The organism is Salipiger sp. PrR003 (assembly GCF_010500785.1).
GTDB classification, from domain to species: Bacteria; Pseudomonadota; Alphaproteobacteria; order Rhodobacterales; family Rhodobacteraceae; genus Salipiger; species Salipiger pacificus_A.
Map to the genome: position 1 here is coordinate 56200 of NZ_JAAGOV010000098.1, position 111934 is coordinate 168133.

General features: G+C 66.4%; 107 protein-coding genes (2 of these 107 running past the window's edge). 62 read left to right on the forward strand and 45 right to left on the reverse strand.

Annotated features, from left to right (window positions below):
- A protein-coding gene (locus tag G0D83_RS28470; RefSeq protein ID WP_164197855.1) for an MFS transporter crosses the window boundary here: on the forward strand, positions 1-128 show its 3' portion. The gene continues 1111 nt to the left of window position 1, outside the view; only the last 128 of its 1239 coding nucleotides appear in the window; its start codon lies beyond the left edge, outside the window; it ends in the stop codon at positions 126-128.
- Positions 129-131: 3 nt separating this feature from the next.
- Here G0D83_RS28470 and G0D83_RS28475 read toward each other — a convergent pair whose 3' ends face one another.
- Complete coding sequence (locus G0D83_RS28475; RefSeq protein WP_108970292.1) at positions 132-1349, reverse strand: replication initiation protein; 1218 nt, start codon at positions 1347-1349, stop codon at positions 132-134.
- 613 nt (positions 1350-1962) lie between these two features.
- Here G0D83_RS28475 and G0D83_RS28480 point away from each other — a divergent pair.
- Positions 1963-3366, forward strand: a complete 1404-nt coding sequence (locus G0D83_RS28480; protein ID WP_108970291.1) for an AAA family ATPase — start codon at positions 1963-1965, stop codon at positions 3364-3366.
- Positions 3366-4442 (forward strand): ParB/RepB/Spo0J family partition protein, encoded by a 1077-nt coding sequence (locus G0D83_RS28485; RefSeq protein WP_164197856.1) that lies wholly within the window; start codon positions 3366-3368, stop codon positions 4440-4442. The genes G0D83_RS28480 and G0D83_RS28485 overlap by 1 nt, the downstream gene beginning before the upstream one ends.
- A 96-nt stretch (positions 4443-4538) precedes the next feature.
- Here the strand turns inward: G0D83_RS28485 and G0D83_RS28490 are convergent, their stop codons facing one another.
- A complete protein-coding gene (locus G0D83_RS28490; RefSeq protein WP_164197857.1) occupies positions 4539-7064 on the reverse strand; it encodes a cation:proton antiporter in 2526 nt (841 codons plus the stop codon).
- Positions 7065-7267: 203 nt separating this feature from the next.
- On the opposite strand from G0D83_RS28490, the gene G0D83_RS28495 reads away from it, so the two are divergent.
- From G0D83_RS28495 to G0D83_RS28510, 4 genes are all read left to right on the forward strand, one after another.
- The gene (locus tag G0D83_RS28495) at positions 7268-8365 is read left to right on the forward strand and encodes a transglutaminase-like domain-containing protein (protein WP_164197858.1); all 1098 of its coding nucleotides are present in this window, start codon (positions 7268-7270) and stop codon (positions 8363-8365) included.
- 147 nt (positions 8366-8512) lie between these two features.
- Positions 8513-9271: a metallophosphoesterase family protein gene (locus G0D83_RS28500; protein WP_108970287.1), complete on the forward strand. Its 759-nt coding sequence runs from the start codon at positions 8513-8515 to the stop codon at positions 9269-9271.
- Positions 9272-9864: 593 nt separating this feature from the next.
- Positions 9865-10560 (forward strand): sugar transferase, encoded by a 696-nt coding sequence (locus G0D83_RS28505; protein WP_164197859.1) that lies wholly within the window; start codon positions 9865-9867, stop codon positions 10558-10560.
- 488 nt (positions 10561-11048) lie between these two features.
- The gene (locus G0D83_RS28510; protein ID WP_164197860.1) at positions 11049-11213 is read left to right on the forward strand and encodes a hypothetical protein; all 165 of its coding nucleotides are present in this window, start codon (positions 11049-11051) and stop codon (positions 11211-11213) included.
- A gap of 55 nt (positions 11214-11268) precedes the next feature.
- Here the strand turns inward: G0D83_RS28510 and G0D83_RS28515 are convergent, their stop codons facing one another.
- The 8 genes from G0D83_RS28515 to ectA form a co-directional block, all read right to left on the reverse strand.
- The gene (locus G0D83_RS28515; protein ID WP_164197861.1) at positions 11269-12642 is read right to left on the reverse strand and encodes a phosphomannomutase; all 1374 of its coding nucleotides are present in this window, start codon (positions 12640-12642) and stop codon (positions 11269-11271) included.
- A gap of 73 nt (positions 12643-12715) precedes the next feature.
- Positions 12716-14155 carry a mannose-1-phosphate guanylyltransferase/mannose-6-phosphate isomerase gene (locus G0D83_RS28520; RefSeq protein WP_164197862.1) on the reverse strand — a complete coding sequence of 480 codons (1440 nt, stop codon included), beginning with the start codon at positions 14153-14155 and terminating at the stop codon, positions 12716-12718.
- Between the two features lie 367 nt (positions 14156-14522).
- Positions 14523-15758, reverse strand: a complete 1236-nt coding sequence (locus tag G0D83_RS28525; protein WP_164197863.1) for a saccharopine dehydrogenase family protein — start codon at positions 15756-15758, stop codon at positions 14523-14525.
- Positions 15759-15800: 42 nt separating this feature from the next.
- Positions 15801-16892, reverse strand: a complete 1092-nt coding sequence (locus tag G0D83_RS28530) for a carboxynorspermidine decarboxylase (RefSeq protein ID WP_164197864.1) — start codon at positions 16890-16892, stop codon at positions 15801-15803.
- Positions 16893-17143: 251 nt separating this feature from the next.
- Positions 17144-18571: an aspartate kinase gene (locus tag G0D83_RS28535; RefSeq protein ID WP_164197865.1), complete on the reverse strand. Its 1428-nt coding sequence runs from the start codon at positions 18569-18571 to the stop codon at positions 17144-17146.
- A gap of 3 nt (positions 18572-18574) precedes the next feature.
- A complete protein-coding gene (locus G0D83_RS28540) occupies positions 18575-18967 on the reverse strand; it encodes an ectoine synthase (protein WP_108970280.1) in 393 nt (130 codons plus the stop codon).
- Between the two features lie 4 nt (positions 18968-18971).
- On the reverse strand, positions 18972-20261 hold the full coding sequence (gene ectB / locus G0D83_RS28545) for a diaminobutyrate--2-oxoglutarate transaminase (protein ID WP_164197866.1): 1290 nt from the start codon (positions 20259-20261) through the stop codon (positions 18972-18974).
- Between the two features lie 58 nt (positions 20262-20319).
- Complete coding sequence (ectA, locus tag G0D83_RS28550) at positions 20320-20856, reverse strand: diaminobutyrate acetyltransferase (RefSeq protein WP_108970278.1); 537 nt, start codon at positions 20854-20856, stop codon at positions 20320-20322.
- A gap of 216 nt (positions 20857-21072) precedes the next feature.
- Between ectA and G0D83_RS28555 the strand changes: the two genes are divergently transcribed.
- Positions 21073-21573, forward strand: coding sequence for a MarR family winged helix-turn-helix transcriptional regulator (locus tag G0D83_RS28555; RefSeq protein ID WP_108970277.1), 501 nt, complete (start codon positions 21073-21075; stop codon positions 21571-21573).
- 184 nt (positions 21574-21757) lie between these two features.
- On the forward strand, positions 21758-22711 hold the full coding sequence (locus G0D83_RS28560) for an NAD(P)-dependent oxidoreductase (protein WP_164197867.1): 954 nt from the start codon (positions 21758-21760) through the stop codon (positions 22709-22711).
- Positions 22712-22732: 21 nt separating this feature from the next.
- Here G0D83_RS28560 and G0D83_RS28565 read toward each other — a convergent pair whose 3' ends face one another.
- A complete protein-coding gene (locus G0D83_RS28565; protein WP_164197868.1) occupies positions 22733-23656 on the reverse strand; it encodes a LysR substrate-binding domain-containing protein in 924 nt (307 codons plus the stop codon).
- A gap of 103 nt (positions 23657-23759) precedes the next feature.
- Between G0D83_RS28565 and pcaD the strand changes: the two genes are divergently transcribed.
- The 6 genes from pcaD to G0D83_RS28595 all read left to right on the forward strand — a co-directional run bounded on the left by pcaD (position 23760) and on the right by G0D83_RS28595 (position 28707).
- Positions 23760-24542 carry a 3-oxoadipate enol-lactonase gene (gene pcaD / locus G0D83_RS28570; RefSeq protein WP_164197869.1) on the forward strand — a complete coding sequence of 261 codons (783 nt, stop codon included), beginning with the start codon at positions 23760-23762 and terminating at the stop codon, positions 24540-24542.
- Positions 24543-24926, forward strand: coding sequence for a 4-carboxymuconolactone decarboxylase (gene pcaC / locus G0D83_RS28575; RefSeq protein ID WP_164197870.1), 384 nt, complete (start codon positions 24543-24545; stop codon positions 24924-24926). It abuts the gene before it with no gap.
- Positions 24923-25678 (forward strand): protocatechuate 3,4-dioxygenase subunit beta, encoded by a 756-nt coding sequence (gene pcaH, locus G0D83_RS28580; protein ID WP_203595140.1) that lies wholly within the window; start codon positions 24923-24925, stop codon positions 25676-25678. The genes pcaC and pcaH overlap by 4 nt, the downstream gene beginning before the upstream one ends.
- 2 nt (positions 25679-25680) lie before the next feature.
- Positions 25681-26280 carry a protocatechuate 3,4-dioxygenase subunit alpha gene (gene pcaG, locus G0D83_RS28585; protein ID WP_203595139.1) on the forward strand — a complete coding sequence of 200 codons (600 nt, stop codon included), beginning with the start codon at positions 25681-25683 and terminating at the stop codon, positions 26278-26280.
- A gap of 76 nt (positions 26281-26356) precedes the next feature.
- Positions 26357-27421: a 3-carboxy-cis,cis-muconate cycloisomerase gene (locus G0D83_RS28590; protein ID WP_164197871.1), complete on the forward strand. Its 1065-nt coding sequence runs from the start codon at positions 26357-26359 to the stop codon at positions 27419-27421.
- A gap of 74 nt (positions 27422-27495) precedes the next feature.
- The gene (locus G0D83_RS28595) at positions 27496-28707 is read left to right on the forward strand and encodes a M20/M25/M40 family metallo-hydrolase (protein ID WP_164197872.1); all 1212 of its coding nucleotides are present in this window, start codon (positions 27496-27498) and stop codon (positions 28705-28707) included.
- Between the two features lie 68 nt (positions 28708-28775).
- Here the strand turns inward: G0D83_RS28595 and G0D83_RS28600 are convergent, their stop codons facing one another.
- The 5 genes from G0D83_RS28600 to G0D83_RS28620 form a co-directional block, all read right to left on the reverse strand.
- Positions 28776-29828, reverse strand: a complete 1053-nt coding sequence (locus G0D83_RS28600) for an L-idonate 5-dehydrogenase (RefSeq protein WP_164197873.1) — start codon at positions 29826-29828, stop codon at positions 28776-28778.
- Positions 29829-29838: 10 nt separating this feature from the next.
- Positions 29839-31116: a TRAP transporter large permease gene (locus G0D83_RS28605; RefSeq protein ID WP_108970269.1), complete on the reverse strand. Its 1278-nt coding sequence runs from the start codon at positions 31114-31116 to the stop codon at positions 29839-29841.
- A 1-nt stretch (position 31117) separates the two neighbouring features.
- The gene (locus tag G0D83_RS28610) at positions 31118-31618 is read right to left on the reverse strand and encodes a TRAP transporter small permease (protein WP_108970268.1); all 501 of its coding nucleotides are present in this window, start codon (positions 31616-31618) and stop codon (positions 31118-31120) included.
- Between the two features lie 105 nt (positions 31619-31723).
- A complete protein-coding gene (locus G0D83_RS28615; protein ID WP_164197874.1) occupies positions 31724-32701 on the reverse strand; it encodes a TRAP transporter substrate-binding protein in 978 nt (325 codons plus the stop codon).
- A gap of 47 nt (positions 32702-32748) precedes the next feature.
- Complete coding sequence (locus G0D83_RS28620; RefSeq protein WP_164197875.1) at positions 32749-33447, reverse strand: GntR family transcriptional regulator; 699 nt, start codon at positions 33445-33447, stop codon at positions 32749-32751.
- Positions 33448-33578: 131 nt separating this feature from the next.
- Between G0D83_RS28620 and uxuA the strand changes: the two genes are divergently transcribed.
- The 12 genes from uxuA (at position 33579) to G0D83_RS28680 (ending at position 50424) form a co-directional block, all read left to right on the forward strand.
- Positions 33579-34796, forward strand: coding sequence for a mannonate dehydratase (uxuA, locus tag G0D83_RS28625; RefSeq protein ID WP_164197876.1), 1218 nt, complete (start codon positions 33579-33581; stop codon positions 34794-34796).
- Complete coding sequence (locus G0D83_RS28630) at positions 34793-36247, forward strand: mannitol dehydrogenase family protein (protein WP_164197877.1); 1455 nt, start codon at positions 34793-34795, stop codon at positions 36245-36247. Before uxuA ends, G0D83_RS28630 begins: the two co-directional genes overlap by 4 nt.
- 123 nt (positions 36248-36370) lie before the next feature.
- Entirely contained in the window at positions 36371-36988 is a 618-nt protein-coding gene (locus tag G0D83_RS28635) for a GNAT family N-acetyltransferase (protein ID WP_108970263.1), read from the forward strand.
- 565 nt (positions 36989-37553) lie between these two features.
- On the forward strand, positions 37554-38645 hold the full coding sequence (locus G0D83_RS28640; RefSeq protein WP_164197878.1) for an NAD-dependent epimerase/dehydratase family protein: 1092 nt from the start codon (positions 37554-37556) through the stop codon (positions 38643-38645).
- A gap of 93 nt (positions 38646-38738) precedes the next feature.
- Positions 38739-39671 carry a LysR family transcriptional regulator gene (locus G0D83_RS28645; RefSeq protein ID WP_235940346.1) on the forward strand — a complete coding sequence of 311 codons (933 nt, stop codon included), beginning with the start codon at positions 38739-38741 and terminating at the stop codon, positions 39669-39671.
- Positions 39672-39839: 168 nt separating this feature from the next.
- On the forward strand, positions 39840-41393 hold the full coding sequence (locus G0D83_RS28650; protein ID WP_164197879.1) for an ABC transporter substrate-binding protein: 1554 nt from the start codon (positions 39840-39842) through the stop codon (positions 41391-41393).
- Entirely contained in the window at positions 41393-42352 is a 960-nt protein-coding gene (locus G0D83_RS28655; RefSeq protein ID WP_164197880.1) for an ABC transporter permease, read from the forward strand. Before G0D83_RS28650 ends, G0D83_RS28655 begins: the two co-directional genes overlap by 1 nt.
- Position 42353: 1 nt before the next feature.
- Positions 42354-43178, forward strand: coding sequence for an ABC transporter permease (locus tag G0D83_RS28660; protein ID WP_164197881.1), 825 nt, complete (start codon positions 42354-42356; stop codon positions 43176-43178).
- Positions 43175-44776 carry an ABC transporter ATP-binding protein gene (locus G0D83_RS28665; protein ID WP_164197882.1) on the forward strand — a complete coding sequence of 534 codons (1602 nt, stop codon included), beginning with the start codon at positions 43175-43177 and terminating at the stop codon, positions 44774-44776. Before G0D83_RS28660 ends, G0D83_RS28665 begins: the two co-directional genes overlap by 4 nt.
- Before the next feature lie 42 nt (positions 44777-44818).
- Entirely contained in the window at positions 44819-46813 is a 1995-nt protein-coding gene (locus G0D83_RS28670; protein WP_164197883.1) for a CocE/NonD family hydrolase, read from the forward strand.
- A gap of 219 nt (positions 46814-47032) precedes the next feature.
- Positions 47033-47563, forward strand: a complete 531-nt coding sequence (locus G0D83_RS28675) for a calcium-binding protein (RefSeq protein WP_164197884.1) — start codon at positions 47033-47035, stop codon at positions 47561-47563.
- Positions 47464-50424 carry a calcium-binding protein gene (locus tag G0D83_RS28680; protein ID WP_370457340.1) on the forward strand — a complete coding sequence of 987 codons (2961 nt, stop codon included), beginning with the start codon at positions 47464-47466 and terminating at the stop codon, positions 50422-50424. The genes G0D83_RS28675 and G0D83_RS28680 overlap by 100 nt, the downstream gene beginning before the upstream one ends.
- Before the next feature lie 42 nt (positions 50425-50466).
- Here G0D83_RS28680 and G0D83_RS28685 read toward each other — a convergent pair whose 3' ends face one another.
- The 4 genes from G0D83_RS28685 to motA form a co-directional block, all read right to left on the reverse strand.
- On the reverse strand, positions 50467-51651 hold the full coding sequence (locus G0D83_RS28685; RefSeq protein WP_164197885.1) for a carbohydrate porin: 1185 nt from the start codon (positions 51649-51651) through the stop codon (positions 50467-50469).
- Between the two features lie 292 nt (positions 51652-51943).
- Positions 51944-52378 (reverse strand): flagellar FliJ family protein, encoded by a 435-nt coding sequence (locus G0D83_RS28690; RefSeq protein WP_164197886.1) that lies wholly within the window; start codon positions 52376-52378, stop codon positions 51944-51946.
- Positions 52368-52628 carry a hypothetical protein gene (locus G0D83_RS28695; protein WP_164197887.1) on the reverse strand — a complete coding sequence of 87 codons (261 nt, stop codon included), beginning with the start codon at positions 52626-52628 and terminating at the stop codon, positions 52368-52370. The genes G0D83_RS28690 and G0D83_RS28695 overlap by 11 nt, the downstream gene beginning before the upstream one ends.
- On the reverse strand, positions 52625-53491 hold the full coding sequence (gene motA / locus G0D83_RS28700; RefSeq protein ID WP_108970252.1) for a flagellar motor stator protein MotA: 867 nt from the start codon (positions 53489-53491) through the stop codon (positions 52625-52627). Before motA ends, G0D83_RS28695 begins: the two co-directional genes overlap by 4 nt.
- Before the next feature lie 131 nt (positions 53492-53622).
- Between motA and G0D83_RS28705 the strand changes: the two genes are divergently transcribed.
- Positions 53623-54681 (forward strand): hypothetical protein, encoded by a 1059-nt coding sequence (locus tag G0D83_RS28705; RefSeq protein WP_164197888.1) that lies wholly within the window; start codon positions 53623-53625, stop codon positions 54679-54681.
- Here G0D83_RS28705 and G0D83_RS28710 read toward each other — a convergent pair.
- Positions 54678-55343 (reverse strand): response regulator transcription factor, encoded by a 666-nt coding sequence (locus G0D83_RS28710; RefSeq protein WP_164197889.1) that lies wholly within the window; start codon positions 55341-55343, stop codon positions 54678-54680. The two genes, G0D83_RS28705 and G0D83_RS28710, sit on opposite strands and share 4 nt — an antisense overlap.
- A 224-nt stretch (positions 55344-55567) precedes the next feature.
- Between G0D83_RS28710 and G0D83_RS32380 the strand changes: the two genes are divergently transcribed.
- From G0D83_RS32380 to G0D83_RS28745, 7 genes are all read left to right on the forward strand, one after another.
- Positions 55568-55750, forward strand: a complete 183-nt coding sequence (locus G0D83_RS32380) for a MucR family transcriptional regulator (protein ID WP_255455680.1) — start codon at positions 55568-55570, stop codon at positions 55748-55750.
- 144 nt (positions 55751-55894) lie between these two features.
- On the forward strand, positions 55895-56338 hold the full coding sequence (locus G0D83_RS28720; RefSeq protein ID WP_108970417.1) for a MucR family transcriptional regulator: 444 nt from the start codon (positions 55895-55897) through the stop codon (positions 56336-56338).
- A gap of 9 nt (positions 56339-56347) precedes the next feature.
- Positions 56348-57355, forward strand: coding sequence for a flagellar motor protein MotB (locus tag G0D83_RS32675; RefSeq protein WP_164197890.1), 1008 nt, complete (start codon positions 56348-56350; stop codon positions 57353-57355).
- A gap of 328 nt (positions 57356-57683) precedes the next feature.
- Positions 57684-58463 (forward strand): hypothetical protein, encoded by a 780-nt coding sequence (locus G0D83_RS28730; RefSeq protein WP_164197891.1) that lies wholly within the window; start codon positions 57684-57686, stop codon positions 58461-58463.
- A 76-nt stretch (positions 58464-58539) separates the two neighbouring features.
- Positions 58540-59289: a sigma-70 family RNA polymerase sigma factor gene (locus tag G0D83_RS28735; RefSeq protein ID WP_164197892.1), complete on the forward strand. Its 750-nt coding sequence runs from the start codon at positions 58540-58542 to the stop codon at positions 59287-59289.
- The gene (locus tag G0D83_RS28740) at positions 59286-60560 is read left to right on the forward strand and encodes a flagellar hook-length control protein FliK (protein WP_164197893.1); all 1275 of its coding nucleotides are present in this window, start codon (positions 59286-59288) and stop codon (positions 60558-60560) included. Before G0D83_RS28735 ends, G0D83_RS28740 begins: the two co-directional genes overlap by 4 nt.
- A 15-nt stretch (positions 60561-60575) precedes the next feature.
- On the forward strand, positions 60576-61250 hold the full coding sequence (locus tag G0D83_RS28745; RefSeq protein ID WP_164197894.1) for a flagellar hook assembly protein FlgD: 675 nt from the start codon (positions 60576-60578) through the stop codon (positions 61248-61250).
- Between the two features lie 5 nt (positions 61251-61255).
- On the opposite strand, the gene G0D83_RS28750 is transcribed toward G0D83_RS28745, so the two are convergent.
- The 5 genes from G0D83_RS28750 to flgF form a co-directional block, all read right to left on the reverse strand.
- Positions 61256-61900 (reverse strand): hypothetical protein, encoded by a 645-nt coding sequence (locus G0D83_RS28750; protein WP_164197895.1) that lies wholly within the window; start codon positions 61898-61900, stop codon positions 61256-61258.
- Between the two features lie 84 nt (positions 61901-61984).
- Positions 61985-62749 carry a flagellar basal body L-ring protein FlgH gene (gene flgH, locus G0D83_RS28755; RefSeq protein WP_108970243.1) on the reverse strand — a complete coding sequence of 255 codons (765 nt, stop codon included), beginning with the start codon at positions 62747-62749 and terminating at the stop codon, positions 61985-61987.
- Positions 62746-63405 (reverse strand): flagellar basal body P-ring formation chaperone FlgA, encoded by a 660-nt coding sequence (gene flgA, locus G0D83_RS28760; RefSeq protein WP_164197896.1) that lies wholly within the window; start codon positions 63403-63405, stop codon positions 62746-62748. Before flgA ends, flgH begins: the two co-directional genes overlap by 4 nt.
- 4 nt (positions 63406-63409) lie before the next feature.
- Positions 63410-64195 carry a flagellar basal-body rod protein FlgG gene (flgG, locus tag G0D83_RS28765; RefSeq protein WP_108970242.1) on the reverse strand — a complete coding sequence of 262 codons (786 nt, stop codon included), beginning with the start codon at positions 64193-64195 and terminating at the stop codon, positions 63410-63412.
- Between the two features lie 13 nt (positions 64196-64208).
- Positions 64209-64955, reverse strand: coding sequence for a flagellar basal-body rod protein FlgF (gene flgF / locus G0D83_RS28770; RefSeq protein ID WP_164197897.1), 747 nt, complete (start codon positions 64953-64955; stop codon positions 64209-64211).
- 99 nt (positions 64956-65054) lie between these two features.
- On the opposite strand from flgF, the gene G0D83_RS28775 reads away from it, so the two are divergent.
- From G0D83_RS28775 to G0D83_RS28790, 4 genes are all read left to right on the forward strand, one after another.
- The gene (locus G0D83_RS28775) at positions 65055-66905 is read left to right on the forward strand and encodes a hypothetical protein (protein ID WP_164197898.1); all 1851 of its coding nucleotides are present in this window, start codon (positions 65055-65057) and stop codon (positions 66903-66905) included.
- A gap of 155 nt (positions 66906-67060) precedes the next feature.
- Positions 67061-68362: a flagellar hook protein FlgE gene (locus G0D83_RS28780; protein ID WP_164197899.1), complete on the forward strand. Its 1302-nt coding sequence runs from the start codon at positions 67061-67063 to the stop codon at positions 68360-68362.
- A 46-nt stretch (positions 68363-68408) separates the two neighbouring features.
- Positions 68409-69821, forward strand: a complete 1413-nt coding sequence (gene flgK, locus G0D83_RS28785) for a flagellar hook-associated protein FlgK (RefSeq protein ID WP_164197900.1) — start codon at positions 68409-68411, stop codon at positions 69819-69821.
- Positions 69822-69835: 14 nt separating this feature from the next.
- Positions 69836-70894, forward strand: a complete 1059-nt coding sequence (locus G0D83_RS28790) for a flagellin (RefSeq protein WP_164197901.1) — start codon at positions 69836-69838, stop codon at positions 70892-70894.
- Here the strand turns inward: G0D83_RS28790 and G0D83_RS28795 are convergent.
- The gene (locus G0D83_RS28795) at positions 70862-71644 is read right to left on the reverse strand and encodes a response regulator transcription factor (RefSeq protein ID WP_108970236.1); all 783 of its coding nucleotides are present in this window, start codon (positions 71642-71644) and stop codon (positions 70862-70864) included. The two genes, G0D83_RS28790 and G0D83_RS28795, sit on opposite strands and share 33 nt — an antisense overlap.
- Before the next feature lie 181 nt (positions 71645-71825).
- Between G0D83_RS28795 and G0D83_RS28800 the strand changes: the two genes are divergently transcribed.
- The 7 genes from G0D83_RS28800 (at position 71826) to G0D83_RS28830 (ending at position 76510) form a co-directional block, all read left to right on the forward strand.
- Positions 71826-72938: a flagellar basal body P-ring protein FlgI gene (locus G0D83_RS28800; protein ID WP_164197902.1), complete on the forward strand. Its 1113-nt coding sequence runs from the start codon at positions 71826-71828 to the stop codon at positions 72936-72938.
- A gap of 12 nt (positions 72939-72950) precedes the next feature.
- Entirely contained in the window at positions 72951-73268 is a 318-nt protein-coding gene (locus G0D83_RS28805) for a rod-binding protein (RefSeq protein WP_164197903.1), read from the forward strand.
- Positions 73265-73675 (forward strand): flagellar protein FlgN, encoded by a 411-nt coding sequence (locus G0D83_RS28810; protein ID WP_164197904.1) that lies wholly within the window; start codon positions 73265-73267, stop codon positions 73673-73675. The genes G0D83_RS28805 and G0D83_RS28810 overlap by 4 nt, the downstream gene beginning before the upstream one ends.
- A 112-nt stretch (positions 73676-73787) precedes the next feature.
- Positions 73788-74711: a flagellin gene (locus tag G0D83_RS28815; protein WP_164197905.1), complete on the forward strand. Its 924-nt coding sequence runs from the start codon at positions 73788-73790 to the stop codon at positions 74709-74711.
- Between the two features lie 140 nt (positions 74712-74851).
- A complete protein-coding gene (gene flaF / locus G0D83_RS28820; protein WP_108970232.1) occupies positions 74852-75289 on the forward strand; it encodes a flagellar biosynthesis regulator FlaF in 438 nt (145 codons plus the stop codon).
- Entirely contained in the window at positions 75258-75692 is a 435-nt protein-coding gene (locus G0D83_RS28825) for a flagellar biosynthesis repressor FlbT (protein WP_108970231.1), read from the forward strand. The genes flaF and G0D83_RS28825 overlap by 32 nt, the downstream gene beginning before the upstream one ends.
- Entirely contained in the window at positions 75689-76510 is an 822-nt protein-coding gene (locus tag G0D83_RS28830; RefSeq protein WP_164197908.1) for a DUF1217 domain-containing protein, read from the forward strand. Before G0D83_RS28825 ends, G0D83_RS28830 begins: the two co-directional genes overlap by 4 nt.
- Before the next feature lie 18 nt (positions 76511-76528).
- Here the strand turns inward: G0D83_RS28830 and G0D83_RS28835 are convergent, their stop codons facing one another.
- From G0D83_RS28835 to fliF, 5 genes are read right to left on the reverse strand one after another with little or no spacing between them, the layout of a single operon-like run.
- The gene (locus G0D83_RS28835) at positions 76529-77584 is read right to left on the reverse strand and encodes a flagellar motor switch protein FliG (protein WP_164197910.1); all 1056 of its coding nucleotides are present in this window, start codon (positions 77582-77584) and stop codon (positions 76529-76531) included.
- 22 nt (positions 77585-77606) lie between these two features.
- Positions 77607-78458, reverse strand: a complete 852-nt coding sequence (fliP, locus tag G0D83_RS28840) for a flagellar type III secretion system pore protein FliP (RefSeq protein ID WP_108970228.1) — start codon at positions 78456-78458, stop codon at positions 77607-77609.
- A complete protein-coding gene (locus tag G0D83_RS32900) occupies positions 78455-78778 on the reverse strand; it encodes a FliM/FliN family flagellar motor switch protein (RefSeq protein ID WP_370457342.1) in 324 nt (107 codons plus the stop codon). The genes fliP and G0D83_RS32900 overlap by 4 nt, the downstream gene beginning before the upstream one ends.
- A 3-nt stretch (positions 78779-78781) precedes the next feature.
- Positions 78782-79450 (reverse strand): FliH/SctL family protein, encoded by a 669-nt coding sequence (locus G0D83_RS28850; protein WP_164197912.1) that lies wholly within the window; start codon positions 79448-79450, stop codon positions 78782-78784.
- Positions 79447-81138: a flagellar basal-body MS-ring/collar protein FliF gene (fliF, locus tag G0D83_RS28855; RefSeq protein WP_164197914.1), complete on the reverse strand. Its 1692-nt coding sequence runs from the start codon at positions 81136-81138 to the stop codon at positions 79447-79449. The genes G0D83_RS28850 and fliF overlap by 4 nt, the downstream gene beginning before the upstream one ends.
- A gap of 147 nt (positions 81139-81285) precedes the next feature.
- Between fliF and fliL the strand changes: the two genes are divergently transcribed.
- The 4 genes from fliL to G0D83_RS28875 are packed head-to-tail and all read left to right on the forward strand — an operon-like array spanning position 81286 to position 83843.
- Positions 81286-81885 carry a flagellar basal body-associated protein FliL gene (gene fliL / locus G0D83_RS28860; protein ID WP_164197916.1) on the forward strand — a complete coding sequence of 200 codons (600 nt, stop codon included), beginning with the start codon at positions 81286-81288 and terminating at the stop codon, positions 81883-81885.
- Positions 81882-82823 carry a flagellar motor switch protein FliM gene (locus tag G0D83_RS28865; RefSeq protein ID WP_108970223.1) on the forward strand — a complete coding sequence of 314 codons (942 nt, stop codon included), beginning with the start codon at positions 81882-81884 and terminating at the stop codon, positions 82821-82823. The genes fliL and G0D83_RS28865 overlap by 4 nt, the downstream gene beginning before the upstream one ends.
- Entirely contained in the window at positions 82807-83187 is a 381-nt protein-coding gene (locus G0D83_RS28870; protein ID WP_108970222.1) for a flagellar motor switch protein, read from the forward strand. The genes G0D83_RS28865 and G0D83_RS28870 overlap by 17 nt, the downstream gene beginning before the upstream one ends.
- A gap of 5 nt (positions 83188-83192) precedes the next feature.
- Complete coding sequence (locus G0D83_RS28875; RefSeq protein WP_164197918.1) at positions 83193-83843, forward strand: MotE family protein; 651 nt, start codon at positions 83193-83195, stop codon at positions 83841-83843.
- A gap of 75 nt (positions 83844-83918) precedes the next feature.
- Here G0D83_RS28875 and G0D83_RS28880 read toward each other — a convergent pair whose 3' ends face one another.
- From G0D83_RS28880 to G0D83_RS28890, 3 genes are all read right to left on the reverse strand, one after another.
- Positions 83919-85619 carry an ABC transporter ATP-binding protein gene (locus G0D83_RS28880; RefSeq protein WP_164197920.1) on the reverse strand — a complete coding sequence of 567 codons (1701 nt, stop codon included), beginning with the start codon at positions 85617-85619 and terminating at the stop codon, positions 83919-83921.
- Between the two features lie 101 nt (positions 85620-85720).
- Positions 85721-87856 carry a TonB-dependent siderophore receptor gene (locus G0D83_RS28885; RefSeq protein WP_164197922.1) on the reverse strand — a complete coding sequence of 712 codons (2136 nt, stop codon included), beginning with the start codon at positions 87854-87856 and terminating at the stop codon, positions 85721-85723.
- Between the two features lie 46 nt (positions 87857-87902).
- Positions 87903-88814 (reverse strand): AraC family transcriptional regulator, encoded by a 912-nt coding sequence (locus tag G0D83_RS28890; protein ID WP_164197924.1) that lies wholly within the window; start codon positions 88812-88814, stop codon positions 87903-87905.
- A 411-nt stretch (positions 88815-89225) separates the two neighbouring features.
- Here G0D83_RS28890 and G0D83_RS28895 point away from each other — a divergent pair, with 411 nt between their 5' ends.
- From G0D83_RS28895 to G0D83_RS28940, 10 genes are all read left to right on the forward strand, one after another.
- Positions 89226-90026 carry a creatininase family protein gene (locus G0D83_RS28895; protein WP_164197926.1) on the forward strand — a complete coding sequence of 267 codons (801 nt, stop codon included), beginning with the start codon at positions 89226-89228 and terminating at the stop codon, positions 90024-90026.
- A gap of 11 nt (positions 90027-90037) precedes the next feature.
- The gene (locus G0D83_RS28900) at positions 90038-90868 is read left to right on the forward strand and encodes an ABC transporter ATP-binding protein (RefSeq protein WP_164197928.1); all 831 of its coding nucleotides are present in this window, start codon (positions 90038-90040) and stop codon (positions 90866-90868) included.
- Positions 90849-91715 carry an ABC transporter permease gene (locus G0D83_RS28905; RefSeq protein ID WP_235940345.1) on the forward strand — a complete coding sequence of 289 codons (867 nt, stop codon included), beginning with the start codon at positions 90849-90851 and terminating at the stop codon, positions 91713-91715. Before G0D83_RS28900 ends, G0D83_RS28905 begins: the two co-directional genes overlap by 20 nt.
- A 3-nt stretch (positions 91716-91718) precedes the next feature.
- On the forward strand, positions 91719-92888 hold the full coding sequence (locus G0D83_RS28910) for an amidohydrolase family protein (protein ID WP_164197930.1): 1170 nt from the start codon (positions 91719-91721) through the stop codon (positions 92886-92888).
- On the forward strand, positions 92885-94276 hold the full coding sequence (locus tag G0D83_RS28915; RefSeq protein ID WP_164197932.1) for an FAD-binding oxidoreductase: 1392 nt from the start codon (positions 92885-92887) through the stop codon (positions 94274-94276). Before G0D83_RS28910 ends, G0D83_RS28915 begins: the two co-directional genes overlap by 4 nt.
- Positions 94277-94305: 29 nt before the next feature.
- On the forward strand, positions 94306-95316 hold the full coding sequence (locus tag G0D83_RS28920) for an ABC transporter substrate-binding protein (RefSeq protein ID WP_108970213.1): 1011 nt from the start codon (positions 94306-94308) through the stop codon (positions 95314-95316).
- A 17-nt stretch (positions 95317-95333) separates the two neighbouring features.
- On the forward strand, positions 95334-95978 hold the full coding sequence (locus G0D83_RS28925; RefSeq protein WP_164197936.1) for an NAD(P)H-dependent oxidoreductase: 645 nt from the start codon (positions 95334-95336) through the stop codon (positions 95976-95978).
- On the forward strand, positions 95953-96579 hold the full coding sequence (locus G0D83_RS28930) for a TetR family transcriptional regulator C-terminal domain-containing protein (protein ID WP_108970211.1): 627 nt from the start codon (positions 95953-95955) through the stop codon (positions 96577-96579). Before G0D83_RS28925 ends, G0D83_RS28930 begins: the two co-directional genes overlap by 26 nt.
- On the forward strand, positions 96576-96959 hold the full coding sequence (locus G0D83_RS28935) for a RidA family protein (RefSeq protein ID WP_164197938.1): 384 nt from the start codon (positions 96576-96578) through the stop codon (positions 96957-96959). Before G0D83_RS28930 ends, G0D83_RS28935 begins: the two co-directional genes overlap by 4 nt.
- A gap of 298 nt (positions 96960-97257) precedes the next feature.
- On the forward strand, positions 97258-98232 hold the full coding sequence (locus G0D83_RS28940) for a class 1 fructose-bisphosphatase (protein ID WP_164197940.1): 975 nt from the start codon (positions 97258-97260) through the stop codon (positions 98230-98232).
- Positions 98233-98443: 211 nt separating this feature from the next.
- Here the strand turns inward: G0D83_RS28940 and G0D83_RS28945 are convergent, their stop codons facing one another.
- The 7 genes from G0D83_RS28945 to G0D83_RS28975 all read right to left on the reverse strand — a co-directional run bounded on the left by G0D83_RS28945 (position 98444) and on the right by G0D83_RS28975 (position 106321).
- Positions 98444-99721 carry a solute carrier family 23 protein gene (locus tag G0D83_RS28945; RefSeq protein WP_164197942.1) on the reverse strand — a complete coding sequence of 426 codons (1278 nt, stop codon included), beginning with the start codon at positions 99719-99721 and terminating at the stop codon, positions 98444-98446.
- Positions 99722-99934: 213 nt separating this feature from the next.
- Positions 99935-100954 (reverse strand): LLM class flavin-dependent oxidoreductase, encoded by a 1020-nt coding sequence (locus tag G0D83_RS28950; protein ID WP_164197943.1) that lies wholly within the window; start codon positions 100952-100954, stop codon positions 99935-99937.
- A 141-nt stretch (positions 100955-101095) separates the two neighbouring features.
- Positions 101096-102241 carry an ABC transporter permease gene (locus tag G0D83_RS28955; RefSeq protein ID WP_164197945.1) on the reverse strand — a complete coding sequence of 382 codons (1146 nt, stop codon included), beginning with the start codon at positions 102239-102241 and terminating at the stop codon, positions 101096-101098.
- Positions 102238-103164, reverse strand: a complete 927-nt coding sequence (locus G0D83_RS28960) for an ABC transporter ATP-binding protein (protein WP_164197947.1) — start codon at positions 103162-103164, stop codon at positions 102238-102240. The genes G0D83_RS28955 and G0D83_RS28960 overlap by 4 nt, the downstream gene beginning before the upstream one ends.
- Positions 103161-104120: an HlyD family secretion protein gene (locus tag G0D83_RS28965; RefSeq protein WP_235940344.1), complete on the reverse strand. Its 960-nt coding sequence runs from the start codon at positions 104118-104120 to the stop codon at positions 103161-103163. Before G0D83_RS28965 ends, G0D83_RS28960 begins: the two co-directional genes overlap by 4 nt.
- A gap of 104 nt (positions 104121-104224) precedes the next feature.
- Positions 104225-105025, reverse strand: coding sequence for a class I SAM-dependent methyltransferase (locus tag G0D83_RS28970; RefSeq protein WP_164197948.1), 801 nt, complete (start codon positions 105023-105025; stop codon positions 104225-104227).
- 144 nt (positions 105026-105169) lie between these two features.
- Positions 105170-106321 (reverse strand): acyl-CoA dehydrogenase family protein, encoded by a 1152-nt coding sequence (locus tag G0D83_RS28975; RefSeq protein ID WP_164197949.1) that lies wholly within the window; start codon positions 106319-106321, stop codon positions 105170-105172.
- Positions 106322-106418: 97 nt separating this feature from the next.
- Between G0D83_RS28975 and G0D83_RS28980 the strand changes: the two genes are divergently transcribed.
- On the forward strand, positions 106419-107111 hold the full coding sequence (locus G0D83_RS28980) for a helix-turn-helix domain-containing protein (protein WP_193989099.1): 693 nt from the start codon (positions 106419-106421) through the stop codon (positions 107109-107111).
- A gap of 58 nt (positions 107112-107169) precedes the next feature.
- On the opposite strand, the gene G0D83_RS28985 is transcribed toward G0D83_RS28980, so the two are convergent.
- Positions 107170-108564, reverse strand: coding sequence for a tannase/feruloyl esterase family alpha/beta hydrolase (locus G0D83_RS28985; protein ID WP_164197951.1), 1395 nt, complete (start codon positions 108562-108564; stop codon positions 107170-107172).
- Positions 108565-108663: 99 nt separating this feature from the next.
- Complete coding sequence (locus G0D83_RS28990; protein ID WP_164197953.1) at positions 108664-109305, reverse strand: TetR/AcrR family transcriptional regulator; 642 nt, start codon at positions 109303-109305, stop codon at positions 108664-108666.
- Positions 109306-109502: 197 nt separating this feature from the next.
- Between G0D83_RS28990 and G0D83_RS28995 the strand changes: the two genes are divergently transcribed.
- Positions 109503-111539: an NADH:flavin oxidoreductase gene (locus tag G0D83_RS28995; protein ID WP_164197955.1), complete on the forward strand. Its 2037-nt coding sequence runs from the start codon at positions 109503-109505 to the stop codon at positions 111537-111539.
- 251 nt (positions 111540-111790) lie between these two features.
- Here the strand turns inward: G0D83_RS28995 and G0D83_RS29000 are convergent, their stop codons facing one another.
- A protein-coding gene (locus tag G0D83_RS29000; RefSeq protein ID WP_164197956.1) for an SLC13 family permease crosses the window boundary here: on the reverse strand, positions 111791-111934 show its 3' end. 1152 nt of this gene lie beyond the right edge of the window; 144 of the gene's 1296 nt are visible here — the last part of the coding sequence; its start codon lies beyond the right edge, outside the window; its stop codon occupies positions 111791-111793.

Below are 111934 nucleotides of genomic sequence, written 5' to 3' on the forward strand. Positions count from 1 at the left end.
CCAGCGCGATCGGCGGCTGGCACTGGGCCTTCCTGATGCTGCTGCCCGGCCCGGTGATCGGCGCCCTTTCCATGCTCGCCCTGCGCCGCGACCCGGCGTCGGCGCGTCTCGCCCACGGCGCGCGCTAAACGCTACGCGCTCTCGGCGTCCTCGGCGAGCCCGTCGAAGGCGCCGGGCGACAACTCCTCCCAGAAGGCCGCGATGGCCTCGGCGTTCAGCGCCGACATCCAACCATGGCGCTCAAAATCATCCCGCGCCGCACCCGAGAGCCGGCCGATGAACAGAAGCTTGTCGGCGTCTCTCTGCGTCGGCTTGCGGCTTGCGGCGAGGTCCCGAATGCGTTCCAAACGCCGCGCACGCAGCGTTGACGGTTTGGCAGGGTTTCGCCGCGAAACCTCCGGCGCCTTCGCCGGCGCGCCCTTCGCGTAATCCTCGCGCAGCGCCTTGGTGAGGTAGCCGACGGTGTTCTTCACCCCCTCCTGTCCCTCGACATACTCCAGCTTCTCGGCGACATACTCTTCGCCATGCTCGGCCAGCCACTGACGCGCCAGCCGGTCCGAGACGCCCAGCTCGCGCAACCGACCGTAAAGCTCGGAGTTGCGCAGCCCCTCCCCATCGTCGAGATCGAGGATCGCCAATTGCGGATTCTCGGAAATCAGGAAGCGGATCTCCGTCACCGTGCGCCCCATCTTGCGGGTCTCCGGCGTAAGAAGGATGTTCGAGGTCTTGTTCACCTCGGCCACCGCGGGCTTGATGATCTTGGCGTTGAGCTGCTTGTAGACCTCATAGTAGGGGCTGTCCGCCACGCCCATCAGGCGCCGGAAGAGGTCGAGCGACCACCAGCCGGTCGAGCCGGTGCGCACGAAACGGTAGCAATTCTCGTAGAGCGCCAGCGCGTGGCCCGAGGTGAAGCGCCGCTGTATATTGAGGTTGATCAGGGCAAAGACCTTCGGGTCGTGCAGCTTCTCGGCGAGCGCCGGAGAGTAGGCATATTCGCAGACACCGCCCTTCAGCTTGGCGTAGCTGAGCAGCGAGCTGACGCCCCATTCCTGCTGGCCCTTCTCGTCGAGCATGTCCCATTCCGCAACAGTCTCCGCGAGGCCGCGCAGAGACTGTTTTAGTGTCTCCATGTCGTTCGAGTTGTAGCCGATCATCAGACTGAGCGTGCGCGCGTCGATCTGGTGCCGAGACTGCGAGGTGAGCGTGTCGTAGGCGTTGAGCAGCAGCACGTTCGACAGCTTGCGCTGCAGCAACGTGAGCTTGCCCGAAACGTGGATCGCCGCAACGTGCTTCTTCACCGCTCCGCGGCGCAGCGGGCCGCTCAGCCGGTCGCGCGGAATATCGTCCATTCTGCTCTCGCTTTCCCGGGGCCTCGCCCCACTTGCCGGTCCTCGTGGTTCCCTGCCTTGTCGTACGACTCGTCCAAGCGAGTCGCCGCGGCCGGGTTGTCCCCATGATCCGCCAAAAGGTATCCGCAAGCAAGATCCCCGCTGGCACCTCAACCCGCGCCAAGACGCCCCCCGTAAACGGGCACCCAAGGATCTTGGGTCCCAGAGATAGGTATCCATTTCCGGGATGTCGACTCGCCCGGCCTGCGCGGGAGGAGTCCGATTCCTGGCCCAAAGACCCTAATCCGTCGAAAACAGGCTCTAACGCGCAGTCTTTCCAAGGCCGCCCCGAGAATCGGACCCCTTGATCCCGGAAACGGGTGCCTTTACCCCCGTTTCCGGGCACCATTGCTCCCGCAAGCGGGCACCGCATCAGGGGTATCCCTAGGTATTTATTGAACTTTTATTAACCTAAAGCTCTTAAAAGGACTCAAAGAAACTCAAACATACCGACCGTCTGTGTGATATCTTCCATAATTAGAGTGAGATGAGCGCTCGAATGCTTCCACTTTGCCCCCAGCATGTGCCATAGTTCTCAGGATATCGCGGCAAACAGCGAACATGGTGAGGCGACATGGCACATAAACCCGGCACTCCGCCGAAGGCAGACCTTCCCCCCTACTTCAACATCGACCCGGCCGAGGCCGCGGCAAAGCTCGCCGATCCCATAGACACCGCGCGTTTCGCAAAGGCCGCGTCCTTTGCCATGCGCGGTCGCGACGATCTTGCCCGCCGCGGCTATGCGCCCGACGGCGCGAAGCGGCTGCGGCGCTTCTCGACCTGGGAAATCTGCCGCTACCTGATCCCGGTCAACCCGGCCCACCTGCGCCGCGTGCTGCGCCAGAACCCCGACCTGCCGCAGGGCGAGGGCGAAGGCGGGTCCAAGTGGTTCACGCTCGAGGAGGTTCTGCGGCTGCGCGACCATTTCGCCGAGGAAGGCGCCAAGGATCGCGAGTACCGGGCCTGGCGCCCCGAGGGGCTTCCGGCCAAGGTGGTCGCCGTGGCCAACTTCAAGGGCGGCGTCGGCAAGACCTCGACCTGCGCGCATCTTGCGATGTCCGCCGCGCTCGACGGCTACAAGGTGCTGGTCATCGACCTCGACAGCCAGGGCTCGATGACCTCGATCATGGGCGGCAAGGTCGAGGACGAATGGCAGACCGTCTTCCCGATGCTGGCCCGCGACTACGCGCTTCACCTCCAGCAGGAGAACAAGGTCCGCGAGGCCGCCGGGCAGACACCTTTCCAATTCGACGAGACACTGAGCGCTGCGCTGGAGGTTTCGCCGCGAAACCTCGTGCAGAAGACCCACTGGCCGAACATCGACCTCATTGGCGCGCAGCTCAATCTCTACTGGGCCGAATTCCAGGTGCCTGTCTGGCGGATGCAGATGCTGAGCTGGCCGCTCTGGGACGCGCTGACAAATGCGCTGGAGGAGGGGGGGATGCTGGATGACTATGACATCATCCTGCTCGACACCCCGCCGGCGCTTGGCTACCTGACGATCAACGCGCTTTCGGCCGCGGACATCCTGCTGGTGCCGCTGGGGGCGTCTTTCCTCGAGTTCGACTCGACCGGGCGGTTCTTTGACATGATCTATTCGACCTTTGCCTCGATCGAGGAGGGGGAGAACCGGGTTCGGCGCGCGGACGGATTGCCCGAGATGCGGTTCGAATGGGATGCGGTCCGGGCACTGGTGACGCGGTTTGACGCGGCGCAGCAGACCGACCTGGCGAATGTCATCCAGGCTTATTTCGGCGACTTCATGACCACCTACCGGCAGGAGCTGACCGCGATGGTCGGGCAGGCGGGGGAGCAGGTCTCGGGGATTTACGAGACCGATTACCGGGACTTCAACCGGGACACCTATGTGCGCGGGCGCGAGACCTTCGACCGGACATGGGCAGAGGTGAAGGAGGTGATCCTCGGGACGTGGTGGCGCGACGCGCAGATGGAGCAGGCTGAGAGGGAGGCCGTCTGATGGCAAAGAGACGCAAGCTCGAGGCGCCCTCGGCAGAGGACCTGACCCGCTACGAGGAGGAGTTCCACCGCGAAAGCTCGTCGCGCGGGCTGATGTCGGCGCCGATCGCGCAGGTGGCCGCCGAGGCGGCGACGCTGCATGACCCGCGGCCGGCGGGGCAGCGGGCCGAGGCGGCGAAGGACAAGGCTGACGCCGAGCGGCTGCGGGATGCCGAGGGGCGGGGGCTGGTGATGCTCGAGCTGGCCGTGGACGACATCAACGCCGATGCGCTGGTGCGTGACCGGGTGGTGCTCGACGCCGAGGAGATGGAGGAGCTGAAGGCCTCGATCGCCAAGGGCGGGCTGCGGCTGCCGATCGAGGTGTTTCCGACGCCGGCAGACGGGCAGGGGTTCGGCTACGGGCTGCTCTCGGGCTACCGGCGGCTGAAGGCCTTCCGCGATCTTTATGCGCTGACCAAGGACAGTCGTTACCAGAAGATTAAGGCTGTGATCCGCGACCCCGAGGCCATGGGCGGCACCTTTGCCGCGATGATCGAGGAGAACGAGATCCGCGCCTCGCTCAGCCATTACGAGCGCGGGAGGATCGCGGTGATCGCGGCGCAGCAGGGCGCCTTCGTCAATGCCGAGGAGGCGGTCAACGCGCTGTTTCCTCAGGCCTCCAAGGCGAAGCGCTCGAAGATACGCTCCTTTGCGCTGATCTTCGAGGAGCTGGGCGACATGCTGACCTTCCCCGACCTGCTCAAGGAGAAGGACGGGCTGCGCATCGCCGCGGCGCTGCGCGACGGCGCCGAGGTGCGGCTGCGTGAGGCGCTGGCCGAGCGGGTGCCGGAGACGGCCGCCGAGGAGGCGGAGCTGATCGCAGCGGCGCTGGACGGGGTCGAACTCACCTCGGACCCGAAGAAGGGCGGGCGGCCGAAAAAGGCCGCGTCGCCTGCCAAGGCGCTGTCCTCGGGACTGACGGTGCAGCTCGGCGAGGATGCGCAGGGCTGGGTGATCCGGGTGCGCGGCAAGCGCGTGGGGCGCGAACTGATGGAAGCGGCGATGCTGGAGCTGGAGAGGCTCCTGGACGCGCCGTAGACGAAATAATATAATATTATCAATATTTTGACGTGAAATTGGCGCGCCTTCGAGCCAGGGCGCGCCATTTGCGTGGGGATGCGGCCCCGGGGCCGGTCAGGCCTCTTTCGGGGCCTCCGGCTCTTCGCCTAGGATCTCCGAGACATCCAGCCCCCGGCGCTTGGCGCTTTGCCGGACCGCCTCGCGCAGCTTCTCTGAGCGTTTGAGCAGGCGCTTGAAGCGGCTCTCGTCGAGGCGCAGCAGCGTCGAGGGGGCGATGGCGCGGACCTCGGAACGGCGGCGCCGCCTGGGAATGAGCAGCGCGAGTTGGCCGCACATCTCGCCGCGGCCGAGGCGGAAGCTCTGTCCGCCGACCTGCTGCTCGAGCGCGCCCGATGCAATGAACCAGACCGCGCGCGCGGTGCTGTCGCGGCGAATGATGATGTCGCCCGGCGCTGCATAGCGGGTGCGCAGCGCGCGGGCGAGGGGGCGGATGTCCTTTTCCTCGAGATCGGCGAAGAGCGGGAACTGGCGGACCAGCTCGGTGCGCTGCACCGACAGGTCGAGCGGCGGGCGCTGCTCGGCCTTGGCGCGGCGGCGGGCAAGGTCCTGCTTGAGCGCGGTAAAGAGCTCGGCGCCGATCAGCCCGTCGTCATACATCGTGTCGTATTCGCCCTCTTCGAGCCGCAGGGCGGTGCGGCGGATGAAGCGGCGTTCGAGCTCGTCGGCGTAGCCCGGGTATTGCAGGCGCAGGCCTTCGAGGGCGGTTTCGACGGCGTCGAGCCGGCGCGAGAGCAGCTCGCGCAGCAGGTCGGCGATGCGGCGGCCATGGATGCGTCGGATGCGGCCGTCGATGAAGCCCTCGAGGTCGCGCAGGATCTGCCGCTGCGCCAGCAGCAGATCGAAGCGGTCAGCGGTCATGCGCGCCAGCGGCCCAGAGATGCCGAGACGGTTGTGGGCAAAGAGCGCGGTGCGGAAGGGCGCCCCGTAGCGCGCGCTGGCGCGGGCGGCGCGCTGGTAGCCGGTCCGGCCGTCGCTGCGCGCGCCTTCGATCAGCTGGTCGCAATCGGAGAGGGCCTTTTGCGCGAGCCGCAGCGACATGGTGCGCTCGCGGATCCGCGCGGTGGTCGCGTCGCGCTCGGCCCCGGCAAGGGCGATGAGCCCCAGGGTGATGCGGTCCCGGTCCAGGATCTCGTCGCCTTCCTCGGCGGATTTCACCGCCTTGTCGAGACGGGCGCCGAAGCGCTTGGCCTCGGAGCGCACGATCTCCCGGTCGAGCCCGTAGGTGTCGGTGGTGGTCGAGACCTGCTCGCGCACGGATTGCAGCGCCACGGCAACCACCTGGTTGGAGAGCGCCTGGTCGAGCGGGGCGAGCTTGTCGAGGCCGAGCTTTTTGATCACCCAGGTGAGGGTGGTGCCCTGCACGAGCAGCGTCCAGAGGGTAAAGCCGGTGGCGAGGATGCCGACCACGCGCTTGACTTCGAAGGGCACGCGGAAGCTCTCGGTCACCGCGAGGGCCAGCGCGAGGGTCAGCGCACCGCGCAGCCCGCCCCAGAGGATCGCGACCCGGTAGGGGCGTTCGATCTTCGGCGACAAGCGCAGCAGCCGCAGGATCGGCAGCAGGCCAGAGAGGATCGCGGCGCGGGCGGCGATGGCGGCGACGACGACCACGAGGATCAGCAGGAAATCGCGGAAGTTCGTGTCCTCGAGCAGCCGCGGGATCAGCAGCGCGGCGAGGATGAAGATCAGCGCGCCGGCCCAATGGGCGAGGATATCCCAGACGTCCTTGAGGTTGGCCCAGGCGGTGGGCGGGATCTTTCCGGGGCCGACGAGGTTGAGGGTGAGCCCCGAGACCACCACGGCGATGACGCCCGAGGCGCCAAAAACCTGCTCGGAGCCGATGTAGGCGAGATAGGGCAGGGCGATGGACACCGAGAGCTGCGCCTTTTCGTAGCGTTCGAGCAGGGCCATGGCGCCGATCGCGCCCTGGGCCACCATCCAGCCAGCCACCGCCCCGCCGCCGAGCAGCATGGGGAACTGGGCGAGCGCGCCGAGCGGCGTGGGGTTTGGCACGCCCTCCATCACGAAGCCCATGAACAGGCCGAAGAGCGCGATGGCGGCGGCGTCGTTGAGCAGGCTCTCGCCCTCGATGATGCGCACCAGCCGGCGCGGTGCGGCGATGGATCGGAAGATGCCGACCACCGCCGAGGGATCGGTGGTCGACACGATCGCCCCGACGAGGAAGCAGGCCATGAGCGGCAGCGCGCTCGTCCACGAGAGCGCCAGACCGACAAAGAGCGTGGCGGCGACCACCGCGACGATGGCCAGCACGAGGATCGGCACCCAGTCGTCGAGCATCCGCCTGAGGTTCATGCCCAGCGTTGCCTGGAACAGCAGGGTGGGCAGGAAGACGTATAGGAAGACGTTGGACCTTATGGGGAAGTTGATGATCGCCGCGGCCACGGGATTGAGCGCGTCGGTGATATCGGTGCGCAGGAAGAAGATCGCCGCCCCGCCGATGAAGGTGCCGAGAAGCGCGAGGATGGCGCTGTAGGGCAGGCCGAGGCGGGCCGCCAGCGGCTCGGCCGCGGCGATGACGAGAAAGAGCGACGCGATGACCGCGGTGACGAGAACAACATCCATGCCCCCAGATAAACCGCAAACGACGTCGGGAGAACGGCGGTGCGTCAAATTTTTCGTGCTTTGCGTTACATCGCCGGTGCGGCCTGCGCGGGCGCGGCCGAATTGCGCGGCGCGGCGAGCTACAGCCTTGAGATGTGGGGACGTCCGGGCTATCAGCGGCGGCAATTACGGGAGGGCGGTTCCCCATGCGAAGGAGACACTCGATGACCCTGGATCGGAGACACTTCATCACGGCGGGCGCGGCGCTTGCGCTGTCGCCGCTGCTGCCGCGCGGGGCGCGTGCCGCCTTCAGCCCGACCCCGGCGGACTGGCGCCGGTTCGAGGTCACCACGCGCGTCGAGATCCCGGCGGGCGGCAAGCCCGTGCAGGCCTGGGTCCCGGTGCCCTCGGTGAACGAGGCGGGGTGGATGCAGGCCGAGGCGCCGAGCTTCTCGGGCAATGCCGACATCGCCGAGCTGGTGACCGACGCCGAGAGCGGCGCGCAGTTCATCCATGCGGTCTGGAGCGGCGGGCAGGAGAGTGCCGAGCTGGAAGTGGCCGCGCAGGTCTCGACCCGCGACCGCGCTGTCGACCTTGGCGCGCCGGGGCAGGGGGCGACGCTCTCGGAGGCGGATCGCGCGCTCTACACCGCGCCGACGCGGCTGATCCCGACCGACGGTATCGTCAAGGCGACCGCCGACATGATCACCGAAGAGATGGAGACCGATCTCGAGAAGGCGCGGGCGATCTACGAGTGGGTCGTCGAGAGCACCGAGCGGAACCCCGAGACCCGCGGCTGCGGCATCGGCGACGTGGCCTCGATGCTGGAGATGGGCGATCTGACCGGCAAATGCGCCGATCTCAACGCGCTTTATGTCGGGCTGGCGCGGGCCGCCGGCCTGCCAGCGCGCGATGTCTACGGTCTGCGCGTGGCGCCTTCGGCCTTTGGCTACAAGAGCCTTGGCGCGGGGTCGTCGGATGTCAGCAAGGCGCAACACTGCCGCGCCGAGGTCTTCCTGTCGGACTACGGCTGGGTCGCGGTCGACCCGGCGGACGTGCGCAAGGTGATGCTCGAGGAGCCGCCGAAGAACCTCGCGCTCGACGATCCCAAGGTGCGCGCGGTGCGCGCCGCGCTCTTCGGGTCCTGGGAAGGCAACTGGATCGGCTTCAACTTCGCGCATGACGTGGCGCTGCCTGGCTCGGCGCGCGACGAGGTGGGCTTCCTGATGTACCCGCAGGCCGAGATCGACGGCGTCGAGCAGGACGAGCTCGATCCGGGCAGCTTCGCCTATTCGATCACGGCGACCGAACTGGAGGCCTGAGCGAAACCCGACGCGCGCGCCGGCATCGGCGCGCGCGGTCCCGGGCACGGTCTTAGGGCGTGCTTTCCGGGGAGCGGCTAGCTGACCTTGTGTCAAGCGCCGCATTGCCACTTGGCACCGAACCCCTTTGAATCTACCTCACGCCCCATGAAGTTCCTGTTCAAACGCCGCAAGCCGCCCGCGCCCGTCTTCGATGCCCCGTTCCGCCCCGCCGACAGATGTATCGTCATCGGTGACGTTCATGGCTGCGACGCCTTGCTCGCCAAGCTGTTGGGGCGCCTCGAAGGGCGCTCGTCGCCGGAGACCAAGCTGGTGCTGGTCGGGGATTATGTCGACCGGGGGGACGAGAGCGCCGCGGTGCTGCGCCGTCTGCAGCAGATGCAGGCTCGTCTGGGCAGCGAACAGGTGATCTGCCTGCGCGGCAACCACGACCAGATGATGCTGGACTTTCTCGACGATCCAAAGACGGCGGGGGCGCGCTGGTTCAAGTACGGCGGGCTGCAGACGCTGGCGAGCTATGGCCTGGCCGGGGTCGCGCATACGGCGCCGGAAGAGGACTGGGTGAAGCTGCGCGATCGTTTGCGCGCGGCGATGACCCCGGAGATCGAGACCTGGCTGCGCGGGCTGCCGTTGAGTTGGCAGACCGGCAACGTCTTCATCTGCCATGCCGGGGCCGACCCGCTCCGACCGCTCGAGGCGCAAAGTTCCCGGGACCTGATCTGGGGACCGCCCGGTTTCGAGACCACGGCGCGGACCGATGGCAATTGGGTGGTGCATGGGCACACGATCACCGATCACGCCCGCCCGACCGCGGGGCGCGTTCCGGTTGATACAGGCGCCTATGCCACTGGCAGGCTGACAGCAGCGCTGCTGAGCTCTGGCAAGGTGGAGTTCGTCTCGACCTGAGGTGAGACCCTTAAGGGGTGCTGGAACACCTTCATACTCGCCATGGTTGATTCGCGCCGAGTCGGGAATCTGGCGCGTTCGCGGACAAAGGGACCGCGTTCGGGACGCAAAAGCCTCGCTTTTGCCGCTATTTGTCCCATTCATGCCCCAGCCGCCACGGAATGGTGCGCCGGCGCGTCCGGCGACCGCCGTTTCTTTCAGCATCAGGGCCCAACTGTGTGCATTGTCGGCCACAAAACCGGGTTTGGGAAAATCGGTCCCTGCGTCAACTAGGCCCGGGAACAGGGAGGGTTTGGCTGCTGCCCGAAAAGTTCAAGCCACTGTTTCCAGAGCGGTAATTTTGATGAAAGGTTTGTTGCGGGCGTTCGGCGGCGCTCGAACTGCCAAAAATCCGTTACGAAAACGTCTTGTAGCCGCGGGTTGAAGCCCTAAAGCACCGCGTGTATCAGCAAAGTGTACTTAATGATTAACGGGAGCTGACCCTCAGCTCCGTACAATACTCGGCCCAAGATGTTTCAGAAATTAACTCTTTTGTCCGGCATGTCCGCCGTCGGATCGATGCATCTAGCCATTTCGCTTGGAGGATTTAGCCGATGAGATCCATTGAATTCGGGGCAAGCGAAGATGACGCCCACTCCCCACGCCCCACCGATGGCCGCTTTCTCCGTTGGAGCGACAGGGTCTACGCTCAAGTCCTGAAGCGGTGGTTCGACCTTGCCGTCGCAATGATGCTGGTGCCCGTCCTGCTGCCTGTGATTGCTGTGCTGTGGGTCGTCGTGCGCGCCGATGGTGGGCCGGTTTTCTTTGGCCACAAGCGTGTCGGCAAGGACGGTCGGACCTTCCGCTGCTGGAAGATCCGCACCATGGTGCCGAATGCCGAGGAAAAGCTGCAGGCGCTGCTGGCCAGCGACGAGGCCGCCGCGGCGGAATGGGCGCGCGATCACAAGCTGACCAAGGATCCGAGGATCACCCTGATCGGCAGGTTCCTGCGGCAGACCAGCCTCGACGAGTTGCCGCAGATTTGGAACGTGGTTCTCGGGGAGATGAGCTTTGTCGGGCCGCGCCCGATCGTCGATGCGGAACTCGAGAAATATGGCGTGCACCAAGCGGCTTACCTGTCAATGAAGCCGGGGGTGACCGGGCTTTGGCAGGTGTCGGGGCGCAACGATGTGACCTATGACGAGCGCGTGGCGATGGATATCGAATACCTGCGGGTGATGTCCTGCGCCACCGACGTCAAGCTGATGGTGAAAACCTTCACCGCCATGTGCAACCGCACCGGGTATTGAGACATCTTCGGAAGGCGCGTTCGCTCCTTGGGAGCGGCGCGCGTTTGCTATGTTCGGGGTGCCGCCAGGGTGTCGCAGGGAGCCCACCCTGCATGGAGGCTGCGCAGGGGTGTGCCGGGATTTTCGGCATGTCTCGCGCACAGCTTTTGCGGGCGCCCGCGATCGCTGCGTCCACGGTGACAGGAGAGTGCGGCGGGTGATACCCTGGTACCGAAGGTTCAATTAGGGCCGTGTCGGTGTTTTGTGGTCCGACCGATATCTTTGGAGCTGACTGGTTTCTCTTCCGCGGGTGTCCGACTTTACCGTATCCTTCGGGCACAATCGTTTAAGTCTTAAGACGCGAGTTAATCGCACAATTGAATTCAGATTCCTATTTTAGGGGGGCGATCATGTCCTTGCGGAGTCATCGCTATTTCAAGTGCAGGTATTGCAATCACAAGCTGCGCTTTGGGGCGCAGCAATGTGGAAGCTGTTATCAACCGACCCAGATGATCAACCGGGTGCCGACCTGGACCGTGCTTGGCCTTGCGCTTGTTGTGACCGGTGCGGCGGTGGCCGCCGGGACGCTGCCGTCGATGCTGAATGCCAGCAACGGTGGGGCAGGTCAGGAACCGGGGGCGACCGGCGAGGCGCGGATCAAGGCGAGCCTTTAGGGGATGCGTCGGCCCGATCGCGGGGATCGGGCCGGTGAGTTGCGTGACCGCTCTGTCAGCCGAGGATCGCCTCGCGCAGCTGCGTCAGCCCCTCGTGCATGAGCGCCTCGGCGCCGGCGCGGTCCTGTGCCTCGACGTAGAGCCGCAGCTCCGGGGCGTTGCCTGAGGGGCGGACGTGCAGGATGCGGCCGTCGGCGAGGGTGATGCGCACGCCGTCCGTCTGATCGCAGGCTGCCTCGGTGGCGCCGAGCGGGGCGAGGAAGGCCGCGCGGGCTGCGCTGTCCTCGCGCAGCTTGGCGACGAAGGGTTGCGAGGCCTCCTGCGGCACCTCCTGAAGGCGGTCGGCCATGGTGACGACGGGCGGCTCCTGCGCGACGCGGGCCGACAGAGGGCCGTCGCCAGTGGCGATCAGCGTCATGATGAGTGGAAGCATGCAGTCGCGGGTGGGCAGGGCGGCGAGCGTGCCGGTCGGCCCCTCGGCGGGGAAGCCGAGGAGGAAGCCGCCGTTGGCCTCGTAGCCGACGACCTTGCCGCCGAGCTCTTCCATGCCGGCGATCACGAAGGGCGAACCGATGCGGGTGGTGAGCACATTGCCGAAGCGCTTGCGAGTCACGCCGGAATTGGAGGAGATCGGCGTCACCACCGCCTCGGCACCGAGGGCTTCGGCGGTGATCTGGCCCATGATGTCGCCGGGCACGATGGTGCCGGTCTCGTCGGCCAGAAGCGGGCGGTCGCTGTCGCCATCGGTGGAGACCAGCGCGTTGAGCTTGTGCTCCGTCACCCAGGCGGCGATCTGTGCGCGGGTGTCCGGGTCCACCGCCTCGGTGTCGACGGGGATGAAGGTCTCGGACCGTCCCAGCTCGCGCACCTCGGCGCCGAGGCCTTCGAGCATGGCCCGCAGGTCGTCGCGGCCGACGGCGGAATGGGCGTAGAGGCCGATGCGCTTGCCCGAAAGGGCGTCGCTGCCAAGCGTGTCGACGTAGCGGGCGACGAAGCGGGTACCGGCCTCGGGATCGGTGTCGAGCGGGCCCTCGGCGGTGCCTGCCGGGCGCCCGAGCGCGGCGGTGATCGCCGCCTCGTCGGACTTGGTGATTTCGCCGCTGCGGGTGTAGAACTTGAGGCCATTGCGGTCGGCGGGGATGTGGCTGCCGGTGACCATGATCGCGCCGGCGCCAGTCTCCTGCGCGGCGAGCGCCAGCGCCGGGGTCGGCAGCGCGCCGCAGTCGATCACCCGCAGCCCCTCGGCGCGGGCGGCGGCGATGATGTCGCTCGCGATGCGCGGGCTCGAGGGGCGCAGATCCTGTCCGACGCAGAGAAGCCCGCCGTGGTCGCAGGCTGCGGCGAAGGCGCGAACGTGGTCGGCGACCAGTTCGGGGGTCAGTTCCACCACGAGGCCGCGCAGGCCGCTCGTTCCGAATTTCGGTGCCATCGGGGCGCCTTTCCTGTCTTTGCAGAAGCGCCGACCCTCGCGGGCCGGCGCGGTATGTTCGCTCTTGGCGGGGTCAGCCCTTGGCGCCCTGGCCGCGGGCGTAGACGTCCTCGTAACGCACGATGTCATCCTCGCCGACATAGGAGCCGGTCTGCACCTCGATCAGCACCATCGGCATCTTGCCGGGGTTCTCCATCCGGTGAACCGCGCCGAGCGGGATGTAGACGCTCTCGTTCTCGGTCACCAGCTTGACCTCGTCGTCGACGGTGACCCGCGCGGTGCCCTCGACCACGATCCAGTGCTCGGAGCGGTGGAAGTGGCTCTGCAGCGACAGCGAGGCGCCGGGGTGCACATGGATCCGCTTCACCTGGAAGCGGCTGCCGACCACGAGGCTTTCGAACCAGCCCCAGGGGCGGTGGTCCATCGGGAATTCGACCGCCTGCTTGGCGCCCTTCTTCTTCAGCGCGTCGACGGCCAGCTTCACGTCCTGAGCGCGGTCCTTGCTGGCCACCAGCACGGCGTCGTTCATCGCCACGGCGATGACGTCCTTGAGGCCGATGCCGACGATCTCGATGGCGTCGGAGCCGGTGCGCAGCATAGAGCCCTCGCAGTCGATCGCCGTGGCGCCCTCGCTGCAGACCACGCCGTTCTCGTCCTGCTCGAGCTCGCGCCAGATTGCGTCCCAGCCGCCGAGGTCGGACCAGCCGCTGTCGAAGGGCACCACTTCCAGCGCGTCGGATTTCTCCATCACCGCGTAGTCGATCGAGATGTCCTCGGCCTCGGACCAGGGGCCGGGCGCGAGGCGCAGGAAGCCGAGGTCGACCTCGGCCTGGTCCACCGCGGCGCTGACCGGGGCCAGCAGGCCGGGGGCGTAGGTCTCGAAGGCGGCGAGGATGTCCTTGACGCGGAAGAGGAAGATCCCGGCGTTCCAGAGGAAGCCGCCCTGCGCCAACATCTTGGCGGCATTCTCGGCGCCGGGCTTTTCGACGAAGCGCTTCAGCGGCGTGGTGGCGGGACCGGCGTTGGCGAGGTCGAGTTCGAGGTAGCCGTAGCCGGTCTCGGGCCGGTCGGGGTGGATGCCGAAAAGCACCAGCTTGCCCTGCTCGAGCGCGGCCCGGCCGTTCTCGACCGCGGCGCGGAAGGACTCGCGGTCGGGGATGCGGTGATCCGAGGGCGCGACCAGCATCGCGGCCTCGGGATCCTTGCGCGCGAGGTGCAGCGCGGCGGCGAGCACGGCGGGGGCGGTGTTGCGCCCCTCGGGCTCGATCAGGATCGCGCCGGGGTCGATGCCGATGGCCGAGAGCTGCTCGGTCACCACGAAGCGGAAGTCGGAGTTGGTCACGACGACAGGCTTGGTGAAGCAGGCGCTGCCCGAGAGCCGCTCGGCGGTGGCCTGGAACAGGCTGGTGTCATCCACGAGCCGCGCGAACTGCTTGGGGTAGCTCTTGCGCGAGACCGGCCAGAGCCGTGTTCCGGAACCGCCACAAAGAATGACCGGGGTAATTGCCTGCATGAATCTCTTTCCTTCCAACTGCCGAGCAATGCGACTGCGGATGTTCTTAGAAACATCGCCTAACAGCCGCATGAAACCACTGCGAAGGAAAAGAGCATTTGCCAATAGGAACGGCAAGCGGAAGGCACCCTAAACCGATGCATTGCGCCAGATAAGGTCCCGTCAAAGATCGTCGAATTGGCAGCCGCTCTTTTTCCCGTCACGGCGACAGAAACCTCGGGCGCGCGGGGTTTGCAAGACGTGGTGACGACTTGGCGGCACGGCGGCGGAAAATTGTCGCCCGGCTGCAAGAAAGGCAGTGAAAAGGAAAGGGCCGGAAGCATGGCTCCCGGCCCTTGGTGTGAGTCGCCGTCAGACGATCAGGCGGTCAGGCATTCCAGGGGCGGTCGCCCTTGGCATCCTTGACGCGGGTCGGCAGACCGATCTCGTCGAGGATGGTGAAGAAGGGCTTGGGGTCGAGTTCCTCGACGTTCTTCATGGTCTTCGCATCCCACTCGCCCGAGGCGACCAGCATCGCCGCGGCGACCGGCGGCACGCCCGCGGTATAGGAGATGCCCTGGCTGCCCACCTCGGTGTAGGCGTCCTTGTGGTCGGCGACGTTGTAGACGAACATCTCGACTTCTTCGCCGTCCTTCACGCCCTTCACCAGATCGCCGATGCAGGTCTTGCCGGTGTAGTCGGGCGCGAGCGAGGAGGGGTCGGGCAGCACGGCCTTGACGACTTTCAGCGGCACGACCTCGAGGCCTTCGGCGGTTGTCACCGGCTGCTCGGAGAGCAGGCCGAGCGACTGCAGCACGGTGAAGACGTTGATGTAATGCTCACCAAAGCCCATCCAGAAGCGCACGTCCGCCTGCGGGTAGTTGGCCGAGAGCGAATGCACCTCGTCGTGGCCCGACTGGTAGGCGCGCTGGGTGCCGACGACGGGCAGGTCCCAGTCCTTGCCCGAGGCGAACATCGAGGTTTCCTTCCACTGCTGGTCTTCCCAGTAGTAGACGGTGCCGGTGAACTCGCGGAAGTTGATCTCGGGGTCGAAGTTGGTGGCGAAATACTTGCCGTGCGAGCCCGCGTTGATGTCGACGATGTCGATGCTCTTGACCTCGTCCATCTGGTCGATGGCGAAGCGGGCGAAGGCGTTGACCACGCCCGGATCGAAACCGGCGCCAAGGATCGCGGTGATGCCTTTCTCGGCGCAGAGGTCGCGCTTTTTCCACTCGTAGTTGGCGTACCACGGCGGGGTCTCGCAGATCTTCGCGGGATCCTCGTGGATCGCCGTGTCGATATAGGCGGCGCCGGTCTCGATGCAGGCGTCGAGCACGTACATGTTGACGAAGGCCGAGCCCACGTTGATGACAATCTGCGCGCCGGTGTCGCGGATCAGCTGCGCGACGGCGGCCGTGTCCATCGCGTCGACCTGGTGAGCCTTGAGGACGCCCTCAACCTTCATCGCGCCCTTTTCGCGGACCGACTCAAGGATCGCTTCGCATTTCGAAAGCGTCCGGCTGGCGATATGGATCTCGCCGAGCACATCGTTGTTCTGAGCGCATTTATGCGCCACGACCTGAGCGACGCCGCCTGCGCCGATGATGAGAACGTCTTTTTTCAACTCACTGGACCTCCGTCTTTGTCCGTCTTGGTTTGCGTGCGCTCAGGAGAGCGCGGCGCTGAAATCGTCGTAGGTGAAGTCGCGCACCAGCCGTTCGCTGCCGTCGAGCTCGCGGATGGCGATCGAGGGCATCTGCACCCCGTTGAACCAGTTCTTCTTGACCATCGTGTAACCGGCGGCGTCCTGAATGCTGAGCCGGTCGCCGGGGTTCAGCGCCTTGGGGAACATGAACTCGCCGAAGATATCGCCCGCCAGGCAGGATTTGCCGCAGATCATCCAGGGCTGATCGCCGCTTTCCTTCATCTTGGCACTTTCGCGGTAGATCAGCAGGTCGAGCATATGCGCCTCGATCGAGCTGTCGACGATCGCGAGGTTCTTGCCGTTGAAGAGCGTGTCGAGCACCGTCACCTCCAGCGTGGTCGAATTCGTGATCGTCGCCTCTCCGGGCTCAAGATAGACCTGCACCTCGTTTTCGCCAGCAAAGCGTTTGAGCCGCTCGGCAAGGCGGTCGAGCGGGTAGCCCTCGCCGGTGAAGTGGATGCCGCCGCCGAGGCTGATCCATTTCATCTGGCGGATCAGGTGGCCGAAGCGCTGCTCGATGGAGCCGAGCATGGCGTCGAAGCGCTCGAAGTCGGCGTTCTCGCAGTTGTTGTGGAACATGAAGCCGCTGATCTGCTCGAGCACAGGCTCGATGTCCTTGGGGTCATGCTCGCCAAGGCGCGAGAATGGGCGGGCGGGGTCGGCGAGATCGAAGCCCGAGGTGGACACGCCCGGGTTGACGCGCAGCCCGCGGGTGTGGCCGCGGCTGACCTCTTCGAAGCGGGAGAGCTGCGCGGCGGTGTTGAAGATCACCTTGTCCGAGCTTGCCAGCACGTCTTCGATTTCATGGTCGGCCCAGGCCACCGAATAGGCATGGGTCTCTCCGGGGAATTTCTCCCGGCCCAGCTTGACCTCGAAAAGCGAGGAGGAGGTGGTGCCATCCATGTACTCGCTCATCATGTCAAAGACCGACCAGGTGGCGAAACACTTGAGCGCCAGCAGCGCCTTGGCGCCGGAGGTCTCGCGCAGGTGGGCGATCTTCTCGAGATTGGGCAGGAGCCGCGATTTGTCGATCAGGTAATAAGGCGTCTGCATCGGTGGTCACCTCCGGACAGCGAACACGGGGAAGCCGTGCCAATATAGCGCAAGCCCGCCGAGAACAATGCCCCCCTGTTGCCGCAGCTCTCTGACATAGGTGTGACGGTCTCGAGGGGCTGGGCGCGAAAGCCTTGGGCGTGGATTGCGGGTCTTTTCGAAGAGAAGCGGGCGTGGGGCAGGGGGGATGGAAAAAGGGGCGGCCCGAAAGCCGCCCCAGTTGGTCGAAGTCCCTGTCGGATGGTGCAGGCTCAGGCGGCTGTCTTCAGCTTCTGGCTGGCCTGCGGGGAAACGAAGGCTCCGTGCAAGGCGGCGATGACCGGATCGAGGTCGTCGCGCTCGAGAATGAACTGCACGTCCACGTTGCGCGGACCCTGAGTGGCACCGATCGCTTCATAGCCCGCCTCGGCGATGGCCTGCAGACCGCGCGTCAGGACGCGCAGGGTGCTGAGGTCACGTCCGATGACCGAGGCCATCGACAGCGTGCGCGAGCTGATCTTGGCTTGCGGGTAGAGCTTGGCCAGATCGTCCTCCACCCGGCGCATCGTCTTGAGCGAGCTGTCCAGGTAGTGGGTGATGGTGTTGGCGTTCGACACCTTCGAGACGATGCGGACCTGGTGACGGGTCAGCACGTCGAGGATCGCGGCGTCATAGCCCTTCACGCCCACCATGTCCTGCTCGAAGACCTCGAGCGCCACGATGTCGAGCCCGGTGACGATCTCGACCGCCGGGGTCTCGGCGGGCTGATCGTCGATCAGCGTGCCCGGATCGCCCGGCTCGAAGGCATTGGTGACGCGCAGCGGCACCTGCGCCTGGCGCAGCGTCTTGGCGGCCTTGGGGTGGATCGCCTCCATCCCCATGTTCGACAGCTGGTCGGCCACGTCGTAGTTGGTGCGGCCCAGCTTGCGCACGTTCTCTGCGCCCACCAGCTTGGGGTCGGCCGAGCTGAGGTGGAACTCCTTGTGGATGATCGCCTCGCGCGCCGACGTCAGAGCCGCCAGCTTCGAGAAGGTCACCTCGGAATAGCCGCGGTCGAACTCGCGCATCAGCCCTTCGGTGCACTGGGCATAGCCTGTGACGATGGGCATCTCGGTGGTCGGATCGACGCCCTCCATCGCTTTCATGATGCGCTCTTCGAGCGTGTAGTGACCATCGTCGCGCCAGCCCGACAGATCGACGTTGCGCGCGTTGACGCCGGAGCGCTGGAGCATCAGCACGGTGACATAGGCCGAATGCGCCTCGCCGAGACCGGAGAGCAGCTCGCGGATCTGCAGCATGTGCTCCGACAGCTGGAAGTGCCCGTAGGAGCACAGCCGCTGCAGGTCGATCAGGCAGTTGCGCGCGCCCTCGATGCGGTTGCGCACGAAGTCGGTCGCCTGCTCGACGTCGCCAGGATGATCGAGCACGGATTCATGCGCCTCGATCATCGCCTTGGAGACTTCGGTCAGCGCGTCGTGCCAGCCGTGGCCGGTGTCGGAGTTGGCGAACTGGCCGTAAACGCCCGGCTTGCCCGATTTCTTGTGCTCGAGCAGCAGGTCGGTGATGCCGCCAAAGGCGGAAACCACGAAGACACGACCGTAGAGATCATCCCCCTCGCGGCCGCCGATGAGCAGCGTGTCGCGCAGTTCGTTGAGGCGGGACATGCTCGTCCCGCCGATTTTCTCAACGGTATGGGTCATGGCTTACGCCACCTCCTCGGCGGGGGCGTAGGAGCCGTCTTCGCGGTGCACTTCGGTACCGGTGACGGGCGGGTTGAAGCAGCAGGCCATGTGAAGCTCTTCCTCGGCACGCAGGATGTGCTTGTCGTTGAGGTTGAGCGCATACATGACGCCGGGCTTGATCTCGTGGGTCTCGCCGGTGGCGATATCGGTGATCGAGCCCTTGCCCTTCATGCAGTAGACGCTCTCGAAGTGGTGCTTGTAGTGGAACGTGTGTTCCGAGCCCGCCTCGAGGATGGTGATGTGGAACGAGAAGCCCATGCCGTCCTGCGCCAGCAGCATCCGGGTGGAGGTCCACTGCGCGTCGGCAATATGCTTGTCGGTATTCTTCAGGTCGTTGAAATCGCGTACAATCATGATGTCACTCCGCGGCAATCTTGTGGTTGTTCAGGCTGGTGGCGACGCTCTCACGCAGGATGTCGAAACCCTTGCGGAAGGTCTCCTCCGAGGTGGTGAGCGGCGCGAGCACCTTGACGACTTCGTCGTCCGCACCCGAGGTCTCGATGATCAGACCGCGCTCGAAGGCCGCGGCGCAGATCGCACCGGCCAACTCGCCCGAGCCGACATCGACGCCGCGCATCAAACCGCGGCCCTTGAGATAGGCACCGGGGACCATCTCGGCGATGGTCTTGAGCTCGTCCTCGATCAGCTGCGCCTTCTCGGCCAGCGACTTCTGGAAGCGGCCATCGGCCCAGAACTTCTCGAGCGCCACGCGCGCCGTGATGAAGGCGTGGGTGTTGCCCCGGAAGGTGCCGTTGTGCTCGGCGGGTTTCCAGACGTCGAGCTCCGGCTTCAGCAGAAGCGCGGCGAAGGGCAGGCCGAAGCCCGAGAGCGATTTCGCCAGCGGGATCATGTCCGGCTCGACGCCCATCTCCTCGAAGGAGAAGAAGGTGCCGGTCCGGCCGATGCCGGCCTGGATGTCGTCGGCGATGAGCAGCGCGCCGTGCTTCTTGGCAAGGCGGGCGATGCCGCGCAGCCATTCGGCGGAGGCGGCGTTGAGGCCGCCCTCACCCTGCACCGGCTCCACGAGGAAGGCGGCGGGGGCGTCGAGACCCGACGAGGGGTTCTCGAGCATCATCTCGATCTGCGCGAGCGTATCGACATCGGGACCAAAGGCGCCCTCATAGGGCATGTGGGTCACGCCCTGCAGCGGCATGCCGCCGCCGTTGCGCTTGCCCTTGTTGCCGGTCGCCGCCAGCGCGCCCACGGTCATGCCATGGAAACCGTTGGTGAAGGCGATGATGTTGGTGCGACCGGTGACCTTGCGGGCGAGCTTCATCGCGGCCTCGACGGCATTGGTGCCGGTCGGGCCGACCATCATCACCTTGTGGTCCATGCCACGCGGCTCGAGGATCAGGCGCTCGAACGTCTGCAGGAAGGCTTCCTTGGCGTCGGTGTGCATATCGAGACCATGGGCGATGCCATCGCTCATGATGTGCTCGACCAACGCCGCCTTCATGTGCGGATCGTTGTGGCCGTAGTTCAGCGAGGAACAGCCGGCCAGGAAGTCGATGTAGGTCTTGCCCTCGTCGTCGGTCAGTTCCGAACCACGGGCAGAGGTGAAGCTCACCGGGAAGGAGCGGCAGTAGGAGCGTGCCTCGCTCTCGCGGCGAGCGTAAATAGTCGGGCCGTTAGACGTGTCTTTCGGCATAACGAAGTCCTTTCTAGAACTTAGAAAAAGATAAGATTAGCGATTTTGGGGGGAGCGATCAGGCCGCGGCGCGCAGCTGCTCTTCCTCTTCGGGCAACTCGATCGTGACCATGTGTTCGGTCGCGTGCATGCCATCGAAGTGGTCGTCGCGCGTGTAGTGCGGCGCGTCCGTCAGGTCGCCACCGATCGAGCGGGCGAAGCTGCGGAACAGGCCCCACGACGCATCGTTGTCGCGGGTGATCGTGGTCTTAAGTTCGGTCGCCTCGGCGCATTCGTCACGTTCCACAAGATGGGTGAGCATCTTGCGGCCGAGGCCCAGGCCGCGCGCCTTGGGGCTGACAGCCACCTGCCAGACGAAGAAAGCGTCCTGGTTCGGGATCATGTGCCCCGAGATCCAGCCCACCACCTCGCCGTCAAGTTCGGCCAGCACGCAGGTGTCGCGGAAATGTTCGGCCTGCACGAGGTTGCAGTACATGGAGTTCTCGTCGAGCGGCTTGCACGCGCGCACGAGGTCCCAGATCGCAGCCCCGTCCGTTGCTTCGGGCTTACGCAGCACCGGGGTGCGCGTCTCAGGCTGTGTCATGTCTTTCGGCATCGATCTGGTGTCCTCCATTTCGTTCGTCAATCTAACTAATATACCCGGCCTAAAGTTTCAACCGCCGAAGCATTTTTTACGCTCATAGCGGACTATGAGCCTATTTTGCAGCGTTCATGCTAAGATTTTATGCAGCAAATCTGCTTAGTCTTACGAATGACACAGTCAAGTGCTTAGCCAATTGAAGCTCTGGCGGAATCCTGCCAAAAGTCATGCATGGCTGACCCAACTCCAGATCGCACAGACCAGAGCCTGATCGCGCTGCGCCGCATCCTGCGCGCGACCGAGCTTTACGAGCGCAAGCTTGCGCAGGCCGCCGGCCTGACGCCGGCGCAGCTGCGGGTGCTGCAGATCGTCGCCAAGAAGGACCACGGCGCCGCCACCCCCAAGGGGCTGGCGACCCAGATGGGGGTCAGCCAAGCGACGGTGACCGCGCTGGTCGACAAGCTGGTGGCGCGCGGCATGGTGGCCCGGCATCGTTCCGACGTGGACCGCCGGCAGACCGACGTGGCGATCACCGACAAGGGGCGCGAGGCGGTGAGCCAGTCGCCCGACGCGCTGCAGCAGAAATACGTGAAGAGCTTCGAGGGGCTGCAGGACTGGGAGCAGGCGCAGCTCGTGGCGTCGCTCGAGCGGGTCGCCGCGATGCTCGATGCGCATGAGATGGATGCCTCGCCGGTGCTGACCATCCGCGACATCCGTCAGGAAGGTCAGTGACGGTCTGACCGCATGCCCCGGGTCCGGAACCGTCGCAGCCGCAATCGTGCTTGAATCCCGGTCTGCCGTCGGGGCAGATGGGGCAACCCGCGCCGCCCGGGGGAGGGCTGCCCGCGCGGCCGGGATGGCGCTTCATGACGCGACCCGGCGCAGGGCGGGCGCGTGCCTCGGACCGGAGCGCCTCATGCCGCAGCAGATCGCCATCAACATCAAGACCCAGGCCTATCACCGCATGCTCGGCGAACGCTTCACGCTGCACGACTGCACCGCTGGATACGCGCATCTGACCGAGACGGAGCGCGCCGCGATCCGCGTGCTGATCACCGCCGGGTTCAAGGGCGCCACGGGCGCCGAGATGGACGAGTTGCCGAACCTCGGGCTGATCTGCTGCGTCGGCACCGGCTACGAGGGGATCGACGTGCAGGCGGCCATCGACCGCGGCATCAGGGTGACCCATGGCGCCGGGGTGAACGCCGGGGCGGTGGCCGATCACGCCATGGCGCTCCTGCTTTCCGTGGTGCGCTGCATTCCGCATCAGGACCGGCTGACCCGCTCGGGGGCGTGGAACTATACAGAGACGCCGCGACCGCTGGTCTCGCGAAAGAAGATGGGGATCTTCGGCATGGGCGGCATCGGCGCAGCGCTGGCGCGACGGGCAACGGCCTTCGACATCGAGGTGAGCTACCACAGCCGCAGCCCGAAGCCGGAGCTGCCCTATGCCTATGTGCCCTCGCTGTTGGACCTGGCGGAGCGGGTCGATTACCTCGTGGCCTGCGTGCCGGGCGGGGCGGCCACGCAGCACGCTGTGAACGCCGAGGTGCTCGCCGCGCTGGGGCCGCAGGGCTATCTCTTCAATGTCGGGCGGGGCACGGTGGTCGACACCGACGCGCTGATCGCGGCATTGCAGGCGGGCACGCTCAAGGGCGCGGGACTCGACGTTTTCGAGCATGAGCCCGATGTGCCCGCCGCGCTCTGTGCGCTTGAGAACGTGGTGCTGACCCCGCATATGGCAGGCAACGCGCCCGAAGTGCAGCAGATGGCGACCGACCTCATGTGCGACAACATCGCGGCCTTTACTGCCGGTGCGCCGCTGGTCACCCCGGTGCCGGAGATGAGGGCGCTGGCAACCGCCGGCTGAACCGGGCGCGGGGCAGGGGGCTCAGCCCTCCTGCGCCGGGTGCGCGGCGGCGACGGCGACCAGCGCCTCAACGAGGTCCTGCAGCACCGGGTCCGGCAGCATCCCCTCGCGCAGCGAGATGCCGAGGGGCCCGCCGAGCAGCTCGTTCTGCACCGGCAGCACGCTCAGCTCGCCGCTGTCCAGCTCGGCGCGGACCACGCCCGCCGAGATGAACCAGATGGTGTCGGAACGCGCCACGACGCGGCGACCAAAGGCGTGGGACACATTCTCATATGCGGGACTCGGCTCGCCCAGTCCCAGCGATTGCAGGAACGCGCGCACCGAGCCCGAGATCACCGCCCCGGCGGGCGGCAGCATCAGCGGGTAGCGCAGCAACTCGGAGGGCTCCCAATCCTGCCCGGCGAGCGGGTGGCCGGGGCGGATCACCGGCACCACGCGCTCCCAGTAGAGTTGGCGGAAGCTGAGCCCCTCGCCGGTACCGGTGGCGGGCATCCGCCCCACCACGATGTCCAGCGCCCCTTCGCGGAGCTGCGACAGCAGCAGCCAATTCGGCCCGGTGGAGACGCGCAGGGTGCAGTCGGGGTGGGTCTCGCGGAATCGCGCGGCGGCATCTGGGAAGAGCCCGGTGGCAGCGGTCGGCAGCACCCCCACGGCGAGTTTGCGCTGGTGCTGCGGGAGATCGCTCAGCAGCCGCTGCCCACGCTCGAGATCGGCGAGCGCGGTGCCTGCGTATTGCTGGAAGATCTTGCCCGCGCGGGTCAGCGCCAGACGTCGCCCACTGCGGTCAAAGAGCTGGGCGTTCAGGATATCTTCCAGCTCCCGCACGGTCTTGGAGGCCGCGGGCTGGCTCACGTGCAGGCTCTCGGCGGCGGCGCTGAGGCTGCCGAGCCGGGCGGTCTCGAGGAAGACGCGCAGGTGCCGCATGCGCAGGTGGGGGTGGATCATTCATAACCTCGGAGTTATGGGTTCTGCCTTTGGTTATATTTTTCATCGGCGATTTGCCATGGCAGAAGAGCGCCAAGGCCCGATCCGGCCGCGAGGAGGCATCATGCAGACAATCACCGTAGCCGGCGTCAGCCTGCACATCCGCGACGAGGGCCCGAAAGACGGGCGCGTGCTGATGCTGGCCAATTCGCTCGGCACCGACCTGCGGGTCTGGGACGCGCTCATCCCGCTGCTGCCCGAGGGGCTGCGCGTGGTGCGTTTCGACAAGCGCGGCCACGGGCTGTCGGATGCCCCCGAGGCGCCCTACGAGATGGAGACGCTGGTGGGCGATGCCGAGGCGATCTGCGAGGCGCTGGAGCTCAAGGGCGTCACCTTCGTCGGCCTGTCTATCGGAGGGCTCATCGGGCAGGGTCTTGCGGCGAAGCGTCCGGACCTGATCCGCGCGCTGGTGCTGATGGACACGGCGGCCAAGATCGGTACGCCCGAGATGTGGCAGACCCGGATCGACGGCATCCGCGCAGGCGGCGTCGCCGCGCTGGCCGATGCCATCCTCGAGCGTTGGTTCACGCCGGGGTTCCGCGAGAGCGACCCGCAGTTTGCCGCGTGGAGGAACATGCTCGTGCGCACTCCGATCGAGGGGTACGTCGGGTGCTGCGCGGCCATCGCGGGCGCCGATCTGACCGAGAGCACCCGCGCGCTGACGCTGCCGGTGCTGGCCATGGTCGGAGCCGAGGACGGCTCGACCCCGCCCGAGCTGGTGCGCGGCACCGCCGAGCTGTGCCGGGCGGAGTTCTCGCTGATCGAGGCGGCGGGGCACATCCCCTGCGTCGAGCAGCCCACCGAGACCGCCCGCCTGATCAACGACTTTCTGGAAAGGACTGCCTGAATGGACGAGCTTTACGAACAGGGCATGAAGACGCGCCGGTCGGTGCTGGGCGATGCCCACGTCGACCGTGCCGAGGCCGCCAAGACCGCCTTTGACGAGCCCTTCCAGACGCTGATCACCCGCAGCGCCTGGGGCACGGTCTGGGCCTCGGACGCGATCAGCCAGCGCGAGCGCTCGATGCTGACGCTTGCGCTGCTGGCGGCAACTGGCAACTTCGAGGAGATCCCGATGCACATCCGCGCCACGGCGCGCACCGGGGCCAGCAAGCAGGACGTTCTGGAGGCCTTCCAGCACGTGGCGATCTACGCCGGGGTTCCGCGCGCCAACCACGCGCTGAAACTGGCCAAGGCGACCTATGCCGAAATGGAGGCGGCAGCGGAATGAGCAACTTCATCACCCCAGACTCGATCAAGGACAAGGGTCCGCTGATCCCGCGCAACCGCGACGCGCATCCGGTGGCTTATGATCCCGGCTACAAGACCAGCGTCGCGCGGTCCCCGAACCTGCCGCTGCTGTCGATGGAAAGTTCGCCCTCGGAGGAAACCGGCCCGACCTTCGGTCACGGCAAGCTCGGCGCGCTCGACAACAACCTGATCCTCAACTGGACCAAGGGCGCGGCTCCGGCCGTGGGCGAGCGCATCCTGATGCACGGCCGCGTGCTCGACGAGAATGCGCGCCCGGTGCCGAACACGCTGCTGGAGATCTGGCAGGCCAACGCGGGCGGACGCTACCGGCACAAGAAAGATACCTACCTGGCGCCGCTCGACCCGAACTTCGGCGGCTGCGGCCGCACGCTGACGGATGAGAACGGCTACTACCAGTTCCTGACCATTCGCCCCGGCGCCTATCCCTGGCCGAACCGCGGCAACGACTGGCGGCCCATGCACATCCATATCTCGGTCTACGGTCACAGCTTCGGCCAGCGGCTGATCACCCAGATGTATTTCGAGGGCGATCCGCTCATCGACCATTGCCCGATCGCCGCGACGATCAAGAACCGCGCCCAGCTCGACGCGCTGGTCGCCCCGCTCGATCTGGCGCATTCGCGCCCGCTCGACTACCTCGCCTACAAGTTCGACATCGTGCTGCGCGGCCGCCGCCAGTCGATGTTCGAGAACAAGCTGGAGGGCATGTGATCATGGTGCAGAAACTCGACACCCTCGTGGAAACCGCCTCGCAGACCGCCGGGCCCTATGTCCACATCGGCCTGATGCCCACCTACGCGGGCAACGCCGGGTATTACGACGAGGAAATCGGCGTCAGCCCCATCGAAGAGGGCTGCGAGGGCGAGATCATCGAGATCACCGGCTCGGTCTACGACGGCACCGGCTGGGCGATGCGCGACGCGTTGATCGAGAGCTGGCAGCCCGATGCCAAGGGTGTGTTCCCCGGCCAGGACGGCGCTGACCCCAAGGTTTCGGGCCATTGCCGCTTTGCGGCCGATGCCGAGACCGGCGAATTCACCCTGCGCACGGTGAAGCCGGGCAAGGTGAAGGGCCGCGGCGGCGTGGTCGGCGCGCCGCATATCTCGCTCTGGGTCGTGGCGCGCGGCATCAACATCGGGTTGCAGACGCGTATCTACTTCGAGGACGAGGACAATTCCTCGGACCCGCTGCTGGCGCGCATCGAGCAGCGCCCGCGGGTCGAGACGCTGATCGCCAAGAAGACCGGCGAGGGCAAGTACCGCTTCGACATCCGCTTGCAGGGCGAGGGCGAGACGGTCTTTCTCGACATCTGAGACGGGCGCTGTAAGCAAAAAAGAAACGGGGCGGCCTTAAGGTCGCCCTTTCGACATGGAAGAGGGACGGAGCAAGATGAGCGCGAGCGTTTTCGATCACCCCTGGCTGGGCGGGCTGTTCGGCGATCCGGAGATGGCAAAGATTTGGTCCGCCGAGCGCCAGATGTCGCATATGCTTGCCTTCGAGGCGGCCTGGAGCCGGGCGCTCGGCGCCTGCGGGCGGGTGGATGCGGCGCTGGCCGAGGCTGCGGCCGAGGCGATTGCCTCGGCGCGGATCGATCTCGCGGACATCCGGGCAGGCATGGCGCAGGATGGCGTGCCGGTGCCGCGGCTGGTGAAGCAGCTGCAGGTGATTGTCGGACCGGACGCGGCCTCGGCGCTGCACAAGGGGGCCACCTCGCAGGACGTGGTGGACAGTGCGCTGGTGTTGACGCTCAAGGACAGCACCGCGCTGCTGGCACGGCGGGTGGCCGAGCTCGAGGCGGCTTTGATCGCGCTCGACGCGCGACAGGGCGAGACCCCGTTGATGGGGCGCACGCGGATGCAGGCGGCGACCGAGATCACCGTGTCCGACCGCCTGCGACCCTGGCACCAGCCGCTTGCCGCGCATCTCGAGCGGCTGGCCGAGATCGCCCCGCGGGTCGAGCGCGTGCAGGTCGGCGGTGCCTCGGGCGACCGCAAGGCGCTGGGGGAGGACGCGCAGGCGGTGACCGATCACGTCGCCGCCGAGCTCGGCCTCGCCAGCACCGGCGGGACCTGGCATGCCAAGCGCGACAGCGTGGCGGAATACGCGGGGCTCTTGTCGCTGATCACCGGCACGCTGGGAAAGATCGGGCAGGACATCTGCCTGATGGCGCAGCAGGGGCTGGATGAGATCAAGCTCTCGGGCGGCGGCGGCTCTTCGGCAATGCCGCACAAGCAGAACCCGGTGGGGGCCGAGCTGCTGGTGACGCTGGCCCGGTTCAACGCGGTGCAGCTTTCGGGCATGCACCAGGCGCTGATCCACGAGCAGGAGCGCTCGGGCGCGGCCTGGGCATTGGAGTGGATGATCCTGCCACAGATGGCACAAGCGACCGCCCGGGCACTGGCCACGGCACAGGGGCTTGTCGGCAACATCGAGCGGATCGGCACGCCGGACTGAGTGGCGGGATGGCCCGTCCTCCTGTAACTGGGTCGGGAGAAGTTTCCCTCCCCGACCCAGTTACAGGACCTTCCATGACCCAAGACGTCGCCCGGATCATCGCATCGGACCGCTTCAAGCGCGCGCAGGAGGACCTGGCACAGGGCCATGAGCGCTTTGTCGGCGAGATCATCGAGCTGACCGAGATCCCCGCGCCGCCCTTCCAGGAAGAGGTCCGCGCCGCCGCCTACGCCGAGAAGTTCCGCGCGCTGGGGCTGCAGGAGGTCGAACTTGACGGCATCGGCAACGTGCTGGGTCTGCGCCGCGGACGCGGCAACGGGCAAGTGATCGTGGTCGCGGCCCATCTGGATACGGTCTTCCCCGAAGGCACCGACGTGACCGTGCGCCGCGAGGGCACCAAGCTCTATGCGCCGGGTGTCGGCGATGACACGCGTGGGCTGGCGGCGCTGCTGGCCTTTGTCCGGGCGCTGGATGCCGCGGGGATCGAGACCGAGCAGGATATCCTCTTCGTCGGCGACGTGGGCGAGGAGGGCAAGGGCGACCTGCGCGGTATTCGGTATCTCTTTGAGCAGGGCGCCTACCGCGAGAAGATCGCGGGCTTTTTCACCATCGACGGGCTGGAGGTGGGACAGATTACCACCGGCGCAGTCGGCTCGCTGCGCTACAGGGTGAGCTTCCGCGGGCCGGGCGGGCATTCGCTGAACGCCTTCGGCACGGTCAACCCGGCCTATGCGCTCGGGTCACTGATGGCGGGCATGGCGCGCATCGAGGTCCCGGCAGAGCCGCGCACCACATTCTGCGCCTCCGTCATGGGGGGCGGCAGCTCGATCAACGCCATCCCCGAGGACGTCTGGCTCGAGGTGGACCTGCGTTCTGTGGATGCAGCCGAGCTGGACAAGCTCGACACGGCGCTGCACGCGCTCGTCGAGGAGGCCGTGGCGGCTGAGAACGCCCGGGGCGACACCAGCCATGGCGCGATCCGCGCCGAGGTGAGCCGCATCGGCAACCGCCCGGCGGGGCAGACCGCACCCGAGAGCACCATCGTCCAGTCGGCCCTTGCGGCACTCCCGGCCTTTGGCTTCACGGCGTCGACCGGTGAGAGCTCGACCGACGCCAATATCCCCATGAGCCTTGGCGTGCCGGCGATCTGCCTCGGATCGGGCGGCACCGGCGGGCGGGCGCACACTCTCGAGGAATGGATTGACGTTGAGCCGGAGCTGTCGCTGCGCGGGCTCTACGCGGGGCTTGCCGCGATCCTCGGCACGGTGGGAATGATCGAGGGCTGAAGCACGTGTCCAAAAGGAAGGACCGCGCCGGTGGGCGGCGCGGTCCTTGCAGGGGCAGGGGAGGTGGGTCAGCCGAAGGTCAGCTGGACCTTCACCGCCTTGCCCCGATCCATCGCCAGTTCGATGGCGTCCTGTGCCTGATCGACGGGCAGGGAATGCGTCACGATGGGCGCGAGGGTCAGGGCGCGCGCGTTGATCAGCTCTACCGACTGGCCGAACTCGGCGTCGAAACGGTGTGTGCCGCAGAGGTTGATCTCTTTCGAGACCAGCATGTTGAACGGCACCGGCGTGTCGCCCATGACGCCGACCTGCACGATGGTGCCGAGCGGGCGGGTGCAGGCGATGGCCGAGCGGATTGCCGGGCCGGCGGCGGAGCATTCAAAGCAGAGGTCGAACTGGCCCTTCTCGGCCTCGTATTCGGCCAAGGCTTCGCCGTTGGTGGCGACGTTGATCGCGCGGGTTGCGCCGACCTGCTTGGCCACTTCGAGGGTCGCGTCCTGCAGATCGGTGACCACGATCTCCGAGGCTCCGTAATGCTTGGCCAGCGCCACGCAGAGCGCGCCGATCGGGCCTGCGCCGGTGACGAGGACGCGCTTGCCCTCGAGCGAACCCGCAACCTTTAGGGCCCGGGTCACGGCGCGGCAGCAGACGGCGAGCGGCTCGGCCAGCGCGGCCTCGGCCATCGGCACGCCCTCGGCGATCTTGTAGCACTGGCCTGCCCCGATCGCGACGCGGTCACGGAAGAAGCCCTGCTCGTGCGGCAGGAACATCGCCGAGCCCTTGAAGCGCATGCTCATGCAGTGCTGGTGCTCGCCCGCAGTGCAGAACTTGCACTCTCCGCAGGGGTGCGAGGGGTTCACCGCCACCACGTCGCCGGGGCTCACGCCGGTCACGCCGTCGCCGACCGAGACCACGGTGCCCGCCGCCTCGTGGCCGATGATGATCGGCTCGCGCACCCGGATCGTGCCGATGCCGCCGTCGGCATAATAGTGGATGTCCGAGCCGCAGATGCCGCCCGCGCCGATCGCGACCACCACCTCGCCCGCCGCCGCGGTGGGCTCTTCGATGGTCTCGACGCGCAGGTCTTTCTGTCCGTGCAGCCGTGCGATGCGGTTGGTCATAATCTTGGTCCTAGTTCGACAGGAAGGAGGGCAGCCAGGTGCTGAAGAACGGCACGTACGACACGAGCAGCAGCACGAGGATGTTGGTGATGATGAAGGGCATGATCGCGCGGGTGACCTGCCAGAGCGTGACCCGGCCGATGCCGGCGCAGATGAACAGGCACACGCCGACCGGCGGCGTGGTCAGGCCGATCATCAGGTTGAGCACCGCGAAGACCGCGAAGTGAAGCGGGTCGACGCCGACGCCGGTGGCCAGCGCAAGCAGCGGGCCGAAGAGGATGATCAGCGCGGCGATGGTCTCCATGAACATGCCGACGAAGAGCAGCACGAGGTTGATCAGCAGGATCACCAGGAACTTGTTGTCGGTGATGCTGAGCACGCTGTCGGCGATCATCTGCGGGATGCGCTCGGATACGAGGATCCAGCCGAAGACGTTGGCAAGGCCGACCAGCACGAGGATCGCGGCGGCGGAAACGGCGCTGTCGATCAGGATCTTCGGCACGTCGCGCAGCTTGAGCCCGCGGTAGACGAAGGCGCCGACGACGAAGGCGTAGATCGAGGCGACGATGGCGGTCTCGGTCGGGGTGGCGAAGCCGGTGAGCAGCCCGCCGACGATGAGCCCGGTCATGGCCACGGCCCAGAACGCGCCGAGGAAGGCCTTCCACAGTTCGCCCATGCCCTGCCATTGCTGACGCGGGTAGTTGTTCCGGCGCGCGATGATCCAGGCGGTGACCATCATCGCCACGCCCATCAGGATGCCGGGCAGGGCGCCCGCGATGAACATCTTGCCGACCGAGATGCCCGAGAGCGTGCCGACGATGATCATCGGCACCGAGGGTGGGATGATCGGCCCGACGGTCGAGGAGGCGGCGGTGATCGCGGCGGAGAAGTCGGCGGGGTAGCCGGCCTTTTTCATGCCGGGGATCATCATGCCGCCGATCGAGGCGGCGTCCGCCGCGGCGGTGCCCGAGATGCCGCCGAAGAGCATCGAGGCGGCGACGTTGGTGAGGCCCAGCCCGCCGCGCATCCAGCCGACCAGCGCCTGCGCCAGCCGCACAATGCGCCCGGTGATGCCGCCAGCGTTCATCAGGTTGCCGGCAAGGATGAAGCCGGGGATGCAGAGCAGCACGAAGCTGTCCATGCCCGCGTACATCTTCTGCGGGATGACCACGAGCGGCATGCCCTTGAAGAGGATATAGGCCATCGACGACACGCCGAGGGTGATCGCCACAGGCAAGCCGATGATCAGGCCGCCGAGGAAGCAGCCGAGCAGAATGGTCAGTTCCATCTCAGAGCTCCTCTTCGGGTTTTTCGGGAAGTCCGGTGTCGCGGCGGCTCAGCATGCCGGCCACGCGCAGCCCGGCAAACAGGCTGATCGAGAGCAATGCGACCAGCACCGAGGCGTGAATGAAATCCATGCGCACACCCAGAGACGGCGCAGTCTGCCGCGCGCCGATCGACACGTAGAGCCAGGTCGCCTTGATCAGCATCAGGCCGAAACCGAGCGTGATCACCGCGCAGATGAGCCTCAGCATCCAGGGCAGCCGTCCCGGCAGGGCCTCGCAGACGATGTCGACATTGACCAGATCGCCCGAGCGGTAGGCCAGCCCGACGCCGAAGGCGGCGAGGTAGAGCAGGGCGAAGCGGGTCAGCTCTTCGGTCCAGACGACCGAGGAGATTACGCCCGAGCGCCCGAGCAGCTGGATGATGACGGCGGCGATGATGGCGGCGAAGCTGAGCCCCGTCGCGATGCGGGCGATTGCGGTCAGGACCGTGACGAGCTTTTGCATGGATCGGCTCTTCGGTGAAATTACGGGAAGGGCCGGACCCGAGTGGAGGGGTCCGGCCCGGGAGTGCGGGCCCGGGAGAAGGGGAGGAGGGGCCCGCGGTCCGGCTTAGCGGTCGAAGAGCGCTTCGACGTCGGGCCGGATGTCTTCGGAGACCGAGCTCAGCACCGCTTCCTTGGCGGCGGCTGCGAAGGCCTCATTGTCGACGTCGACGAATTCCACGCCGAGGTCCTGAAGCTGGGTGACCAGCTGCTCTTCGTCGGCGAGGAAGAGCTCACGCTCGTATTCCTGCGTGCGCTTGGCGGCTTCCATGACGTTGGCCTGATCCTCTTCGGACATCTGGTTCCACGCCATTTCCGAGATCGTCAGGTAGATCCACGACCGCACGTGATCGGTCTTGTTGATGTACTTCTGGACCTCGTTGAAGTTCGCCGACTTGATCAGCGCCAGCGGGTTCTCCTGCGCCTCGATGGTGCCGTTCTGCAGCGAGGTGAACACCTCGGAGAAGGCCATCGGGGTCGGGTTCGCGCCAAGCGCCTTCCAGACGTTGAGGAAGAGCGGCACGTTCGGCACGCGCATCTTCAGGCCGTTCAGCTCGTCCGGCGAGGTGATCGGGCGGTTCGAGGTCAGCTCGCGCGGGCCACGGGCGAAATAGGCGATCGGGCGGATACCCACCTTCTCGATGATCTGCGCCTCGATGCGGTCGCCAAGCTCGCCGCCGGCGACGGAGTCCATGTCCTCGAGCGAGCTGTAGGCATAGGGCATCGCCAGCAGCGCGGCCATCGGTGCCCAGTTCTGCAGCGACTCGCCGGTGATGGTCATGTCGGCGGTGCCGAGCTGCATGCCGTTGATCACGTCGACTTCCTTGCCGAGCGTCTCGTTCGGATAGACCTCGACCTCGATGCGGCCGTCGGTGAGCGTGGCCAGCTCCTCGGCGAACTTCAGCGAGGCCTTGTGCCAGATGTTGTCCTCGTTGGCGAGGTGGCCGAGCTTCAGCGTCATGTCGGCAGCCATGGCCGAAGCGCTGAGCGCGACGGTGGCAATGCCGGAAAGCAGCAGGGTTTTCAGGGTTTTGGCGACAGTCATGGTGTCCTCCCTTTTAGGGTCGCTTGGGGACGATGCAGCGCGGATATTCACGCGGCATCGGGGTCGAAGTATTCGGGGAAGGCCTCGCGGATGGCCGGCAGGTCCGACAGGATCATCTGCAGGTGGCCGCGCATCGCCCTCTCGGCGGCATCGGGATCGCCCGCGTCGATGGCGTCGACCACCGCGGTATGCTGAGCGATGAGGTGTTCGAGCGGGAAATGCGCCGAGGTCATCTGGCGCACCCGGTCCATCTGGCTCTTCGTGCCGACGATCACCGCCCAGGCGTTGGGGCGGCCCGCGCCCTTGGCCAGCGTGTGGTGAAACTCGTCGTCGAGCGGCACGAAGGCGGCGGGATGCTGATCCACAAGCCGGGCCTGCGCGGCGATCTGGCTGCGCAGCTCCTCGACCAGCCCGTCGGGCCGCGCGCTGGCGCAGGCCTTGGCGATGTCGGCCTCGACCGCCTCGCGCACGAAGCGCGCGTCGAGCACGGCGGCCACGGAAATCTTGCGCACGAAGGATCCGCGCTGCGGGCGGATTTCCAGCAGGCCCTCTTCGGCCAGCTTGATGAAGGCTTCGCGGACGGGTTGGCGCGAGACGCCGAAGCGCGCGCCGATCTCGGCCTCGGAGAGCCGGGTGCCGGGTTCGAGCTGGTTCTGCACGATCGCCTGGCGCAGGGCGCGGATCAGCTGCGGTCCGACGGGAGCGGACTGGTCGACCTGCTCGATCTGGATTGTCTCGATTCCCATAGCTCTCCTCCGTGGCGGCAACCTGCTCCATACTTCCATACTAGTCAACATTTGAATCGGCTGCTATGAATCTCGTGACCACCGATGCGCGGGAGCCCGTCCCGCACGGCAGACAAGAGGGAGGGTTTCCGATGCGTCAGACCTGGCGTTGGTTCGGTCCGAAAGACCGCGTGAGCATCGACGACATGATGCAGGCTGGCGTCGAGGGCGTCGTTTCCGCATTGCACCACGTGCCTACCGGCGCAGTCTGGACTCCCGAAGAGATCGCGCAGCGCCAGCGCGAGATCGCCACGCGCAAGGATGGCCGCCCGTCGCCGCTGGTCTGGGACGTTGTCGAATCGTTGCCCGTCTCGGAAGACATCAAGAAGCAGAAGGGCGAGTGGAAGGCTCATGTCGAGAGTTGGAAGACCTCGATGCGGCACCTTTCCGAGGCCGGTCTCGAGACCATCTGCTACAACTTCATGCCGGTGCTCGACTGGACCCGCACCGATCTGGCCTGGGAACGTCCGAGCGGCGCGCGCTGCATGCGCTTTGACCTGATCGACTTCGCCGCATTCGACATCCACATCCTCGAGCGCGCAGGCGCTGCCGAGAGCTTCCCTGACGATGTGGTCGCCGAGGCCGCGGAGCGCTTCGCCAAGATGGATGACGCACGCAAGGAGCAGCTCGCCGGCAACGTCGTCTTTGGTCTGCCCGGCGCGGCAGAGAAATTCTCGCTCGACGATGTGAAGCTGCACCTCGCGGAATACGACAATATCTCCGAGACCCAGTTGCAGCAGCACATGATCGACTTCCTGTCGGAGGTGACGCCGCTGGCCGAAGAGCTGGGCATGCGCCTGTGCTGCCACCCCGACGATCCGCCCTTCCCGCTGCTCGGCCTGCCGCGGATCATGTCGACCGAGGCGCATTACCGGAAGATCCTCGATGCCGTCGATCTGCGCGCCAATGGCGTCACGCTCTGCACCGGCTCGCTGGGGGCGCGCCCGGACAACAACCCGGTCGAGATCTTCAAGGCGCTGGCCGACCGCGTGCACTTCCTGCACCTGCGCAACGTCAGCATCGAGGGCAGCGAGGTGATGAACTCGCTCTACGAGGACGAGCACCTTTCGGGCCACACCGACATGGTCGCCATGGTCGCCGCCGTGGTTACCGAGGAGCGCCGCCGCAAGGATGAGGGCCGGGCCGACTGGTCGATCCCCTTCCGCCCCGACCACGGGCAGGACATCCTCGACGACATCGGCCGCGAAGCGCAGCCGGGCTACCCGGCGATCGGCCGGCTCAAGGGGCTGGCCGAGTTGCGCGGCCTCTACCGTGCCTTCGAGCACGAGCTAGTGGCGGGCAAGGCATGAGGCTGACCTCGCTGAGCCAAGTGCCCGAGGCGCTGCGCCCGGGCTATGATCCGCAGGCGTATGGGGTGGGCATCGTCCACCTCGGCCTCGGCGCCTTCCACAAGGCGCACCAGGCGGCGCTGACCGATCTGGCGCTGGCGGCCGAGGGCGGCGATTGGCGCATCCTTGGTGTGTCGCTGCGCTCGCCCAAGGCGTCTGACGAGTTGCACCCGCAAAACGGGCTCTACACGCTGATCGAGAAGGGCGCCGAGGGCACTTCGGCGCGGGTGATCGGCGCCATCGCCGATGCCATCTGCTCGGCCGGCGACCCCGAGCCGGCACTGGTGGCCATGGCCGCGCCGGGCACCAAGATCGTCTCGCTGACGGTGACCGAAAAGGCCTATGGCCTGGACCGCGCGACGCAGGGCTGCGACCCGTCGCATCCCGCCGTCGCCGCCGATCTTGCCAATCCCGCGGCGCCGCAGGGCGTGCTCGGGTTGCTGACCGAGGCGCTGCGACGCCGCCGGGATGCGGGGCTTGCACCCTTCACCGTGCTTTGCTGCGACAACCTGCCGGAAAACGGCGTTCTGCTGCGCGGCGCGGTGGTGGATTTCGCCCGCCGCATCGACCCCGCGCTGTCCGAGTGGATTGCCGCCGAGGTCGCCTTCCCCTCGACCATGGTCGACCGCATCACCCCCGCCGCCACACCGGCGACGCTGGCCGAGGCCGCCGAGTTGACCGGGTGCGAGGATCAGGCAGCGATCGCGACCGAGACGTTCGTTCAATGGGTGATCGAGGACAATTTCCCGCAAGGTCGACCGGCCTGGGAAAAGGCCGGGGCGATCTTCACCGGCAACGTCACCGCCTTCGAGAGGATGAAGCTGCGGATGCTCAACGGCACCCACTCCATGCTGGCCTACGCCGGATTCCACGCCGGGTGCCCCTACGTGCGCGACGTGATGGCGGCAAGGCCGCTGGCCAAGCTGGTGCGCCGCCACCTTGGGGCCGCCGCCGCGACCCTGCCCGTGATCCCGGGGATCGACACCGCCGTCTATGCCGAGGCGCTGGCCAAGCGCTTCGAGAACCCCGAGATCGCGCATGAGACCTTCCAGATTGCCATGGACGGCTCGGAAAAAATGCCGCAGCGCGTCTTTTCCGCAGTGGCAGATGCGCGGGCCAGGGGGGGGGATTGCCGGGCCTTCACCTTTGCCACGGCGGCCTGGTTGCGACACCTCAGCGGCGCGACCCACGATTGCGCGCCCTACGCGCTGCGTGACCCCCGCGCCGCCGAGCTTCAGGCCATGGCCGAGGGCAGGGAGGCCGACGAGATCGTCGGCGCGCTGCGTCACGCAGCCTTCGTGCCGCCGGCGCTTGCCGCGGACGAGGCGTTCTGGGCCGAGGTGGCGGGGCTTCTGGCGGAGATGCTGTTCGAGCCGATGCGGGACGTGATCGCGCGTGAAGCCGCCTTCTGAGCGCCATGATCGCTGCCCGCCGCGCAGGCGGGCAGTCGCGCAATCCACTGTTTGCGCGAACAGGATGTCCGGATGTACTGACCTGATGAAAATGTCGCTATATTATCGGCCTGGGAGGACACCATGCCATATACCGACTTTGCACGCGGGTCCCGGACGTTCAGCACCCCCCGGAGACAGTCCGAGGAGAGCGCCGAAATCACCCGTCTCGAGAATGAGTTACGCGCATTCGTGGCCGTTGCCCTGCAACACGGGATGCGCGACTACTGCGAGATTCGCCATCCCGAGTTGACTCGCGAACTGGAGGAGGGGCTTGAACGGGCCGGTCGCCGCGCCGAGGTGAAATACGCCTATGTCACCGAGCGCCTGGCGCGGGTGCCGGGTCTCATGGCCTCGACCGGAGAGACCGGCGAGCGCACCTATTATCGCGACAGCGAGGAGAACGTCGCCTACATCGAGCATTCGCTCTGGAGCAAACGCTTTATCCTGAGCGGCATCTGGGTGGCGCCGAAGCACCGGGGCAAGGGCGTGGCGCATCGCATCCTGCGCCAGCTAGTCGAGGCGGCGGATGAGGCCGAGCTGGGGATCGAGCTGCACCACGAACCCTTCGGGGAGGAGGGGCTCGACAAGCCCGCGCTCGAGGATTTCTACAGCCGCCACGGCTTCCAGCACCACGAACTCACTCCGGGCGCGATGTTCCGAATCCCCCGCTCGCCGCTGGACCGCCACGGCCGGTCCTAGGGCCCGGCAGCCGCAGTGGCAATCTCGGCGGTCGCGGTAGCCGACGTGCCTATTATAAGGTGCCTGTTATAAGGTGTCGGATGCCGCCGGGTTCGGCGAAATCCCCACACATGCCGGGTCTGCCGCTCTCGCCCGTCTCGCGAATTGCGGCCTCGGGCGGGGGCGATGACGAAGGCATTGTCCTTGCACGTGCGGAGGTCCGCCTCCGCCAGCCACGGAAACCGGCGAATCATCGCTGGACCTTGCCGTGGCGAGGCGGTTCCGCCGGCGCATTCCAGCGCCGCAGCGTCGTGGCGATGCGGGAAGTGGCGCAGTTCGGGGCACTGGTGGCAATTTGCCGCCAAGTTTTCGGTCAAGGAAGGGGCTGAGTCCCGCAACCTGTGGCCTAGATCATGTTCAAAGCGTGGTCACAGCGTTTATTTTCGTGTAATAGGATTCGGGTAGTTAAGTTTTAATCCCACGCGCAAGCTACAGATTTTAAGCTAATATTTTCTGGGGGCCCCCGTCATTCTCGCGGGTCCTGACCGGAGGTGCTTTTCATATGCGAATTGGAACGGAGAATCCGATGAATATTGTAATCCTTGGATGCGGGGGCTTTATCGGCAGCCATCTGCTGGATCGCCTGCTCACCACCACCGATCACAAGATCATCGGATGGGACCCGGAGAGCTCGAAGATCCGGAAGCACCTGGATAATCCGAACTTCACGCTCCACCAGCGCTACGTGGATGATCCAGAAACCCAACAGGATCTGCGGGATGCTGTGGCCGATGGGGATGTGGTCATCAACCTTGCCGCGATCTGCAACCCGTCCGAGTACAACACCAACCCGATCAGCGTGATCAAGTCCAACCTGTTCGACGTTTATCCGATTGTCGAACTCTGCGTGGAATACAAGCGCTGGTTGATCAGCTTCTCGACCAGCGAGTGCTATGGCCGCACGCTGTCGAGCTATGTCGGGGACACGAGCTACGAGAACCCCGACCTCTACGAACTCAAGGAAGACGAGACGCCGCTCATTATGGGGCCGATCGTCAACCAGCGCTGGACCTATGCCTGCGCCAAGCAGATGGTCGAGCGTCTTGTCTATGCCCACCACAAGGAAGACGGCCTGCCGTTCACCGTGGTGCGCCCGCTGAACTTCTTCGGCCCGCGTATGGACTACATTCCGCAGCGCGACGGCGATGGCGTTCCCCGGGTTCTGGCCTGCTTCATGGGCGCGCTGCTCAACGGCGATCCGATGAAGCTGGTGGACGGTGGCAAGGCGCGCCGCACCATCGTGTCGATCTACGAGGCCGTGGACGCGATTTGCCGCATGCTCGACAGCCCCGAGAAGGCCAACGGTCACGCCTTCAACATCGGCAACCGCAACAACGAGGTCACCATGGCCGAGCTGGCGGATCTGATGCGCAAGACCTACGCCAAGATCACCGGGGATCCCTCTTACGAGGATTACCCGATCATCGAGGTGAGCGCCGAAGAGTTCTACGGCGAAGGCTACGAGGATTGCGACCGCCGCATGCCCGACATCTCGAAGGCCAAGGAGCTTCTTGGCTGGGAGCCGAAGATCGCGCTCGAGGATGTTCTTCTCGATACGATGACCTACTTCCATAACGAGTACGCAGGCTCCATGAAGCCCGCACAGGTGGCCGAATAGCCCCCTCGCCCTTTCGGTTTTTCCTCCCCTGCCGCGCTCCCTCCCGAGCGCGGCAGTTGCTTTTCCGGCGCCCGGGGACGTCCTGCCGGCGCAATGGCTCTTCGCGCCGCCGTGGCGCTCGCCTATAAGCGCGGCATGGATATCGGTCGCCTTCCTCCGCTGCGCAGCCTCATCGCCTTTCAGACCGTCGCGCGCTGCGGCAGCTTCACCCGCGCCGCCGAACTGCTGGCGCTGACCCAGAGCGGCATCAGCCGGCAGATCGCGCAGCTCGAGGATCACGTCGGTGCGGCGCTCTTCGAGCGCCAGCCTGCGGGCGTGGTGCTGACCCGGATCGGCGAGGAATACGCCAAGGAGGTGGGCCGGGCGCTCGATGCACTGCAATCGCTCGAAGCGGGGCAGATCACCCGGCGCGGGCAGGACCAGGTGACCATCGCCTGCTCGCGCGCCGTGGCCGACCTTTGGATGCTCCCCCGGCTTACCCGGCTGCGCGACGCCTTCCCGGCGCTCGAACTGAAGCTCATCGTCAACGACTTCTTCCAGCAGTTGCGTCACGACGAATACGATCTGGCGATCTACTACCGCCCAAACCGCCCCGCCGACCATCTCGTCGCCGCGCTCGGGCCGGAAGAGATCCTGCCGGTCATGGCGCCCGGCGGCACGCCGCTTGTAGAGGCGGCGGCCCCGATGTTGCTGACCGTCGAGGAGACCCACAAGGAGTGGACGGACTGGGGCAATTGGCTTGCCTCCGTCGGCCTCAAGCTGCCCGGCGCGACGACCCGCTGGAAGCTCGGCGACTATCACCTCTCGGTCGAGGCGGCGCGGCGCGGAGTCGGCTTCGCCATGGGCTGGACGTGGTTCCTTGTCGACTACCTGGAGAGCGGCGCCCTGGTTCCGGCAGATACGCGGCCGTTCCGAGGTCATGGCGAGTATTACCTGATGCGCCCAACCACCCGTCACCAGCGGCAGGCCGCGCGCCAGGTCGGAGACTGGCTGGTCGAGAGCAACAGGCGCTGGCGGGCGAGCTGACCCGCTGGCACCGGGCAAGCCTCTGATTCCCATTTGAAAACCGCGCGCTTGAAATGCCCTCAGAGGGGCATGACAAATTTTCATTTGTACCTCTAAGCATTCCCCGGAATGTTCTGCGCCAAGCCGGCCAAGAGCCGCGTATAAGCAAGAATTCACAGGAGAGACGACATGACGAAACTTCATGACATGTCCGGCATCAGCCGTCGTGGCCTTCTCGCGGGGGCTGCCGGCATGGGCCTCGTGGGTCTCAGCGGCCTGCCGCTGCGCGCGCAGGAGACCTCGCGCAAGGGTGGCACGCTGAAGCTCGGGATCAGCGGCGGCTCGACCACCGACGATTTCGACATCCGCAAGCTCGCCGACTGGGTGCCGGTGAACCAGGCCTACATGGTCATGAACGGCCTCGTCGAGATCGACTCCGACAACATCGCCCAACCCGAGCTGTTCTCGGCCTGGGAAGCCGAAGAGGGCGCCGCCGCATGGGTGTTCGACATCCGTCAGGGCGTGTCCTTCCACAATGGCAAGAGCCTCACCGCCGACGACGTGATCTACTCGCTGAACCTGCACCGTGGCGAGAGTTCGTCAGCGGCGCGTTCGATCCTCGCGCCGATCACCGAGATCGAGAAGCTTTCGGATCACCAGATCCGCATCACGCTCGAGAGCGGCAACGCTGATCTGCCGTACCTGCTGTCGGATTATCACCTGCTGGTGGTGCCCGAAGGCTTCGACGACTGGTCCAACCCCGTCGGCACCGGCCCCTTCATCCCCGAGCGCGTCGAGCCCGGCGTGCGTGGCCGCTTCGTGCGCAACGAGGACTACTGGAAGCCCGGCTGCGCCAACGTGGATGCCGTCGAGGTGGTGGTGATCAACGATGTGACCGCCCGCACCAACGCGCTGATGTCGGGCCAGGTGCACGCGATCAACGCGGTGGATTTCAAGACCGTCACCCTGCTGGGGCGCAACCCCAAGCTCGAGATCGTCCGCTCGGCCGGCGGCCAGCACTTCACCTTCCTGATGGATTGCACGAAGGCCCCGTTCACCGACGTGAACGCACGTCTGGCCATCAAGTACGCCGTGGACCGCGAGCAGTTGCTGAAGACGGCGCTCAACGGCTTTGGCCAGCTGGGCAATGACCACCCGATCCCGCAGACCGACCGCTTCTACAACTCCGAGCTGGAACAGCGCGCCTACGATCCCGAGAAGGCGCAGTTTCACGCCAAGAAGGCGGGCTTCGATCCGCTTGCCGTCACCCTCTCGGCCTCCGATGCGGCCTTCTCCGGCGCGGTCGATGCGGCGGCGGTGTTCCGCAGCGCGGCCACTGGCGCTGGCGTCGACGTGACCATCAAGCGTGAGCCGGCGGACGGCTACTGGAGCGACGTGTGGATGCAGGTGCCGTTCTGCATGTCCTACTGGGGCGGCCGTCCGACCGCCGACCAGATGCTGTCGATCGCCTATGAGTCCAGCTCCTCCTACAATGACACGCGCTGGAGCAACGAGCGTTTCGATGCGCTTCTGAAAGAGGCCCGCGCGCTGCTCGACGAGGAGAAGCGCCGCGAGATCTACTGGGAGTGCCAGGCGCTGATCCACGAGGACGGCGGCGCGATGATCCCCATGTTCGGCGACTACCTCGACGCGGTGTCGAAGGATGTGAAGGGCGTGAAACCCCATGCGATGTTCAACCTGATGGGCGCGCGCATGGCCGAGAAGGTCTGGCTGGAAGCCTGATGGGTTCGCTGATCGCAAAACGCGCGGGCCTCGGGCTGCTGACGCTTTGGCTGGTCTCGGTTCTGGTGTTTGCCGGAACCGAGATCCTGCCGGGCGACGTGGCCGGGGCCATCCTCGGGCAGAGCGCCACGCCCGAGTCCCTCGCCGCGCTGCGCAGCGAACTGGGCCTCGATGTGCCCGCGCTGCAGCGCTATTTCGACTGGCTGGGGGGCATCCTCACCGGCGACATGGGCCGCTCGATGGCCTCGGGTCAGCCGGTCTCGGACCTGCTCTGGCCGCGGTTTTGGAACACCATGGCGCTGGCGGCCTACGCCGGGGTCATCGCGGTGCCTCTGGCCGTGGGTCTCGGCATCCTCGCCGCCGCCAAGCGGGGCACGATCTTTGACCGCGCCGCCAATGTCGCCGCGCTCGCCTTCGTGTCGCTGCCCGAGTACTTCCTTGGCCTGCTGCTGGTGCTCTGGCTCTCGGTAAAGACCGGCTGGTTGCCGAGCCTTGCCGACACCTACGAGGGCATGGGTCTCGCCGCCTGGTTCAACGCCACCACGCTGCCGATGCTGGTGCTGGTCATGGTCACCATGGCGCAGATCCTGCGCATGACCCGGACGACGGTTCTGGGCGTGATGGACCAGCCCTATATCGAGACCGCCTTCCTCAAGGGGTTGAAGAACGGCCGGGTGGTCATGCGCCACGCGGCGCCCAATGCCGCCGCGCCGATCGTCAACGTGGTCTCGTTCAACATCGCCTACCTCATCACCGGCGTCGTGCTGGTCGAGGCGGTGTTCAACTACAACGGGCTGGGCCGCTTCATGGTCGATGCCGTGTCGAAGCGCGATCTGCCGATGGTGCAGGCCGCCGCGATGATCTTCGGGGCCGCCTACGTGATCCTCAACATGATCGCCGACATTGCCGCCATCGCGCTCAATCCCCGCCTGCGCCACCCGCGTGGAAAGGAGGCGTAAGATGTCCCGCCTCTCCAACATCCCGCTGCCCGGCTGGATCGGCATGGCGCTGATCGCCGCGAATGCAATCCTGTTCCTCTTCGGGCCGATGCTCGCGCCCTTCGGGCAGGAAGAGATCGTCGGCATGCCCTTCGACATGCCGCAGCCGGGCCACCCGCTGGGCTTCGACCAGAACGGCCGCGACATGCTCTCGCGCCTGCTCTACGGCGCGCAGATGTCGATCGGCATCTCTCTCGCCGCCGTGTGCCTGTCCTTCGCCGTCGGCGTGCCGCTCGGCATCCTCGCGGCGATCCGCGGTGGCTGGCTGGACCTGGTGCTGTCGCGCGTCGTCGATACCGTCATGTCGATCCCGGTGCTGATCTCGGCGCTGGTGGTGCTGCAGGCGCTCGGCTCGTCGCTGCCGGTGCTGATCGTCACCATCGCGCTGCTCGACAGCACCCGGGTGTTCCGCCTTGCACGGCTCGTGGCGCAGGGGATCAACGTCATGGAATACGCCGAGGTCGCCCGCCTGCGTGGCGAGCGCCTTGGCTGGATGATCCGCAAGGAGATCCTGCCCAACGCCCTGCCGCCGCTGGTGGCCGAGTTCGGCATGCGCTTTTGCTTCACGTTCCTCTTCGTGGCGGGGCTGTCGTACCTCGGGCTTGGCGTGCAACCGCCCTTCGCCGACTGGGGCGGCATGGTGCGGGACAACCAGCAGGGCATCCTCTACGGGCTTTACGCGCCGCTCTTCCCCGCCGGTGCCATCGCCATGGTGACCATCGGGGTGAACCTCACCGTCGACTGGCTGCTCGCGGGCCACACCACCGTGCAGGGAGACAACCGATGAGCGATATCCTTCGTATCCGCGACCTGCGGGTTGCCACCGCCGAGGGCGTGGAGCTGCTGCATGGCGTCTCGCTCGATCTGGAGCAGGGCGAGATCCTTGGCCTGATCGGCGAGAGCGGCGCGGGCAAATCGACCATCGGCCTTGCGGCCATGGGCTACGGGCGCGGCGGCTGCCGGATCACCGGCGGCAGCATCGAGTTGGCGGGCCGCGACCTGGCGTCGTCCTCAAAGTCCGAGCGCGAAGCCGTGCGCGGCGCGCGCATCGCCTATGTGGCCCAGAGCGCGGCGGCGGCCTTCAACCCCGCGCACCGGCTGGAACGGCAGATCATGGAAGGCCCGCTGCGGCATGGGCAGATGAGCGCCGCCGAGGCCCGCGCCTGGATGATCGAGCTCTTCACCGCGCTCGGGCTGCCGGAGCCCGAAACCTTTGGCCGCCGCTACCCGCATCAGGTCTCGGGCGGGCAGTTGCAGCGGGCGATGGTCGCCATGGCCATGTCGTGCAAGCCCGACATCCTCGTGCTCGACGAGCCGACCACGGCGCTCGACGTGACGACGCAGATCGAGGTGCTGCTGCTGCTGCGCGAGACGATCCGCAAATACGGCACCTCGGCGCTCTACATCACCCATGATCTCGCGGTGATCGCGCAGGTCGCCGACCGGCTCATGGTTCTGCGCAACGGGGCCGAGGTCGAGACCGGCACCACCGAGCAGATCCTTGCCGCCCCGCGCGAGGAGTACACGCAGCGGCTCGTCTCCGAGCGGCAGGCGAGTCTCAACGCCGAGGCGGGCGCGCATCACCGGACGGGCGAGGAAATCCTGCGGATCGACAACCTCTCTGCCGCCTATGGCAGGACGCCGGTTCTGCATGACGTTGACCTGTCGGTGAAGCGCGGCGAGACCGTCGCAATCGTCGGCGAATCCGGTTCGGGCAAGTCGACGCTGGCGCGGCTGGTATCGGGCCTGCTGGCCCCCTCTGCGGGGCAGGTGCGCTTCGATTCCGAGGCGCTGCCCGTGACCTACCGCAAGCGCTCGCCGGATCTCTTGCGCCGCATCCAGCTGATTTACCAGCTGCCCGACGTTGCGCTGAACCCGCGCCAGACGGTGGCCGAGACCATCGGTCGCCCCTTGCAGACCTTCCGCGGGCTCAAGGGCAAGGCGCAGCGGGACGAGGTGGCGCGTCTGCTCGAGATGATCGGCCTTCCGGCCGAGATGGCGAACCGTCTGCCCGGCGCGCTCTCGGGCGGGCAGAAGCAGCGCGTCTGCATCGCCCGTGCGCTGGCCGCCGAGCCCGATCTGATGATCTGTGACGAGGTCACATCGGCGCTCGACCCGCTGGTCGCCGAGGATATCCTGCGCCTCTTGCGCAAGCTGCAGGACGAGCTGGGGATGACCTACCTCTTCATCACCCACGACCTGTCGGTGGTACGGCGGCTCGCGGACCGGACGGTGGTGATGCAGAAGGGCCGGATCGTCGAGGAGGCGGAGACCGCCACGCTCTTCGAGGCGCCGCGTGATCCCTACACCCGCAAGCTCTTGGACTCGGTGCCGCAGCTGGATCGCGGGTGGCTCGACAAGGTGCTGGCCGCCCGCGCGTCCTGACCCAAACAATCATCTGAATACACACGATAAACGGAAGTCATCATGGCCACCGAATTCATCGAACACGTCTGGATCCCGATGCCGGATGGCACGCGGCTCAGCGCCCGGCTCTTCCTGCCCGAGGGCGCCCGCAGCCACGCGGTCCCGGCGGTTCTGGAGTACATTCCCTACCGCAAGCGCGACGGCACCCGCGGCCGCGACGAGCCGATGCACGGCTATTTCGCGGAACACGGCTATGCCGCCGTGCGCGTCGACATCCGCGGCACCGGCGAGTCCGAGGGCCACATGGCCGACGAGTACCTCGAGCTGGAACAGGACGACGCCTGCGAGGTCATCGCCTGGATCGCGGCGCAGGACTGGTGCGACGGCAATGTCGGGATGATGGGCAAGAGCTGGTCGGGGTTCAACTCGCTGCAGGTCGCCGCGCGCCGTCCCCCGGCGCTGAAGGCGATCATCACCTGCTACTCCACCGACGACCGGTTCAAGGACGACATTCACTTCATGAATGGCTGCCTGCTGAACGACAACCTCTGGTGGGGTTCGATCATGATGGGCTACCAGGCCCGTCCGCTCGATCCTGAGGTGGTCGGCGAAAGCTGGCGCGAGGACTGGCAGAAGAGACTGGAAACGCTGCCCTTCTTCCCGGCTCTCTGGGCCGAGCATCAGAGCTATGACGCATACTGGAAGCACGGTTCGGTGCAGGAGGAATATTCGGCAATCCAGTGCCCGGTGATGGTCGTCGGAGCTTGGGCCGATAGCTACACGAACTCGGTGCCGCGCTTGCTGGAAAACCTGCAGGTTCCCACGCGCGGCATCATCGGCCCTTGGGGGCACGTCTACCCGCAGGACGGCGTGCCGGGCCCGGCGATCGGTTTCCTGCAAGAGGCGACACGCTGGTGGGACCAGTGGCTGAAGGGCAAGGATACCGGCGTGATGCAGGAGCCCAAGCTGCGCGCTTACATCAACGATCCCATTGCGCCCGAGACCTCGCGCCCCGACCAGCCGGGCCGCTGGGTTGGCTCCGACTGGCCGCTGGCCGAGCCTATGCGGCAGATGCACTTGACCCCCGGCGGCGCGCTCGCCGATGCGCCGGAAGAGGGCGCTCTGCTGCCGATCCGTTCGCCCCAGAGCCATGGCATTGCCGCGGGCGAATGGATGGGCGTCGGCTGCCCGGGCGAGATGCCTGCCGATCAGCGCATCGAGGACGGCGGCGCGCTGGTCTTCGAAACCGGGGTATTCGGCTCCGATCTTGAAATCCTCGGCGTGCCCGAGCTCGACCTGCACCTCGCCTCGGACAAGCCGGTGGCGCAACTGGTGGTGCGGCTCGGCGACGTCGCGCCCGATGGCAAGGTCACCCGGGTGAGCTACCAGGTGCTGAACCTCACCCATCGGAACGGCCACGAGACCCCTGAGGCGCTGGTGCCGGGACACTTCGAGACCGTGAAGGTCAAGCTCTCGGCCTGCGGCCACCGGTTTGCCGCGGGTCACAAGCTGCGCGTCTCGGTGGGCACCGCCTACTGGCCGATCATCTGGCCCGCGCCCGAGGCGGCCACGCTGACCATCGACACCGCGCGCAGCCTGCTGCACGTGCCGCAGCGTCGCGGCGGCGACGTTCATCCGGGCTTCGAGCCCCCGGCGCATGGTCCGGCCTGCCCGATGACCATGATCCGGCCCGCCAAGCTCGAGCGCCGTGTCACGACCGACTACCTAACCGGCGAGGTCACCTATGTGACCAACGGCGAGGGCGGGCTTTTCGGCGAGGGGGTGCTGCGCTTCGACGAGATCGGCACGGTGCTCTCGCACAGTTTGCGGCGCGAGCTGACCATCCATCCCGACGATCCGACCTCGGCGCGCTACAAGCTGCACCAAGTCTACGAGATGGGCCGTGAGGGATGGCAGACCGTTTCGGTGCTCGACAGCGAGATGACCAGCGATACGGAGAGTTTCTTCCTGAAGGCCCGGATGTCGGTCACGCTCAATGGCGAGGAAGTCTTCGCGAAGGACTGGTCCGAGACCATCCCGCGGCATCTGATCTGACCGCCGTCTCTTTCGGTCGGGAACGGGCGCCCCTCTGGCGGCGCCCGTTCCTGCATGCGGAATTCGTGTGGCCTGCGTGCATTGCCCGGAGTCTGGAAACGCGAAGTTTCCAAAAATTGCTAAATTGCGGCGGGAATATGTCCTAGACTGCGCGGAGTTGTTGTGGTTCGGCGCCTGCACCGTGGGCCGTGCCCTCGCATTCTGGTTCCGGTTGTTTTCATGCCCACGCTTTACCTCTTCTCCCTTCTTATCGGCGGTATCCTGTGGAGCGTGGCGGGCGGCACGTCGTCCTCGGGCGAGGAGGATGCCCCGGAGGACAGGGCCGCCGAAGATGCCGATGAGACAGCGGACCTCAATGGCGCGACGCTGATCGGCAGTGCAGGGAGTGACGCGCTTTCCGGCGGCCCGGGCAATGACACTCTGGACGGAGGTGCCGGGGACGACCTGCTTATCGGCGGGGAGGGAAATGACCAGCTCGTCGGCACGCAGGGGGCGGACAGCGCGCAGGGTGGGGCGGGGAACGACATCCTACTTTTCGTAGACGAGGCGCTCGGGGCGCCGGATGTGCTGGAGGGCGGCGCGGGGAACGACGTCCTCTGGGGCAATGACGGCGACAGGATGACCGGCGGCGCAAATGCGGATATCTCGTCGTGCCGGTGGGGCAGGAGGGCGCCGCGCCGGTTACCATCACCGATCTCGACTTCACCCGCTTCACCGAGCAGGACGTGCCCGACCGCGTGGTCTTTGTGACGCCGGAGGGCGAGATCCTCCCGCGCGGCGCCTTTTTCGACGGCACGCTCGCGGCAGGCATCGGCGACATGCCCGACGGCAGCGGCGCGGGGAACTACATGAACGGCGAGGTGGTGGCGGTGATCGAGGGCCACACCGCCGAGGAGCTTTTCTACGAGACCGTCTGGATCGGGAACTTCTCGCCCGCGCTCACCGGCTTTTTCGACGGCGACGACGCGCTTACCGGCAGCGAGGGGCGCGACGAGCTCTTCGGCGGGAGCGGAGCGGATACGCTGGTGGGTCTTGGCGGAGGCGACTATCTCGACGGCCAGTCCGGCGACGATTTCGTCAACGGCGTCGACGAGGAGGGGGCCGAGACGGTGGGCGACACGCTGGTTGGCAACGCCGGGGACGACACGCTGCGCGGCGACGCGGGCGATCATCTTGCGGGCGCGGCGGGAAAGGACAGCTACGAGATCGTGGTGCCGCAGGGGGAGGGGGCCTTCGTTCCGATGACGCTGCACACCTATGACCTGCGGGGCAACGACGGTGCTCCGGAACTCATCACCCTGGTGCAGCCGGACGGCACGCGGCTTTCGGCAGGGGCGGCCTATGGCAGCCTGACGGTCGCGGAAGCCGAGGATGGCAGCGGCACGGCGCTGGTCTTCGAGGGCCGGGTGCTCGCGGTGATCGACGGCGTGGACGCGGCCGAACTCGGCGACCCGCGCGGCTGGCTGGGCAACCTCGCTGCCGTGACGCCGTTCGCGGCCGCCCCGCCCGCCTTCGACGGAACGCAAGTCTCGGTCACCGCGGCGATGGGTACCGGACAGGTGCTGGAGGGGGCCTATTTCGGCGGCAACCTCGTGTTCAGCGTCAACACCGAGGACGGGCTGCCTTTCGACAATTTCGGCGCTGCGGCGGATGCGCTCGACATCACCCATCTGCGCTTCCCTGCCGGGCAGGGCGACAGCGGCGATCTCGAGGAGGATGGCGCGGGGTTCCTCAATATCCTGCAGATGGAGCGGGTGGACGGGGCATGGGCGCTCCGGCACGAAGTGACTGATATGCTGGATTGGGCGCGCGAGAGTGGCGCCAAGGTAACGCTGGTGCTGCCAACCAAGAACTACAGCGTGACTGACTACGAGGCGCTCGACGGGGACATAGCCCGCTTTGCCGAGACGGTGATGCGCGACCATTCGGACGTGGTCGAAGCCTTCGAGATCGGCAATGAATACTGGAGCATGGGCGAGACCGCCTATGGGGCCAAGGCCGATGTCGCCGCCGTGGCGCTGGCGCGTGGCATGGAGGAGGCCGGCTTCGAGCCGGAGGATCAGGCGGCGATCCTCGTGCAGATGGCCTCGCCCTTCGCGGGGTCGGAATATCACGTCTCGATCGATGATCGCCCCTATTTGCAGCGCGTGCAGGATGCCAACCGCACCATCATCGGCCAACTTGGCAGCGAGGCGCGCGAGGCCCTCGACGGGGTGGTCGAGCATTACTACTACGACAAGCGGGTGACCGAGTTCGAGGGCACCAGCGGCGAGATGAACTTCATCAACCGCGACTACGCGGTTTGGGACGACGCCTTTGACAAGGAGCTCGATCTCTACGTCACCGAGTGGAATGTGCGCACCTCGGACACCACGGAGACCGGTCTGCGCTCTGCCTCGGTCATGGTCGAGATGACCTCCAACATGAACGGGCTCGGCGTCGACGCGGCGCATGTCTGGCCGGTGCAGCACAACACGCCCACCGACCTTGCCGGAAAGCAGCACGAGAACGTCCTTACCGACGCCGAGGGGCGGGTGCTGAACACGATCAACGGCGCGACATTCGATCTGATGAGCTCCAGCTTGCCGGGACTGGAACTGCTCGAGACTGACCTTTCCATCGAGGATGGCAGCTTCACCTTCCACGCCTGGCAGTCCGAGGACAGCACCGTCGTCTACGTCGCCTCGCGCGCCACCGACAGCCTCGAGCTGGAGCTCGATCTCTCGACGCTGGTGCCCGAATACGCCTCTGCCTCGGCGGTGAAGATTGGCGCGGATGTCTCGGCCAACTCCAGCGACGGGGTGCACTACGTGCCGGGCGAAGGCTTCCAGGAGGCCGACAGCCTACTGGTCAACGGCCAGCGCTACTACATCAACGAGAACGACGTGCGGGCCAAGCTGACGGATATCGCAGTCACCGGGACCAAGGTGCCGATCACCCTCGATCCCTTCGAGGTCATCGAGATCACCTTCGACACCTCGGGCATCGATGCGGCGGAGCCGGACACCGTCGGCGACACGGGCGAGCGGATCACGGGCAGCACGACAGGCGACACGCTGGAGGGGGGTGACGGCGACGATACGCTCGAGGGACTGGCGGGCGACGACAGGCTGGTCGGCGGCAAGGGGGATGACAGCGCCAATGGCGGCGCTGGGGATGACCGTCTGCTCGGCTGGGGCGGGGGTGATTACCTCAAGGGTGGGGACGGCAACGATCTCATTTCCGGCAACCAGGGAAGCGACACGCTGGTCGGCAGCGAGGGCGACGACATACTGACCGGCAACGAAGAGCATGACGTGCTCAACGGGATGGTGGGCAATGACAGGCTCTCGGGCGGGCCGGGGGCGGACACGCTGACCGGCTGGGCTGGGCGGGACGTTTTCGTGCTGGAGGAGGGCGACCTCACCGGCGGCGACGTGATCACCGATTTCACCCCCGGGAAGGACGTGATCGAGGTCGACCTGCCGGGGATCGACGATCTGTCGGACCTTAGCTTCGCGGCCAGCGAGGCGGGCATCACCATCCGCTTCGGCGCGCAGGGAAGCTTGCTGCTGCAAGGCGATCTGCGCATCTCCGACGTGAGCGCGGCGCGCAACTTCAGCTTCGTCTGAGGCGGGGCCGAAGCCTGTCCCCGCGGGGACAGGCCCGAAGGGTCAGAAGGTCGCGCGGATGCGGAATCCGACTTGGGTGTAGTCGTCGTAGCTTTCGAAGCTCGGCTTGACCCACATGATATTGCCGCCGAGGCGCCAGTTCTCGGTGAGCGCGGCCTCGTAGAAGGCCTCGACCGCCGACTCGTCCTGCAGGTTGACCCCGTAGGCCCCCAGCGCGTCACCCAGCTTGTCGGACCAGTTGTACTTGCTCCAGGCTATGCCCCAGCGGTCCCCCTGCCGCCCGTAGAGCGGCGAGTTGCCCCCGACGCCCAACAGGAACATCTCGTCGAGCGGGTTGGGGTTGCCATCGCCGTAGCCGATCTGGCCGAAGACGCCCCAGCCGACCATCGGGTTCTGGGGATCGCTCCAGAGGTATTGCTGGAAGCTGACGCCGGTGTAATTGACCCCGTCCTTGGTGCCCGCGAAGGCGTCATCGCTGGGCGAAAGCAACAAGGATTCGTAGTCGGTGCCCTTCTTGGTCGAATGGGCAATGTTGAAGCTGTAAAAGCCGGGCATGCCGTTGATCTGGGTCGTGTAGGTGGCGGTGCCATTGTAGACCACGCCGTCGTCGAAGAGATCGTCCCAGAAGTCCTCGCCTTGTGCGTTGTTCGCATCATAGATCATCAGCGTATAGATCATCGGCGCATAGTTCACCGTCAGCACGCCGCCGAAAATGTAGGGCGGGAGCACGAAGTTGCCGGGGGCGCCGATGCCGAGGTACTGGAATCCACCCTGGCCCTGTCCGCCCAGAAGCGGCACCGCCTCGGCCAGATCAATCACGTTGAACTTGCCGAAGCTGACGCTGGTGGTGTTGTTGAACTGCTGCGTGAGGGTCAGCGACAGCGTGGTCTCATTGTCCGAGGTGACGGAGGGCAGCGTCGCGAAAGTGTTGGTCGGCCAGACCAGGCCGCCTTCGCCGAGGCCGACGTAGCCGTCGCCGTCGTTGTATTCGAAGTGCCCGCTGATCGAACCTCCGGACCAGATCTCCGCGTAGTTGAGCTTGATGTCGACCCGCCAGTTGTAAAGCGCGTCGTCATCGGTGTCGCCGCTGGTTGGGACATCCGCGAAGGTGGTCAGCCCGAAGCTGAGTTGCGGCCCGCTGTTCTGCGCATGGGCGGCAAGGGGCAGGCTGGCAGAGGTCAGCAGGGCGGCAAGCAACGTCGGGCGAAATGAAAGGCGGACAGTCATGGCAAATATCCTCGTATCGGAGGTGGCTGTTCCTTGGGAAATTACGGTCCCGGCAACGCGCCGCGCCTTGATCCTTCGTGGATCCCTCGCGCGGCCCCGGAACGGCACTCATTCAAACGCAGTCTCGAAAATGCTGATTTCGCGGCGAGAAACGAAGCCGGGAAACCCTGCGAAAAGCCTTCCACAGGTGCGTGATAAAAGCAATTCTGGATCTACCGGCGCGTGAACCGGTGCTGCAAGTGTGGCGCGGCTGCCCGGTATCGGTGCAGGCGTGCGGGTCGGGGGCGGCGGGTCAGCCGGTGCGGTTCCAGCGCTGCAGCGAGAGCTCGTCCTGCGCGTCTGCCTCGCGCTTGACACGCGCCTCGCGCTCTTCGGCGAGGCGCTTGAGGCGGAGGATCTCGTAGGTCTTCTGCTCGGCCAGCGCGGCGCGCAGCTTCTCCTCGGAGCGGGCAAGCTCGGGTGCCAGCTTGGCGGCGTCGTTTGAGATGCGGTCGACCTCGGCGCGGATCGAGCGGATGAAACGCCCAAGGTAGGGGGCGCCCTCGAGCCCGTCGATCCGCGACTCGCCGGAGAGCCGCTCCAGCAGCGCCGTTTTGTCGTTTTCGAGCCTGTCCATGCGGGCGCGGATCGCGCCGGTCTCCGCCGCTTGCCGCTCGGTCTCGAGCGACTTGAGGCGCTCCATCACCTGTAGCGCGCGCAGGCGGCGCCGGGTGGCGTCAGTGGCCATCGGTCGCCGCGGCGGGGCTGTCGGGATTCGGCGCCGAGGGCATCGGCCGCTCGCCGCCGAGCGCCATCCGCATCCGGGCTAGGATGGGCTCGGGAAAGCCGTTCCCCGAGGGCGGCATGGCGTGGAACTTGCCCGGCCGTGCGGCGGAGATATAACCCAGCGTCGCCAAATCCTCCTGCGGCGTTGGTGCGCTTTCTGCCGAGGCCATGCCGGCGAAGAGCAGCAGGGGAATGGTGCGCAGAAGGCTCATGCCGCGGGCAGTTCCTTTTGCGCGGCCTCGACCTCGTAGAAGTCGGGCTGCATCCGGGTCGGAATATTGCCGCGGCCGATCTCGACGCAGATGCTCGGCGGGTGGTCGGAGACCATGGCCACGAAGATGTCGCGGATGATGTGGTAGAAGGCCGCGTCCTCTTCCTCGATCTGGGCCAGGCGGCCGGAGATCGGCTGCACCATGCAGTACGCGAGGAACACGCCGAGGAAGGTGCCGACCAGCGCGCCACCGATCATCCCGCCGAGGATCTCGGGCGGTTGGTCGATAGAGGACATGGTCTTGATCACCCCCAGAACCGCCGCGACGATGCCGATCGCGGGCAGGCCGTCGGCCATGGTCTGGATCGCGTGCGCCGAGGCCATGGCCTCATGGTGGTGCTTCTTGATCTTGCGGTTGATCACATCCTCGGTCTGGTACTTGTCGTCGAACTGCATCGACAGCATGCGGAAGCTGTCGCGGATCAGGTCGATGGCGAAATGGTCCGACGCGATGCGCGGGTAGCGCGCGAAGATGTCGCTCTCTTTCGGGGACTCGATGTGGCTGTCGAGGGCGAGGATGCCGCGGGATTTGTATATGCGCGACAGCTCGAACATCAGGTTGAGCAGGTCGGCGTAATCCTTGGTTTTCCAGCGCGGGCCCCGCACGACCTTGATCACGCCCTTGCCCGCGCTCTTGATGACCGTGAAGCTGTTGGCGATGACGAAGGCCCCGATCGAGGCGCCGCCGATCATCATGCCCTCGAAGGGCAGGGCGTGCAGCACGATGTCCATCTTGCCACCGGAGAGGATGAAACCTCCGAAGACCAGGCCGAAGACAAGGGCGAGACCGAGGATCAGCGTCATGGGGAAATCTCTGCTTGGCTCTTTTGCCGGGATGCGCCGGCTGTCATGATGAGCATATGTAAATTTGACTTTCTTTCAAGTATAAACAAGAATAGATTCCGAAGTTGAAGAACTGTTCGAGGCCACTGATCATGAACGCCGAAAAGCTCGCATATTTTTTCGAGGCCGGTGAGCTTCTGACGGTCTTCGCCGAATGGCCCGACGAGATCGGCCTTGTGCTCTGCCTCGACGACGCGGGCACCTGCGAAATGGTGCTGCATCACCTTGACGAGGGACGCTCGGTGCTGCGCAAGGCCGCGGCGGTGCTGGACTGCGGCAAGGGCGGGTTCGCCGTCGTGCCTCCGGTCGAGGGCTACCCGACGCGTAGGGTGCTCTTCTCGGACGAGCAGAAGCTTCTGAAGCTGGTGGCCGGCGAGGATGACCTGCCGGAGATGGCCGAGGACTACCTGATCAACTACCGCTTCGAGCAGGAGCGCAAGGCGCGTCCGGCGCCGGCCCCCGCGCCGGTCACCGACCCCTTGGCCGAGAAGGTCAGCGCGGCGCTGCGCGGCCCCGAGCCCTTCCGTTGGCGCCCCCGGCTGCACCTCGCCGAGCTTGCGCCGCGACCAGTGGCGCGCCGCAAGCCCAAGCCCGAGATGCCCGAGGGCTACCTGCCCGCCGAGGTGGTTTCAGGCAGCGAGTGCCAGTTCGTGGAGGCGGAGGTCAGCCTCGGTCACCGCGGTGTCCGGGTGACCCTCTGCCCCGGGTTGGTGACCATCCAGACCCGCGCCGTGCTGATCGAGGAGGTCGGTTTCCGCGACGATTTTTCGCGCTTCGTGCTGCCGCGTAAGGCGGTGCAAGGTTGGGTCGCCGGCGCGCCTCTGGTCATTGATATCCCCGAGAGCCGCTTTCCCGCCGCCCTGCGCCAGCGGTTTGCCGCATCGCCCCGCGTGGCCGAGGTAACGGTGACCGGACATGGGGTCTTTGTGGCGCCAGGCCCGGCGACGCAGTCCGCCGAACCTGCGGTGCCGGCGGCGGCGGTGCCCCCGGTCGCGGCCAAGCCGCGCCGCACCCGCCGCGTCTTCTCGCCGCTGCGGGTGGCGCTGGCGGTGCTCACCGGCGCGGGGCTGATGACCGGCACGATGATGAGGGCGGTGGAGATGCCGGCGAACTTCGAGACATCGGTGCTCGAGATGGCCTTCGACAACTAGAGCGGGGCGTCGCCTTCGAGCACGTAACCCTGCGCCCGGATCGTGCGGACCCGCAGCGCGGTGCCGTAGCTCTCTTCCAGCTTCTTCCTGATCCTTCCGACATGCACATCGAAGCGCCGGTCGCCGTAGCTCCATTCGGCTCCGGCCACCTCTGCGGCGAGCGCGGACCGGCTGACGATCTGGCCGCGCCGCACATTCAGGAAAGCGAGAATGCGCTCTTCCAGCGGGGTCAGTCCGAGCTGTACCAGCCTCGCCGCGCGTTGCCCGGCAAGCGAGGCGCCCCGCAGTCTGACCGAAAGCCGTGCGCGCAGCTCCGAGGGATCATGGTCGGCCCGCAGCGCGTCATCGGCTCCGGCGGCGAAGATCTCGGCGGCGCCGCGCGGGCGGTTGCCGTGATCGATGGCGAGGATCACCGCATCGGGGACCAGCCGCCGCGCCTCGGCGATCAGCCCGAGCATGTCATCATCCCGCGGCAGATGGGCGGTCAGACCCACGAGCATGGCGGTCAGCGGCGCGCCCGGGGTCACCAGCTCGCGGGCCTCGGCGGGGCGGGCGCGGCGCAGCACGCGGCGCAGTCCGCTGCGCTCGAGCAGCTGCGACCAAGCGGTGCGCTGCGCCGTGTCGCGCTCGACAACCACGGCAAATGAGGCACGATTTGTCATTTCGCTCTCGTCGGACAAGGTTTTGTCGGATTTTTTCCCATGACTGGACGAAAACTCGCGGCATTCAACATGGATTAACCTTCTAATCCTATCTGCTCTACCAAGAGCGAGTAAGAACACTAAGTAGAGACAAGGGAATGGGTAAAGAGTTGCGAGGGTTCCTTTTGCGGATTTTAAGGTGGAGCCGGGCAAATGTGTCGTCACCGCGGGGCGACTCATACTCGATGCTGACATGCCGCGAAACCGGGATGCAAAAGCCCCTTCTGCGCAGGCATCTGCGCGAGGTTCTGGGGATGACGCCCGAGGAATACCGCAGGAAGTGGCGCCTGCCGAAAGACGCGCCGCTGGTTTCGCAATCCTACCTCGACCGGCGGGAAGCCGCTCGAAACATGGAGTGGGAAGGTTAAATTGCCGCAGCGGCAAGAATCTATGTAAAGTAAAAGTGCAATCCCCGTCGACGGGCGCGCTTGTTCAAGGACAAGCAAGAACGGACAGAAGTGCGTTTGGTCCCTTCGATGCGAAAGCAGAACGACGATCGGCAGGATGAGATTATGAGTGGACATGACGAATCGCAGGATATGGTGGCCCGGATCGTGGCGGCCTACGCGTCTAGACCGGACGTGACCCCGGATGAGATCGTGAATCTGTACAGGCGGTTGACGGGTGAGGTGCAGGACATGCCCGCCTCTGCCACGATGGCCGAGCCGGCGCACGGCGCCGCGCAGGGACACGGCGGGATGCGGCCCGCGCTGCCGGTGGCCCAGGCGGTGACCGAGGAAAAGGTCTACTGCCTGTGCTGCGGTCGCGGCTTCAAGATGCTCAAGCGCCACCTCGGTGCCGAGCACGGGATGACCGAAGCGCAGTACCGCGCGGCTTTCGGTCTTCCCGAGGACTTCCCGTTGGTAGCGCCGAGCTACTCGCGCAAGAAAGCGGCCCACGCCAAGGAGGCAGGCCTCGGAAAATACGACCGCACGGTGATGGCGGGGCAAGAGTAAAGGCAGAGCATGGCAGGCAGGAACGAGCAGTCGGTCATCATCAAGAGGATCGAGGAGACCGGCGGTCACGGGCATCACGGCGGCGCTTGGAAAGTCGCCTATGCCGACTTCATGACGGCGATGATGGCCTTCTTCCTGCTGCTCTGGATCCTTGCCGCCTCCGACGAGGAAAAACTGCGCGGACTTGCCGACTATTTCACCCCCTCGCTCTCCGAGTCCGGCGGGCGCGGGGATGGGTTGCTCGACGGCACGGTGCTGGGCCAGGATGGCGTAATGAGCGGCACCGACGGCCCGCAGAGCCCTGTGCAACTGCCGAGCTTCGGCCAAGAGAACCCGCTGGCGGTTTTCGACAGCCGCCTGCGCGACCCGGACTCTCGGGTCGTCGTGGAATTCGACTCGCGTCCCGACGGCACGCAGGACAGCCAGACGATCAACACAGGCGAGAACGGGGTCGCCGATGGCATCGCCGCGGCGCAGGCCGCCGCGGATTCCGAGGCCGAGGCAGAGCAACTCGAACGCGCCGAGCAGGAGTGGCAGGAGACGCAGACCCGTCTCGAGCAGTCGATCACCGACCGCGTCACCGAGGATCCCAAGCTCGAGGCCATGATTGACAACCTGCTGTTCGAACGCACTGCGGACGGGCTCGAGATCCAGATCGTCGACAAGAACAGTACCTCGATGTTCGCGACCGGCAGTGCCCGGATCGAGGAGCGGACGCGCGACCTGCTGCGCATCGTTGCCGAGGCCATCGTCGACCTGCCGAACGAGATCTCGATTTCCGGGCACACGGACTCGGTGCCCTACGCGCGGGCGGGAACCTATTCCAACTGGGAGCTTTCGGCCGACCGCGCCAATGCCACGCGGCGCGTGCTGGTTGATACCGGGGTGAACCCGACCCGGATCACCCGTATTTCCGGCCTTGCCGACACGGTTCCACTGGACCCGGAGCACCCGATGGCCCCGGAAAACCGCCGCATCAGCGTCACATTGCAGTATCCGCGGGATACGCAGCCCTGAGCGACGTCGCGGCGTTCGGAAATATGACCGAATAATTCACCACATTTAGTGTCCTGTTTGCAGCACCCTCCTGCATATCCACACCTAATTCGAACTATGTAAAGATAAGTCAGAGGGTGTGGACTTCGGTTTGGCGCTTTGGCTCGGTCTGTTTCGGCGCCGGGAACCCCTGCAAACACAGGGCCTTCGAGGGGCGACTCGCCTGTCAGGATGTAGGGCTTGGAAAGTTCAACCCCCCTACATCTGGCGGAACCATTAACATTTGGTGGGTTTGCGGATATCCGCTCAAAATTTACTGTATGTCCTGGGGAAATGACTCACTTGGGGCATGGGTAAGCAGATGCGTGGCGGGGATGTACTTCGGTTGATCTGGCGGAACGGCGTGGCGCTGCCCGACACGGGCTTCGGCTTGCGGTTTCGTGCGGCGCTTTCCTCGATCCTGCCGGTCCAGGTGGTAATCCTGATCGCAAAGGGCGGCTGTGCGCGGCCGCTGGTCATGGCCGACGAGCTGGAACTGGCCCCCGCTCTCCCGCTTGGCGACGTGCTTGTCGAAGAGCTGCCGCTCGACTTGCCCTATGGCACGATGGTGGTGATGTTGCCGGAAGGCGGAAGCTCCTTCTCGCAGCTCCTTGGCGAGACGGTGGGCGAGGCGCTGGTTTTGGCCCAGAGCCTTGGCGGTGTGCCGATGGAGCACGAGACCGACGCGCTCTATATCATGGCCCACGCCGCGATGCGCCGGGCCGCGACGCTGGTTCTAGAGGGGCATGACGTGGATCCGCAGGGCTTCTGCCGTGGGCTCGGTCGGTGCCTGTCGCGTCACTGGCTCGCCGAGCGACGCCCGCTGCTGCCCGATCCCATGCTGTTCATGCGCTCCGATTTCCTCTGGCAGCGGCAGCTTGCGGTCTATCTCGCGGATCTCGACCCCGGCTTCAGCTCGCCCGACCCTCTGCTCGTGCCTGAGGACTTGCTGAGCGTCTCGGATGCACCGCTCCGGCTGAGCGAGTGGGCGGCGCGGACCGAGATCATGCTGCGCGCCGTCATGGGGGCGCCCGAGCGCGAAGACGCGCCGCTGAAGAGCAACTTGGCTGCACGGTTTAACCTTCAGTAAATCATTATATTCTTCCGAAGGTTGAAGAACTGTGTTTACTTATTCTTGCAGGCAAGAATGAGTTGGGCGTTTCTTCATGATGTCCATGACGTACCAGGCAGCCATGCGCGAGCCGTTTCTTGACGTAGAGCAGGAACGGACCGCCATCTGCGATTGGCAAGACAGCGGGGACCGCAAGGCCCTTGAGTTGCTGCTGCGCTCGCACGCGCGGCAGGCGTGGTCCCAGGCCGCGCGGTTCACCGACAACCCGGTGCACCTCGAGGATCTGGCGGCCGAGGGAATTCTCGGCCTAATCAAGGCCGCCGACTGTTTCGACCGTCAGCAGGAGGTGCGCTTCTCGACCTATGCGGCCTGGTGGGTGATGAACGGCATTTCCGGCGCGCTGGCGCGGATCAAGGCGGTGATCGATATCCCGGCGCGCACCTATCTCGATGCCCAGACCGGCAAGCTCTCGGATGAGGAACGCGTCCGGATCCGTATGGCCACCCATGGGATCATCGCGCTCGACGGCGGTGACGACGAAGAGGACGGGCGCCCGCGGGATATTCTCGTATCGGGCGAGCCGGGGCCGGAGGAGCTGGTCACGCAGGAGAGCGAGCGGGCCATGCTGACACGCCTGCTGGCCGAGGCGCTGGAGCCGATGACCCCGGAAGAAGCCGCGGTGATCCGGCGCAGGCGCCTGCAGGCAGATCCCGAGCCCTTCGGCAGCATTGCCCGGGATCTCGGGGTGTCGCAGGACCGCCTGCGGCAGGTTGAAAAGCGCGCCATGCTGCGGCTGCGGCGCAATCTCATAGACAGGGGCTTCTCGCGAGCAGTGCTGACATGATCAATATTCTCGGCGCATTCGGCGGCGCGGGAGCCACGAATGGCGCCACGGCGGAAAAGCCGGCGGAAGGGGAGACACCCTTCGCCGGCCTTCTCGCGCTCTTGGGGGGGGATGACGCGCCTCCGGCGGAAGGCGACGGGGCAGGGTCCGGCGAGCTCGGTGACATGCTCGCCGACGCCGAGGCGGCGCTGGCCGATCCAGACCTGTCCGAGGAAGAGATCGCGGCCATTGTCGGCCCGCTGATCGCGCAGCTCGGCACAGCTTTGGCCGGCGATCCGGCGCTGTTGGAGCGCGCCGAAGCACTGGTTGCCGATCTCTCTGCGAGCTTCGGGAGCGAGGGCGCGGCGGACGAGATGTCCTGGCGTGACCTCTCCGAGGGGCTGGCAGACCTCCAGGCGTTGCTGGGCGGAGCCGATGAGATCGAGGGCGAACCCGCCGCGCTGGCAGCGCTCTTGGGCCAGGCCATTCTCGTGGCCGAAGAGGTCGCGCAGCCGCGCGGTCCGGCCGTCTCCGGGTTGGGGCAGCTGCTGTCGCTTCCCCTGCGCGGCCAGCCCGCAGGGGAAGGCGTGGCGGGGTCGAGGTTGCCAGAGGACATCAGGCATCCTGCGGCCGAGTTGCGGGGGATCGCTGAAAAGGTGCCGCAGACCGATGGCGAGACCTCGGACGGGCAGCGGGCAGCGGTTCAGGTGCTGGCGGCGGGCACAACGGCTGGCCAGGTGGCCGCCCAGCCGGCGGAGGGCGCGGCATCGCACATGCAGGCCATGCCGCTTGCGCCGGTCTCCGCGACGCCGCTTGCCGCCAGCGCCCTTGCCGCCGCGCAGGTGGCTGGTACGTCGCCGCAACTGGCGGTGCAGGGGCAAGACGTGCTGGGTCAAATCCGCGCCAGCGCCAACGCCGAGGGAGAGATCAACGTCGAACTCAAGCCCGAGGGACTGGGCAAGGTCGAGATCTCGCTGACGCCAGACGAGGCGGGCAAGCTGCAGGTCGTCGTGCGCGCCGATCAGGCGGCGGTGCTGTCCTCGCTGCGCTCCGACCGCGACGCGCTTCTTGCCCTGCTGCGCGACGCCGGGCACGCAGTCGAGGATGGCGCGCTCAGCTTCTCTGACATGGGCGCGCAGGGAGGCTCTCAGCACTCCGGCCAAAACCACGACGGTGCCCGCATGGGCGGCTACACGACTTACGGCAGCGTCAGCACCGAGGCATCGAGCCTCGACGGCGCGGCATCGCACTCACGCCTGCTGCCCGAGGGCAGCGTGGACATCAGCATTTGACGGGGACCTATCTCGATGGCCATTGATCCGTTCGGCACGACCAGCGTCAGCACGACCACCAGTTCCGCAAGCAGCTCGATGAGCCAGCTCTCGGAGGACTACGAGAGCTTCATCACCCTGCTTACCGCGCAGATCCAGAACCAGAACCCGCTCGAGCCGATGGACAGTACAACCTTCATCTCGCAGCTCGCGCAACTCAGCCAGGTAGAGCAATCGGTTGCGACCAACTCCAACCTCGAGGGCATCTCCGACCAGCTGGCGTCGATGGGGGCCATCACCGGACTGTCGCTGATCGGCCGCTCGGTGGTGACCGCGACGGAGGGGGTGACGCTGGGCGAGGACGGCGGCTCCGCCGAGATGTCCTACGTCCTGGCTGCCGAGGCCGCGACTGCGACGCTGACGGTGACCGCAGAGGATGGCACCGTGCTGCGCAGCTACACCGGGCTCGACACCAGCGCCGGGGCGCGCCACACGGTGGTCTGGGACGGGCTCGACTACGAGGGGCTGCCGCTGCCGGCTGGCAACTATAAGATGAAGCTCGAGGCGGTGGATTCCGAAGGTACCACGATCGCATCGCAGACCTATGCGCCGCTCAAGGTGCAGAGCATGACCTACGAAAACGGCCTCGCCACGCTCCACCTGGAGAACGGCGAGACCGTGCTTGCGGGCCTCATCGAGGAAATCATCTGAGCAGCTCAGCTGCGCGGCACGTCGGCCTTCACGAGCGACAGGAACAGGACTTCGGAGACATCGTCTCCGAAGTCTTTTTTCAGGTCCGCAGACAGCTCGCGCGACAGCACGCCGGTGTCGATGTTCACACCCTTCATGGTGTTGCCATCTGCGGCGCGGTGCATCGAGGTCAGGATCGCGTCGCGCAGGCGCGAGGCGTTCTCGGCGATGTTGAAATTGACTGCGGTGGGTACGTCGCGCATGGCCACACCGACTTCCGAGACCACGTAGGTAATGCTGGAGGCGCGGTAGACCGGCACCGAGATCTTGCCAAGCGACACGATGCTGGAATCGTCCATCCGATCTTTGGTCAGGATGCCCGCGGTGTCGGCGGGCTCGTGGGAGATCTCGGTCTCGGGGCGGCCACCGTTGCGGGCATGCTCGTGCGGCAACGGCTGCGCAATCTCGGTGTCATCCTCGGGCGTGGGGACGTGCTTCGGCCCTTTGGTCGCCAGATCGTCGAGGATCTGTTTGGCTGCCGCAGGTTCGATGGCTTCCGCTTTGGTTTCGACCGGCGCGGTCGCAGCGGGCGCCATCATGTGGCCGGCAGCGTAGCCAAGCGCTCCGAAGACGAGCGGCAGGGCGGCCAGGGCGATGTATGATTTCTTCATAACGAATCCCGCAGTTTCTCTGTCAGGGTCCGTAGTGACGTAAGATTCGGGCGATAGTTTCTTCAAATAAGGGCGCGATTTAGCTCAATAAGGCAAAATAACGTCCATCACGTCCTCGCCGTAACCGCGCGTCTGCTGCCGGCTCACCGAGCCGCGGCCACCGTAGGAGATGCGCGCCTCGGCGATTTTGTCGTAGGGAATGGCATTCGTACGGTCGATGTCCTGCGGCCGGATGATGCCGGTGACGCGCAGCTCGCGCAGTTCCTCGTTGACCTTGACCTCCTGCCGGCCAGCGACGACGAAATTGCCGTTGGGCAGCTCCTGCACGACGAGCGCCGCCATGCGTAGGCTTATGCTCTCCTCGCGGTCGATGCTGCCGGAGCCGGAGGCGCCGGTGGTCGAGGTGATATCGACGATGTTGTCTCCCGATGGCAGATCCTCGGGGCCGACGCCGGGCAGGATCTTGTCGATCTGGCTGCCATAGCCGAAGAAACTGGGGAAACCCAAGGTCGAGCCGCCGGTGCGGCTGCGGTCCGATTCATTGCTGAGCGACGCTTCGTCCTCGATTTCGACGAGGATGGTCAGGATGTCACCGATCTGAGTTGCCCGCTGATCCCCGAAGAAGCCCGACGACCCTCGTTCCCAGAGCGACGCACCTTCCGCGCGGTAGGGTATGCGGTCGGGCTTGGGCGGCGGCATCGGAATGTTCACGCTGCGCGCTTCGGCCAGCGTCTCGGGGTCGATCCCGACGCGGCTCACCTCGGGCTCGCGGTCGAAGGCCGGGGTGCTGCAGCCCGCCAGCAGGGCAAGGGCAGAGGCGGCCATCAGGCCATGACGGAGCGGGGTCATCGGATCACCTCCACGAGGCCCGCCTCGCGCGCGATGGCGACGAGGGGGGTATTGCTGACGAGATTGACGATGCGGATCTCCTGCCCGCGGTGGGCATCGGTGAGCGCGCGGCCCGGGGCGGTCACCACCAGCCGGCCATCGTCGTAGAGAATGTTTACCTTGTCGCCGCGGCCGACGACCAGCGGCTGCATCACGGATTGGGTCATCACCGGCCGTCCCTGCGCCAGCATCCGGCGCACCTGCATGCCGGCAAGCTTTTCCTCGTCGACCACGGTGAAGGCGCCGACCCGGCTCAGCGGCATTTCGACGGTCTTGATGTCCTGCGCGCCGATCAGATCGCCGGGCATCAGCCGGCGGGTGGGCACGGGCAGGCTGCGCGTGGCGATGATGAAGCCCTGGAGGCGGTGCGTCACCCCGTCTTCGGTCACCGCGTTGGCAAGGAACTGGCCGCTTTCACGATCCATCCAGAAGGCCGAAATTGTCTCGGCCTCGTCGATCATCGCGCCCTTGAACCGCACGCGGAGGTTCGCCTCGGCCGGAAGCGCCTCCGCCCAGCTCATCCGGGCCTGCTCTTCGATAAGCACGACGGGCGTTTCGGCGTGTCCGGCAAGCGGCGCCAGCATCAGCACGGCGAGGAGGGCGGCGAGGCAGCGCATGGGCTCAGCGGATCTGGTTCGCGGCGGACATCATCTGATCGGCGGTCTCGATGGCCTTGGAGTTCATCTCGTAGGCGCGCTGCGCCTGGATGAGGTCGGTGATCTGCCGGATGATGTCGACGTTCGAGCTTTCGAGGTACCCCTGGCGCAGGATACCGACGCCCTCGTCGCCGGGTACTGCGGGGATCGGATCGCCGGAGGCCACTGTCGCCTGCAGCATGTTGTTGCCCAGCGGGCGCATGCCGGCATCATTGACGAAGGTGGTCAGGGTGAGTTGGCCCACCTCGACAGGGGTTGTGTCATTGCCGGTGTAGGCGCTGACGATGCCGGTTTCGCTGATCGAGATCGAGACCGTGTCGTCGGGCAGCACAATCCCCGGGTCGATCTCGTAACCCTGTTCGTTGACGATCTGCCCCTCGGCCGACAGGCGGAACGAGCCGTCGCGGGTGTAGGCCTGGCTGCCGTCGGGCATGTTCACGGTGAAATAGCCGCGCCCGTCGATCGCCATGTCGAGCTGGTTCTCGGTCTGCGCCAGGCCGCCTTGGGTGTTGAGCCGTACGGTGCCCGCGGTGCGCACACCCAAGCCGATGTCGAGTCCGGTGGGGCGGGTATTGCCCTCTTCGGCGGTCACCGCGCCCTCGCGGGTGATGTTCTCGTAGATAAGGTCGGTGAAGCTCGCCCGCGAGGCCTTGAAGCCCGTGGTATTGGCGTTGGCGATGTTGTTGGAGATGACGTCGACGTTGGTCTGCTGTGCCATCATGCCGGTTGCGGCGATTCCGAGTGCCTTCATGGTCGTCCCTTCCTCAGCTGTTCCGGATCCGGCTCAGCATGTCCTTTTTCAGCTCGTCATCCGATTGCACCAAGTTCAGCGACTGCTGATAGGCTTGCTGGATCTCGATCAGCCGGGTGACCTCGGTCACCGCCTGCACGTTGCTCATCTCGACGGCGCCCTGGATGATCTGGGTGCCGCTCTCGTCTGGCAGCAGCCCGCCATTGCCGTCCTGCGGCACGAACATGCCGCCGCCCGAGCGCCCGAGGCTCTGCCGGTCGGGCAGGGTGAAGACTCCGATCTGTCCTAGAACGGCACCCTCGGCATCCGAGATCACCCCGTCATTGGAGATGCTGACCGTCGAGGCCTGCGCCGGCGGCAGCACCATCGGTGCGCCGCCCGCATCCAGCACCTGCGCGCCGCTGGCGGTGATCACCCGGCCCTCGGCATCGAGCACGAAGGCTCCGTCACGGCCGAAGGCGGTCTGTCCCTGCGCGGTTTGGTAGGCGAACCAGCCCTCTCCGCTCAGCGCGAGGTCGAGCGCATTGCCGGTGGGCATGATCGCGCCCGAGCTGTTGTCGAGGTAGGAGCCGCGGTCGAGCACATAGTTGGTGCCGTCGCCGGCCAGCGCCGCGTCGTCCTGCTGGAGATAGGTCTCGAACAACACCCGCTCGGCCTTGAAGCCGGTCGAATTGGCATTGGCGATGTTGTTCGAGGTCACGTCCATCTGCCGCTCGAGAGCGGTGAGCCGGGAGAGTGCGACGTAAATCGAATTATCCATGCAAATTGCCCGTCAATATTTGCTCGATCATTCTTTTCTTGCTGATGATGCGGGTTTTGCTAAGATAACGCAAGCATTATGATGATAAGGCGGGCGTGATTGGTGGTCTATTCTTGCGCATGGGTGGGGCGGCAGGCGGCGGTGGCGGCGCTGGTCCTCTGCGGCTGCCCGGCGCTCGCCGAGCGCGCCAGCCCCGCGCAGATCGCCCAGGTCACCCCGGCAGTCTTGGCCGAGCCGCGGATGATCGACCCGCCCGCGCTCTATCTTGGTGCCCGCGCCGGTCAGCCCTTTCTCGAGGAGCGCGCGCATCTCATGGATGCGGTGATCGCGGCGGAGGACCGTCAGCCCGACCTTGCCCGCGCCCTGACCGATCTCGCCGAGTTCTTCTTCGCTCATGCGATGGCCCCCGAAGGACTTTCGGTGCTGAGTGCCGTGCGCGGCGAGGGGGTGCCGCTGGCGCACGCGTTGCGGGCGCGTGCGTTCGAACTGGCGCTCGGCCTGATCGATGAGCGCCGCCGCCCGTTGACCGACCGCGCGGCAGCGCTGCTCGGTCCGGGGCACGACGGCTGGCCCGATCAGCCGCTTTTCCTCGCCCTTTCGCACATCCGCGACGGAAGCTGCACAGAAGCTGGGCCGCTTCTGGCGCGCGCCGTTGCGCGCCTTGCGCGGTTCCCCTCGCCGGTGCGGGCCCGGGTGCTGCCGGGGCTGCTCGAATGCGCCATCCAGACCGGGCAATGGCGCCTCGCGCGCGATCTGGCGGCATCCTTTGACGACTACCCCGAGCTGAAGGGCGGAGCCGCCTATTACTACCTGCTTGGGTCCGTGGCCGAGACGGTCGACAAGCCGCTGGCCGCCTTCGACAGCTACGCGCATGTGATCTCGGGTCGGGATGTGTGGGCGCACCGCGCGCGGCGGGCGCTGGTCTCGCTGGGTCTGAGGCGAGATGCACTCTCGACCGGCGAGGCGATCCAGTTGCTCGAACTGGAGTCCGAGATGTGGCGGGGCGACGACTCCTCGGGAGAGGTGCTCGACGAGCTGGCCTCGCTGCAGGTCATCGCCGGGCGCAAGGTCGAGGCAATCGAGACCTACGGGCTTCTGGTGTCGCGCCGCGCCGGCACACCACAGGCGGCCGCCGCGCATCAGAAGGCGCGGGCGCTGATAGAAGACCTCTATCGCAAGGGCTCGGAGGGAGAGATCTCCCTCGGCGACTTCATGGCGGATCACACGCGCATTTCGCGCTACTTCCGCTTCACGCAGGGTTTCGCGCTGGCCTCGGAGATGTTTGCCGACACCTTCCGAAAAGCCGGAGCAACCAAGGTTGCCGCCGAAGAATATGCCACCACCCACGACTACCTCACGGCGGCACAGGACCTGGGCATCACCACCGCGGAAGAGGGGCAATTGGCGCGCCTCAAGGTGAAGGAAGCCGAGACGTTGCTGGCGGGCGGCCAGTTCGAGGCTCTGGGCACGCTGCTCCTGCAGCCGATCACGTTGTCCGATCCGGATCTGAAACGGCGTTTCGATCTGGTTTCGGCCCGCTACTTCGATGAGACGGGACAGAGTGCCGAGCTGCTGGCCGACACGGACGAGCGGGGTGAAACCACGCAGATCCTGCGCCTGCGGGCGCTGGCGCGTTTTGAGCGGGGGGACTGGGCTCCGGCGGCCACGGCCTACGGGAGGCTGCATGCGCGCGAGGGCAGTGCGCTGCCGCTGCCGGACGCGATCCGCTACCTGCTGGCCGCGCACCGCAGTGGCGACAATGCCCGGGCAGCCGAGCTTGCCGAAACCTTTCCAAGCCTGACCGAACTGCCGGGCTGGGCCGAGATCGCGCGCGGGTTGACCGAGCCGGCGCCGGCGCTGCTGCCGCTGCGCGAGGAAACCGCGCGAGCGCGGATCGACAAGGCGCAGCAGACGCTCGACAGCCTGCCGGAGACGGGGAACCTCAATTGATCGAGGGATTTAAGCACCTCGCAAGATCAGGCAAGATTCAGCGGACTTCCGCTGAAATTAATACAAGTAAAGGCGGATTTAACCATGGTGAAACCTGGTTCGCCTATGTGACCAGTCAGTAAAAGTTCAACTGCGACCAACAGGGCGAGACGGACATGAGCATTTCCAGCGCGATGGCGGCCGGGGTCAGCGGCCTCACGGCGAACTCCAATGCGGTTGAACGCATTTCCAACAATATTGCGAACGCGGATACGGCAGGCTATCGCCGCAGCTTCGCGCAAATGATCACCTCGGGCTCGACCGCCGCCACCGCCAGCACCTCTGCCGGTGTGGCGACGACGATCACCCATTCGAACACCACCGAGGGGACCTTTCAGGAAACCTCGGTCGCGTCGAACCTGACGATCAACGGCAGCGGCTTCTTCGTGGTCAACTCGAACATCGACGCGGGCTATACGACGGGCAACATGTTTACCCGCGACGGCAGCTTCGCGCCGGATGAGAACGGCAACCTGGTGAATGGCGCCGGGCTTTACCTGATGGGCTTTGCCTATGGTGCCGATGGCGAGCTTGGCGCGGTGGACCGGTCCAGCTTTGCCGATCTCGAGCCGATCAACGTCGCCAGCCAGTCGATCAACGGCTCGGCCACGGGCACCATCGGGATCAGCGGCACGCTGCCCTCGCAGGAGACGGGCCTCGCCACGCCGGGGAGCGCGTTTACCACCTCGGTCGAGTTCTACAACGATCTCGGCGAGGCGGACCGGCTGACGCTCTCCTTCCAGCCAACCGCCGCCGATGACACCTGGGACGTCACCATCTCGGGCCCCGGCGGTGACTACGGCAGCGTCACGATGACCTTCAACAACAGCGGCCCCAATGCGGGTTCGCCGGCGAGCTACACCAACGTGACCTCGCTGGCGACGGCGCCCGCGGGCTTCGCCTTCGATGCGGCCACCGGTGAGGTGAGCCTGACGATCAACAATGGCACCACGCCGCAGACCATTACCATGTCGCTTGGCGCGCCTGGCGCCTTCGACGGGCTGACCCAGTTCGCCGGGGATTACACGCCGATGAAGGTCGATGCCGACGGCAGCGAGAGCGGCGTGCTGACCAGCGTCGAATTCGACGAATCCGGCGACGTTTGGGGCATCTTCGACAACGGCACCCGCAAGCCGCTCTACTCGGTGCCGCTGGCAACCTTCGCCAACGCCAACGGGCTTGCGACCTCGAACAACTCGACCTTCCAGGTGTCGGGCGAGTCCGGCGATTTCTATCTCGGTGCGTCGGGCACCGGCGAGACCGGCTCGCTCACCTCGGGCGGAATCGAGGGCTCGAACGTCGACATCGCGCAGGAACTCACCAGCCTCATCCAGCGTCAGCGCGCCTATTCCTCGAACGCGAAGATCATCACGACCGCCGACGAGATGCTGAACGAAACCGTCAATCTCAAGCGCTGAGCCCCGGGCGGAACCGGGTGACAGACTTGGCATATAGGATCGCACCATGAGCCTTTCCGCGGCCCTCAACGCGGCACGCAGCGGGATGAGCGTCACCTCCCGCTGGGCGCAGACGACCTCGAACAACATCGCCAATGCCAACAACGCCTCTTATTCGCGGCGCGATCCGACCATCGTGTCGGGCAATCAGGGTGGCGTCACGATTAGCGAGATCACCCAGGCGGTGAATACCTCGCTCGACAGCATGTACCGGCTCGAGGTCTCGCGCACCGCAACCCAGGACGCGATCGCGACGGGCCTGTCGCTCTACGCATCGCAACTGGGCAACACCGAGTCCGACGTCACGCTGCTCACCCGGCTCACCGACCTGCAGAACAGCTTCGGGCTGATGGCGGCGAGCCCCGCGGACAGCTCGTTGCAGCTCGTCGCGGTGGGCGAGGCGCAGGAACTTGCGCAGTCCCTGAACGCCGCCTCGGGCGCGCTTGTGGACGCGCGGGCGCAGGCGTTGTCCTCGGCGCAGAACGACATCGTCAGCGTGAACGCGACGCTGGCCGACCTGGCCGAGATGAACGCGCAGCTCTCCAGCGGCAAGCTCAGCGAGGGCCAGACGCTGACGGTGGGGGACAAGATCACCGCGGCGCTCGACGGGCTTGCGGAGAAGATGGATTTCACCATGCGCACCGATGCCAAGGGGCGGATGGAGATCTTCACCACCGGCGGCACCGCGCTGCTTCAGGGAGAGGCGGCCCAGTCGATCAACTTCGACGCGCAGACCGGCGTGCTGAGCGCGGGCGGCGTCGACATCACGCCCGGCGTTGCCGGGGTGCGCGGCATCGCCGAGGGCTCGCTCGCGGGTCAAGTCACCCTCTACAACGACACGATCCCCGAGATGAGCGCGCAGCTCGACGAGGTGGCGCGTGCCCTGATAGACGTCTTCGAAAGCGCCGATGCCTCTCTGGCGCCCGGTGAGCCGGGGCTGTTCACCGATGCGGGGGCCGCGTTGAGCGTCCCCGTGACCGCCGGGCTTGCCGCGCGGATCGCGGTGAACAGTGCCGTTGTTCCCGACGAGGGCGGCGCGGCCTGGCGCCTGCGCGACGGCATGTCGGCGACGGTCGAGGGCGAGAGCAACGAGACGACCCAGCTCAATGCGTTCATCGACGGGATGGCAACGAAGACCAGCTTCGACGGATCGCTTGGACTTGGCGACACCGCCACGCTCGCGGACTACATGTCGGCGCTCATCTCGGGCCAGAACACCACCCGCGCAAAAGCCGAGAGTGCTGCCGAGACCAGTGCCGCGGCCGCGATGACGGTGCAGGAAACCCGCCTCGGCTTCATGGGGGTCAACGTCGATGACGAGCTGCAGCAGCTCGTCGCCATCGAGCAGGCCTATTCCGCCAATGCGCAGGTCATGACCACGGTCATGTCCATGCTCGACACGCTGCTCGACAGCTTCTGATCCCGGAGCCCGCCATGATCTACCTCAGCAAAGGTGCCTCCACGCTCTACTCGAGCCTGCTGCGCCGGAACCAGAATGCGGAACTGTCGAACGCGCTGTCGCGCGCCGAACAGGAGCTGTCGACCGGCTACAAGAGCGACATCTACAAGTCGATCGGGCTCGGCGCGACCGAGGCGCTCAGCCTCAACGCCCGGCTCGATCGCGACGAGGCACAGTCGGCCGCCAATGCGCTCACGTTGTCGCGGATCGAGATGACCACGGAGGCGCTCGGCTCCATGCGCGAGTCGGTGCAGGAGGCGCTCGATCTCGCGGTGGCCAATTCCGAGCATTCGGCAAACGGCGTCACCGGTGTGCAGATCGCCGCGAGGGCCGCGCTCGACGCGCTGATCGGCCATTCGGCGCAAGCCTATTCGGGCATGAGCCTCTTCTCGGGTACCGTGAATGTCACCAGTGCTCTTCAGCCCTGGGGGCAGGCGCAATCGGACAGCGGCCTGTCTCCGGAAGGCGTGCTGGCAGGTCTGCTGTCAGGAGGGCTCAACTCCGCCGCCGACGCGGATGCGGTTCTGGCAGAGATCGACGCGATTTTCTCAGACACCGCCGCTGATCCCGCCACGAACTACCAGTCGCTGTTCTACAATGGCTCGGTCGGCAATGCCCGGCAGCGCGCCAACCTCGGGGATGGTGTCAGCGTTGCCTATGGCGTGCAGGCGGACGACGAAGCCTTCCGGCAGGTGGTCAAGGGGCTGGTCCTGCTGGTCGCGCAGGATCCGGCGGAGATCGGCGACGGCGAAGCCTACAACACATGGATGGGCGCCGCCGTGAAGGCGCTGTCCGGCGGCGTGACAGGTCTGCTGGAGACCGAGACGCAGGTTTCCACCGTCGCGGCGCGTCTCGAGACCGAGAACGAAAAAATCGCGGACCGCGCAGTGCTCTACAAAACGCGCCTTATGGAGCTCGACGGCGTCGATGCCTACGAGGCGGCAAGCAACGTGACCCTGCTGCAGACCCAGCTCGAGGCCAGCTACACGGTCACAGCGCGCCTATCCCAGCTGAGCTTTCTGAACTACATGTGACCGGTCGGCGAGGCTGAGGCGCGCCGTCTCGGCCTTCTTGCCGGCTCCGGCTTCAGTTTCGGCTTCGGCGCCGGGCGCCAGCTTGTAGCCCCGCCCGCGGATCGTGCGGATGTGCGGATCGCCCGAAGGCGACATTTCCTCGATCTTCTTGCGGATGCGGCAGATGTAGACGTCGATCACCTTGTCGAAGGGCTGGTCCTCGGCCATGCCGTAGACCGCGTCGTAGATCACCGATTTCGACACCACGCGGGGCGCCGCAAGCGCGATTTGCTGGAAGATCGCCAGCTCGCGCTGCGACAGGCGCATGGGCGTGCCGGCCACGTCGGGATCGCGGCCGTCGAAATAGGCGGTGATATCGCCGATCCGCACCGATCCGGCCGCATGGCCGTGGAACCGCCGCGTGATGGCATTTACCCGCGCGCGCAGTTCGGGACCGGTGAGCGGGCCGACGATGTCGTCATCGGCGCCGGCATCCAGCGCTTCCATCGCCGCTTCGGGATCGCGCTGGTCGCGCAGCACAAGGATCGGGTTGCGGCAGCCGGACTTGCGCAGGCGGAAGATATGCTCGACGGTCCGCGGCTGCTCCGACAGCAACACCGGCCGGTCCGCGTAGCCGTCGCTGCTCAGCAGCCCGAGTTCGCGCTCGAAGAAATCGTCACCCACGGCCACGGTCTGCCATTGCGCCGCATCCAGTTCGGAGAGCAGGCCGCTGAAGGAGTTTGAACGTGGCTCGTAAAGATAGATATGCACAAGGCTCTCCCGATAGCCGGCCGTCACTGATTATCCATGATGGATAGGCGGATCATGAGGACAAATTTTTGTCAGGTCAAGCAATACACAAGGATAGCATGATTAGTTTGGAAAATGTCGTTGAAGAAATCGGCGATACGATGTTTAATTCTTGAAACACAGGACCGCACCCAGGAGTCCCATGCGTATCGCAGCCTGTCTCGTCGCCGCCAGCTTGGCGCTCTTCGTGGCGCTTCCCGCCTCGTCGGATGTCCGGATCAAGGATATCGCGAACTTCGAAGGCGTGCGGGAAAACCAGCTTGTCGGCTATGGCCTCGTGGTCGGGCTCAACGGCACCGGCGACAGCCTGCGCAACAGCCCCTTCACCGAGAAGAGCATCGAGGCGATGCTCGAGCGGCTCGGAGTCGGCAACCTCTCCGACGACCAGATCAAGACCAGCAACACTGCCGCCGTGATGGTCACCGCCATGCTGCCGCCCTTCGCTCGGCTCGGCTCGCCGATCGACGTGGTGGTCTCCTCTCTGGGGGATGCCAGCTCGCTGCGCGGCGGCACGCTGATCGTCACTCCGCTGACCGGTGCCGATGGCGAGGTTTACGCCGTGGCGCAGGGGCCGATCGCCGTCGCAGGCTACGCCGCGCAGGGCATGGCCGCCTCGGTGGTCGAGGGCGTGCCGACCGTGGCGCGGATCGAGAACGGCGCGACGGTCGAAAACGAGGTCGAATTCGCGCTCGCCTCGCTCAGCTCCATCCGCATCGCGCTGCGCAATCCCGATTTCACCACCGCGACCCGCATGGCCGAGGCGATCAACAAGCGCATGGGCAGCAACACCGCCACCGCGCTCGATCCGGGCACGGTCGAGGTCGCGCTGCATGGCGCGGGCAAGGGCGACGTGGCGGGCATCCTGTCGGACGTCGAGAACATCCGCGTCGATCCCGATGCCGTGGCCAAGGTGGTGATCGACGCGCGCTCGGGCACCATCGTCATCGGCGAGGACGTGCGCATCGACCGCGTGGCGGTCAGCCAGGGCGGGCTCACGGTCATGGTGCGCGAGGATCCCGAGGTCAGCCAGCCCGAGCCGATCACCATCGGGGGCACCACCGTCGTCGTGCCGCGCACGACCGTGGCGGTGGACGAGCAGGAAACCCACTTCACCATCCTCGAGGGCGCCGACGTCAGCCTGCAGCGGCTGGTCGATGCGCTCAACGCCATCGGGCTGACCGCGACGCAGACGATTTCCATCCTGCAGGCGATCAAGGCTGCCGGCGCGCTGCATGCCGATCTCGAGATCATCTAGGGGAGAAACTCGATGGACGTGAAGACCTCCATGGCCGCCTTGCAGGTCACCGGCACTCAGATCGCCCAGCCGGGGAGGGTTGCGCCCGACGCCCCGGCCAGCGCCGCCAAGGAATTCGAGGCGATGTTCCTCACCGAGATGGTCAACGAGATGCTGAGCGAAGTGGATCTCGGCGATTTCGGCGGCGGCAAAGCCGAGGAGCATTGGCGCTATTTCCTCGCCGAGGCCTTCGGCAAGGAGCTGGCAGAGCAGGGCGGTGCGGGCATCGCGCGCAACCTGGAACAGGCGATGTCGGCCTATGGGGCCGCCCGCCGTGGAGACAAGACATGACCGAGATGACCCGCCCCCGCGCCCATGCGCTGATCGACCGCCTGTCGCGCCTGCTGCGCGAGGAGATCGCCGCCATCGGCAAGGGTGAACTGGCGCGCGTCGAGCAGCTTTTCCCCCGCAAGCAGGAGCTGCTCGCCGAGATCGAGGCCGCCTTTGCCGACCCCGAGCCACTGCTCGGCGGCGAGGATCCTGCGGCGGCGAAGCTGCGCCAGAGCCTGTCGGAGCTGCGCGAGCTGATCCATGGCGACCTGGCGCTGCTACGCCGGATGACCGAGGCGACCGGCGCGGTGGCCAAAGAGATCGACCGGATCCGCGAGCGCCAGAGTTTGCGGGGAGTGTATGGCAAGGATGGCACAAAGCCGACACAATGCGTTACCCAGACGCAACGCTTCGATCAGTCGGTTTAGCGTTAACCTCTCTTTAACCTCTGGTTCCAATCTCTCGTGATACGGATACCCCACGGCAGGACCGTTTTCGCCAGAAAGGCGAAGCACAACGATAGAAATCGGAGCAGATACAATGTCTTCCATCAATACCAATGCAAGCGCGATGAACGCGCTGTCGACCCTGCGCAACATCAACAAGCAGCTTGAAGATACGCAGGGCCGCATCTCGACCGGCCTCAAGGTCGAGTCGGGCAAGGACAACGCGTCCTACTTCCAGATCTCGACCACCATGAACTCGGAAAGCGGCATGTACTCCGCGATCAACGAGGGCATGACTCTGGCGAAGAGCTCGGTCTCGACGGCCCGCCTCGGCGCCGAAACCCTTGTGGACCTGACGCAGCAGTTCGTCGATCGCTTGGCTTTCGCGCAAGAAGAGGGTGTTGATCAGGCTGCCGTTGGTGAAGAATTGGCTGCCTTGGTCGCTCAAATGGAAACGACCATTGGTCAATCTTCTTTCAACGGTGAAAACCTGATCAGCACTGCTGGTACGACAGAATTGAATGGCGGAACTCCTCTAACGACCGCTACGTCGATCGACAAGACGGTGACGACCGGGATCAGTCGCGATGGCGCGGACCTCTCAACCACGAAGCAATCGTTCACGATGATTGACCTCGAACTGCTTGTGACTGATGGTACCGACGCTGCAGGTGGCACGGCGACACTGAAGGCCATCGCAGCTTCTGTATCGGCTGAGGACTATGGTACCGGCACGGAAACGATTGAAGATCACCTGACTGCCGCAGAGGGCCTGCTGACCACAATCACCAAGCAGGCCACCAGCCTTGGTGTTGCCGAAAAGGCGATTGAGACGCAGCAATCGTTCCTAAACGAACTGACCGATCGCATCTCGACCGGTGTTTCGGCCATGGTCGATGCCGACATGGAAGAGGAAGCGGCGCGTCTGCAGGCGCTGCAGGTCCAGCAGCAGCTGGCCACGCAGTCGCTGTCGATCGCCAACTCCGCACCGCAGAACATTCTGTCGCTCTTCCGCTAATAGCGCTGGAAGCGGCACATCTTCTGATGGCATAAGTGGGGGGCGCCATCGGCGCCCCCTTTCCGTCGGAGCCTCGGACAAACCGGGCCCGGCTTACCGTCACCCCGCAGCACGTCGGGGGAGCAGAGGCAGGAACGGCAATGAGCATCTCCGCATATCAACGCACGATCCGCGAAAGCGAGTCCCCGCGCCAGATCGAGGCCCGCGTCTTCGCCCGCGTCACCGGCGCCCTGCAGCAGCACGTCGAGGCCTGGGCGGCCTCCCCCGAGAAGTCCGCGCGGATCGCGGTGCTCTCGGACGGTCTGCGTGACGCGCTGGCGCAGAACCAGCGGCTCTGGTCGCAGCTGCGCGACGACCTCGCCAGTTCGCGCAACGCGCTCCCCGAGGCGCTGCGCGCCAACCTTCTGTCGATCTCGCTCTGGGTCGACCGCACCAGCACGACGGTCCTTGGCGGCGGCCCCGGCCTGCCGGCGCTGATCGACGTGAACCGGAACATTCTCGCCGGGCTCTCCGCTGCCCGCCCGGCCCCGACAGGCATGGCACAAGATGGCGCTCAACCTTACTCTCAAGCCCTTTGAACGGATCGTCGTCAACGGCTGCATGATGCGCAACGGCGGGCGCAAGACCACGCTGACCATCGAGAACCGTGCCGACATCATCCGCGAGACCGACCTGCTGAAGCCCGAGGCCGCCGCCACGCCCGTGCGCGCGGCCTACTTCCTCATCCAGTCCGCGCTGATCTACCCGGACCGCCGCGACGCGCTGACCAAGTCGGCGCAGCAGCAGCTGGCGAAGCTGGCCACGGTGTTCACGCCGCAACTGGCCAGGCATGTGTTCGAAGCTGCCAACAACGTCAGCATGGGCGAGTATTTCACCGCGCTGCGCGAGCTGCGGCCGCTGATGAAGCGCGAGCTCGAAGTGCTTGGCCCGGCGGGCCTCGATCCCACGTCCCCTGACGAATTGCCGAGGATCCCGACATGATTTCCGTTGCTGGCCTCTCCACGGGTCTCGCCCTTCGCATCGTCGATGCGACGGCGGACAAGGAGCACGCGATGATCCCGGACGAGGCGGAGCACAAGCGCGCCATCGACTACTTCATGGAGAACATCGAGAAGGTCGAGAGCGTCGACGACCTCGTCGGCGACTACCAACTCTACAGCTTCGTGATGAAGGCCTACGACCTCGAGGACCAGATCTTCGGCAAGGCCATGATGAAGAAGGTCTTGCAGAGCGACATCAACGACCGCGACGCCCTGGTCAACCGGCTGACCGACGACCGCTTCGAGACCTTCTACAACGCCATGGGTTTCAGCGACGGCGGCAAGGCGAATCCCAATACGTCGGACGACGACTGGAAGACGCAGATCGTGGCGGCCTATGTCGACACCACCTACGTCAACGCCAAGTCCGCGGACAACGAAGCGCTCGGCACCGTGCTCGAGTTCCGCCGCAAGGCCGCCGAGGTCAGGACGGTGTTCGATCTGCTCAAGGATCGCGATCTTGCGGAGTTCGCCCGCACCGCGCTTGGGCTGCCCGATGCCATCGCGGGCGGGGACATCGACAAGCAGGCCGAGCTCATTGCCAGCCGCATCGAGATCGGCCGCCTGGGCGATCCGGAGTATGTCGAGAGCCTTGTGCAGAAATACGTCGCGATCACCGACGCGACTGCGGATTTCAGCTCCACGAATGCCGCGATTCAGCTGATGAACAGCGCCGCCAGCGGCGCCTCTGGCAGCTTCGTGCCGGTGACCATCGATATCCAGGCGATCCAGGGCTTCAGCGGGTACAGGACGCGCTGAGCCCCGGGCTTCCCGTCGTCAATACATCTCGTCGTCGTCGTCGCCGAGCGGCAGGGTGATCTGGTCCTGATCGGCAAGCGTGCGCGCATAGTCGAGCATCAGCGCCTGCGCCGCGCTCACGTCGCGGCGGCGGACGGGGCCCATGCTCTCCATCTCCTCGATCAGCATGTCGCGCGAGCGACCGGGCAGCGCGTTGAGGAAGGCGTCGCGCGCGTCCTGGCTGGCGCCGCGCAGGGCGGTGGGCAGCGTGTTGCCGGGCACGCCGCGCATGATCCGCGCAAGGTCCATCGGCTCGAGCCGCACGAGGTCCTCGAAGGTGAACATCTTCGCCTTGATCGAGGCGAATGCGTCGGGGATCGTGGTCTCGAGAATGGGGGCCATGGCGTCGAAGGCGCCGCGATCGAGCTTGTTGAACAGATCCGCCATGCGCTGGTGCTGCTCGGCGGCGGTGGGCTGCGCGCCGGCATTGATGATGTCGCTCTGCAGCGATTCCTCGATCTGCCGCATCATGTGGTGCGGCACGGCCTCCATGCGGATCATCCGCTCGACGACGCTGTTCATCTTCTCCGGCCCCAAGAGCGGCAGCACCTTGGCGACCACATCTGTCTTCACGTTGGTGAGGATCGCCGCGATGGTCTGCTCGTGCTCGCCCTTGAGGTAGTTGGCGATGACGTTCTCCGACAGGCCGCTGAACCGGGCCCAGAGGTCGCGCTCCTTCAGTGGACCGCGGATGTCCTTGAGGATGGCCTCGACCTGCTCGCCAGGCAGCAGCGAGCGCAGCAGGTTCTCGGCCACCGCGAAGGAGCCGACGACGCCGCCGCCGTTCGTCATGTCCTCGACGAAATCCGCCAGCACCTGCTCGACCGTCTGCGCCGCAATCGAGCCAAGGCCCGACATGGCGCGGGTGACGCGCTGGATCTCGTCGTCGTCGAGCTTCTGCATCAGCGCCGAGCCCCGCTTCTCACCAAGGCAGAGAAACAGGATCGCCGCTTTTTGCGGGCCGGTGAGCTTGCGCCGCGGCGCCTGCGGGGCGGGATCGCTCGTCGTGGTGCGTTGAACGTTCGCTACAGCCATCTGGCGGCTCCAATCATGTCTTTCAGCCCGCTCCCGAGAGCGGCAGATAACTTTCCATCAGGCTCCCGGCGAGCATGTACCAGCCGTCGATGAGCACGAAGAAGATGACCTTGAACGGCAGCGAGATCAGCACCGGCGGCAGCATCATCATGCCCGCGCTCATCAGCACCGATGCGACGATCAGGTCGATCACCAGGAAGGGCAGGTAGATCAGGAAGCCGATCGAGAAGGCCCTGCGCAGCTCCGAGATCATGAACGCCGGAACCAGCTCGCGCCAGCCCACGGCCTCGGCGGAGGCGGGCAGGGGGCCGGGCTCGACCTCGGCGCCGCCGGCGTCGCTGCGCGCGGCGATGTCGTGGAACAGGCTCAGGTCCTTTTCCCGGGTGTTGGCATACATGAAGCTCTTGAACGGCTGTCCGATGCGCGCGAGCGCCTGTTCCTCGGTGATCGAGTTCTCCATCAGCGGCTGCACGCCGCCCTCCCAGGCGTCCTCGAACACCGGCTGCATGACGAAGAAGGTCATGAACAGCGCCATGGAGGTCAGCACCATGTTGGGCGGGGTCTGGTTGAGCCCGAGCGCCGAGCGCAGCATCGAGAAGACGATCACGAAGCGGGTGAAGCTGGTCATGATGACGAGCAGTCCCGGCGCCAGCGACAGCACCGTCATCGCCGCGATGAGCTGAAGGATGCGTCCCGAGAGCGAGGCGCGCTCGTCCGATCCGGCGGGGGCGGAGCTCAATGCGTCGCCGATCGCGCCCAGAAGGTCAGAGCCGGCCGCCTGCGCATGGGCCGGGCCCGCGGCCACAAGCAGCCCCCCCGCCGCCAGAAGCAGGCAGGTGAGTGCAACTCCCCACTGGCCGGACCGGAGGCTCATTCTTCGGAGACGTAGTCCTTGACGATCTCGATGAGCGAGACGCCGAGCCGTTCGTCGGGCAGGCGCACGAGATCGCCCCGGGCCACCAGCCGCTCGTTGATCATCACCTCGACCGGTTGGCCGATGCTCTTGTCCAGTTCGATGATCGAGCCCCGGCTGAGCTTCAGCAGTTGCGCGATCGGCATGCGGGTCTGCCCGAGCACGATCTGCACGTTCAGCCCGACGTTCAGCATCGCGTCGATGCCCTGCCCACCATCGGCGGGCTTCGGCGCGGCGGCGCCTCCGGGTTCCGCTTTTGCGGTCTGTGCCTCGTCTGTCACGTCTTATTCTCCTGCCTGATCCTGCCCGACGCTTGCGTCGATGCGTGCCTTGCTGTCCTCGAGCGCGCCGAGAATGCGCTGGCAGATGTCATTGAAACTGTAGTGCATCACCCCGTGGTCCCATTCGGCACGCACATCGCCCGTTGCCAGCGCGGGGTCGGGGCTCACCTCGATCCGTCCGCCGAAACCGGCGTGCCGCGCGACGCGCTGAATCTCGGCGGCGCAGCTTTCCGTGACCTCGGGGGCGAAGTGGAATTTCAGCTCCGCGGCGCCGAGCGCCATGCGCACCGCGCAGCGGGCCTCCTGCAGCGCCTCCTGGTCGGCCAGCGCGGCGCTCGCCGCCGGGGCGACCTGCCGCAACACCGAAAGCGCAAAGCCCACCATTTGCGACTCGAGCACCGCGTGGTGATGGTCGGCGTCGGCAAACAGCGCATGGAGCGCGGGCGCGATGGCCTCGACGGCGGTCACCTGACGTGCGCTCGTGCTCTGCTGTGCGGCGCTCGCGGCCTCGTCACGGCCCTGCGCCAGCCCGGCCTCGAAGCCTTCGGCCTGCGCCTTGGCCACCGCCGCATCGAACTCCGCGCGGGTATAGATCGCGCCGACCTTGGCTTGCTCGCCGCGGCGCTGCGCCTCGGCCTCGGCATCGAAGTTGCGGTCGAAGATGAAACTCATGTCGCGGTCCCCTCTGCCAGCCAGCCTTTCAGCACCTTGATCGCGTCCTCGGGCTCATCCTCGATCAGCTGGCCGACCGTGTTGATCCAGCCGCGCTGTACGCCGCCCTGCACCGAGGCGAAGGAGACCATCTCGGCACTGCCCTCGGGCAGCGGGTCGAGCACCGTGCCGCTGTGGACCTGCTCTTCGCGCAGGGCCTGGATCGGGGGTGCGTTGGGCTGGCCGGGAAGGCCGGGGGGCGTCTTGGCACCGGGCAGGGCGGCTGCTTCGGGCGCGGGCAGCCCGCCGGGGCCTTCTCCGGTAGCGGGCCTGTTCGCCTCCATCAGACGCAGTAGTGCCGGGCGAACGCCGAACGCCAGCACCGCCGCGACCAGACCCAGCGCGAAGAGCCCGCGCAGGATGGTTCCGAGGTTGTCGGTAATGACCTGCGCGAAGCTGCGGGATACCGGCTCGCCGACGTCCATGGAGTAATCCATGAACCGCAGGCTCACCACCTCGAGCGTGTCGCCGCGGTTCTCGTCGAAGCCCATGGCGCTTTGCACCAGCGCCTGCAGCCGCGCGATTTCCTCGGCGCTGCGTTCCTCGTATTCCACCGAGCCGTCGGGCTGGACGTTGTAGATCCCGTTGATCAGCACCGCCACCGACATGCGCTCTACGTCTCCGGGCTCGCGCACTGTCTCGACCTGCTTGCCGCCGATCTCGTAGTTGACGATCTCGTTGCTGGTGTTCGAGCTGTTGGTGTTGCTGCCGGGCACCGCGTCGGCCAGTGCCGCTGGCACGTCGTCGGCCACGCCGACCTCGCCGCTGGCTGCGCGTTGATCCTGTGTGGTTTCCTCGCGGGTCTCGGTCGAGCGCACCACCCGCTGGTCGGGATCGTAGCTCTGCTCGCGCACCACCTGCCGCTCGCTCGACAGATCGACGCTCACCGTCACCCGCGCGTTCCCCGCGCCGACACGGGCCGAGAGGATCTGCGTGATGCGCTGACTGAGCCGGTCCTCGATCTGGGCGCGGGCCGATTGCAGCGAGGCCTCGCTGCCCGCCTCGCCGTCGTCGGCCAGGATCGTCTCGCCCGAGGCCGAGAGCACCGTCACCTGCGCCGGGGCGAGATCGGGCACCGCTGACGCAACCAGAGAGCGAATCGCATGGGCCTGCTTCATCCCGATCTGGCGCGAGCCGCGCACGATGACCGAGGCCGAGGGTTTCGGCCGCTCGCGCGAGAAGGGCTCGCGCTCGGGCAGCACCAGGTGGACCCGCGCCGCCTCGACCCCGTCGATGGTCTGGATCGAGCGCGCCAGTTCGCCCTCCATGGCGCGCATCCGGTTCACCCGCTGCATGAAACTGTTCATGCCAAGCCCGCTCTGCTCGTCAAAGAGCTCCCAGCCCGGTGTGCCTTCGCTGGGCAGGCCGAGCGAGGCGAGCTCCATGCGGGCGCGGGCCATGTCCTCGGCGGGCACGCTGACTGCAGTGCCGGCGGTGTCGGTGCGGCTGCGGATCCCGGCGGCTTCGAGCGAGTCGACGATACGGGCGGCATCGGCCGGATTCAGATCGCGGTAGAGCGAGACGTAATCCGGCGTGGTGATCACGGAAAGTCCGAAAAATACCGCCAGAACAAGGGCAAGCCCGGTGCCTCCGAGGACCGAGAGTCGCCGCCATCCCAGCGATTTTAGATTTTCCAGTATCGCCTGCACGTGTCCTGCGCCCTATCGTGTCGCTCACCGCAAGAATAAACACAACTGTTCTTGCTCATCAAGAACTATACCGGAAGTTCTGCTTGCTTGCGGCGAAGATTCCACGCATAGTAAATCAAGATTAGATACCACTTTCAAAGACGGTTCATGGCTGACGCGACGACGACGGAAACCACATCCGACGGCTCCCGGAAAGGGGGGCTGGTCATCGCGCTCGCAATCGCGTTGGCCTGTGTCGTGGCGCTTCTGGCGGGGCTTGTCGCCGCAGCGGGGCCAGCCCGGCTGGGGGCGCTGATCGGCGGCACAAAAGCGCCGGAGAGCAGCTCGTCGGCGCATACGGATGCGTCGGGGCAAGGTGCAGCCTCAGCGTCTGGTTCCGGGGCCTCCAGCTATACGCAGCTGATGGACATGCCCAAGCAGCCCGAGAACATCATCGTGCTGCCGTTCCAGGAGATCATCGTCAACATCACCGCCACCACGGCCACCGGGCGGCAGACCTCGCGCTTTCTCAAGCTGAACCTGGCGCTGGTCTACGACAACAGCATCGCCGGGGCAGCGACGATCGAAACCCGCCAGCTGTTCATGCGCGACAGCTTTCAGGACTACCTGCGGCAGCTCAACGAGAGCGATCTGCAGGGTTCGATCGGCATCGCCCGGCTCAAGGCTGAGTTGCTGCGCCGCGCCCGCGCGATCACCGACAGCGAGGCGCCCCGGGAATTTCTCATCGCGGACCTGATCATCCAATGAACGAGCAGAGCCAATTCGTGATCGACACCCGCGCCGTCGAGGAGCTGATCGTCGAGCGTGCCAAGCGCTCCTACGCGCGCCTGCCGATGCTCGAGGTGGTGTTCGACCGGTTCGCGCTATCGCTCTCGCAGGCGCTGAAGACCTACCTCGGGGCGGTGGTCGACGTGACCTTGGCCAAGATGGATTACCTGACATGCCAGGACGCCATCGACTCGCTGCCCGAGCCCGCGCTGATCGGCGTCACCGAGGCGGTGGAATGGGGCGGCACCATCGCCGCCGCGCTGCGCCCGGAGCTGCTCTACTCGATCCTCGAGATCACCTTCGGGGGCCGCACAGTGCCAGAGAGCCCGCGCAGCCCGCGCACCTTCACCGGCATCGAGAAGCGGATCGGCAAGGCGTTCTGCGAGCGCACGCTCGCGGAGCTGTCGGCGGCTTTCGAGAAGGTGACGCCGGTCCGCTTCGAGATCGGCCATCTCGAAACCAACCCCAAGGCGCTGATGCTCGGGCCGCCGACCAGTTCTTGCGCACGCGCGGTGCTGCGGATCAACATCGAGGATCGGGTCGGCGAGATGGTCTTCCTGTTGCCGACCACGGCGCTCGACGCGGTGGGCGACGTGCTGTCGCAGCAGTTCACCGGCGGCCAGCTGGGCGGCGACACCGGCTGGCGTATGAAGCTGACCGAGAAGCTCGGAACGACCAATATCCCGGTCGCCGCGGTGCTGGGGGAAACCAACCTGAGCCTGCGCGAGGTGCTGTCCTGGATGCCGGGACAGATCCTCGACCTCGGCATGCAGGTGGATGATCCGGTGACCATCTGCGTGACCGGCAAGACCATTGCCCGCGCCGAGGTCGGCCGGCGCAAGAACGGCAAGATCGCGCTGAAGGTCTCGGAAAAACTGTACGAAGAAGAGGAATTGCCCAATGTCCTTCTTGATTGACATGGCCATACTGGTGCTCCTCGTCGGCACGCTCACCTACGCCTGGGTGGTGGATCGCCGCGTGCGCGTGCTGATGGCGGCGCTGCGCGAGCTCGAGCCGATGATCGGCAGCTTCTCTGCCGCGGTGGACAAGTCCGAAAGCGCGGTCTCCGCGCTGCGGGCCGCCGGTGAGCAGGCTGCGGACAGTCGTGGCCGCCGCCAGCGCGAGCCCGAAGTCAGCCGCAGCGACGCCGCCCGTGGCGAGGCGCCGTCGTTCCGCACCTCGCGCGAGCGGCCGAACCGGCCGACCGGCACCGCCTCTGTGTCGGGTAAGTCCGAGCTGGTGCGCGGCTTCTTCGAAACCGTGCGCAACCGGGAGGCGTGAGCCGGATGCGCCCGATCACCTTCCTGCTCGTGGGTCTTGCGGTCGCCGTGATCGGCAAGATCGGCGTGACCCTTGCCAACGAACCCAAGCTGGCCTCGGTCGCCGAGCCGCCGCAAGCCGAGCAGACGATGTTCGTCGGTGCCGCTTCCGCGGCCGCCAGCGGCGAGCCGGACGCTGTGCCGGCTGCGGCCACGGCGGCGGCGGCGGATCCGGCAATGCTCTGCGAAGGCGGACCCGAAGAGCTGCTGGCCTCGATCCGCGCCGAGCGCGAGCTGCTGCTGGCGCAGAAGGACCGCTACGCGCAGCGCGAGGCCGAAATCGAGCTGGCGCGCGAGACGCTCGAGATCGAGCAGCAGCGGCTCGCGGATCTGAAGGTCGAGCTCGACGGGTTGCTGGAGAAGGTCAAGGCGGCGCACACTTCCGACGTGGACCGGCTGGTGGCGCTCTACCGGAACATGAAGCCCAAGGATGCGGCGACCATCATGGACGATCTCGACATCGAGGTTTCGGTCATGGTTCTCGGCACGATGAACGAGCGCGACGCGGCGCCGATCATGGCCGCGCTGAACCCGGTGCGGGCGCGGGCGATCTCGCAGATCATCCTCGAACGCTCCAAGCTGCCGGGCGATCAGCGGCTCGACGACATCCGTCTCTGATCGGTTTTCCCGGGTGAAAGCGCCGGCCCTCGTCTTTGGGCCGGCGTTCTCATGTCTGGCGGGATCGGAGCGGGCTCAGCTCGCGAGCTCGTAGTAGGCGGCCTTGGCCTCGATCAGCGCGTCGTGGCTGCCGCGCTCGACCACGCGGCCCTGTTCCAGCACCACGATGTGGTCGGCGTCGCGCACGGTGTTGAGCCGGTGGGCGATGACCAGCGTTGTGCGTCCCACTGCCAAGCGCGACAGCGCCGCCTGCACCTCGCGCTCGGTGGTCCGGTCGAGCGCCGAGGTCGCCTCGTCGAGAAGCAGGATCGGCGGGTTCTTGAGGAACACGCGTGCAATCGCCACACGTTGCCGCTGCCCGCCCGAAAGCATCACGCCGCGCTCGCCGACCACCGTGTCGAGCCCCTCTGGCAGGGTCTCGACCAGCGGGGCAAGCTGCGCGTGGGCGACGGCGGCACGAATTTCCTCTTCGGTGGCGCCGAGCTTGCCATAGGCGATATTGTCGCGCAGCGTCCCGCCGAAAAGGAAGACGTCCTGCGACACCAGCCCGATCTGGCTGCGCAGCGAGGCGAGGGTCATCTTGTGGATCGGCACCCCGTCGATGCGGATTTCGCCGCCGGTGGGCTCGTAGAAACGCGGCAGCAGCGCCATCAGGCTCGACTTGCCCGCACCCGAGGGGCCGACGAGCGCCACCGTTTCGCCCGGGCGGATGTCGAGCGAGACCTCGTGCAGCACCCCGCGCGCCCCGTCATAGGCAAAGCTGACCCGGGCGAAGGTGATTTCGCCGCGAAACCTCGGGGCCTCGATGGCGCCCGGCGCGTCGGTGATGTCGGCCTCGGTGGCCAGAAGTTCGGTGTAGCGGCGGAAGCCGGCGATACCGCGCGGGTAGGTCTCCATCACCGCGGCGATCTTCTCGAGCGGGCGGAAGAAGACGTTGACCAGCAGCAGGAAGCCGACGAAGCCGCCTTCGGACAGCGTGCCGTTGAAGACGAAGCCCGCGCCGGCCACCATGACCACCACCTGCACCATGCGCATGCCGCTGTAATGCAGCGCGGTGAGCTTGGCGAGGATGCGGTAGGCGTCGAGCTTGGTCTCGCGGTAGCGGCGGTTGTCCTGCTCGAAGAGCGCGCGCTCGTGCGGCTCGTTGGAAAAGGCCTGCACCACGCGGATGCCGCCGAGGCTTTCCTCGAGCCGCACGTTGAAGGCGCCGACACGGCTGTAGATGGCCTGCCAGGTCTGGGTCATCCGCCCGCCGTAGACGGCGATCAGCCAGACCATGACCGGCACGATCACCAGCGTCATCAGCGCCAGCGGCAGGTGGATCCAGGCCATGAGACCAAAGGCCCCGGCAAAGGTCATGATGGCGATGAACAGATCCTCGGGGCCGTGGTGGGCGACCTCGCCGATCTCTTCGAGGTCGCGGGTGACCCGGGCCACGAGCTTGCCGGTCTCGGCGCGGTCGAACCACCCCCAGCTCAGTTTGGTGAGATGCGCGAAGGCCTTGCTGCGCATCTCGGTCTCGATGTTGATACCAAGCTTGTGGCCCCAGTAGGTGACCACGATCATCAGCCCCGCGTTGATCAGATAGACAACAACCAGCCCGACAGCGGCGAGCAGTGTCAGCGTCCAGTCACCGCCGGGAAGCAGGTGGTCGATGAATCCGGCGATGGCTAGCGGGAAAGCCAGCTCGAGCAGTCCCGAGATCACGGCCGACCCGAAGTCGAGCCAGAAGAGCCGCATGTGCGGGCGGTAGTAGGCGAAGAACTGGCGCAGCATCTGGCTGTCTCCTAGGGGTCGTGGCGCGGTCCTGCCGGGCAAAGGCAGAAAGGGGCCCCGCATCCATAGACGCGGCGCCCCGGCTTGTCAGGCGAAACGGATCACCACTTGTAGGTCAGGCGGGCCTGAACCGTGCGACCGTCACCATAGTAGCAGCCGAAGGAGCCGCAGTTGGCCACATAGGCCTCGTCGGTGAGGTTGCTGACGTTGACCGAGACCTGCATGTCGTCGGTCACCGCATAAGAGGCCTGCAGGTCCAGAAGGGTCACGTCGTCCATGTGGTAGAGGTTGGCCGCGTCGCCGTAGCGTTCGCCGATGTAGCGCGCGCCCCCGCCGAGGGTGAGCCCGTCCAGCGCCGAGCCAGCGGCAAAGCTGTAGTTCGCCCAGAGGCTGGCGTTGTGCAGCGGCGCGTTCGGCATGTCGAAGCCATCATAGTCGCCGCCCTCCTGTTCGGCGCGGTTCCAGGCATAGGCGCCGCGCAGGTTCCAGCCGCTGTCGAGGTCGACCGAGGCTTCCAATTCCAGACCCTGCGAGTGCACCTCGCCGACCTGCCGCTCGTCGCCGATGCCGCTGTCGTCGGTGACCGGGGTCTTCACGTTGGTCTGCCGCAGGTCATAGATCGCCGCACTGAAGAAGCCGTTGAAGCCGAGCGGCTGGTATTTCACCCCGGCTTCCCACTGTTTGCCCTCGGTCGCCTCGAAGGGGGTGCCGCTGTTGTCGACGCCGATCTCGGGATCGAAAGAGGTGGTGTAGCTCAGGTAGGGTGCGAGACCATTGACGTAGACGTAGCTCAGACCGGCACGCCCGGTGGTCGCCTCGTCGTCCTGGTCGATGTCGGTGTTGCTCTCGTAGATGGCGCCTGCCCAGTCCATCCAGGTCGAGGCGGTGCCGGTCTGGCTGGCCCAGTCATGGCGCAGCGCCAGCGAGGCGCGCCAGTTGCCGAAAGCGAGCTCGTCCTGCAGGTAGAGGCCGACCTGCTCGAGCGTCAGGTCATTGGTCTCGGAGTACCACGGGGCGCTCAGGTTCGCGCCGCCGTAGGAGGGGTTCGAGAAGCTGATCGCATCGGCGTTGAGGAAGTCGGTGGTCTCGTCGATGCCGTAGCGGCGCATGTCGAGGCCCAGCACCAGCCGGTGGTTCACCGCGCCGGTGTCGAGCTGACCGTTGAGCCGCAGGTCGAGGTTCTGCGAGAAGCTCGCTTCGCTCGTGCCATTGGCGCCGCGGGTGATGGTATCGCCGTCGCTCACCGGGTTGTTGACGTAGAAGCCGGTATAGTCCCAGTCGAATTTCTGGTAGCGGAAGTTCGCGTCCACCGACCAGTCGCGGCTCAGCTCATGGCTCAGCTCGAAGCCGAGGTTGAGCATCTCGCGATCGCTCTCGTCATCGCTGGGATCGCCGGCGTAGAAGTCGCGCAGGTCCTCGTCGTCGGCCGCGCCGAGCAGGTCATGGGGCACACCGGCGGGGGTGATCGGGCTGTCCTTCTGCCAGGCGCCGAGGACTTGTAGCGAGGTCTGCGCGGTCGGCTGCCAGCGGGTGGCGAGGCCGAGGTAGCGGCGGCTGTTCTCGAGCTCCTCCACGTCTTCCTCGCTGTCGCGCGCCACGGCGGTGACGCGGGCTGCGAAGGTGTCGCTGAAGGCGTGGTTGTAGTCGATGAAGCCCTCGGTCGCCTTGGGGTCACCGGCGCCGACGCCGAGCTCGCCGAAGCTGAGGAACTGGGCGCGCTTCTGGATCTGGTTGATCACGCCGCCCGGGATCCCCGCGCCGTAGAGCACCGACGCCGGGCCCTTCAGCACCTCGACACGTTCCAGCGAGTAGACCTCGAACGACGGCGCGCCGCGTTCCCGCAGCAGGCGCAGGCCGTTGAGATACTGGGCGTTGCCGCCGTTGAAGCCGCGGATCGTCGGCGCGTCGAAGCGCGGGTCGGTGCCGTAGGGCTGCGCGGTGACGCCGGCGGTGTAGCCGAGCGTGTCGCCGAGCGTGGTCGCGCCCTGGTCCTCGATCTGCTCGCCGGTGATCACCGAGATCGACTGCGGCGTCTCGAGGATCGGCGTGCCGGTCTTGGTGGCGGTCTGCGCCGTGGTGGCCACATATCCCGGCACCGGGTCCGACGGATTGTAACCGCCCTCGAGCACGAGCTCGCCCAGGTCAAAGAGATCTGCGGTGGATTGCGCCTGTGCGGCCCCGGCGAGGGCGAGCAGGCTGGCGCTGGCGAGAAGAGGCAGGCGGAGGGTACTTGTCATGTCACGTTCCAGGATGCGGATTTTGTCCGAGTATTTATCTCGGGATTTAGGGCCGCGCTTGAACGAGACTGCCGTGGTTTGAAGAAATCGCGCGCGTTCTGACTTTTCGCCAGGCGGCGGGGGTCTCTCCCTGCGCGGCGCGGAAGGCGCGCGTGAGATGCGCCTGGTCGGCGAAACCCACGGCGGCGGCGATCTCGGCGAGCCCCATCGGCGTGTCGGTCATCAACCCCATCGCCGTCTCGACCCGAAGCTGGGTCAGCCAGCGCTGCGGCGTGGTTCCGAGGCTCTGCTTGAAGGCCCGGGTGAGCCAGCTTTCCGAGAGGCCCGCCAACTCAGCCAGTTCGGCCACCTCGATCCGCCGATGCAGCGCCGAGAGGGCATGGCTGCGCAGATCTCGGATCACATGCGGCGGCAGACCGCCGCGGCGCGGCTCCGCCACGGTCGCACCAAGGTCGAGCACCTCGCAGAGCAGCGCCGAGAGCAGCCCGTCGAGCATGATGTCGGGGCGGGACGGGTTCTGCACCTCTTCGGCCAGAAGCGCGGCGAGCGGCTGGGTGCGGTTCTCGGCAGCGAGGAAATGCGCCTCGTCCATCCGCTGCGCGCCGCCCGCGGCACGCAACCGCTGCGCCAGCGGTCCGGCCTCGAGGTGAAAGTCGAGATGGGCATAGTCCCGCTCTTCGGGCAGGGCGCTCCAGAGCGGCATGCCGGCGGGGATATAGAAGGCGCCGATCCCCTCCAACCATGCCCCGTGCGGGCTGGTGCGCAGCCGCAGCGCCCCGGCTTGCGCGCCGAGGAACACCACCAGACGGGGGTCGGGCGAGCGGTAGAAGCCGCCCGCGCCCGCCTCGCCATGCACATGCCAGACGTCGGCGATGGCGGCGCCCCAGCGCCGCCAGCGCAGCGGGCGCGTGGGGCTGATGGCTCGGGTCTGCGATGTCATGCGGGGCATGAAGGTCATGGCGGCTCGCGTCGGTCAGGCGGGTAGGCGCGGCCGCGGGACGTGGCGCACCCGGGTGCCGGCGGGGACATTGGGCAGGAAAGACGCGGCGGGCGCCGGAGCGAAACGCCGGTCAATTTGGACTTCTAGGAAAACCAACTAATTTAGTCAAGCAAGTCGCCCGGCATTCACGACGCCGCGTCGGACGAATCGCCCGGGGCCCTATTTCCTGCCGGATGTGTGCTCGGTTCGCCGGCGTTCTCTAGACACGCCCCGGAAAAATGCACAATTCGAAGGCACTATTTCGGTGAAATCCAAGGCAAACCCTAGGTTCTCTTGCCCGATCCGACGTTTTCATACCAAATGGTTTGATCATTCGCTATGAGACCGCAAATCGCCGTGGTGCGGCGAGGGCTGTCGAAGGAGCAGGGCATGAAACGATACTGGGCGGACTACAGCAGCAGGGAGTTTGCCGCGCTTGACCGCGAGAAGCTGATCGCGGTGCTGCCGCTCGGCGCCATCGAACAGCACGGCCCGCATCTGCCGATGTCCGTCGACACAGCCTCGGTCGAGGGTGTGGTCTCGCGTCTTGCGGGCGCGCTGCCCGATCACAGCCCGGTGGTCTTCCTGCCGACACAGGCGGTGACCAAGAGCAACGAGCACAGCGCCTATCCGGGCAGCCTGACGCTTTCGGCCGAGACGCTGCTGCGGGTCTGGACCGAGATCGGCGCCTGCGTGGCGCGCTCGGGCGTGCGCAAGATCGTCCTGCTCAACGGCCATGGCGGCAATATCCCGGCCATGGACATCGTTGCCCGGGAACTGCGCGAGAAACACAAGATGATGGCCTTTGCCCTGAGCTGGTTCGCCGCCGGGATGCCCGAGGGGGTCTTCTCGGAGCGCGAATTGCGCCATGGCATCCACGCCGGCGACATGGAAACCTCGGTGATGCTGGCGCTCGATCCCGGCAACGTCGACATGTCCGAGGCCCGCGACTTTCCCTCGCAGGCCGAGATCTGGGCACGGGACACCCCCTCGATCGCGCTGCCCGGCCCCGCAAAACCCGCATGGCTGACGCAGGATCTCAGCAGCGCCGGGGCCTGCGGCGAAGCCCATCTGGCCAGCGCCGAGAAGGGCGCGACGACGCTCGATCACGCGGTCGCCCGGCTCCTCGACATCTTCGACGAGATCGACCGCGCACCGCTGTCGCGGCTCGACACGCAACCCGACTGGTAAGGAGCCCGCCCATGCCCCTCGACACCACAGCACACGCCTCTGTGCAGGGCGCTGCGCAGATCGAGATGTCCCACGTCTTCAAGCGCTTCGACAATGGAACGCTGGCGCTGCAGGACATGGATCTCACCATTCGGCAGGGCGAGTTCGTCAGCCTGCTCGGCCCCTCGGGCTGTGGCAAGTCGACGGCGCTGCGGATGATCTCGGGGCTTCTGGCGCCCTCGTCGGGTCAGATCACCGTCAACGGCCACGCGCCGGGCGGTGCGGGCACCTCGGGGGGCGTGCACGGCGGTGACGTCAGCTTCGTCTTCCAGGAGCCGACGCTGATGCCCTGGGCTACGGTGTTCGACAATGTCTACCTGCCGCTGAAGTTGCGCGGGCTGAACCGCAAGCAGGCCGAGCCGCAGGTGACCGAGGCGCTCGAGATGGTGGGTCTTGCCAAGTTTGGCGGCAGCTACCCGCGCGAGCTGTCGGGCGGCATGAAGATGCGGGTCTCGATCGCCCGCGCCATGGTGACAAAGCCCAAGCTGCTGCTGATGGACGAGCCCTTCGCGGCGCTCGACGAGATGACTCGCTTCAAGCTGAACAACGACGTGCTGAACCTCTGGCGGCGCAACGGGCTGACGGTGATCTTCGTCACCCACTCGGTGTTCGAGAGCGTCTACCTGTCGAGCCGCGTCGTGGTCATGGCACCGCGCCCGGGCCGGGTGGTGCATGACATCGCGCTGCCCGATGCCACCACCCGCGACGAACACTACCGCACCACGCCTGAATACGCCGAGACCTGCCGTCTCGTGTCGGATGCACTCGAAGGGACCATGGACGATGTCGACCTCAACCACTGACCCCGTGACCATGGCCCCGCAGAGCGCCCCCGCCTCGGAAGACCCCGCGCTGCGCGCCGCCCGCCGCGAGCGCCGGATGCAGATCCTCATGCCCTGCGCCGCGCTGCTCTGCGCGCTGGGGCTCTGGGAATTCCTCGTGCGCTACAACGAGGTCCCGCACTACCTGATCCCGGCACCGAGCCTCATACTCGAGACGCTCTGGACCGACGGACCCTCGCTGCTGTCCAGCGCCTGGTTCACCGTCAAGCTGACGCTGCTGTCGCTTGGCCTTGCGATCATCGGCGGCGTGGCGCTGGGGATGGTCTTTGCGCTCTCGCGCACCATCGAGATGAGCCTCTTTCCCTTCGCGGTGATCCTGCAGGTGACGCCGGTGGTGGCCATCGCGCCGCTGATCCTGATCTATGTCGACAGCACCTTCGCCGCGCTGCTGATCTGCGCCTGGATCGTTGCCTTTTTCCCGATCCTGTCGAACACCGCCATCGGGATGCGCAGCGCCGACCACAACCTGCGTGACCTTTTCACCCTCTACGGCGCCACCAAGTGGCAGCGCCTGCGCTACCTGCTGATCCCCTCGGCGCTGCCCTACTTCATGGCCGCGCTGAAGATCGCCGGCGGTCTTGCGCTGATCGGCGCGGTGGTGGCCGAGTTCGTCGCCGGCACCGCCGGGCAGAACACGGGCCTTGCCTCGCGCATCCTCGAAAGCAGCTTCCGGGGCGAGATCCCGCGGATGTTCGCGGCGCTCCTTCTGGTGTCGATGCTGGGCATTCTGATCTTCCTCGCCACCTCCTGGCTCTCGCGCGCGGTCCTCGGGCACTGGCACGAGAGCGAAATCAAGCGGCAGGGCTGAGCGATGACCACGCTGAACGGCGTCGCGCTGGCCGGGCGCGACGGGTATTGGGACGTGACGCTGGAGGGGGCGCGCATCGCCGCGCTGACCCCGTCGGAGGGGCAGGGGGGCGGCCTGCTGTTGCCCTGTTTTGCCGACGCGCATGTCCACCTCGACAAGACCTTCACCGCCGCGCGCGTGCCGAGCCGCCCGCAGTCGCTGCACGAGGCGATCGAGCTGATGGCCGGGGACAAGCCGAACTGGACGGCGGGCGACCTGCGCCAGCGCGCCGCGCGCGGGCTGCGCCGCGCCTTTGCCAATGGCACCAAGGCGATGCGCAGCCACGTCGATTGGACCGAGGCCGGGGTGCCCGCGGCGCTGCCGGTGCTGCGCGAGCTGGCCGAGGAATGGCGCGGCCGGGTCGATCTGCAGCTTGCCACGCTGACGCCGCTGGATGACATCCCCGAGGTCGGCGCGCGGATTGCGCAGGAGATTGCCGGGACCGGCGCCGTGCTCGGGGCCTTCATCTACCGCAACGACGATATCCCGGCAAAGCTGCGCAGGGTCTTCGACCTTGCCGAGACACACGACCTGCAGCTCGATTTCCACGTCGACGAGGGGCTCGACCCAGAGGCGCAGGGGCTCGATGCAATCCTGCAGGAGACCGAGGCGCGCGGCATGGCGGGCCGGGTGCTGGTGGGCCACTGCTGTTCGCTTTCGGTGCGCCCGGAGGGCGCGGTGGCCGATCTGCTGGGCCGGGCGGCGGAGGCGGGCATGGCGCTCTGTACCCTGCCGACCACCAACGCCTTCCTGCAAGACGCCACGCCCGGCCGCACGCCACGGCTGCGGGGCCTCGCGCCCATCCACGAGGCGCGCGCCGCGGGGATGCCGGTCATGCTGGCCTCGGACAACGTCTGCGATCCGTTCTACCCGCAGGGCGATTACGACCTTTTCGACGTCTACCGCATGGCCGTGCTTGCCGGGCATCTTGATCCCGCCGGATGGCTCGACAGCGTCACCGAGACCCCGGCGCGCTGGCTTGGACATGACTTTGCCCTCAAGGCCGGTGCCCCCGCCGACTTCATCCATATCGCCGCCACCGGGCTCGACGATGCGCTGAACCGCCCTCGCGCGGCGCGTACTGTCTGGCGCGGCGGTGCCCCCATTCCCGAGACCTCCGGAGACCTCGCATGACCGACACGCAACTGGCCGCGCCCAAGGGCCGCCACGCCGAGGCGCTCGCCGCCCTGCGGCAGGACCTCGACGGGCTGCGCTTTTACGACGACGAACGCGCGCTCGAGGCGCGGTCCAAGGATTACTTCTGGTACAGCCCGATCCTCGACGCCGAGCTGAAGGACAAGCGCGCCGAGCTGGTGGTGATCCCGCAGGATCAGGACGAGGTGATCCGCGTTGCCGCCGCCGCAGCCCGCCACAAGGTGCCCGTCACGCTGCGCGGCGGCGGCACCGGCAATTACGGGCAATGCGTGCCGCTCGACGGCGGGTTGGTCATCGACGTGACGCGCCTCAACCGCATTCTCGAGATCACCCCCGGACACGCCCATGTCGAGGCGGGCATTCGCATGTCGAAGCTCGACGATGCGGCGCGCGAGACCGGGCAGGAGCTGACGATGTACCCCTCGACCCGCAGCCTCGCCACCATCGGCGGCTTCATCGCGGGCGGCTCGGGCGGCATCGGCTCGCTGCGCCACGGCATGCTGCGCGACGAAGGCAACCTCACCTACCTCAAGGTACTCACGCTCGAGGAAGAGCCGCAGGTGATCGAGCTTCATGGGCCCGACGTGCAGAAGGTGCACCACGCCTATGGCACCAATGGCATCGTGCTGGAGGTGGGGCTGGCGCTCACCCCCTCGACCGACTGGCTGCACACCGCCGCGCTCTTCGACGGCTACGACAAGGCGCTGCGCTTTGCCACGGCCGCGCAGGAAGATGGCCTCGATTGCTATCTGCTGACCCCGGTCGAGCGCCGCTTCGCGCCCTATTATCGCAAGTTCGAGGGCTATTTCCCCGAGGACCGCGACGCGGTCTTCGCCATGGTCGCGCCGTCGGACATGGACCGTTTCCGCGCCCGGGCCGAGGCCGAGGGCGCGACGATCTCCTTTGCCATGACCATGGAGGAGATCCACGCAAATCGCCTGCAGCCCGCCTATGAATGCGGCTGGAACCACACCACGCTGCAGGCGCTGAAGGTCGACAAGGGCTGGACCTACCTGCAGGTGGCCTACCCGCGCCCCTTCGATCCGGCCCTCGTGATGCGCCAGATGGAGCGCTACGGCGACGAAATGTTCTGGCACCACGAGATGGCGCGGCAGGACGGCGAGATCCAGATCTTCGCCCTGCCGCTGGTGCGCTTCCGCGGCAAGGACGAGATGTACGCGCTGATTGCCGAGCTGGAAGCGGATGGCTGCACGATCTTCGACCCGCATGTGGTCACCATCGAGGATGGCGGCATGAAGACCATCGACACGGCGCAGATCGACTTCAAGAAACGGGCCGACCCCTATGGCCTGATGAACCCGGGCAAGACCCGGGGCTGGCACCCCGAGATGGCGCGCAGCGCATAACAAGACCCCAACCAACAGGATCCCAAGAAATGAAAACTCTCTCCGTTTCCCTGACCGCGCTGGCGGCCTCGCTCGCGGCATCTGCGGCCTTTGCCGGCGACAAGGTCGTCTTCGGCACCAACTGGCTGGCGCAGGGCGGCCACGGCGGCTTTTACCAGGCGCTGGCGGACGGCACCTACGAGAAATACGGACTCGAGGTCGAGATCCGTCAGGGTGGCCCGCAGGTGAACAACCGCCCCATGCTGATCGCCGGCAAGCTCGACTTCCTGATGGCGGGCAACCTGCTGCTGTCCTTCGACAACGTGCGCAACGGCATCCCCACCACCGTCGTCGCGGCGATCTTCCAGAAGGACCCGCAGGCGCTCATCGCCCATGAAGGCGCCTACGACAGCTGGGAGGACCTGACCACCGCGCCCGAGATCCTGCTCTCCAAGGACGGCCAGTTCTCGTACTGGAAATGGATGGTGCAGGACTTCGGCTTCCGGGACGAGCAGGTGCGCCCCTACGGTTACAACCTCGCGCAGTTTCTCAGCGACGAGAAGATGGTGCAGCAGGCCTATGCCACCGCCGAGCCGCTCTACGCCGCGGCCGAGGGTGCCGACGTCGCGACCTATCTCATGGCGGATTACGGCTGGAACACCTATGCCACCACCATCGAGACCCGCCAGCAGATGATCGACGAGAACCCCGACGTGGTGCAGCGCTTCGTCGATGCCTCGATCGAGGGCTGGTACACCTTCCTCTATGGGGATCACACCGCTGGCTACGAGGCGATCATCGCCGCCAACCCCGAGCTGACCGTCGAGAAGCTGGACGCCGAGATGGCGCAGGTGCGCGAGCTTGGCATCATCGACAGCGGCGACGCGCTCGAGCTTGGCATTGGCGCGATGACCGACGCGCGCATCGCCGCCTTCTACGAGACCGCGGTGAACAGCGGCATCCTCGAGGAGGGCGGCCTTGATCTGTCGAAGGTGGCCGACACGTCCTTCGTCAACAAGCGCCACGGCATCGAGATCAAGACCGCCGCCGAAGCCAACTGAGCCGGAGAGGCGGTACCATGCGCGTCCTGATCGTTTTTGCTCACCCGTGCCGGGAAAGCTATGGCGCCGCCCTTCTCGCCGCGGCCCGCGAGAGCCTCTTGCGGGCCGGGCACAAGGTCGAGGTGATCGACCTTTACGCCGAGAACTTCGATCCGGTTCTCTCTGCCGAGGATTGGGCCGACTACATACCGGACACCGATCGGCTGATCGCCCGCGTGGCGCCGCATGTCGCGGCGCTGCGCCGGGCCGAGGGGCTGGTGTTTGTCTATCCCACATGGATGTACGGCCCGCCCGCCATCCTCAAGGGCTGGATGGAGCGGGTCTGGCTGCCCGGCGTCGCCTTCGAGGTCGCCAGCGCCACCAAGATGCGTGCCACCGGCAGGTTGCAGAACATCCGCCATTTTGCGGTGATCACCACCTCGGGCTCGCCCTGGTGGTGGCTGCGGCTGATCCGCGATCCCGGGCGCTCGATGCTGGCGCGGGGCTACCGTGTCTTGTTTCACCCGCGTTGCCGCGTGACATGGTTGCAGCTACACGACATGAACCACCGCAAACCACGGGACCTGAAGGCCTTTCTCGCGAAGGTCGGTACCCGCATGTCGCGGTTCGGCGAACCGGCAACCCAGAGGAAGAGCGATGAGCGCCGCACGTCTGAAGCGTAAGGAAATCCACGACGCCATCCGCGAGGCGGCGCTACGCGAATTTGCCAGCACCGGTCTTTCGGGCACCTCGACCCAGCAGCTTGCCAAGGCCGCGGGGATCACCAAGGCGCAGCTGCATTACTACATCACCTCGAAAGAGGACCTCTACCGCGAGGTGCTCGATGGCATCATCGGGCAGTGGCGCGACATCTTCTTCGTGGGCGAGTCCGACGATCCTGCCGAGGTGATCACCGGTTACGTGCGGCTCAAGCTGCGGCTGGCGCTCGACTGCCCCGAAGCCTCGCGGCTGTTCCTGCAGGAACTTGGGCGTGGCGCGCCCGAGATGGGCGGTAAATGGGAGGGGTTGCACGCCTCGGTGCGCGAGGCGACGGCGGTGATCCAGCGCTGGGTCGACGAGGGGCGGATGACCCCGGTCGACCCGCTGCTCTTCATGATGAACATCTGGGCGGTGACCCAGCACTATGCCGATTACGAACTCCAGAGCCGCCGCGTGCTGGGCGTTGATCCCGGAGCCGAGATGGATTTCGAGCGCATCGCGGCGGAGGCGGTGCAGCTCTTTCTTGCCCGCGCCGGACTGAAAGACGAAGGACGGACCCGATGAAACCGCTTGCCCCCAAGAGCATCGCCGCGCCCTTCGGCCAGTATTCGCACGGCATCGCCGCCGGTCCGGTGGTGGTGACCTCGGGCCAGCTGGCGCTGCGCCCCGACGGCACGATCCCGGACGGTGTCGAGGCGCAGGCCGATTTCTGCTTCGAGGCGGTGCGGGCAATCCTCGCCGAGGACGGGCTGGATTTCTCGGACGTGCTGCGCTTCTCGGCCTTTGTCACCCGGCGCGAGGACATGCAGGGCTACATGGCCGCCCGCGACCGCGCCTGCGCCGATCTCGAGGTGAAGCCAGCCTCGACGCTGATGATCGTCTCTGGGTTCACCCGCCCGGAATTCCTTGTCGAGGTCGAGGCGCTGGCGCTGCGCCGGGGCTGACAGCCGTCTGATCTCACGGCGGAATTCTCCGCTACCATGCACCATCTGCCGTTCGGTGGGGCTTTCGCAGGCAGGGCGCCCCTGGCTGGCGTTGTGATTTGCCGTGGCAGGTGCCGCAGGTGACGTCACGGCCGGGTCACAGCGGCCGCGCGTCCCTTCGAGAGGCAGTGTGGTGGTGCGTCATACGGGAAGTACCTTTGGCACCGGGGCCTGACGCGCGGCATTTCCTCGGCGGCCGCGGGGCGCTAAATCGGCAAGGCAAGCGCAGAGCGCGCGGAAACCCACAGGACGACCCATCATGTTGACTCTCCCGAACGACCACCCGCCCCGCGGAGACGCGCTGCACATGCGGCTGGCAGATGACGGCGCCGCGCGCATCGTGCGGCATATCGCCGAGGCGCTCCCTGCTATCGCGGACCGGCTGGCCGAGGGTCTTCTGACCGGCGATCCGGCGCAGATCGTCGGCGACAACGAAAGCGGCGATGCGCAGAAGGCGCTCGACGTCGGCGCGCATGAGCACATGGTGAAGGCCCTTGCGGGCTGCAACGTCCGCCACGTTCTGTCGGAAGAGGCCGAGGCGGTGGTGACGCTTGATCCCGACGGGGCGTTCGATGTGGCCATGGATCCAATCGACGGGTCCGGCTCGATCGGCATTTGCGCGCTCTTGGGCATGCTTTTCGTGATCTACCCCGCCGGGGATGGCAGCTTCCGCCGCCCGGGCTCCGAGGCGGTGGCGGCGGGCTATGCCTGCTTTGGCCATTCTGTGGATTTCGCCTGGTCGCTGGGCGACGGCGTGCATATCGCCACGCTCGATCGCCGTGCCGGGGATTTCCGCATCACCGCCGAGAACATCCGCCTCAGGCCGACCACCTCGATGATCGCCGTCAACGCCTCGAACGAGCGGCACTGGGCTCCGGGACTGCAGGCCTACGCGCAGGACATGCGCGCCGGAAAGGACGGCCCGCTGGGCAAGACCTACAACATGCGCTGGCTGGCGGCGGCGGTGGGCGATTTGCACCGGATCATGCTCAAGGGCGGCGCCTTTCTCTACCCACAGGACGGGCGCAAGGGCTACGAGCAGGGGCGGCTGCGGCTCGCCTACGAGGCCGTGCCGATCGCCTTCATGGTCGAGCAGGCCGGGGGCCGCGCGAGCGACGGACGGCGGCGGATCCTCGAGCTGACGCCCGAGACGCCGCATGGGTTCTGCCCGCTGATCTTCGGGTCCGACGAAGAGGTGGCGCGGATCGAGCAGTATATCGCGCGGCACGGCTGACCCTTCCGCGCCGCTGTCACCGTCGCGGAGCGCGGGAGTTCTCCCCATCGGCGGGGGATGGAGCTGTGGATAAGCGGGGCGTCGGATCAAGCAGGTATGGGCCCGCGCTGGCTTGCCTGATTTTTGGGCACTTGCGGGGGCGCGGTTCCGAAAGCCCCCGCAAAAGGCCCCCACCGTGGGCGGTGGGGGCCGTCTGTTTTCTTGTCGACGGTCACGCTTTGCGACCGATCCCGAGCAGCTGATAGAGCAGCAGCGCCGCCAGCGTAGACGTGCCGATACCGCCAAGCGCGAAATCGCCGAGGTGCAGCGTGAAGTCCCCGGCGCCGAAAATCAGCGCGATGCCTGCGGTGAAGAGGTTGCGCGGATCCGAGAAATCCACCCGGTTCTCGATCCAGATTCGCGCCATGGCCGAGGCGATGAGCCCGAAGACCGCGACCGACAGACCCGCCAGCACCGGCGCCGGGATCGTCTGCAGCAGCGCGCCGAACTTAGGCGAGAGCCCGAGGCAGATCGCAACGATAGCGGCGATCACGAAGACCAGCGTCGAGTAGACCTTGGTCATTGCCATGACGCCGATGTTCTCGGCGTAGGTGGTGACACCCGTGCCGCCGCCCGAGCCCGCGACCATGGTCGCCAGCCCGTCGGCGAAGAAGCCGCGGCCGATGTAGGGATCCATGTCCTTGCCGGTGATCGCCCCCAGCGCCTTGATGTGACCGAGGTTCTCGGCGACCAGCACGATGGCGACCGGGGCAATGAGGGTGATCGCGGACCAGTGGAACTCGGGCGTCTGGAACCGTGGCAGGCCGAACCAATCCGCCGTGCCGACCGCAGAGAAGTCGATGCCCGGCATGATCCCCAGCCCATTGCCCAGCAGCAGCACCAGCGCGTAACCGAAGACCAGCGCCAGCAGGACCGACAGCCGCCGCGTGCCCGAGGGGCCGTAGCAGGAGACCATCGCCATACAGAGCACCGTCAGCAGCGCGATGGTCAGATGCGCGGGGGTGGGGGAGCCGAAGGCGTTGAACTGGTCCACGGCGACCGGCGCGAGGTTGAGGCCGATGGCGATGCCGATGGTGCCGGTCACGACGGGGGGCATCAGCTTTTCCACCCATCCGTAGCCGACTGCCATGACGATCAGGCCGATCAGCGCGTAAAGCGCGCCGCAAGCGATGATCCCGCCGAGCGCATGGGCGATGGTCGCGCCCTCCTGTCCCAGCACCGCCAGCACCACCGCGATGAAGGCGAAGGAGGAGCCGAGGTAGCTCGGCACACGGCCCGCGGTGATGATGAAGAAGAGCAGCGTGCCGATGCCCGAGAAGAAGACCGCGACATTGGGATCGAAGCCCATCAGGATCGGGGCGACGATGGTCGAGCCGGACATGGCCAGCAGGTGCTGGATGCCCATCGGAACCGAGGCCGCGCCGGGCAGGCGCTCGTCCGGCATGATCACCTGACCCGTGCCGACGCGCCATCGGGGGAAGTATGACATTGCTCTCTCCTGGGAAGACTCTCTCTGGGCGACGCCTTAGCGGTATTCGCACGCGAATGTGAGAGGTTCCGCACCGGAAATCCGGGATGCGCGCGTCGGTGCCGCACCCTTGGGGCGGGATTTCGCAGACTTGGGTGCGCAGGGGAGAGGGGAGGGGGGCAGTTCTGCCTGCATCGCCCGGCGTTAGGTCCGGGCGATGCGGTGGAATGCGGCTCAGCGCCAGCCGAGGGCGGGGGCCACGTGGCTCAGGATATTCTCGATCACATGGGCGTTGTAATCGACCCCCAGCGAGTTCGGGATGGTCAGCAACAGCGTGTCGGCTTCCCTGATGCCCTCGTCGGCCTTCAACTGCTCGATCAGCTTGTCGGGCTCGTCGGCATAGGAGCGGCCGAAGATCGAGCGCTGTTGCTCGATGAAGCCCACCGAGTCCTTTTCCTTGCCGCCGGAGCCGAAGTACATCCGGTCCTCGTCACTGGTGATGGCAAAGATCGAGCGGCTGACCGAGACCCGCGGCTTGCGCGCATGGCCCGCCGATTTCCACGCCTCGCGGTAGGCGCGGATCTGCTGCGCCTGCTGGATGTGGAAGGGCTCGCCGGTCTCGTCATCCTTGAGCGTCGAGCTTTGCAGGTTCATCCCCAGCATGGCGGCCCATTCGGCGGTCTTGTTGGAGCCTGCGCCCCACCAGATGCGATCCTTCAACCCCTCGGAGTGCGGCTCGAGCCGCAGTTTGCCCGGCGGGTTGGGGAACATCGGGCGCGAGTTCGGCTCGGCAAAGCCGTGGCCCTCGAGCATCTGCAGGAAGACCTGCGCGTGGCGGCGGCCAAGGTCCGCATCCGTCTCGCCCTCCTCCGGGGCATAGCCGAAGTAGCGCCAGCCCTCGACCACCTGCTCGGGGCTGCCGCGGCTGATGCCGAGCTGCAGCCGTCCCTGGCTGATGAGGTCGGCGGCGCCGGCATCCTCAGCCATGTAGAGCGGGTTCTCGTAGCGCATGTCGATGACGCCGGTGCCGATCTCGATCTTCTTGGTCCGCGCGCCGACGGCGGCGAGCAGCGGGAAGGGGCTGGCGTGCTGGCGGGCGAAGTGGTGGACGCGGAAATAGGCGCCGTCGAGCCCCAGCTCCTCGGCGGCGACCGACAGGTCGATGGCCTGCAGCAGCGCGTCCGAGGCGGTGCGGGTGGCCGAGCCGCGTTGCGGGGACCAATGTCCGAAGGACAGGAAGCCGATCTTCTTCATAGCGATACTCCTTGGGCTGCGGCGGCAGCGGAAAGCCCCCTCTGCCGGGCCCGTTTGAGCCATAGCTAGTCATTCGGGGGCAGGGCCCGCAAGCCGGGCGGCTGTTTGCCCAAGCGCAGGCCCTGTGCGCGGGTGGCCGGATCAGTCGAGCCGCTTGCGGAACCGCAGCGAGGCCAGCCCCAACCCCAGCAGCGCGAAGCCGAGCAGCCAGAGGCTGTCGGGGAGCAGATCGATGAGCCCTGCATCGCGCAGCACCACGCCGCGGATGATCCGCATGAAGTGGGTCGCGGGCAGCAGGTCGGCGATCAGCTGCGCGCCGCGGGGCATGCCCTCGTAGGGGAACATGAAGCCCGAGAGCAGGATCGACGGCATCAGCACAAAGACCGTCATCTGCATGGCCTGCAGCTGGTTGCTGGCCAGAGTCGAGAGCACCAGCCCCAGCGACAGGCTGGCGACGATGAAGAGCAGCGTCACCAGCAGCAGCACCCAGAGCGATCCGGCGACGGTCACCGAAAAGAGCAGCGCGCCCAGACCGAGGATAATCCCCACCTGGACAAGGCCGATGCCGACATAGGGGATGATCTTGCCGATCATGATCTCGACCGGGCGGATCGGTGTGGTGATCAGCATCTCCATATTGCCGCGCTCGCTCTCCCGGACGATCGCCGCCGAGGTGAACATGATCATCGTCATGGTCAGGATGATGCCCACCAGCCCCGGCACGATGTTCACCACCGAGCGCTGCTCGGGGTTGTAGAAGAGCGTGACCTCGAAGGTCGGCGTGGCGGTATTGCTGGACTCGCGGAACATCTCGCCGAGCGGCATGGAGCGCAGCGAGCGGATCGCCGCGGCGACCAGCGTGTCCGACCCGTCCGCCACCCATTGCGCGATGGGCCGGGCCCCGACCTGCTGCAGTCCGTCGGCGAAACGGCTGCCGATCGCCGGGCTGCGCACCAGTCTCTGCGCCACGTCCTCCGGAATGATGAAGGCGGCACGGACCTCGGCGCGGACGATGGCGCGTTCGGCTTCGGCGACGGTGGCGACGCGCTGCTCGAAGCGCACCACCTGCGTCGCCTCGACCATCTGCACGAGGCTGCGGCTGAGGCTGCTCTCGCTCTGGTCGACCAGCACAGCGGGAATGTGGCGGATCTCCGTGTTGATCGCGTAGCCGAAGAGCACCAGCTGGATCAGCGGGGTCATCACGATCATACCAAAGGTCATCCGGTCGCGCCGCAGCTGCAGCAGTTCCTTGCGCAGGATGGCGAGGATGCGACGGCCGGAGATCATCGGTCTTGTCCGTGGGTTGCCAGCACGAAGACGTCCTCGAGATTGGGAAAGATCGCCCGCACCCTGGTGTCGGGGTGACCTGTGAGCGCCGTTCTCACCAGCGCCTCGGGATCGCCGGTGCCCTCGGCCACCAAAACCCGCAAACGTTCGCCGATTTGCGCCACCGACACGATCCCCTCTCGCCCCGAGATCGCTCGCCCGATGCGGCGGGGATCCGCGGACTCCACTTCCACCGCCCGCCCGGCGATCCGGTCCATCAGCGCGCGCGGGGTGCCGTCGGCGCATTTTCGTCCGCGGTCGAGGATCGCGATCCGGTGGCACCGCTCGGCCTCGTCCATCAGGTGGGTCGAGACGATCATCGTGGTGCCGGCATCGACGAGATCGAAGAGCTGCTCCCAGAAGGCGCGGCGGGACTCGGGATCGACCGCGGCCGTCGGCTCGTCGAGGAACAGCAACTCAGGCTCGTGCATCACCGTTGCCGCAAGCGCGAGGCGCTGGCGCTGGCCGCCGCTCAGCGCCCCGGCCAGCACGTTCGCCTGCTCGCGCAGCGTGTAGGTGTCCATCAGCTCGTCGATGCGCTGGCGTTTGCGGCGCGTGGGAAGATCGTGGATCTCGGCGATGAAGCGCAGGTTCTCCAGCACGGTCAGGTCGCGGTAGTAGGTGAAGCCCTGCGTCATGTAGCCGATCCGCCGCTTCACCGCCTCGGCCTCGCCGGGCAGGCGCGCGCCGAGAACTTCTGCATGGCCCGACGAGGGCGTCAGAAGCCCGGTCAGCATCCGCATCGCAGTGGTCTTGCCCGAGCCATTGGGCCCGAGAAGCCCATAGACCACGCCCTTGGGGATCGCGAGATTGAGCCCGTCCACCGCTAGCTTGTCGCCGAAACGCCGGGTGAGCCCGAAGGTCTGGGCGATGGCCTCGCTCATGGCAGATGTGCCGAGACCGGAAGCCCCGCTGGCAGCTCTGCCGCCGCTTGGGGAAGCGCCACCTCGGCCGGGTAGACCAGCCGACTGCGCTGCTCCTGGTTGAGCGCGTAATAAGGCGTGAAGGCAGGCTCGTTGCTGATCCAACGCAGGGTGCCCTGGTAGACCTCGCTGTTTCCGTCCAGGCTGATCGAGACCGGATCGCCGATGGCCAGCCTGGCGCGGGCGGCTTCGGGCACATAGATGCGCGCGTAGGGTCGGTCGCCGGTCAGCAGCACCGCAACAGGGCTGCCGAGGGGCACCCGCTCGCCGCGGTTCCACGGCAGGCTGTCGAGCAGCCCGTCGCGCGAGGCGCGGATGGTCAGATTGTCCAGCCGGGTCCGCTCTGCGGTGACCTGCGCCTCGGCGGCGGTCACATGCGCCTCGGCGATGCGGATGTCCTCGGCGCGGGCGCCGATCCGCAGCTCTTGCAGCGACTGCTCGGCGCTGGTCAGCTCGGCCAGCGCCGAGTTGCGCTGCGCCACCACCTCGTCCAGCCGGGCGGCGGTGACTGTGCCGGTCTCGACCAGCCGGGCGTTGCGCTCGTAGCTGGCCTGCGCCTCCTGGTAGACCGCGCGGGCCCCCTCGACCCGCGCCTCGGCGATGGCGAATTCCTCGGGGCGGGCACCGGTGCGCATCCGCTCGAGATCGGCCTCCGCCTCGGCGAGCTGCGCCTGCGCCACCGCCACCTGCGCCTGCTGCAGGCTGTCGTCGAGGTGGACCAGCACGTCGCCCGCCTTCACCGCGCTGCCCTCGGCGATGGGCAGATCGGTGATGAGCTCGTTGGCGGTGGCGGTCAGCAGCACGCGCTCGCGCATCAACTGGCCAAGCGCCACGTCGGCGGGCGGTCCGTCACAGGACTTGAGACCGAACGGCAGCAGCACCGCCAGACCCGCCAGACCCTTGAGCATTGCCAGCATGCCACCCTCTCCCGTTCTGGACACGCGCGGCATCCGTCCCGGCCAGCCTCGCCCGCAAGGCAGCGCGAGTCCATGATTTTGATCAAGGTCTTGCGGCACTCACCTCAGGGTTTCACTTCGGCTGTGGCAAAGACCGCTGGCGCCTCGAAGGACACAGTGCCGTCGGCGTTGCGATACTGGCCGAGCCTTGTCTCCGCCGCTGCCTTGAGAGCCGTCATGATCTCCGGCGTTGCCATGCTGGCCAGCGTCCAGCCGCCGATTTCCGTGTCGAGCCAGGCCTCGAGCGAGCTGTGGCGGATCTGCCCGGTCTTGTGGATGCGCTGCGCGGCGCCGAGCCCCGCCTCGTCGAGCAGGGCCGCGAGCTCCGCCGGATCGCCGAGGCAGAAAGGCGCCTTGAGCGCCTCCGCCGCCTCCTCGCCCATGATCTCGCCAAGCAGGGGAATGAGATCGCGGTAGCCCGGCGACTCCTCCCAGGCATCGAAGACCGAGACCGCCACATGCCCGCCCGGATGGCAGACCCGCCGCATCTCGCGCAGCGCCTGCACGCGGTCCTCGAAGAACATCAGCGCGAACTGGCAGGTCACCGCGTCGAAGGCATTGTCGTCGAAGGGCAGCGCCTCGGCCGGCGCGCGCTGAAAGTTCACATGCGGCTCCAGCTCACGGGCCACCGTCAGCATGCCCTCGTTGATGTCCACCGCGCTCACGCTCGCGCCGCGCTTGAGCGCCGCCCGGGCCACGACGCCGGTGCCCGTCGCCACATCGAGTACCCGGCCGCCGCCCCGGATGCCCGCCGCCTCGACCAGCCAAGGGGCAAATTGCCCGAAGAGCGCCGGAACGAAGAACGATTCGTAGACCCGCGCCGCCTCTGCCGTGATCTGGCCCGTGGCAGCGTCTTGCTTTTCCATGCCCATCGCCTCCTCCTGTCGTCAGAGCATCGATGCGGCGCAGTATAGCACAGGCGCTCTGCCGCCGGGCAGCGCGCGGCGCCCCCGGGGAGGTGTCCGGAGGGCGCCGCGGCCCGTCAACGCCGCGAGGGGCTGGGAGGCGGTTCAGAAGATCTCGTCGATCGACTGACCGAGCGCGAGGGCGCCGACGTATTCAGACTGTATCTCCTTTTGCAGCGGGTGGTAGCGCGCGGCCTGGATGTCGCGGAACAGCCGCTCGAGTTCCGCCTTGCGGTAGAAGCCCGCGCCGCCCGCCAGTTCCATGGCCAGTTCGACCGTGCGGATCGCGTTCTCCTCGACCAGCCGGCGGCCGGTCATCACCTGCCCGACCGTCTTGGCGCCGGGCGTGTTCAACTCGCAGGTCGCGACCATGTGCGCGTGGGCGAGCCGCGCGCTGCAGAGCGCTGTCTCCATCCGCCCGGCACGGTCGCGCAGCAGGCGCGAGGCCGGGCGCCGCGTGGCGATCTCCACCGCGAGATCCCGCGCCCGCTCGGCGACGCCGAGGTAGACCGCGTAGATGATCGGAAAAGCGATCGTGCCCAGCATGAAGAAAATTGGGTGCCACCTGCCCTGCGGACGTTTCACAGCAACTTTTTCGGCGGGCACGAAGAGCCCCTCGATCATCACGTCGTGGCTGCCCGTGCCGCGCATCCCCAGCGTGTGCCAAGTGTCGAGCACCGAGACCTCGGGTGCCGCCATGGGGCATGGGAAGTGCAGGATCGTGCCGCCCTCTTCGGGTGAGATCGCGCTGGTCATCAGCAGATCCCCGGCTGGCGCGCCCGAGACGAACATCTTGCGGGCGGTGATCCGGTAGCCGCCCTCGACCGGTTCGGCCTTGCCCGATCCACCGATCCAGTCGCCGCCGCCGGAGGAGAGCAGCACGAGCTTCTCGGCAGCGATCCTTTTCAGCAACGGCTCGGTCTTGTCCCGCGTCGCTTGCTGGTGGTGCCAGCGCCAGGCGGGAAAGGCGACCTGGTGGGTGTGCATCGACAGCGCCAGCGCGGTGGACGAGCATCCATGCGCCACGCGGCGCAGCATGTCGCAGAGGGCGCGGACATCGGCGCCGCCACCACCCAGTTCTGCCGGAACGCCCGCGTCGATGAGCCCGGCCTCCTTGGCCCTGCGGTAGTTCTCGGCAACGAAGCTGTCGTCATCGTCGCGGGCCATGGCGTGCTTGCCGCAGCTGGCCGCGAAGTCCTCGGCGATGGCGGTGAAGTCCCGCGTCGCCGGGCGGTCGAGGGTCTCGATCTCGGTCATCTCGTGGTCCTTTCATTCCCTGTCGTCCCACGAGCATGACAGAGTCGACACAGAGCGATAGTTCAGGAAATGAATCGGCTCGTGTATGATCCTTCGCATGGAGATCACCAACCTCTATGGGCAGTTTTGCCCGATCTCGATGGCGTCCGAGGTCTTCTGCACGCGCTGGACGCCGCTTGTCGTGCGCGAACTGCTCTGCGGATCGACCCGCTTCAACGACATCCGCAAGGGCGTTCCGAAGATGTCGCCCAGCCTTTTGTCCAAACGTCTCAAGGAATTGGAGTTGGCCGGGGTGATCCGCACGGTGCAGACAGATCGCGGCACACAGGAATACCAGCTCACCCCGGCGGGTGAGGACCTGCGCCCGATCGTGATGGGCATCGGCAACTGGGGGCAGCGCTGGGTCGAGTCGCGCCTGTCGCTGCGCAACCTCGACCCATCGCTTCTCATGTGGGACATCCGCCGGAATTTCGACCCGGATCCGCGCCCCGACCGGCGCTGCACGATTCAGTTTCTGTACCCGGAAATCGGGGAAAACCTGCGCGACTGGTGGCTCGTCGTGGGCACCGACGACACCGACCTGTGCAAATTTGACCCCGGCTACGAGGTCGACATCCTCGTGACGGCCGACCTGCGGGCGATGACCTCGGTCTGGATGGGCCTGTCCCGGCTGCCCGACGAGATCGACGCGGGGCATATCCAGATCGACGCCGTGCCGGAGTTGGAAACCCGCCTGAAAACCTGGCTGAAACTCAGCGTCTTCGCGCCGCAGCACCGCATGGTGGACTGAGCGCGGCAGAGAGGAGCCTCCTGCCCGGGCCGAGGACGCGGGGCAGGAGGCGGAAGGGTCACTCGACCATGATTGAGCTCGGCGCGGTGCCCTCGTTCATCCAGGCCTCCAGCGGGGTCATCGGATCGAGCGAGGACCAGTTCACCCCGTTCGGACCGGGCAGGATGCCGCAATGATCGAGCCCCGGTACCATGAAGAGCTTCACGTTCTCGTTCAGCGCGGTCTCGCCACCGGCAAGTTCCGCCGCTTGGTCGTACCACTCCATGGTCTTGTAGGGTGTCACGATGGAATCCGCCCAGCCGTGGTAGACGATCATCTTTCCGCCCGCCGCGCGGAAGGCCGAGAGATCCGGGGTGTCGCCGTTATAGACCGAAGCCGCCGTCGCCATGCGCGCCGGATCGGCCTCGAAATCGAAGGACAGCGGCGAGTAGTCGGTGCCCGGATCGTCGGCAAAGGCCATGTGGCGGGTGAAGCCCCCCGCAAAGCCCGAGACCAGCTTTCCGGCGCCCTCGGCGTTGCCGGTCAGCCAGAGCCACCAGAAGGGTTCCGACCCCTCGGGAATGCCGCCCGGGTAGAGCTGCTCGCCCGCCGCGTTGCGCGGACCCTCGCGCCATTTCGCCAACGTGTCGAGTTGCTGGTTGCTGAGGCCGAGGCCGGAGTAATCGACCTCGCAGGCGCGTGGATCTTCGATCACCCCGTCTTCGGTGCCATCCGCGCCGTCGCATTGCTGCATCACCGCCGCGCCGATGGTCGCGGCCTCGTCAGGCCCGAGGATCTGGCTGCCGTCCTCGGCGGTATTGGCCTGAAGCGTCCAAGACATCGCCGTGCCGACGAGCCCGGTGTAATCCATCGCCGGAGCCCCCGAGATGATCCCGTCGAACATCTCGGGATAGCGCTGCGCCGCCACATGCGCCATGCGCCCGCCGGTCGAGCAGCCCTGGAAAATCGCCTGGCTCGAGGGCGCGCCGTAGAAGGCATCGATCATCACCTGCGCGATCCGGTTGGTCTCGCCGATCGAGCGCCAGCCCCAATCGCGCTCGGCGTTGGGGTTGTCCTGCGCCCAGGTCGCCTCGGTGACGGCGAGCGCGTGGTGGCCGCTGTCCGACGTGGCGGTGGCATAGCCGCGCTCGAGCCCCGGGCGCATGGCGTTGACCCAGGACTCGCCACCATCGGCCCGCCCGAGGATGCCGCAGAAGCCGCCGCAGCCCGCCTGGTAGAACTTGCCGTTCCAGCCCGAGAGCGGCAGGCGCACTTCGATGGAAATGGCGGGCAGGGCGGTGGCCCGCACCTCGCAATACTGCGGCAGGCCCTCGGGGCTCATCACCCGGGCCGAGGTGACATGGCCGCCGTCGAAGACCGTGTCGCGCAGCGCGCTGCACTCCTCGGGCGTCTGATCGGCATAGGCGTAGGACGCGCTTGCCAGAAGGGCCAGCGTGATGGCGGTCAGCTTCATGGATATCCTCCCAAATTCTCCCTTGAGTAGAATTGCCCTGCGAAGAGAACCGCTCAAGAATTTTATGCCATGACGCAGCGTCCGCGCTGATCTTGGCGATCAGCGTGGAAACTCCGGGTTCAGGCCGAGCCGGGCCTTGAAGCGCGCCATTTCCTCGTCGGTGGGGTAGCGGCTGGTGTAGACCTGCACGTAGTCGGGAAAGCGCGCGAGCCGCGTCTCAAGCGTCTCCTCGAGCTGCAGGGCGATATAGCCCATCTGCACGAGGTAGATGGTCCAGGCCCGCACATCCGCATCCGGCTCGGAATGCCCCCAGCGCTGCAGCAGCTCCTTGAGCGCGCGCCGGCGCTGCTCGTCCGCCTCGTGCACCTTCGGCAACACCGCCGGGTCCTGTCGGCCCCAGGCGCGTACGGCGCTGTCGAGCCGCGCGTTAAAGCCTTCGTCCGAAAGGAAGATGCTCACGAGGTTCAGCATCGCCTCGGTCTCGGTCGCGGCATACTCGCGGCTCGCGGTGAGCAGGGGGCGAGTCGTCACCGCCTCCCAATGGGCGAGAAGCGCCTCGAGCAGGGCCTCGCGGTCCTTGAAGAACCAGTAGAAACTGGTGCGCGAAAGGCCGAGCTTCTTCGCCAGCGGCAGGATCTTCACCGCGTCGATTCCGCCCTCGATCAACGCCTCGGTGGCCGCGCCGAGCCAGAGCTCGCGCGAGCCCCGCCAGCCGCGTTCGGGTGAAATCTCGTTGTTCATGAGGCGTGTTTAGCAGGGTGCCGCCGGACTGTCCAAGAAACTGTATACCTCTGTCTATTTTGCGTGCATCCGCGACAGGTTTTTCGAGATGGCGGTGGAGCTGGGCCATAAAATGTTCGATGATGATTTTTAAATTGACACATGTGAACATTATGTCTTGAGATGCCCGTGACGCATCCCCTGCCCAGAGGTCTCCGATGACGAACGATCCGCTCCTTCAGCCGTATCAGCTCAAGCACCTGACCCTGCGCAACAGGATCATGATCACCAGCCACGAGCCGGCATATCCCGAGGACGGTCTGCCCAAGGAGCGCTACCGCGCCTACCATGTGGAGCGGGCGAAGGCGGGTGTGGCGATGACCATGACCGCCGGATCGGCCAGCATCTCCAAAGACAGCCCGCCGGTGTTCAACAACATCCTCGCCTGGAAGGACGAAGTGGTGCCGTGGATGAAACAGCTCGTCGACGAATGCCACGATCATGGCGCGGCGGTGATGATCCAGCTCTCGCACCTTGGCCGCCGGACCCGCTGGGACAAGGCGGACTGGCTGCCCGTGGTCGCGCCCGGATTTGACCGCGAACCTGCACACCGCGCCGCGCCGAAGCTGATCGAGGATTGGGACATGGCCCGGATCATCGGCGATTTCGCCGATGCCGCCGAGCGGATGCAGGCCGCGGGGGTCGACGGCATCGAGCTCGAGGCCTACGGCCATCTGCTCGAACAGTTCTGGTCGGAGCAGACCAACGACCTCGGTGGCGACTACGGCGGCAGCCTCGACAACCGCATGCGCTTCACCATGGACGTGCTGCGCGCGATCCGGGCGCGCTGCGGCGAGGCCTTCATCGTCGGCCTGCGCTACACGGGTGATCAATGCCTGCCGGGCGGGCTGACTGCGGACGAGGGCATCGAGCTCAGCCGCAAGCTGAAGCAGAGCGGGCTGGTCGATTTCCTCAACGTCGTGCGCGGCCATATCGACACCGACGCGGGGCTGACCGACTTGATTCCGATCCAGGGCATGCGCAACGCGCCGCACCTCGATTTCGCCGGGGAGATCCGCAAGGCGACGGATTTCCCAACCTTCCATGCCGCCAAGATCCCCGATGTCGCCACCGCGCGCCACGCCATCGCCTCGGGCAAGCTCGACATGGTCGGCATGGTCCGCGCGCATATGGCGGACGCGCACCTTGTGCGAAAGGTCATCGAGGGTCGCGAAGAGGATATCCGGCCCTGCGTGGGGGCAAACTATTGCCTCGACCGCATCTACCAGGGCGGCATGGCGCTCTGCCTGCACAACCCGTCCACCGGGCGCGAACTGGAGCAGCCGCATGCCATCGCCAAGGCCCAGAACCGAAAGCGCGTCACCGTTGTCGGCGCCGGGCCGGGCGGGCTCGAGGCTGCCCGGGTCGCTGCCGAACGCGGCCATGACGTAACCGTTTTCGAGGCCGCCGACCAACCGGGCGGGCAAATCCGCCTGACCGCGCTGCAGCCGCGACGCCGCGAGATGATCTCGATCATCGATTGGCGCTACCAGCAATGCCTGAAGATGGGCGTGCGGTTCGAGTTCAACACCTATGCCGAGGCGGAGGATGTCCTCGGCAGCGCCCCCGACGCGGTGATCCTCGCGACCGGCGGGCTGCCGCACACCGAGGTTCTGACCGCTGGCAACGAGCTGGTTGTCTCGGCCTGGGACATCCTGTCGGGCGACGTCAAACCCGGCCAGACCGTGCTGGTCTTCGACGAGGCGGGCGATCACGCAGGGCTCATGGCGGCCGACCTGATCTCGGAGGCCGGCGCGCAGGTCGAGATCGTCAGCTGGGACCGCAACCTCGCGGCCGAGGTCATGTCGATGAACCTCGTGCCCTACATGCGCAACCTGCAGATGCGCGACACGACCTTCACCGTCACATGGCGGCTGGAGTCGGTCGAGCGTGATGGCAACCAGCTGCGGGCCACGCTCGGCAGCGACTACGGCGCGGCCAAGCGCAGCCGTCTGGTCGACCAGGTGGTTGTGAACGCCGGCACGCGGCCGCTGGACGAGCTTTACTTCGCGCTGAAACCGCAAAGCTCGAACCTGGGAGAGGTGGACTACGACGCGCTCATCGACGGCAGACCGCAGGCGCTGGCGCCCAATGCCGGCGGGAGCTTCCGGCTGTTCCGGATCGGCGACGCGATCTCGAGCCGCAACACCCACGCGGCGATTTACGACGCGCTCCGCCTCGTGCGGCATCTCTAGCCACCGGAGACGCCGCGCTGGCTGCACTTGCATCGCTCCCGGTTGCCTTACTTCGAGGGGTTCGTGCGTCGAGGCCGGTCTCTTTCGGCTCCCCAAATCGACCGGCAGGCGTGCCTCTCTCTCCCGTGGCGGTCCGCGGTCCTGGCCAGCCATGATCTGCCGGTTGGGGTCGGGGCGACCGACGCGATCTCCGGCTTTAAGGTCCAGGCGCGGCTTTCCTTTGCCCGCGCGCTGGACCTCGCCGCCCGAGCTCAGGTTAGGAAGGTCAGCGTCAGGTTCGTCAGCATTGCCGCGACGAAGCCGAGCGGCGCGGCGCGCAGCAGCAGCCGGGTGAAAAGGCTGTGGCGCAGCTCGGCATCCGGCGCCGAGCCAAGGATCAGGCTGCCGCCCGAGGA

Coding starts and splice junctions, on each gene's coding strand:
- G0D83_RS28535 (WP_164197865.1), bottom strand. CDS start 18,571: ATGACCCATACCGTTGAGAAAATCGGCGGGACGAGCATGTCCCGCCTC.
- G0D83_RS28485 (WP_164197856.1), top strand. CDS start 3,366: ATGGCAAAGAGACGCAAGCTCGAGGCGCCCTCGGCAGAGGACCTGACC.
- G0D83_RS28610 (WP_108970268.1), bottom strand. CDS start 31,618: ATGCAAAAGCTCGTCACGGTCCTGACCGCAATCGCCCGCATCGCGACG.
- G0D83_RS28685 (WP_164197885.1), bottom strand. CDS start 51,651: ATGACTGTCCGCCTTTCATTTCGCCCGACGTTGCTTGCCGCCCTGCTG.
- G0D83_RS28935 (WP_164197938.1), top strand. CDS start 96,576: ATGAAACCGCTTGCCCCCAAGAGCATCGCCGCGCCCTTCGGCCAGTAT.
- G0D83_RS28665 (WP_164197882.1), top strand. CDS start 43,175: ATGAGCGATATCCTTCGTATCCGCGACCTGCGGGTTGCCACCGCCGAG.
- G0D83_RS28750 (WP_164197895.1), bottom strand. CDS start 61,900: ATGAAGAAATCATACATCGCCCTGGCCGCCCTGCCGCTCGTCTTCGGA.
- flgK (WP_164197900.1), top strand. CDS start 68,409: ATGAGCCTTTCCGCGGCCCTCAACGCGGCACGCAGCGGGATGAGCGTC.
- G0D83_RS28735 (WP_164197892.1), top strand. CDS start 58,540: ATGATGTCCATGACGTACCAGGCAGCCATGCGCGAGCCGTTTCTTGAC.
- G0D83_RS28730 (WP_164197891.1), top strand. CDS start 57,684: ATGGGTAAGCAGATGCGTGGCGGGGATGTACTTCGGTTGATCTGGCGG.
- G0D83_RS28710 (WP_164197889.1), bottom strand. CDS start 55,343: ATGACAAATCGTGCCTCATTTGCCGTGGTTGTCGAGCGCGACACGGCG.
- G0D83_RS28635 (WP_108970263.1), top strand. CDS start 36,371: ATGCCATATACCGACTTTGCACGCGGGTCCCGGACGTTCAGCACCCCC.
- G0D83_RS28865 (WP_108970223.1), top strand. CDS start 81,882: ATGAACGAGCAGAGCCAATTCGTGATCGACACCCGCGCCGTCGAGGAG.
- G0D83_RS28505 (WP_164197859.1), top strand. CDS start 9,865: ATGAGATCCATTGAATTCGGGGCAAGCGAAGATGACGCCCACTCCCCA.
- G0D83_RS28720 (WP_108970417.1), top strand. CDS start 55,895: ATGAGTGGACATGACGAATCGCAGGATATGGTGGCCCGGATCGTGGCG.
- G0D83_RS28670 (WP_164197883.1), top strand. CDS start 44,819: ATGGCCACCGAATTCATCGAACACGTCTGGATCCCGATGCCGGATGGC.
- G0D83_RS28925 (WP_164197936.1), top strand. CDS start 95,334: ATGCGCGTCCTGATCGTTTTTGCTCACCCGTGCCGGGAAAGCTATGGC.
- G0D83_RS28540 (WP_108970280.1), bottom strand. CDS start 18,967: ATGATTGTACGCGATTTCAACGACCTGAAGAATACCGACAAGCATATT.
- pcaG (WP_203595139.1), top strand. CDS start 25,681: ATGGTGCAGAAACTCGACACCCTCGTGGAAACCGCCTCGCAGACCGCC.
- G0D83_RS28950 (WP_164197943.1), bottom strand. CDS start 100,954: ATGAAGAAGATCGGCTTCCTGTCCTTCGGACATTGGTCCCCGCAACGC.
- G0D83_RS28650 (WP_164197879.1), top strand. CDS start 39,840: ATGACGAAACTTCATGACATGTCCGGCATCAGCCGTCGTGGCCTTCTC.
- G0D83_RS28495 (WP_164197858.1), top strand. CDS start 7,268: ATGACCCTGGATCGGAGACACTTCATCACGGCGGGCGCGGCGCTTGCG.
- G0D83_RS28695 (WP_164197887.1), bottom strand. CDS start 52,628: ATGAGCCTTCTGCGCACCATTCCCCTGCTGCTCTTCGCCGGCATGGCC.
- G0D83_RS28560 (WP_164197867.1), top strand. CDS start 21,758: ATGCCGCAGCAGATCGCCATCAACATCAAGACCCAGGCCTATCACCGC.
- G0D83_RS28885 (WP_164197922.1), bottom strand. CDS start 87,856: ATGACAAGTACCCTCCGCCTGCCTCTTCTCGCCAGCGCCAGCCTGCTC.
- G0D83_RS28600 (WP_164197873.1), bottom strand. CDS start 29,828: ATGACCAACCGCATCGCACGGCTGCACGGACAGAAAGACCTGCGCGTC.
- flgF (WP_164197897.1), bottom strand. CDS start 64,955: ATGGATAATTCGATTTACGTCGCACTCTCCCGGCTCACCGCTCTCGAG.
- G0D83_RS28530 (WP_164197864.1), bottom strand. CDS start 16,892: ATGCAGACGCCTTATTACCTGATCGACAAATCGCGGCTCCTGCCCAAT.
- G0D83_RS28490 (WP_164197857.1), bottom strand. CDS start 7,064: ATGGATGTTGTTCTCGTCACCGCGGTCATCGCGTCGCTCTTTCTCGTC.
- G0D83_RS28800 (WP_164197902.1), top strand. CDS start 71,826: ATGCGTATCGCAGCCTGTCTCGTCGCCGCCAGCTTGGCGCTCTTCGTG.
- G0D83_RS28965 (WP_235940344.1), bottom strand. CDS start 104,120: ATGCTGGCAATGCTCAAGGGTCTGGCGGGTCTGGCGGTGCTGCTGCCG.
- pcaD (WP_164197869.1), top strand. CDS start 23,760: ATGCAGACAATCACCGTAGCCGGCGTCAGCCTGCACATCCGCGACGAG.
- G0D83_RS28590 (WP_164197871.1), top strand. CDS start 26,357: ATGAGCGCGAGCGTTTTCGATCACCCCTGGCTGGGCGGGCTGTTCGGC.
- G0D83_RS28890 (WP_164197924.1), bottom strand. CDS start 88,814: ATGACCTTCATGCCCCGCATGACATCGCAGACCCGAGCCATCAGCCCC.
- G0D83_RS28740 (WP_164197893.1), top strand. CDS start 59,286: ATGATCAATATTCTCGGCGCATTCGGCGGCGCGGGAGCCACGAATGGC.
- G0D83_RS28880 (WP_164197920.1), bottom strand. CDS start 85,619: ATGCTGCGCCAGTTCTTCGCCTACTACCGCCCGCACATGCGGCTCTTC.
- G0D83_RS28895 (WP_164197926.1), top strand. CDS start 89,226: ATGAAACGATACTGGGCGGACTACAGCAGCAGGGAGTTTGCCGCGCTT.
- G0D83_RS32675 (WP_164197890.1), top strand. CDS start 56,348: ATGGCAGGCAGGAACGAGCAGTCGGTCATCATCAAGAGGATCGAGGAG.
- G0D83_RS28520 (WP_164197862.1), bottom strand. CDS start 14,155: ATGCAGGCAATTACCCCGGTCATTCTTTGTGGCGGTTCCGGAACACGG.
- G0D83_RS28615 (WP_164197874.1), bottom strand. CDS start 32,701: ATGACTGTCGCCAAAACCCTGAAAACCCTGCTGCTTTCCGGCATTGCC.
- G0D83_RS28790 (WP_164197901.1), top strand. CDS start 69,836: ATGATCTACCTCAGCAAAGGTGCCTCCACGCTCTACTCGAGCCTGCTG.
- G0D83_RS28500 (WP_108970287.1), top strand. CDS start 8,513: ATGAAGTTCCTGTTCAAACGCCGCAAGCCGCCCGCGCCCGTCTTCGAT.
- G0D83_RS28955 (WP_164197945.1), bottom strand. CDS start 102,241: ATGATCTCCGGCCGTCGCATCCTCGCCATCCTGCGCAAGGAACTGCTG.
- G0D83_RS28815 (WP_164197905.1), top strand. CDS start 73,788: ATGTCTTCCATCAATACCAATGCAAGCGCGATGAACGCGCTGTCGACC.
- G0D83_RS28875 (WP_164197918.1), top strand. CDS start 83,193: ATGCGCCCGATCACCTTCCTGCTCGTGGGTCTTGCGGTCGCCGTGATC.
- G0D83_RS28705 (WP_164197888.1), top strand. CDS start 53,623: ATGAACGCCGAAAAGCTCGCATATTTTTTCGAGGCCGGTGAGCTTCTG.
- G0D83_RS28990 (WP_164197953.1), bottom strand. CDS start 109,305: ATGAACAACGAGATTTCACCCGAACGCGGCTGGCGGGGCTCGCGCGAG.
- G0D83_RS28930 (WP_108970211.1), top strand. CDS start 95,953: ATGAGCGCCGCACGTCTGAAGCGTAAGGAAATCCACGACGCCATCCGC.
- G0D83_RS32380 (WP_255455680.1), top strand. CDS start 55,568: ATGCTGACATGCCGCGAAACCGGGATGCAAAAGCCCCTTCTGCGCAGG.
- G0D83_RS28605 (WP_108970269.1), bottom strand. CDS start 31,116: ATGGAACTGACCATTCTGCTCGGCTGCTTCCTCGGCGGCCTGATCATC.
- G0D83_RS28995 (WP_164197955.1), top strand. CDS start 109,503: ATGACGAACGATCCGCTCCTTCAGCCGTATCAGCTCAAGCACCTGACC.
- G0D83_RS28690 (WP_164197886.1), bottom strand. CDS start 52,378: ATGGCCACTGACGCCACCCGGCGCCGCCTGCGCGCGCTACAGGTGATG.
- uxuA (WP_164197876.1), top strand. CDS start 33,579: ATGCGTCAGACCTGGCGTTGGTTCGGTCCGAAAGACCGCGTGAGCATC.
- flgA (WP_164197896.1), bottom strand. CDS start 63,405: ATGCGCTGCCTCGCCGCCCTCCTCGCCGTGCTGATGCTGGCGCCGCTT.
- G0D83_RS28910 (WP_164197930.1), top strand. CDS start 91,719: ATGACCACGCTGAACGGCGTCGCGCTGGCCGGGCGCGACGGGTATTGG.
- G0D83_RS28920 (WP_108970213.1), top strand. CDS start 94,306: ATGAAAACTCTCTCCGTTTCCCTGACCGCGCTGGCGGCCTCGCTCGCG.
- G0D83_RS28850 (WP_164197912.1), bottom strand. CDS start 79,450: ATGAGTTTCATCTTCGACCGCAACTTCGATGCCGAGGCCGAGGCGCAG.
- G0D83_RS28645 (WP_235940346.1), top strand. CDS start 38,739: ATGGCTCTTCGCGCCGCCGTGGCGCTCGCCTATAAGCGCGGCATGGAT.
- G0D83_RS28985 (WP_164197951.1), bottom strand. CDS start 108,564: ATGAAGCTGACCGCCATCACGCTGGCCCTTCTGGCAAGCGCGTCCTAC.
- G0D83_RS28960 (WP_164197947.1), bottom strand. CDS start 103,164: ATGAGCGAGGCCATCGCCCAGACCTTCGGGCTCACCCGGCGTTTCGGC.
- G0D83_RS28555 (WP_108970277.1), top strand. CDS start 21,073: ATGGCTGACCCAACTCCAGATCGCACAGACCAGAGCCTGATCGCGCTG.
- G0D83_RS28565 (WP_164197868.1), bottom strand. CDS start 23,656: ATGATCCACCCCCACCTGCGCATGCGGCACCTGCGCGTCTTCCTCGAG.
- G0D83_RS28945 (WP_164197942.1), bottom strand. CDS start 99,721: ATGTCATACTTCCCCCGATGGCGCGTCGGCACGGGTCAGGTGATCATG.
- flgG (WP_108970242.1), bottom strand. CDS start 64,195: ATGAAGGCACTCGGAATCGCCGCAACCGGCATGATGGCACAGCAGACC.
- ectA (WP_108970278.1), bottom strand. CDS start 20,856: ATGCCGAAAGACATGACACAGCCTGAGACGCGCACCCCGGTGCTGCGT.
- G0D83_RS28660 (WP_164197881.1), top strand. CDS start 42,354: ATGTCCCGCCTCTCCAACATCCCGCTGCCCGGCTGGATCGGCATGGCG.
- G0D83_RS28900 (WP_164197928.1), top strand. CDS start 90,038: ATGCCCCTCGACACCACAGCACACGCCTCTGTGCAGGGCGCTGCGCAG.
- G0D83_RS28655 (WP_164197880.1), top strand. CDS start 41,393: ATGGGTTCGCTGATCGCAAAACGCGCGGGCCTCGGGCTGCTGACGCTT.
- G0D83_RS28480 (WP_108970291.1), top strand. CDS start 1,963: ATGGCACATAAACCCGGCACTCCGCCGAAGGCAGACCTTCCCCCCTAC.
- G0D83_RS28780 (WP_164197899.1), top strand. CDS start 67,061: ATGAGCATTTCCAGCGCGATGGCGGCCGGGGTCAGCGGCCTCACGGCG.
- G0D83_RS28970 (WP_164197948.1), bottom strand. CDS start 105,025: ATGGAAAAGCAAGACGCTGCCACGGGCCAGATCACGGCAGAGGCGGCG.
- G0D83_RS28835 (WP_164197910.1), bottom strand. CDS start 77,584: ATGGCTGTAGCGAACGTTCAACGCACCACGACGAGCGATCCCGCCCCG.
- G0D83_RS28630 (WP_164197877.1), top strand. CDS start 34,793: ATGAGGCTGACCTCGCTGAGCCAAGTGCCCGAGGCGCTGCGCCCGGGC.
- pcaC (WP_164197870.1), top strand. CDS start 24,543: ATGGACGAGCTTTACGAACAGGGCATGAAGACGCGCCGGTCGGTGCTG.
- ectB (WP_164197866.1), bottom strand. CDS start 20,261: ATGCCGAAAGACACGTCTAACGGCCCGACTATTTACGCTCGCCGCGAG.
- G0D83_RS28980 (WP_193989099.1), top strand. CDS start 106,419: ATGGAGATCACCAACCTCTATGGGCAGTTTTGCCCGATCTCGATGGCG.
- G0D83_RS28825 (WP_108970231.1), top strand. CDS start 75,258: ATGGCGCTCAACCTTACTCTCAAGCCCTTTGAACGGATCGTCGTCAAC.
- G0D83_RS28675 (WP_164197884.1), top strand. CDS start 47,033: ATGCCCACGCTTTACCTCTTCTCCCTTCTTATCGGCGGTATCCTGTGG.
- G0D83_RS28870 (WP_108970222.1), top strand. CDS start 82,807: ATGTCCTTCTTGATTGACATGGCCATACTGGTGCTCCTCGTCGGCACG.
- G0D83_RS28475 (WP_108970292.1), bottom strand. CDS start 1,349: ATGGACGATATTCCGCGCGACCGGCTGAGCGGCCCGCTGCGCCGCGGA.
- flaF (WP_108970232.1), top strand. CDS start 74,852: ATGAGCATCTCCGCATATCAACGCACGATCCGCGAAAGCGAGTCCCCG.
- G0D83_RS28940 (WP_164197940.1), top strand. CDS start 97,258: ATGTTGACTCTCCCGAACGACCACCCGCCCCGCGGAGACGCGCTGCAC.
- G0D83_RS28510 (WP_164197860.1), top strand. CDS start 11,049: ATGATCAACCGGGTGCCGACCTGGACCGTGCTTGGCCTTGCGCTTGTT.
- G0D83_RS28915 (WP_164197932.1), top strand. CDS start 92,885: ATGACCGACACGCAACTGGCCGCGCCCAAGGGCCGCCACGCCGAGGCG.
- G0D83_RS28620 (WP_164197875.1), bottom strand. CDS start 33,447: ATGGGAATCGAGACAATCCAGATCGAGCAGGTCGACCAGTCCGCTCCC.
- G0D83_RS28515 (WP_164197861.1), bottom strand. CDS start 12,642: ATGGCACCGAAATTCGGAACGAGCGGCCTGCGCGGCCTCGTGGTGGAA.
- fliL (WP_164197916.1), top strand. CDS start 81,286: ATGGCTGACGCGACGACGACGGAAACCACATCCGACGGCTCCCGGAAA.
- G0D83_RS28805 (WP_164197903.1), top strand. CDS start 72,951: ATGGACGTGAAGACCTCCATGGCCGCCTTGCAGGTCACCGGCACTCAG.
- G0D83_RS28745 (WP_164197894.1), top strand. CDS start 60,576: ATGGCCATTGATCCGTTCGGCACGACCAGCGTCAGCACGACCACCAGT.
- G0D83_RS28975 (WP_164197949.1), bottom strand. CDS start 106,321: ATGACCGAGATCGAGACCCTCGACCGCCCGGCGACGCGGGACTTCACC.
- G0D83_RS28810 (WP_164197904.1), top strand. CDS start 73,265: ATGACCGAGATGACCCGCCCCCGCGCCCATGCGCTGATCGACCGCCTG.
- pcaH (WP_203595140.1), top strand. CDS start 24,923: ATGAGCAACTTCATCACCCCAGACTCGATCAAGGACAAGGGTCCGCTG.
- flgH (WP_108970243.1), bottom strand. CDS start 62,749: ATGACCCCGCTCCGTCATGGCCTGATGGCCGCCTCTGCCCTTGCCCTG.
- fliP (WP_108970228.1), bottom strand. CDS start 78,458: ATGAGCCTCCGGTCCGGCCAGTGGGGAGTTGCACTCACCTGCCTGCTT.
- G0D83_RS28640 (WP_164197878.1), top strand. CDS start 37,554: ATGAATATTGTAATCCTTGGATGCGGGGGCTTTATCGGCAGCCATCTG.
- G0D83_RS28905 (WP_235940345.1), top strand. CDS start 90,849: ATGTCGACCTCAACCACTGACCCCGTGACCATGGCCCCGCAGAGCGCC.
- G0D83_RS28830 (WP_164197908.1), top strand. CDS start 75,689: ATGATTTCCGTTGCTGGCCTCTCCACGGGTCTCGCCCTTCGCATCGTC.
- motA (WP_108970252.1), bottom strand. CDS start 53,491: ATGACGCTGATCCTCGGTCTCGCCCTTGTCTTCGGCCTGGTCTTCGGA.
- G0D83_RS28595 (WP_164197872.1), top strand. CDS start 27,496: ATGACCCAAGACGTCGCCCGGATCATCGCATCGGACCGCTTCAAGCGC.